This window comes from Bradyrhizobium sp. SBR1B, assembly GCF_014198205.1.
In the GTDB taxonomy this organism is placed as follows: domain Bacteria; phylum Pseudomonadota; class Alphaproteobacteria; order Rhizobiales; family Xanthobacteraceae; genus Bradyrhizobium.
Window position 1 is genome coordinate 167,624 of the sequence record NZ_JACIHC010000004.1, and the last position, 112,942, is coordinate 280,565.

Annotated in this window: 106 protein-coding genes, 2 tRNA genes and 1 pseudogene (2 of these 109 cut by a window edge); 58 read left to right on the plus strand and 51 right to left on the minus strand. The window is 64.4% G+C overall.

Annotation, left to right across the window (positions count from 1 at the left end):
- Both GGD61_RS12545 and GGD61_RS12550 read right to left on the minus strand, forming a co-directional pair.
- Positions 1 to 116 carry the 5' end (the start) of a hypothetical protein gene (locus GGD61_RS12545; protein ID WP_183230850.1) on the minus strand. The gene continues 130 nt to the left of window position 1, outside the view, so the window shows 116 of its 246 coding nt (coding positions 1–116); it begins with the start codon at positions 114 to 116; the stop codon falls past the left edge of the window.
- A gap of 156 nt (positions 117 to 272) precedes the next feature.
- Positions 273 to 467, minus strand: a complete 195-nt coding sequence (locus GGD61_RS12550) for a hypothetical protein (RefSeq protein ID WP_183230749.1) — start codon at positions 465 to 467, stop codon at positions 273 to 275.
- Positions 468 to 848: 381 nt separating this feature from the next.
- Here GGD61_RS12550 and GGD61_RS12555 point away from each other — a divergent pair, with 381 nt between their 5' ends.
- Positions 849 to 1,088, plus strand: coding sequence for a hypothetical protein (locus GGD61_RS12555; RefSeq protein WP_143109060.1), 240 nt, complete (start codon positions 849 to 851; stop codon positions 1,086 to 1,088).
- Positions 1,089 to 2,864: 1,776 nt separating this feature from the next.
- Here GGD61_RS12555 and GGD61_RS12560 read toward each other — a convergent pair.
- The 4 genes from GGD61_RS12560 to GGD61_RS12575 form a co-directional block, all read right to left on the minus strand.
- Positions 2,865 to 3,080: a hypothetical protein gene (locus GGD61_RS12560; protein WP_143109061.1), complete on the minus strand. Its 216-nt coding sequence runs from the start codon at positions 3,078 to 3,080 to the stop codon at positions 2,865 to 2,867.
- Positions 3,081 to 3,097: 17 nt separating this feature from the next.
- A tRNA-Lys gene (locus GGD61_RS12565) sits at positions 3,098 to 3,173 on the minus strand.
- A 316-nt stretch (positions 3,174 to 3,489) separates the two neighbouring features.
- On the minus strand, positions 3,490 to 6,156 hold the full coding sequence (locus tag GGD61_RS12570; protein WP_183230750.1) for a glycosyltransferase: 2,667 nt from the start codon (positions 6,154 to 6,156) through the stop codon (positions 3,490 to 3,492).
- 234 nt (positions 6,157 to 6,390) lie between these two features.
- Positions 6,391 to 6,981, minus strand: coding sequence for a hypothetical protein (locus tag GGD61_RS12575; protein WP_018317955.1), 591 nt, complete (start codon positions 6,979 to 6,981; stop codon positions 6,391 to 6,393).
- 368 nt (positions 6,982 to 7,349) lie between these two features.
- On the opposite strand from GGD61_RS12575, the gene GGD61_RS12580 reads away from it, so the two are divergent.
- Positions 7,350 to 8,909 (plus strand): beta-(1-6) glucans synthase, encoded by a 1,560-nt coding sequence (locus GGD61_RS12580; protein WP_183230751.1) that lies wholly within the window; start codon positions 7,350 to 7,352, stop codon positions 8,907 to 8,909.
- Here GGD61_RS12580 and GGD61_RS12585 read toward each other — a convergent pair.
- From GGD61_RS12585 to GGD61_RS12600, 4 genes are all read right to left on the minus strand, one after another.
- Positions 8,869 to 9,249, minus strand: a complete 381-nt coding sequence (locus GGD61_RS12585; protein ID WP_018317956.1) for a hypothetical protein — start codon at positions 9,247 to 9,249, stop codon at positions 8,869 to 8,871. The genes GGD61_RS12580 and GGD61_RS12585 overlap by 41 nt on opposite strands.
- A 319-nt stretch (positions 9,250 to 9,568) precedes the next feature.
- A complete protein-coding gene (locus tag GGD61_RS12590) occupies positions 9,569 to 10,009 on the minus strand; it encodes an MgtC/SapB family protein (RefSeq protein WP_018317958.1) in 441 nt (146 codons plus the stop codon).
- A gap of 230 nt (positions 10,010 to 10,239) precedes the next feature.
- Entirely contained in the window at positions 10,240 to 10,497 is a 258-nt protein-coding gene (locus GGD61_RS12595; RefSeq protein ID WP_018317959.1) for a hypothetical protein, read from the minus strand.
- Positions 10,498 to 10,672: 175 nt separating this feature from the next.
- Positions 10,673 to 12,058: a hypothetical protein gene (locus GGD61_RS12600; RefSeq protein WP_092257976.1), complete on the minus strand. Its 1,386-nt coding sequence runs from the start codon at positions 12,056 to 12,058 to the stop codon at positions 10,673 to 10,675.
- Between the two features lie 174 nt (positions 12,059 to 12,232).
- Between GGD61_RS12600 and glmU the strand changes: the two genes are divergently transcribed.
- A complete protein-coding gene (gene glmU / locus GGD61_RS12605; protein WP_092257980.1) occupies positions 12,233 to 13,588 on the plus strand; it encodes a bifunctional UDP-N-acetylglucosamine diphosphorylase/glucosamine-1-phosphate N-acetyltransferase GlmU in 1,356 nt (451 codons plus the stop codon).
- 145 nt (positions 13,589 to 13,733) lie between these two features.
- Here the strand turns inward: glmU and GGD61_RS12610 are convergent, their stop codons facing one another.
- Positions 13,734 to 13,952: a hypothetical protein gene (locus GGD61_RS12610; RefSeq protein ID WP_018317962.1), complete on the minus strand. Its 219-nt coding sequence runs from the start codon at positions 13,950 to 13,952 to the stop codon at positions 13,734 to 13,736.
- Between the two features lie 221 nt (positions 13,953 to 14,173).
- Between GGD61_RS12610 and glmS the strand changes: the two genes are divergently transcribed.
- From glmS to GGD61_RS12625, 3 genes are all read left to right on the plus strand, one after another.
- A complete protein-coding gene (glmS, locus tag GGD61_RS12615) occupies positions 14,174 to 16,000 on the plus strand; it encodes a glutamine--fructose-6-phosphate transaminase (isomerizing) (RefSeq protein WP_092257986.1) in 1,827 nt (608 codons plus the stop codon).
- An 84-nt stretch (positions 16,001 to 16,084) separates the two neighbouring features.
- Positions 16,085 to 16,855: a DUF502 domain-containing protein gene (locus tag GGD61_RS12620; RefSeq protein WP_018317964.1), complete on the plus strand. Its 771-nt coding sequence runs from the start codon at positions 16,085 to 16,087 to the stop codon at positions 16,853 to 16,855.
- A gap of 105 nt (positions 16,856 to 16,960) precedes the next feature.
- On the plus strand, positions 16,961 to 17,818 hold the full coding sequence (locus GGD61_RS12625) for an NAD(P)-dependent oxidoreductase (RefSeq protein WP_092258606.1): 858 nt from the start codon (positions 16,961 to 16,963) through the stop codon (positions 17,816 to 17,818).
- Positions 17,819 to 17,928: 110 nt separating this feature from the next.
- Here GGD61_RS12625 and recG read toward each other — a convergent pair whose 3' ends face one another.
- Positions 17,929 to 20,037, minus strand: a complete 2,109-nt coding sequence (recG, locus tag GGD61_RS12630; RefSeq protein WP_092257989.1) for an ATP-dependent DNA helicase RecG — start codon at positions 20,035 to 20,037, stop codon at positions 17,929 to 17,931.
- A 185-nt stretch (positions 20,038 to 20,222) separates the two neighbouring features.
- On the opposite strand from recG, the gene GGD61_RS12635 reads away from it, so the two are divergent.
- Together GGD61_RS12635 and mfd are read left to right on the plus strand one after the other, a co-directional pair.
- A complete protein-coding gene (locus GGD61_RS12635) occupies positions 20,223 to 20,513 on the plus strand; it encodes a succinate dehydrogenase assembly factor 2 (RefSeq protein WP_092257992.1) in 291 nt (96 codons plus the stop codon).
- Positions 20,510 to 24,028: a transcription-repair coupling factor gene (gene mfd / locus GGD61_RS12640; RefSeq protein WP_092257995.1), complete on the plus strand. Its 3,519-nt coding sequence runs from the start codon at positions 20,510 to 20,512 to the stop codon at positions 24,026 to 24,028. The genes GGD61_RS12635 and mfd overlap by 4 nt, the downstream gene beginning before the upstream one ends.
- Before the next feature lie 115 nt (positions 24,029 to 24,143).
- Here mfd and GGD61_RS12645 read toward each other — a convergent pair whose 3' ends face one another.
- From GGD61_RS12645 to GGD61_RS12655, 3 genes are all read right to left on the minus strand, one after another.
- On the minus strand, positions 24,144 to 25,367 hold the full coding sequence (locus tag GGD61_RS12645) for a hypothetical protein (RefSeq protein ID WP_092257998.1): 1,224 nt from the start codon (positions 25,365 to 25,367) through the stop codon (positions 24,144 to 24,146).
- 85 nt (positions 25,368 to 25,452) lie between these two features.
- Entirely contained in the window at positions 25,453 to 26,955 is a 1,503-nt protein-coding gene (locus GGD61_RS12650; RefSeq protein WP_092258001.1) for a class I adenylate-forming enzyme family protein, read from the minus strand.
- A gap of 4 nt (positions 26,956 to 26,959) precedes the next feature.
- Positions 26,960 to 28,804 (minus strand): extracellular solute-binding protein, encoded by a 1,845-nt coding sequence (locus GGD61_RS12655; protein ID WP_177237201.1) that lies wholly within the window; start codon positions 28,802 to 28,804, stop codon positions 26,960 to 26,962.
- Positions 28,805 to 29,065: 261 nt separating this feature from the next.
- Between GGD61_RS12655 and GGD61_RS12660 the strand changes: the two genes are divergently transcribed.
- On the plus strand, positions 29,066 to 29,884 hold the full coding sequence (locus GGD61_RS12660) for an invasion associated locus B family protein (RefSeq protein WP_018317972.1): 819 nt from the start codon (positions 29,066 to 29,068) through the stop codon (positions 29,882 to 29,884).
- A gap of 74 nt (positions 29,885 to 29,958) precedes the next feature.
- Here the strand turns inward: GGD61_RS12660 and hspQ are convergent, their stop codons facing one another.
- Entirely contained in the window at positions 29,959 to 30,291 is a 333-nt protein-coding gene (gene hspQ / locus GGD61_RS12665; protein ID WP_018317973.1) for a heat shock protein HspQ, read from the minus strand.
- A gap of 106 nt (positions 30,292 to 30,397) precedes the next feature.
- Here hspQ and GGD61_RS12670 point away from each other — a divergent pair, with 106 nt between their 5' ends.
- Positions 30,398 to 31,351: an AEC family transporter gene (locus tag GGD61_RS12670; protein WP_018317974.1), complete on the plus strand. Its 954-nt coding sequence runs from the start codon at positions 30,398 to 30,400 to the stop codon at positions 31,349 to 31,351.
- 236 nt (positions 31,352 to 31,587) lie between these two features.
- On the opposite strand, the gene GGD61_RS12675 is transcribed toward GGD61_RS12670, so the two are convergent.
- Positions 31,588 to 32,772, minus strand: a complete 1,185-nt coding sequence (locus GGD61_RS12675) for a UbiH/UbiF family hydroxylase (RefSeq protein ID WP_092258003.1) — start codon at positions 32,770 to 32,772, stop codon at positions 31,588 to 31,590.
- Positions 32,773 to 32,858: 86 nt separating this feature from the next.
- On the opposite strand from GGD61_RS12675, the gene pcsA reads away from it, so the two are divergent.
- From pcsA to GGD61_RS12690, 3 genes are all read left to right on the plus strand, one after another.
- Entirely contained in the window at positions 32,859 to 33,626 is a 768-nt protein-coding gene (gene pcsA / locus GGD61_RS12680; protein WP_092258006.1) for a phosphatidylcholine synthase, read from the plus strand.
- On the plus strand, positions 33,623 to 34,357 hold the full coding sequence (locus tag GGD61_RS12685) for a TerC family protein (protein ID WP_183230752.1): 735 nt from the start codon (positions 33,623 to 33,625) through the stop codon (positions 34,355 to 34,357). Before pcsA ends, GGD61_RS12685 begins: the two co-directional genes overlap by 4 nt.
- A 74-nt stretch (positions 34,358 to 34,431) precedes the next feature.
- Positions 34,432 to 35,406, plus strand: a complete 975-nt coding sequence (locus GGD61_RS12690; RefSeq protein ID WP_018317978.1) for a quinone oxidoreductase — start codon at positions 34,432 to 34,434, stop codon at positions 35,404 to 35,406.
- Positions 35,407 to 35,572: 166 nt separating this feature from the next.
- On the opposite strand, the gene GGD61_RS12695 is transcribed toward GGD61_RS12690, so the two are convergent.
- The 3 genes from GGD61_RS12695 to GGD61_RS12705 form a co-directional block, all read right to left on the minus strand.
- Positions 35,573 to 36,763, minus strand: a complete 1,191-nt coding sequence (locus GGD61_RS12695; protein WP_092258012.1) for an acetylornithine transaminase — start codon at positions 36,761 to 36,763, stop codon at positions 35,573 to 35,575.
- A 270-nt stretch (positions 36,764 to 37,033) separates the two neighbouring features.
- The gene (locus tag GGD61_RS12700) at positions 37,034 to 37,675 is read right to left on the minus strand and encodes a hypothetical protein (RefSeq protein WP_183230753.1); all 642 of its coding nucleotides are present in this window, start codon (positions 37,673 to 37,675) and stop codon (positions 37,034 to 37,036) included.
- Between the two features lie 96 nt (positions 37,676 to 37,771).
- Positions 37,772 to 38,929: a tetratricopeptide repeat protein gene (locus tag GGD61_RS12705; RefSeq protein WP_092258018.1), complete on the minus strand. Its 1,158-nt coding sequence runs from the start codon at positions 38,927 to 38,929 to the stop codon at positions 37,772 to 37,774.
- A gap of 125 nt (positions 38,930 to 39,054) precedes the next feature.
- Between GGD61_RS12705 and GGD61_RS12710 the strand changes: the two genes are divergently transcribed.
- The 3 genes from GGD61_RS12710 to GGD61_RS12720 all read left to right on the plus strand — a co-directional run bounded on the left by GGD61_RS12710 (position 39,055) and on the right by GGD61_RS12720 (position 40,964).
- Positions 39,055 to 40,002, plus strand: coding sequence for a hypothetical protein (locus tag GGD61_RS12710; RefSeq protein ID WP_092258021.1), 948 nt, complete (start codon positions 39,055 to 39,057; stop codon positions 40,000 to 40,002).
- A 178-nt stretch (positions 40,003 to 40,180) separates the two neighbouring features.
- Positions 40,181 to 40,612, plus strand: coding sequence for a MerR family transcriptional regulator (locus GGD61_RS12715; protein ID WP_091963536.1), 432 nt, complete (start codon positions 40,181 to 40,183; stop codon positions 40,610 to 40,612).
- On the plus strand, positions 40,545 to 40,964 hold the full coding sequence (locus GGD61_RS12720) for a carboxymuconolactone decarboxylase family protein (protein WP_092258024.1): 420 nt from the start codon (positions 40,545 to 40,547) through the stop codon (positions 40,962 to 40,964). The genes GGD61_RS12715 and GGD61_RS12720 overlap by 68 nt, the downstream gene beginning before the upstream one ends.
- A gap of 171 nt (positions 40,965 to 41,135) precedes the next feature.
- Here GGD61_RS12720 and rimO read toward each other — a convergent pair whose 3' ends face one another.
- Positions 41,136 to 42,461: a 30S ribosomal protein S12 methylthiotransferase RimO gene (gene rimO, locus GGD61_RS12725; RefSeq protein ID WP_092258027.1), complete on the minus strand. Its 1,326-nt coding sequence runs from the start codon at positions 42,459 to 42,461 to the stop codon at positions 41,136 to 41,138.
- Positions 42,462 to 42,572: 111 nt separating this feature from the next.
- Here rimO and GGD61_RS12730 point away from each other — a divergent pair, with 111 nt between their 5' ends.
- The 5 genes from GGD61_RS12730 to GGD61_RS12750 all read left to right on the plus strand — a co-directional run bounded on the left by GGD61_RS12730 (position 42,573) and on the right by GGD61_RS12750 (position 48,416).
- Positions 42,573 to 43,163, plus strand: coding sequence for an ANTAR domain-containing response regulator (locus GGD61_RS12730; RefSeq protein WP_008564898.1), 591 nt, complete (start codon positions 42,573 to 42,575; stop codon positions 43,161 to 43,163).
- Positions 43,160 to 44,323, plus strand: coding sequence for a CmpA/NrtA family ABC transporter substrate-binding protein (locus GGD61_RS12735; RefSeq protein ID WP_183230754.1), 1,164 nt, complete (start codon positions 43,160 to 43,162; stop codon positions 44,321 to 44,323). Before GGD61_RS12730 ends, GGD61_RS12735 begins: the two co-directional genes overlap by 4 nt.
- A 337-nt stretch (positions 44,324 to 44,660) precedes the next feature.
- On the plus strand, positions 44,661 to 46,448 hold the full coding sequence (locus GGD61_RS12740; protein ID WP_177237169.1) for a NirA family protein: 1,788 nt from the start codon (positions 44,661 to 44,663) through the stop codon (positions 46,446 to 46,448).
- Positions 46,445 to 48,058, plus strand: a complete 1,614-nt coding sequence (locus GGD61_RS12745) for a sulfite reductase subunit alpha (protein WP_092258037.1) — start codon at positions 46,445 to 46,447, stop codon at positions 48,056 to 48,058. Before GGD61_RS12740 ends, GGD61_RS12745 begins: the two co-directional genes overlap by 4 nt.
- A 205-nt stretch (positions 48,059 to 48,263) precedes the next feature.
- Positions 48,264 to 48,416 (plus strand): hypothetical protein, encoded by a 153-nt coding sequence (locus tag GGD61_RS12750; protein ID WP_165637618.1) that lies wholly within the window; start codon positions 48,264 to 48,266, stop codon positions 48,414 to 48,416.
- Positions 48,417 to 48,543: 127 nt separating this feature from the next.
- Here GGD61_RS12750 and GGD61_RS12755 read toward each other — a convergent pair whose 3' ends face one another.
- Genes GGD61_RS12755 through pxpB form a run of 3 tightly spaced genes read right to left on the minus strand, consistent with a single transcriptional unit; the run spans position 48,544 to position 51,113 of the window.
- On the minus strand, positions 48,544 to 49,314 hold the full coding sequence (locus GGD61_RS12755; RefSeq protein WP_018317990.1) for a LamB/YcsF family protein: 771 nt from the start codon (positions 49,312 to 49,314) through the stop codon (positions 48,544 to 48,546).
- 33 nt (positions 49,315 to 49,347) lie between these two features.
- On the minus strand, positions 49,348 to 50,385 hold the full coding sequence (locus tag GGD61_RS12760; protein WP_092258039.1) for a biotin-dependent carboxyltransferase family protein: 1,038 nt from the start codon (positions 50,383 to 50,385) through the stop codon (positions 49,348 to 49,350).
- Positions 50,382 to 51,113: a 5-oxoprolinase subunit PxpB gene (gene pxpB, locus GGD61_RS12765; protein WP_092258043.1), complete on the minus strand. Its 732-nt coding sequence runs from the start codon at positions 51,111 to 51,113 to the stop codon at positions 50,382 to 50,384. Before pxpB ends, GGD61_RS12760 begins: the two co-directional genes overlap by 4 nt.
- Before the next feature lie 258 nt (positions 51,114 to 51,371).
- Here pxpB and GGD61_RS12770 point away from each other — a divergent pair, with 258 nt between their 5' ends.
- Complete coding sequence (locus GGD61_RS12770; protein WP_018317993.1) at positions 51,372 to 52,070, plus strand: ribonuclease activity regulator RraA; 699 nt, start codon at positions 51,372 to 51,374, stop codon at positions 52,068 to 52,070.
- A gap of 15 nt (positions 52,071 to 52,085) precedes the next feature.
- Positions 52,086 to 52,490, plus strand: coding sequence for a cupin domain-containing protein (locus GGD61_RS12775; RefSeq protein ID WP_018317994.1), 405 nt, complete (start codon positions 52,086 to 52,088; stop codon positions 52,488 to 52,490).
- A gap of 143 nt (positions 52,491 to 52,633) precedes the next feature.
- Here GGD61_RS12775 and GGD61_RS12780 read toward each other — a convergent pair whose 3' ends face one another.
- From GGD61_RS12780 to GGD61_RS12810, 7 genes are all read right to left on the minus strand, one after another.
- On the minus strand, positions 52,634 to 52,990 hold the full coding sequence (locus GGD61_RS12780; protein WP_183230755.1) for a hypothetical protein: 357 nt from the start codon (positions 52,988 to 52,990) through the stop codon (positions 52,634 to 52,636).
- Between the two features lie 157 nt (positions 52,991 to 53,147).
- A complete protein-coding gene (locus GGD61_RS12785; protein ID WP_183230756.1) occupies positions 53,148 to 54,404 on the minus strand; it encodes a hypothetical protein in 1,257 nt (418 codons plus the stop codon).
- 16 nt (positions 54,405 to 54,420) lie between these two features.
- The gene (locus tag GGD61_RS12790; RefSeq protein ID WP_092258052.1) at positions 54,421 to 55,998 is read right to left on the minus strand and encodes a CHAT domain-containing protein; all 1,578 of its coding nucleotides are present in this window, start codon (positions 55,996 to 55,998) and stop codon (positions 54,421 to 54,423) included.
- Complete coding sequence (locus GGD61_RS12795) at positions 55,995 to 58,787, minus strand: PAS domain-containing protein (protein ID WP_183230757.1); 2,793 nt, start codon at positions 58,785 to 58,787, stop codon at positions 55,995 to 55,997. The genes GGD61_RS12790 and GGD61_RS12795 overlap by 4 nt, the downstream gene beginning before the upstream one ends.
- A 458-nt stretch (positions 58,788 to 59,245) precedes the next feature.
- On the minus strand, positions 59,246 to 60,109 hold the full coding sequence (locus tag GGD61_RS12800; RefSeq protein WP_183230758.1) for a DUF2147 domain-containing protein: 864 nt from the start codon (positions 60,107 to 60,109) through the stop codon (positions 59,246 to 59,248).
- A gap of 201 nt (positions 60,110 to 60,310) precedes the next feature.
- Positions 60,311 to 60,799 carry a hypothetical protein gene (locus tag GGD61_RS12805; protein WP_183230759.1) on the minus strand — a complete coding sequence of 163 codons (489 nt, stop codon included), beginning with the start codon at positions 60,797 to 60,799 and terminating at the stop codon, positions 60,311 to 60,313.
- Between the two features lie 14 nt (positions 60,800 to 60,813).
- Positions 60,814 to 61,593 carry a transporter substrate-binding domain-containing protein gene (locus tag GGD61_RS12810; RefSeq protein ID WP_183230760.1) on the minus strand — a complete coding sequence of 260 codons (780 nt, stop codon included), beginning with the start codon at positions 61,591 to 61,593 and terminating at the stop codon, positions 60,814 to 60,816.
- Positions 61,594 to 61,719: 126 nt separating this feature from the next.
- Between GGD61_RS12810 and GGD61_RS12815 the strand changes: the two genes are divergently transcribed.
- Entirely contained in the window at positions 61,720 to 62,217 is a 498-nt protein-coding gene (locus GGD61_RS12815) for a DUF1993 family protein (protein WP_183230842.1), read from the plus strand.
- Between the two features lie 64 nt (positions 62,218 to 62,281).
- Here GGD61_RS12815 and GGD61_RS12820 read toward each other — a convergent pair whose 3' ends face one another.
- From GGD61_RS12820 to GGD61_RS12845, 6 genes are all read right to left on the minus strand, one after another.
- On the minus strand, positions 62,282 to 62,809 hold the full coding sequence (locus GGD61_RS12820; protein WP_177237172.1) for a hypothetical protein: 528 nt from the start codon (positions 62,807 to 62,809) through the stop codon (positions 62,282 to 62,284).
- A 259-nt stretch (positions 62,810 to 63,068) separates the two neighbouring features.
- Positions 63,069 to 64,058, minus strand: a complete 990-nt coding sequence (locus GGD61_RS12825; protein WP_183230761.1) for a hydroxyacid dehydrogenase — start codon at positions 64,056 to 64,058, stop codon at positions 63,069 to 63,071.
- A gap of 34 nt (positions 64,059 to 64,092) precedes the next feature.
- Entirely contained in the window at positions 64,093 to 65,193 is a 1,101-nt protein-coding gene (locus GGD61_RS12830; protein WP_018318005.1) for an ABC transporter ATP-binding protein, read from the minus strand.
- Between the two features lie 6 nt (positions 65,194 to 65,199).
- Positions 65,200 to 66,111, minus strand: a complete 912-nt coding sequence (locus tag GGD61_RS12835) for a carbohydrate ABC transporter permease (protein ID WP_018318006.1) — start codon at positions 66,109 to 66,111, stop codon at positions 65,200 to 65,202.
- Complete coding sequence (locus GGD61_RS12840; protein WP_018318007.1) at positions 66,111 to 67,049, minus strand: carbohydrate ABC transporter permease; 939 nt, start codon at positions 67,047 to 67,049, stop codon at positions 66,111 to 66,113. The genes GGD61_RS12835 and GGD61_RS12840 overlap by 1 nt, the downstream gene beginning before the upstream one ends.
- A gap of 147 nt (positions 67,050 to 67,196) precedes the next feature.
- The gene (locus GGD61_RS12845) at positions 67,197 to 68,537 is read right to left on the minus strand and encodes an ABC transporter substrate-binding protein (protein ID WP_018318008.1); all 1,341 of its coding nucleotides are present in this window, start codon (positions 68,535 to 68,537) and stop codon (positions 67,197 to 67,199) included.
- 468 nt (positions 68,538 to 69,005) lie between these two features.
- On the opposite strand from GGD61_RS12845, the gene GGD61_RS12850 reads away from it, so the two are divergent.
- The gene (locus GGD61_RS12850; protein WP_092258070.1) at positions 69,006 to 69,803 is read left to right on the plus strand and encodes a Spy/CpxP family protein refolding chaperone; all 798 of its coding nucleotides are present in this window, start codon (positions 69,006 to 69,008) and stop codon (positions 69,801 to 69,803) included.
- A gap of 111 nt (positions 69,804 to 69,914) precedes the next feature.
- Positions 69,915 to 70,292: a response regulator gene (locus GGD61_RS12855; protein ID WP_018318010.1), complete on the plus strand. Its 378-nt coding sequence runs from the start codon at positions 69,915 to 69,917 to the stop codon at positions 70,290 to 70,292.
- 134 nt (positions 70,293 to 70,426) lie between these two features.
- On the opposite strand, the gene GGD61_RS12860 is transcribed toward GGD61_RS12855, so the two are convergent.
- The 3 genes from GGD61_RS12860 to glk all read right to left on the minus strand — a co-directional run bounded on the left by GGD61_RS12860 (position 70,427) and on the right by glk (position 72,083).
- A complete protein-coding gene (locus GGD61_RS12860; RefSeq protein WP_018318011.1) occupies positions 70,427 to 70,582 on the minus strand; it encodes a hypothetical protein in 156 nt (51 codons plus the stop codon).
- Between the two features lie 143 nt (positions 70,583 to 70,725).
- Positions 70,726 to 70,929, minus strand: a complete 204-nt coding sequence (locus tag GGD61_RS12865; protein WP_018318012.1) for a hypothetical protein — start codon at positions 70,927 to 70,929, stop codon at positions 70,726 to 70,728.
- 152 nt (positions 70,930 to 71,081) lie between these two features.
- A complete protein-coding gene (gene glk / locus GGD61_RS12870; RefSeq protein ID WP_092258615.1) occupies positions 71,082 to 72,083 on the minus strand; it encodes a glucokinase in 1,002 nt (333 codons plus the stop codon).
- A 247-nt stretch (positions 72,084 to 72,330) separates the two neighbouring features.
- Here glk and pncA point away from each other — a divergent pair, with 247 nt between their 5' ends.
- The 14 genes from pncA to GGD61_RS12940 all read left to right on the plus strand — a co-directional run bounded on the left by pncA (position 72,331) and on the right by GGD61_RS12940 (position 88,063).
- Entirely contained in the window at positions 72,331 to 72,969 is a 639-nt protein-coding gene (gene pncA, locus GGD61_RS12875; RefSeq protein ID WP_092258074.1) for a bifunctional nicotinamidase/pyrazinamidase, read from the plus strand.
- A gap of 16 nt (positions 72,970 to 72,985) precedes the next feature.
- The gene (locus tag GGD61_RS12880; protein WP_183230762.1) at positions 72,986 to 74,101 is read left to right on the plus strand and encodes an alpha/beta fold hydrolase; all 1,116 of its coding nucleotides are present in this window, start codon (positions 72,986 to 72,988) and stop codon (positions 74,099 to 74,101) included.
- A 172-nt stretch (positions 74,102 to 74,273) separates the two neighbouring features.
- Positions 74,274 to 76,307 carry an NAD(+) synthase gene (locus GGD61_RS12885; protein ID WP_092258077.1) on the plus strand — a complete coding sequence of 678 codons (2,034 nt, stop codon included), beginning with the start codon at positions 74,274 to 74,276 and terminating at the stop codon, positions 76,305 to 76,307.
- 32 nt (positions 76,308 to 76,339) lie between these two features.
- Complete coding sequence (locus GGD61_RS12890; protein WP_244550681.1) at positions 76,340 to 76,720, plus strand: GrlR family regulatory protein; 381 nt, start codon at positions 76,340 to 76,342, stop codon at positions 76,718 to 76,720.
- A 133-nt stretch (positions 76,721 to 76,853) separates the two neighbouring features.
- Complete coding sequence (locus GGD61_RS12895) at positions 76,854 to 78,059, plus strand: DUF1236 domain-containing protein (RefSeq protein WP_244550682.1); 1,206 nt, start codon at positions 76,854 to 76,856, stop codon at positions 78,057 to 78,059.
- Positions 78,060 to 78,509: 450 nt separating this feature from the next.
- A complete protein-coding gene (locus GGD61_RS12900; RefSeq protein ID WP_018318019.1) occupies positions 78,510 to 79,325 on the plus strand; it encodes a sugar phosphate isomerase/epimerase in 816 nt (271 codons plus the stop codon).
- 23 nt (positions 79,326 to 79,348) lie between these two features.
- Positions 79,349 to 80,986: an ABC transporter substrate-binding protein gene (locus GGD61_RS12905; RefSeq protein WP_018318020.1), complete on the plus strand. Its 1,638-nt coding sequence runs from the start codon at positions 79,349 to 79,351 to the stop codon at positions 80,984 to 80,986.
- Between the two features lies 1 nt (position 80,987).
- The gene (locus tag GGD61_RS12910; protein ID WP_092258085.1) at positions 80,988 to 81,971 is read left to right on the plus strand and encodes an ABC transporter ATP-binding protein; all 984 of its coding nucleotides are present in this window, start codon (positions 80,988 to 80,990) and stop codon (positions 81,969 to 81,971) included.
- Complete coding sequence (locus tag GGD61_RS12915) at positions 81,968 to 82,954, plus strand: ABC transporter ATP-binding protein (RefSeq protein WP_092258088.1); 987 nt, start codon at positions 81,968 to 81,970, stop codon at positions 82,952 to 82,954. The genes GGD61_RS12910 and GGD61_RS12915 overlap by 4 nt, the downstream gene beginning before the upstream one ends.
- Positions 82,954 to 83,883: an ABC transporter permease gene (locus tag GGD61_RS12920; RefSeq protein ID WP_177237173.1), complete on the plus strand. Its 930-nt coding sequence runs from the start codon at positions 82,954 to 82,956 to the stop codon at positions 83,881 to 83,883. The genes GGD61_RS12915 and GGD61_RS12920 overlap by 1 nt, the downstream gene beginning before the upstream one ends.
- Complete coding sequence (locus GGD61_RS12925; protein WP_092258094.1) at positions 83,880 to 84,740, plus strand: ABC transporter permease; 861 nt, start codon at positions 83,880 to 83,882, stop codon at positions 84,738 to 84,740. The genes GGD61_RS12920 and GGD61_RS12925 overlap by 4 nt, the downstream gene beginning before the upstream one ends.
- A 200-nt stretch (positions 84,741 to 84,940) precedes the next feature.
- Complete coding sequence (gene ilvD, locus GGD61_RS12930; RefSeq protein ID WP_092258097.1) at positions 84,941 to 86,791, plus strand: dihydroxy-acid dehydratase; 1,851 nt, start codon at positions 84,941 to 84,943, stop codon at positions 86,789 to 86,791.
- A 389-nt stretch (positions 86,792 to 87,180) separates the two neighbouring features.
- Positions 87,181 to 87,498, plus strand: coding sequence for a hypothetical protein (locus GGD61_RS12935; protein WP_018318026.1), 318 nt, complete (start codon positions 87,181 to 87,183; stop codon positions 87,496 to 87,498).
- A gap of 241 nt (positions 87,499 to 87,739) precedes the next feature.
- Complete coding sequence (locus GGD61_RS12940; RefSeq protein ID WP_091963737.1) at positions 87,740 to 88,063, plus strand: hypothetical protein; 324 nt, start codon at positions 87,740 to 87,742, stop codon at positions 88,061 to 88,063.
- 176 nt (positions 88,064 to 88,239) lie between these two features.
- Here GGD61_RS12940 and GGD61_RS12945 read toward each other — a convergent pair whose 3' ends face one another.
- The gene (locus GGD61_RS12945) at positions 88,240 to 88,761 is read right to left on the minus strand and encodes a GNAT family N-acetyltransferase (RefSeq protein WP_092258100.1); all 522 of its coding nucleotides are present in this window, start codon (positions 88,759 to 88,761) and stop codon (positions 88,240 to 88,242) included.
- Positions 88,762 to 88,921: 160 nt separating this feature from the next.
- Here GGD61_RS12945 and GGD61_RS12950 point away from each other — a divergent pair, with 160 nt between their 5' ends.
- Together GGD61_RS12950 and GGD61_RS12955 are read left to right on the plus strand one after the other, a co-directional pair.
- On the plus strand, positions 88,922 to 90,013 hold the full coding sequence (locus GGD61_RS12950; protein WP_092258103.1) for an AI-2E family transporter: 1,092 nt from the start codon (positions 88,922 to 88,924) through the stop codon (positions 90,011 to 90,013).
- Between the two features lie 90 nt (positions 90,014 to 90,103).
- A pseudogene (locus GGD61_RS12955) lies at positions 90,104 to 90,283 on the plus strand (SDR family oxidoreductase); the annotation flags it as partial.
- Here GGD61_RS12955 and GGD61_RS12960 read toward each other — a convergent pair.
- The 5 genes from GGD61_RS12960 to GGD61_RS12980 all read right to left on the minus strand — a co-directional run bounded on the left by GGD61_RS12960 (position 90,269) and on the right by GGD61_RS12980 (position 93,666).
- Positions 90,269 to 90,727 carry a MaoC family dehydratase gene (locus GGD61_RS12960; protein WP_092258106.1) on the minus strand — a complete coding sequence of 153 codons (459 nt, stop codon included), beginning with the start codon at positions 90,725 to 90,727 and terminating at the stop codon, positions 90,269 to 90,271. The pseudogene GGD61_RS12955 and the gene GGD61_RS12960 overlap by 15 nt on opposite strands.
- A gap of 11 nt (positions 90,728 to 90,738) precedes the next feature.
- Entirely contained in the window at positions 90,739 to 91,389 is a 651-nt protein-coding gene (locus tag GGD61_RS12965) for a 3-oxoacid CoA-transferase subunit B (protein WP_092258110.1), read from the minus strand.
- Between the two features lie 4 nt (positions 91,390 to 91,393).
- Positions 91,394 to 92,041 carry a CoA transferase subunit A gene (locus GGD61_RS12970; protein ID WP_092258621.1) on the minus strand — a complete coding sequence of 216 codons (648 nt, stop codon included), beginning with the start codon at positions 92,039 to 92,041 and terminating at the stop codon, positions 91,394 to 91,396.
- 99 nt (positions 92,042 to 92,140) lie between these two features.
- Positions 92,141 to 92,743, minus strand: a complete 603-nt coding sequence (locus GGD61_RS12975) for a hypothetical protein (protein WP_183230763.1) — start codon at positions 92,741 to 92,743, stop codon at positions 92,141 to 92,143.
- The gene (locus GGD61_RS12980) at positions 92,740 to 93,666 is read right to left on the minus strand and encodes an alpha/beta fold hydrolase (RefSeq protein WP_092258116.1); all 927 of its coding nucleotides are present in this window, start codon (positions 93,664 to 93,666) and stop codon (positions 92,740 to 92,742) included. The genes GGD61_RS12975 and GGD61_RS12980 overlap by 4 nt, the downstream gene beginning before the upstream one ends.
- A gap of 127 nt (positions 93,667 to 93,793) precedes the next feature.
- Between GGD61_RS12980 and GGD61_RS12985 the strand changes: the two genes are divergently transcribed.
- The 6 genes from GGD61_RS12985 to GGD61_RS13010 all read left to right on the plus strand — a co-directional run bounded on the left by GGD61_RS12985 (position 93,794) and on the right by GGD61_RS13010 (position 98,927).
- A complete protein-coding gene (locus tag GGD61_RS12985; RefSeq protein ID WP_179736743.1) occupies positions 93,794 to 96,301 on the plus strand; it encodes an alpha/beta hydrolase in 2,508 nt (835 codons plus the stop codon).
- Between the two features lie 8 nt (positions 96,302 to 96,309).
- Entirely contained in the window at positions 96,310 to 97,173 is an 864-nt protein-coding gene (locus tag GGD61_RS12990) for an alpha/beta fold hydrolase (protein ID WP_092258122.1), read from the plus strand.
- Between the two features lie 210 nt (positions 97,174 to 97,383).
- Positions 97,384 to 97,554: a hypothetical protein gene (locus tag GGD61_RS12995; RefSeq protein ID WP_018318037.1), complete on the plus strand. Its 171-nt coding sequence runs from the start codon at positions 97,384 to 97,386 to the stop codon at positions 97,552 to 97,554.
- Positions 97,555 to 97,624: 70 nt separating this feature from the next.
- Positions 97,625 to 97,888: a hypothetical protein gene (locus GGD61_RS13000; protein ID WP_018318038.1), complete on the plus strand. Its 264-nt coding sequence runs from the start codon at positions 97,625 to 97,627 to the stop codon at positions 97,886 to 97,888.
- 156 nt (positions 97,889 to 98,044) lie between these two features.
- A tRNA-Ser gene (locus tag GGD61_RS13005) sits at positions 98,045 to 98,134 on the plus strand.
- Positions 98,135 to 98,183: 49 nt separating this feature from the next.
- Positions 98,184 to 98,927 (plus strand): DUF2786 domain-containing protein, encoded by a 744-nt coding sequence (locus GGD61_RS13010; protein ID WP_018320488.1) that lies wholly within the window; start codon positions 98,184 to 98,186, stop codon positions 98,925 to 98,927.
- An 86-nt stretch (positions 98,928 to 99,013) separates the two neighbouring features.
- Here the strand turns inward: GGD61_RS13010 and GGD61_RS13015 are convergent, their stop codons facing one another.
- Positions 99,014 to 99,622: a hypothetical protein gene (locus GGD61_RS13015; protein WP_143109063.1), complete on the minus strand. Its 609-nt coding sequence runs from the start codon at positions 99,620 to 99,622 to the stop codon at positions 99,014 to 99,016.
- Between the two features lie 268 nt (positions 99,623 to 99,890).
- Here GGD61_RS13015 and GGD61_RS13020 point away from each other — a divergent pair, with 268 nt between their 5' ends.
- From GGD61_RS13020 to GGD61_RS13030, 3 genes are all read left to right on the plus strand, one after another.
- A complete protein-coding gene (locus tag GGD61_RS13020) occupies positions 99,891 to 101,924 on the plus strand; it encodes a VTT domain-containing protein (RefSeq protein ID WP_092258128.1) in 2,034 nt (677 codons plus the stop codon).
- Positions 101,924 to 102,616, plus strand: a complete 693-nt coding sequence (locus GGD61_RS13025; protein ID WP_092258131.1) for an endonuclease/exonuclease/phosphatase family protein — start codon at positions 101,924 to 101,926, stop codon at positions 102,614 to 102,616. Before GGD61_RS13020 ends, GGD61_RS13025 begins: the two co-directional genes overlap by 1 nt.
- A gap of 160 nt (positions 102,617 to 102,776) precedes the next feature.
- Positions 102,777 to 102,968, plus strand: coding sequence for a hypothetical protein (locus tag GGD61_RS13030; protein ID WP_018320485.1), 192 nt, complete (start codon positions 102,777 to 102,779; stop codon positions 102,966 to 102,968).
- 58 nt (positions 102,969 to 103,026) lie between these two features.
- On the opposite strand, the gene GGD61_RS13035 is transcribed toward GGD61_RS13030, so the two are convergent.
- Positions 103,027 to 103,251: a hypothetical protein gene (locus tag GGD61_RS13035; protein ID WP_092258134.1), complete on the minus strand. Its 225-nt coding sequence runs from the start codon at positions 103,249 to 103,251 to the stop codon at positions 103,027 to 103,029.
- 259 nt (positions 103,252 to 103,510) lie between these two features.
- Between GGD61_RS13035 and GGD61_RS13040 the strand changes: the two genes are divergently transcribed.
- Positions 103,511 to 103,831: a DUF1476 domain-containing protein gene (locus tag GGD61_RS13040; protein WP_038970337.1), complete on the plus strand. Its 321-nt coding sequence runs from the start codon at positions 103,511 to 103,513 to the stop codon at positions 103,829 to 103,831.
- 17 nt (positions 103,832 to 103,848) lie between these two features.
- Here the strand turns inward: GGD61_RS13040 and GGD61_RS13045 are convergent, their stop codons facing one another.
- Complete coding sequence (locus tag GGD61_RS13045; RefSeq protein WP_092258137.1) at positions 103,849 to 104,427, minus strand: TIGR00645 family protein; 579 nt, start codon at positions 104,425 to 104,427, stop codon at positions 103,849 to 103,851.
- A gap of 158 nt (positions 104,428 to 104,585) precedes the next feature.
- Between GGD61_RS13045 and GGD61_RS13050 the strand changes: the two genes are divergently transcribed.
- Positions 104,586 to 104,876: a hypothetical protein gene (locus GGD61_RS13050; protein ID WP_092258140.1), complete on the plus strand. Its 291-nt coding sequence runs from the start codon at positions 104,586 to 104,588 to the stop codon at positions 104,874 to 104,876.
- Between the two features lie 17 nt (positions 104,877 to 104,893).
- Here GGD61_RS13050 and GGD61_RS41240 read toward each other — a convergent pair whose 3' ends face one another.
- Positions 104,894 to 105,022, minus strand: a complete 129-nt coding sequence (locus tag GGD61_RS41240; RefSeq protein ID WP_018320480.1) for a hypothetical protein — start codon at positions 105,020 to 105,022, stop codon at positions 104,894 to 104,896.
- 786 nt (positions 105,023 to 105,808) lie between these two features.
- On the opposite strand from GGD61_RS41240, the gene GGD61_RS13055 reads away from it, so the two are divergent.
- The gene (locus GGD61_RS13055) at positions 105,809 to 106,735 is read left to right on the plus strand and encodes a septal ring lytic transglycosylase RlpA family protein (RefSeq protein ID WP_049814989.1); all 927 of its coding nucleotides are present in this window, start codon (positions 105,809 to 105,811) and stop codon (positions 106,733 to 106,735) included.
- Here GGD61_RS13055 and GGD61_RS13060 read toward each other — a convergent pair.
- Entirely contained in the window at positions 106,732 to 107,685 is a 954-nt protein-coding gene (locus tag GGD61_RS13060) for an alpha/beta fold hydrolase (protein ID WP_092258146.1), read from the minus strand. The genes GGD61_RS13055 and GGD61_RS13060 overlap by 4 nt on opposite strands.
- A gap of 153 nt (positions 107,686 to 107,838) precedes the next feature.
- Here GGD61_RS13060 and GGD61_RS13065 point away from each other — a divergent pair, with 153 nt between their 5' ends.
- The 4 genes from GGD61_RS13065 to metG all read left to right on the plus strand — a co-directional run.
- A complete protein-coding gene (locus GGD61_RS13065; RefSeq protein WP_177237174.1) occupies positions 107,839 to 109,101 on the plus strand; it encodes a D-alanyl-D-alanine carboxypeptidase family protein in 1,263 nt (420 codons plus the stop codon).
- Position 109,102: 1 nt separating this feature from the next.
- The gene (gene tmk / locus GGD61_RS13070) at positions 109,103 to 109,789 is read left to right on the plus strand and encodes a dTMP kinase (protein WP_018320476.1); all 687 of its coding nucleotides are present in this window, start codon (positions 109,103 to 109,105) and stop codon (positions 109,787 to 109,789) included.
- On the plus strand, positions 109,786 to 110,832 hold the full coding sequence (locus GGD61_RS13075; protein ID WP_092258152.1) for a DNA polymerase III subunit delta': 1,047 nt from the start codon (positions 109,786 to 109,788) through the stop codon (positions 110,830 to 110,832). The genes tmk and GGD61_RS13075 overlap by 4 nt, the downstream gene beginning before the upstream one ends.
- A 108-nt stretch (positions 110,833 to 110,940) precedes the next feature.
- Positions 110,941 to 112,942, plus strand: partial view of a methionine--tRNA ligase gene (gene metG, locus GGD61_RS13080; RefSeq protein WP_092258155.1) — the 5' portion only. Its footprint extends 2 nt past the window's final position; only the first 2,002 of its 2,004 coding nucleotides appear in the window; it begins with the start codon at positions 110,941 to 110,943; only part of the stop codon is in view: it crosses the right edge, with 1 base visible at position 112,942.

Consider the following 112,942-nt stretch of genomic DNA (forward strand, 5'->3'; position numbering starts at 1 on the left):
TGAACGTCCCAGCACCCGTCCTCTGTAAGCTCTTTGGCTTTCTTGAGGGCGGCGGCGAGTGACAGCCGCTTGAGACTGACGACGCCCGCCGTGTCGAAACCGTTGATTTCAAACATGCCGTTCCTCCGGTTTTGGTGAATCCTACACGTTTCGGGGGACTTGTCTCGCGGCTTTTTTGGGTGGGGCTGGGCGAGCGGCAAGCTCAGAAAATCTCGCAGCATCGGCAGGCGCGGCCTCCCGCAGGCGCGTCTTTCAATAAGCGGCGCGCCTTTCTAGGGCTGAGTGGGAGCAGTCGCGGTCTTCCGCTCAAGCATGGCCATTTCAACTTGATCAGCCAGGACCGTGAGGTGGCTTGCAAGACGGTCGAACACTTCGCGCTTGCCTGGATCGGTTGCCAAATCGCGGATCAGGGCGCATTCGGCAGCATCTTTCCGAAGTTTCTCGATCTGGGCCAGATAGTCCTTCATTGGGCAATTGCTCTCCGTTCCCCGCAAATGAAATGGTACAGGCAATGTACGAAAGCGAACAGAAGTGATTGCCGCTTTTTCCTAGTCTACGGTGGCTTGGCCTTCCCAAAGGTCCAAGCACCTCCAGCGGCCCCGGCCTCCCCACCCCAGAAGCCCCCCACCGCCGGGGCCGTCACTGGCGATAGCCCGACCGATCGATCGTATCCCGGGAAGTTGATCTTCTCCGCGTTCGCGATATGGAGGCCTTGAGCCATTTTGCGGCGCACGCGCTGCGACGATGCGCGGCACTTTCAATGGGAACAGTCCCCTCGCCACCGCATTTCCAATTGCGTAGTTTCCCGGTTGTCTCGGTCGGTCTTCGAGTGGCCCAGGGGGCGTACAATGGGCACTGGTGATCACACCGCTGTGCTGAAACAGCGTTTCGACGAGCTTGCTTCCGGGCTTTCCGAGTTAGAGAATTTGCGCTCCCGCGTGATCGCGGCCGAGCAAATGCAAAAGATGCGTAGCGCCGATCGCAAACCGGCCGCACCAATCCACCGGACTGCTAAACTCAAATCATCGTCGGCAAAATCCGATCGGCCAAAGAGGCGCCTGGCGCGGCCGCCCGGCGCCGGGCAATGATCTCGACGCCAGGCTTCCGGCAATGCCAATGCCGGCTAGACTTTGGCAACCGTCATCAGCATTCGAGCGCGGCTGAAATACTCAACTAGTGAACTACGCGAAGAAAATAGTAGCCGACGCCGCCGATGACGAGCACCGTAGGGACGGCCCAGAGTATGAATACCGGCATGTCTACCTCCTCCAGTTACCTCCGGTAGCGGAATAACTTGGCAGAGATGGTGCCGTTCCAGCCTTCTAGGGTCGGGGATCCGATCTTCGCGTTGCACGGCTTGAGCTTCGTGAGATTCAGATTAGCGCGTTGAGCACTTGCGAAACCCATCGCTGGCAAGTCGGTCGGTCACTTCGCGGGCTTTTGAGGATTGCTCCGATACGATCGCGGATCGCAGCGGCGCTGACCGCAAACGAGTGATGGGTTTTTGCAAGAGCTCAAACCGACTTACGCGCGAGTGCTATGCCAGCGGAATGGTGTCGACGCGCAGACAGGGGCGGCACTGGAAAGCATGGACTGCAGGCAGATTGAGGATGGCGGGAAGCGTGGCCAAAAACGTCATCGGCCGTCCGCACTTGGAGCAGATCAGAACGGGCGGGCTGTCTTTCGCTACGCAAACCATCGCCAAAATGCCTGGAGGGGTAGGGCACAATAGGCGCATGCTGCGGGGAGTTCATCTCGGGGCGACTACTGGGGTTTATCGGAATCTGGCACTCGTTTGCGGCGACGAGCTACCAGAGCTCTATTGCGCATGAACTCGAGTGCGAACCATGTCGACGTCGAAATCGCGACCGGCTGTCACCGAATTGTACATTCCTCATTCCGGAGACGTCGATTGCGTTTTTAGCCTTACGCCGCGCTACCTTCCGAAGTTCGCGCGCGACGAGGTCGCAGCGGGAGGAGCTTCTCGGGCTCTGCTCAAGCTCAATTGGCAGGTCAAAAGTCCTCGGTCGGGCGCGCTTCTACAGCGGCAAGTACGGACCAGCGACAGAAAAGTGCGATTTTTAGAACCCGCTGTCGCTAGACGTCAGCGCATGTCGAGATGGAACGACACTTCGCTCGGAGACCGCGTCCTCGGGCTTGCGGGACTGACGCGCCAAAGCGCCCCCCGAAAGGGATGGGGACTTTTCGCGTGGGCCTAGTGCAACACGCGCGCGGCCTCGGCGAGCCGAACCCTTTCTCTGAGCTCCTCGAGTTCCTGAAGCATTTTCAGGAGATCGGGCAGGACATTTGCCCGCTTCAAAATTCGGGTCGTTTGTCCCATCGCTATACGCCTCCATGGCCTCCTGACGGCGAGCCACATCAAGGCGCACACAGGCAAATTTTCCCCTGCAAGAGAATGAACAATCTTAACCAGATCAGTGGTGGGATGATCGCGGAGCCTGGACAACGCGAAGCGATCCTTTGCCGGGGATTGCGCGTCATCCGCGATAGGCGGGCCATCGGCCTTGCCGGGCCTCATCGGCTCAGCGGTTGCCACAGGCAGCGTAGACAAAGCGCGGCTCGATATCAGACAGGCGGACAACATCAGGCCAGCGATCGGCGCGCAACGCTACGTGATGGCCGCAATGGCGGTAGAACACAACGCCCTGCAAGCCATCTCGCGCATCTTGCCGAACGTGATCTTCACCGGTCGGCCGTCCGCGTGCGTGGGCGTGGGCGTGGGCGTGTGGTGTCGAGCAGAGCCGGGCATGCCGCTATCGAAGCGCGCCGCAAGCCGGAGTCGAGTTATCAATTACTTGGGCTTCGGAATGCGCCCGAGTTAGCGCCCCGTAGGTGTGCAAAGATCACTGTGACGATCTACCCCGGGGCTGGTCGCCCTTGGAAAATTTCACCCTGGCCTTCGTGATGATTGCGCCCACGCGATCGAGATAACGCGCAACCAGTTCCGTCGCGAGTATGTCCTCAAACTCCGCAGGAATGTTCTTCATGTTCACGCGCAATCGATTCGCCAACACGGGGCCCACGCAGAGTTTTTCGGTTCGGCTGGTCTTGTTGGCCAAGCTATTGATCCGGCTTTTGGTGAGCGCGCTGGGGCTCGAACCCAGGACCCCGTGATTAAAAGTCACGTGCTCTACCGGCTGAGCTACGCGCTCCCATGGCCGCTGATGGCACGTCAGAGATCGCCATCGTGGTCGGACATTCGAGAAGCATGTCTTGCCGCTGCGCTTAAGGGCGTCGCGGGGAAAACCGGCTGTTTCCGGATCATGCTTTCGGCCCGCGCTGTGTAGGGGGATGGGGCGCTGAGGTCAATAGCTTGGGTGGTTGCTGAAAGTCGCGGCAGGAGCGGGGATTTGCTCGCGGTTTCCGCCGCTTAAGGCGGAAAGCTCAACCCGATTGGCGGGCCGTCATCCACGCCGAAGACCACGCGTCTTTTAATCACGAGGTCCAAAGGCTAGCGCGGAGCCTCAATCACTGGGTCTCCCGCCGCACCTCGTTCGGCACGGGCTGCGGCGTGCCGGGGGCCGGCAGCGCGACCGGACGCAGCCCGATCAGCTCGGCGGTGCGGATCGCGCTGTCGCGCCAGAACTGGAACGAGTTGATGCGGCTCAGCTCGAGGATGGCGATGGCGACGGCCGCCAGGAACGGCAGGCTCTGCAGCACCAGCACGCCGGCGAAGATGTAGATCTCGGTGATCTGGCGGTAGCTGTTGGAGGCGATCAGTACGCCGGCGCCGATCACGAGCAGGGTGCCGATCACGGCCTCCCAGAACGCCTGGAACTCGATCGACATCCTGGACAGGCCACCCTTGGAGGTGCGGGCGAAGGCGATGTGCTCGGTGATGAGGCCCTGCGCCACTGCGCGCGACACCGTCCACTGCACGCTCATCGCGGCGATCATGGCGCCGAGCATCTGGCCGGGCTTGATCGCGACGCGGGCGCGGTACATCGACAGGAAGTGCGCCAGCGAGACGATGAAGGCGCCGATGATCGGCAGCGTCAGGATCTTGTCGGGAATGGCGATGTCGGCGAAGGCGACGATCGGCACCCAGACGAGGTTGAGCAGCGCCACGACCACGCCGAGACTTTCGGCGCCGAGCCAGTTCAGCCAGCCCAGGCCATATTCGCGCTTCTGGTCGGGCGTCAGCCGGCTCTTGCCGGGCAGGAAGTAGCGCCAGTGCTTCTTCACGATCTGGAGGCCGCCATAGGCCCAGCGGTGACGCTGCTTCTTGAAGGCCTCGTAGGTGTCGGGCAGGAGGCCCTGGCCGTAGCGGTGGTTGGTGTAGTGGGTTGTCCAGCCGAGCTCCTGGATCGCAAGGCCGAGATCCGAATCCTCGCAGATCGTATCGGACGACCAGCCGCCGGCCATGTCCATCGCCGCGCGGCGGATCAGGCACATCGTGCCGTGCACGATGATGGCGTTGGCCTCGTTGCGCTGGACCATGCCGATGTCGAAGAAGCCGGCATATTCGCCGTTCATGATGTAGTGCATGATCGACAGATCGCCGTCGCGATGCTCCTGCGGAGCCTGCACGAGGCCGACACGCGCATCGGCGAAGGCAGGCACGAGGTCCTTCAGCCAGTCGGGATCGACGGCATAGTCGGCGTCGAGGATGCCGATGATCTCGGCATCGGCGGCGGTGCGGTCCATCGCAATCCGAAGAGCGCCGGCCTTGAAACCCTGCACCTTCTCGGCGTTGATGAATTTGAAGCGTTCACCAAGCGCGCGGCAATGGTCCTGGATCGGCTGCCAGAACGCGGGATCCGGCGTGTTGTTGATGATGACCACGCATTCGTAGTTCGGATAGTTCAGCCGCGACAGCGCATCCAGCGTCTGCTTGAGCATCTCGACCGGCTCGAAATAAGCGGGAATGTGGATCGAGACCTTTGGGCAGTAATTCTCGGGAACATTCTCGACCGGCTTGCCCTTGCTGAGCAGTCGCTGCGGCGACCGGCCGAAGGCGACCGCTGCGACCTCGTCGATGCGCGCCATCGCGATGAGGACCAGCGGAACGAGCAGGATCATGCCGAGCGTCAGCGCGAAGGCGGAGCCGAAGATGAAGTAATGGCTGTTCCAGAACGCGAACACGGTCGCGGCCCAGGCGCCGACGCCGTTGGCCGTCGCCGACAGCAGGAAGGCCTGCTTCGCGGTCGGCTTTTCGATCCGCAGGATCGGCAGCGACAGCAGGATGCCGACCAGGAGCGCGATGCCCATCAGCTTCCAATAGTCGGGGTTCTCGACCGGACCGGTCCAAGCGAATTTCGGCTCGCGGCTGGCGTTGAGGATGCCCCAATACGGACCGACGCCGCCTTCGAAGAATTTCCAGGGCTGATCGATGGCCTCGACGATGTTGTATTCCATGCCGATGGCTTCGGCGCGGCTGACGAAGTTGCGCAGGATCAGAGCCTGCTGGAACGGGCCCGGATCGGCGTTGCGCAGATTGTAGCCCTGGCTCGGCCAGCCGAACTCGGCGATCACGATGCGCTTGCCGGGGAACAGGTTGCGCAAGAGATTGTAGCGGTCGACGGCCTGGTCGACCGCCTGGTCCGAGCGGAAGTTTTCCCAGTAGGGCAGCACGTGGGCGGCGATGAAATCGACGCTGGAGCCGAGGTCGGGATTGTCGCGCCAGATGTTCCAGATCTCGCCGGTGGTGACGGGCACGCGGACCGAGCCCTTCACCTTCTTGATCATGTCGATGAGGTCTTCGACCTTCTGCTCGCCGCGGTAGATCACCTCGTTGCCGACGACGACGCCGACGACGTTGCTGTTCTTGCGGGCGAGTTCGATGGCGGCCTTGATCTCGCGCTCGTTGCGATCCTTGTCCTTGTCGATCCAGGCGCCGACGGTGACCTTGAGGCCGAACTCGGCCGCGATCGGCGGCACCAGTTCCACGCCGCCGGTGGACGAGTAGAGGCGGATCGCGCGCGTCATGGTCGACAGCGTCTTCAGGTCTGCGCGGATTTTCTCGACCGTCGGGATGTTGTCGATATCGGGGTGAGCCGAGCCTTCGAACGGCGCGTAGGAGACGCTCGGCAACAGGCCCTTGAAATCGGGCGCGGGTTCCTTGTCGCGCAAGACTCCCCACAGCCCAGCGTGAAGCGCGGAGACGAGCAACAGAACGGCGGCGACAACGCGCATCGCGGCTAAACCTGAAGGGGCTGAGGGGGCAGGGAAGCGGATCCGACCCCGAGATCCGACCAAGTCCGCGGCAAAGGGAGCATATCTCCGCCGCACGGTTTCACAACTGTCATGGCCTCATGTCCTTATGAGGGCATGGCCTTTTTCGAACGACGCGCGGCAGTGCCAACCGCGCCTATGGCCGATCGTTCCTGAACGACAGCTGAAACGGCCAAGTCTATTTAAGACCTTGGGCTATTTCTGGGGCGCCGGCGTCGGGCTTGCCGCGGGCGATGGGCTGGCGGTCGGCTGCGGCTGCGCATTGTTGGCAGCGGGAGCGGCCGGCTGTGCCGCTGCGGCCGCCGCCTGCTGCGGCTGGGCCGCCGGGTTGATCCAGCAGGCGTGCACGCGGCTGTCCAGGGTCTCGGCGACCTTGGGATCGATCTGGCCGCCGAACCGGGTCAGGCAGCGGAAAGCGGCCTGGATGTGACCGCCGGGGCAGCCGAAACGGTCGTAGAGGTCGAGATGGCGGAACGCGGTATCGAGGTCATCCCGCCACATCAGGCGCACCACGCGGCGGCCGAGCCAGACGCATTCGGGATTGCCGGCCGGGCCGTTGATGACCTGGGCCGCTTCGGCGAATTCGTCGGTGCGGCGCTGGTTCTGGGCCGCATCCTTGGCGGCGTCGGCGGGCTGGGCGGCAGCCTTGCCCTGGTCCGGTGCGGGCGTGCCGCTCTGGGCGGAAGCGCCACCGAGACCGGCGAGAACGAGAAGGCAGGAGACGGCCAAGGTGGCGGCGAACTGCCGCAGGACCGCATTTCGTGACTCGAACACCCGTTGCCGCATGAATTCCCCAATGTATCCGCTGGCCGTCCGCGTCAGGATCCCGCGGACGCGCCGGTGATGGCGTCCAAATGGGTCTCCAATGCGGCGGAAAAGTCTTTCCGAGTCCATGACCTGTATTTGGAATTTTGTCCAGCAAAGTCACGATGCTAGGCCCCGGTCGAAGGGCCGCAGCCCAATTCCTTTGGGGCAGGCGCGGATCCTTGAGTGTGGATCGGCATTTGGACCCCCGCTTGGACACCCGCTTTGGGCACCCCCTTGGCAGATGGCGTGCAAGCAGGTAATCGACGGACCCTTCGCGGAGGACGGAACCGATTTCTCTTCGTACGCCACTGGCGCTTCTGCTCGTTTCACTGGGTGCGATTGCTGCCGTGTGGTGGTGGTTGGCGACGCCGATCACGCTTGCACGCGCCCCGATCGATCCCGCCGAGAAGGTCCAATGCGTCTCCTACGCGCCGTTCCGCGGCGAGCAGACGCCGCTGAACGCGTGGACCCATATCGACGCCGAGCAGATCGAGCAGGATCTGCGCCAGCTCAAGGAAATCACCGACTGCGTCCGCACCTATTCGATGGAGAACGGGCTCGACCAGGTGCCGGCGATCGCCGCCAAGGTCGGCGGGCTGAAAGTGCTGCAAGGCATCTGGCTCTCCAGCAACCGCAGCAAGAATTTTGAGCAGGCCGCCCTCGCCATTCGCCTCACCAAGGAATTCCCAGCCATCATCACCGCGGTCATCGTCGGCAACGAGGTGCTGCTGCGCGGTGAGATGACGACGGCGGACCTCGTCTCGATCATCCGCCTGGTGAAGACGCAGGTCAGCGTGCCCGTCACCTATGCCGACGTCTGGGAATTCTGGCTGAAGAACCGCGAGGTCTATGACGCCGTCGACTTCGTCACCATTCACATCCTGCCTTATTGGGAGGATATGCCGGTGAAGGCGAAATTCGCCGCCGCCCATGTCGAGGCGATCCGCGAGCGCATGGCGGTGGCGTTTCCGGGCAAGGAAATCCTGATCGGCGAGACCGGCTGGCCGAGCGAAGGGCGCATGCGCGACGGCGCGCTGCCCTCACGCACCAACCAGGCGCGGGTGGTCTCGGAAATCCTCAGCTTGGCGAAGGCGCAGAAGTTTCGCGTCAACCTGATCGAGTCCTACGACCAGCCGTGGAAGCGCAAGCTCGAGGGCACCGTCGGCGGCTATTGGGGCCTGTACGATTCGGTGCGCCGGAGCCTGAAATATCCGCCGGGCGAGCCGATCAGCAATTTCCCGTACTGGAAATGGTACATGGGCGCGGGCATGGGCCTGTCCGTGCTGGTATTCGCGGTCGCGCTCATCACGCTGCGCCGGCGGCCGTGGACGCCGCGCTTCTCGGCCTGGCTCGGCGTCGCCATCTCGGCGACGACGGCGGGCAGCCTGCTCGGGATCGGCGCCGACAAGCTTTATTATGAGAGCTACGGCATCGGCGGCTGGCTGCTCTGGGGCGCGCTGCTCGCGGCCGGCATCCTGTCGCCGATCTTCTGTGCGCAGGCGATGGTGATCGGCCGCAGCCTTCCGACCTTCCTCGACCTGCTCGGTCCGCGCGAGGGGCGGAAATGGTCGAAGCTCACCGCCGTGCTCGGCCTGACGCTGGCGGTGACCGCGGTGATCGCGGCGGCGACCGCGCTCGGCTTCGTGTTCGACCCGCGCTACAAGGATTTCCCCTACGCCGCGCTGACGATGGCGGTGGTGCCGTTCGCGCTTTTGATGCTGAACCGGCCGCAGATCGGCCAGCGTCCGATCGCGGAATCGGTGTTCGCGGGCGTGCTGGCGCTGTCGGCAGTCTTCGTGCTCTTCAACGAGGGCCGCGACAATTGGCAGTCGCTGTGGACCTGCACGATCTATCTGTTGTTCGCGCTTACGCTGTGGCGGGCGCGGGCCGAGCAAATCCAAGAATGAACAGGCCGATCGCCAGGCCCGACAGCACGACATTGTAGAGCACGATGCCGAGGCCGGCGGCGATGATGCCGACGGTGAGCAGCACGATCGACGGCCGCATCAGGTTCAGCGTCGCAACCACCAGCGCGACGATGCCGAACACCGAATTCTTGAACAGCACCGTCGAGACCGACCGCGCCTTGCAGATCATCGTCTGCAGCCCGGCGTCGCAGGCGAGAGCGACCTGCGACAGCTCGATCGCGAGGTAGCGCAGATAGAGCGCATAGCCGACGGACGCGAAGCCGACGACGATCAGGAACTGCACCTGGTAGGGCGAGAGGCGGAAGGGCTTTTTTGTCATGGCGGCAATATGGTCGTGATGGCGCGGGCAGGCAACAGGGCAGGCGATGTTTCTGTTGATCCGGCTCGCCCAAGGCGTGCGCGAGGGGCCGTCAAAGCCGGCCTTGCGTCGCCCGTTTCTGGTCCGCGAGCCGTCGCTCGTATTTCTCAGCCAATGCTCAGGCGTTTCCTGATGTAGGGATCCGCCTGCTCGGCCAGCTCGCGGATCAACGCGAGTTGCTCCTCCAGAAACTTCCCGTCCGTCATCTCCGCTCCGAATCAAATCCGTCGCGGATACTGCCGTCTTACGCGGGCCTCTTCCGTATCATTTGGTATGTGCGCTATTTCAATCCGAGCCGGCGCTCGACCCAGCCGAGAACGAACAGCACGAGCAGCGTGACGGCGATCGCTGCGGCGACCAGCAGCCAGGCTCCGAGCGCGCAGGCAATTCCAAGGCCCGCCGCAATCCAGACAGTCGCTGCGGTCGTGAGGCCGTGCACGGTCTTCGCCTTGGCGTCGTGCAGGATGACGCCGGCGCCGATGAAGCCGACGCCGGTCAGCACACCGGCAACGACGCCCTGAATGACCCGGGAGATCGCGTCCGGATGGTCGCGCAGATTCTGGAACTCGATCACGGAGATCGAGACCAGCGCGGAGCCGAGAGCGACCAGGGCCAGGGTGCGCATTCCGACCGGCTTGTCGTTCATGTCGCGGTCGATGCCGATCAGCAGCCCTGTTCCCGCCGCGACCAGAAGCCTCAGCACATCATCCAGCTCGTTCATCGATGCTCGCGCGTTTCGGGAGACGGACGCTTGGCATGCGCCCGGCAGATCGAGACTAAACGCCCGCTTGGTGAGAAAGAGCCGCTGAGATCCGAGCGTCCGATGGTCGCATGCTCGCGCAACTCCGAGCGATCATCGACGATCAGGCGGAGAGCCGCCGTTCGACAAGGCGATGGCGCCGACCAGTCCGGTCGGCGCCATCTGTCAGAGCTGAACGCGACCGCGCACCGTCACTTCTTGCTGGTGTTCGAGCCCGTGGTGTTCTGCATCTTCTGTCCCGGCGCGCTTTCCGAGTGGCCCGGTCCTGCGGTGGTATTGGTCTGGTGACCAGGGGCGTATTCGGACGCGCCGGGTCCCGTCGAAGGCTTCTTGGTGTTGTGCATTTGCTGACCCGGCGCGTTGCTCGACGCGCCCGGCGATTTCGTCGTTTGCGCGAGCGCCGGAGCTGCCGCCAGAAGCGCGGCCGTTGCGATGATCAATGTCTTCACGTGTTTCTCCCTTGGTCATGGAGACGAGCGCGAACGATTTCACATGTCGGCCGCTCCGGTTCACGACCGGGACAACTTGGCAATCGGCAGGTGGTTTCTCTTTTCGGACCGAAATTTAGGTTCATCGGCGCGTGGAAAAGCAAGCCGGCGTTCACCGCGCGTTCAGGTGCAATGTTTATCGCCTGAAGAACGACGACAGCGTCGATCCCGCGGACGCAGACGCAGTCTCCGGCTTCGCCGGAGCCGGCTGTGCCGCAGGCGGGGGCGCGGGCTCCTCGCGCTTCGACGAGCGCTTGGAGGAGTAGCTGCGGCGGCGTTGCGGCTTCTCGGGCTTTGCGCTCGGCGCGGGCGCGGTTTCGGCTTGCGGGACCGCGTCCTGGCTCTTCTCGGAGTTCTTCTCTTGAACTCTGTCCTGGGACTTCTCTTGTCCCTTCTCCGAACCGCCGCGCATCGACAGGCGCTGGCCGTCGAAGACGGTGGTCTCGCAGTGACGATCGTTCTCGGCGAGGCTCGCGCAGAATTTTGCGGCGGCAGCAGCGTTGACCAGCGGGCCGGCACCCAGGCGGAGTTGCATGCCGAGGCCGGTGTTGCCTTCCTTGATCATGATGATCGGTCGCAGCGCTGCGATCTCCGGATTGGATTTGCTCAGGCCGCGCCAGAGCGCGCGCAGGCCGTCGATCGAATTTGCGCCGCCGAGGTCGATCGCAAAACGCGTCTGCTGGACCGCGATGGCGGGGGATTCGTTCTCGGCGGCCTCAGGCGCCTTCGCGGCTGTCGCGACGACCTCGGTCGGGGCGGGCGCCGGCTCGACCTTCTTTTCAGCGGCCTTCTCGTTTGACTCGGGCTGAATCAATTTCGACGCCGCCGGATCGGGCGGCGCCATGATCGACTTGGACGGCACCAGCGGTATGGTCGGCAGCGCCGAAGTCGTTGCCAGCGGCTGCTGCACGAGCGAGGCGGCGGCGGCAGTCTGCGGTGGCAGGCTCGACGGCTCCTTTGAAACTTCCTTGAGCGTATCCTTGACCGTTTCCTTCGGGGTATCCTTGGGCGTGTCCTTGGCGGCCTCGGTCCGCGGCTTGTCGCCGGCGGAGGCGGGGGTCGAGGCGACGGGCGCGACGCTGGGGGCCGTGGGCGCGGCATCCTGCGGCTTGCCGGCCTGCGGCGGGGTGGTGGGCTGCTTGGCGATGGCGCCGGTGACGGAATCGAGCCCTTGCTCGACCACAGTGACGCGCGAATAGAGCCGGTCGCGATCTGTGTTCAGTGTCTCGATGGCGGCCGCGAGCCGGCGGGCCTCGTTCTGGCTCTCCTTGGCCAGCGCCTGGAGCCGCTCCGCCTGGCGCGCGAGATCGGCGGACGCGACCTGGTCGCGCCGCCATCCGAGCTGAGCCTGGTTGGCCATTACGGCGATGACGACGGCGCCTACCGCCGCAACACCCCAAGAGCCCAGCCGCCACATCATGCGGCGGTCGAACGCGCTTTCCTCGGCTACAAGTCCGGAGAACAGCCCGCCGGTCTCCTTGGTGCCGAAGGCATCCGCCAGTGGGTCGGAATCCTTTGCCATGAACGTTAAGTACCCAGCCCTGTCCGGCTTCCCCGAATCAATCAGGGAACATTAACAGGAAAAGCGTGTCGCACTTGAATTCCGGGCGTTTGCGGGGGTAGCAAGGCAATAGCTTTTGAGGACGGCTGCCCGCCCGTCGCGCCAATTGATTCGGCCTTATCTGACAGGATTTCGATGACCGCCCGTTCCAGCCTCACGATCGTGCTCGCCGCCGGCGAAGGCACCCGCATGCGATCGAGCCTGCCGAAAGTGCTGCATCCGGTAGCCCACCAGACCTTGCTCGCCCACGTGCTCGCCGCCGCACCCAAGGGAACCGGCACCTCGCTCGCGGTCGTGATTGGTCCCGACCACCAGGCCGTCGCGGACGAGGCAAAGCGCATCAGGCCCGACGCGCTCACCTTCGTGCAAGCCGAGCGGCTCGGCACCGCGCATGCTGTGCTGGCGGCGCGCGAGGCGATCGCGCGCGGCGTCGATGATCTCCTGATCGCCTTTGGCGATACGCCGCTGATTTCGGCCGAAACCTTTGCGCGGCTGCGTGCGCCGCTCGCCAGGGGCGCCGCGATTGCCGCGCTCGGCTTTCGTGCCGTCGATCCCACCGGCTATGGCCGCTTCATCGTCGAGGGCGAACGCCTGGTCGCGATCCGCGAGCAGGCCGATGCGAGCGCTGAGGAGCGCAAGATCGATCTGTGCAATGCCGGCGTGATGGCGATCGACGGTCGCCGGGCGCTCGCGATCCTGGACAAAATCGGCAATGCGAATTCCAAGGGCGAATATTATCTGACCGACGCCGTCGGCATCGTCCGCGAACAGGGATGGGAGTCTGTGGTGATCGAGACCAGCGAGGACCAGGTGCGCGGCATCAACACCAAGGCACAGCTTGCGGAAGCAGAAGGCGTGATGCAGGCGCGCTTGCGCAAAGCGGCGATGGAAGCCGGCGTCACGCTGATCGCGCCGGAGACGGTTTATCTCGCCGCCGACACAGTGTTCGGCAAGGACGTGACGATCGAGCCCTTCGTGGTGATCGGCCCCGGCGTGTCGATCGCCGACGGCACCGTGATCCATTCCTTCTCGCATATCGTGCAGACGACGCTGGGCAAGAACGTTTCGATCGGCCCCTATGCGCGCTTGAGGCCCGGCACCTCGCTCGGCGACGGCGCGCGCATCGGCAATTTCGTGGAGACCAAGGCAGCGACGCTGGAGGCCGGCGTCAAGGTCAATCATCTCTCCTATATCGGTGACGCCACCGTCGGCGCCAATTCCAACATCGGCGCCGGCACCATCACCTGCAACTACGACGGCTTCAAAAAGCATAAGACGACCATCGGGCAGGGCGCCTTCGTCGGCACCAATTCGTCGCTGGTTGCCCCGGTGAAAATCGGCAATGGCGCCTATATCGGCTCCGGCTCGGTCATCACCCGCGACGTGCCCGACGACGCCATGGCGCTGGAGCGCAACCAGCAGACCATCCGGGAAGGCGGCGCGGCGCGCTATCGCGAGCTGAAGACGGGCGGGAAGAAACCGGAGAAATAGGCACTATTCTGTTGTGTCGCAGCGCACTCCGCCCTGATCCTGAGGGCCCGCTGGAAGCGGGCGTCTCGAAGGACGGCCGCGGGCGAGATGCGGGCCTTCATGGTTCGAGACGCGCTTCTCACCATGAGGGGCTTCTTACGTGGTCTTACTCGTCGTCGGCGAATTCGGAGAAGATCGCGCGGGTCAGGCGCCAGCCGCGCGGCTTGGCGCGTTTGGCCGGCTCGCCTTGAGCGTGCTTCAGGAAGACCGGCTTGCTCTCCTTGCCGCGCTGGGGCGGCGGCCAATGCGCCAGGTGCGTGCCCGTGGTTTCGCTGGCGCGTAAGTACATCGATGACAGACCTTTGCGGTCGGACGAGCCTTTCATGGCTTTGCTCTCCTGCACCGGAATCGTTGGTCAAACATATTGACAACAAGTTAACGTGCGCGGTCTAAGGCCGGCCAATTCGACGCAGGCGAAGCTCAGGTTGCGGTCCATGCTGTCTCAATCCGCAATAAATATTGAGTATATCGTTCCCTGGGATTTTCGCTAAAAACCGAGTGCGTCGTTTAGGCGATTTTTCGACGATTTGGGGGATAGTGATCCGCATGTGCGGGATTGTCGGCATTCTCGGGCGCGAGCCGGTTGCAGAGCAGCTGGTGGATTCGCTCAAACGTCTTGAATATCGCGGCTATGACTCGGCGGGCGTCGCCACGCTCGAAGGCAAGCACCTCGAGCGCCGGCGCGCCGAGGGCAAGCTTAAGAACCTGGAGAAGCGGCTGGAAGCCGAGCCGCTCCTGGGCACCACCGGCATCGGCCACACCCGCTGGGCCACCCACGGCAAGCCCACCGTCAACAACGCCCATCCGCACGCGACCGATCGCGTCGCCGTGGTCCACAACGGCATCATCGAGAATTTCCGCGAGCTGCGCGAGGAGCTCGAGAAAAAGGGCACGGTGTTCCACACCGAGACCGACACCGAGATCGTGCTGCATCTGGTCGACGATTTGCTCACGCGCGGCAACACGCCGGTCGAAGCCGTCAAGCTGGCGCTGGGGCGGCTCCGCGGCGCCTTCGCGCTTGGCTTCATCTTCGCCGGCGATGGCGACCTGATGATCGGCGCCCGCAACGGGCCGCCGCTGGCGATCGGCTATGGCGACGGCGAGATGTATCTCGGCTCCGATGCCATCGCGCTCGGCCCGTTCACCGACACGATCAGCTATCTCGAGGACGGCGACTGGGTCGTGTTGACGCGCAAAAGCGCGTCGATCTTCGACAAGGACGGCAATGCCGTCCAGCGCGACAAGATCAAGCATGCCGCCTCGACCTCGCTGGTCGACAAGGCGAACTATCGCCACTTCATGGCGAAGGAGATCCACGAGCAGCCGGAAGTGGTCGGCCATACGCTGGCGCGATACGTCGACATGGCGACCGAACGTGTCGCGCTGCCGGTCAAGCTGCCGTTCAACTTCAAGAACATCCAGCGCATCAACATTACGGCGTGCGGCACCGCGAGCTATGCCGGCTACGTCGCAAAATACTGGTTCGAGCGCTTTGCGCGCGTGCCGGTCGAGGTCGACGTCGCCTCCGAATTCCGCTACCGCGAGGCGCCCTTGCGCAAGGGCGATCTCGCCATCTTCATTTCGCAGTCGGGCGAGACCGCCGACACGCTTGCGGCACTGCGCTATGCCAAGGCCGAGGGCGTGCATACGGTCGCCGTCGTCAACGTCCCGACCTCGACGATCGCGCGCGAGAGCGAGACCGTGCTGCAGACGCTCGCGGGCCCCGAGATCGGCGTCGCCTCGACCAAGGCCTTCACCTGCCAGCTCATGGTGCTGGCAAACCTTGCGATCGCGGCCGGCAAGGCCAGAGGCGAATTGTCCGATGAGGACGAAACCAAGCTGGTTCACGGCCTCGTCGAAGTCCCGCGCCTGATGGCGGATGCGCTCACCACCGAGCTGCAGATCGAAAAGCTCGCGCACCGGATCGCCAAGTCCCGCGATGTGCTCTATCTCGGCCGAGGCACCAGCTTCCCGCTTGCGCTCGAAGGCGCGCTAAAGCTGAAGGAGATCTCCTACATCCACGCCGAGGGCTATGCCGCCGGCGAGCTCAAGCACGGGCCGATCGCGCTGATCGACGAGACCATGCCTGTCGTCGTCATCGCGCCGCACGACCGGGTGTTCGAAAAGACGGTGTCAAACATGCAGGAGGTCGCCGCCCGCGGCGGCAACATCATCCTGATGACGGACGCGAAGGGTGCGGAAGAGGCGACTGTCGAGTCCCTCGTCACCATCGTCATGCCCGACATGGCGGCGGCCTTCACTCCGATGGTCTATGCCGTCCCCGTCCAGCTGCTCGCCTATCACACGGCTGTCGTCATGGGGACCGACGTCGACCAGCCTCGCAATCTCGCGAAATCGGTGACCGTGGAATAGGCGGAAGGGATATCAGGCGGTCGCGGTCTTCCAAAACCTGCTAGAAGACCCTAGCTTGTGTGCTGCGACCGACCTGGAACCCGAATGACCCCCCGCGACGACGCGCCTGCGCCTCTTGATCCGCTCCCGGAACCGCATACCGGCCTGATGGGCCGCTTCCGCAACTATTTTCTGACTGGCCTCGTGGTGACGGGGCCGATCGCCATCACCCTGTATCTGGTCTGGTGGTTCGTCACCTGGGTCGACGGCGTGGTGCGGCCGTTCGTGCCGCTGGCCTATCGGCCGGAAACCTATCTGCCGTATGTCGTTCCCGGCTGGGGACTGGTTGTCGCATTTTTCACGCTGACGCTGGTCGGTTTCCTCGCGGCCAATCTGATCGGCCGGACGCTCGTCGATGTCGGCGAAACGTTCCTCGGCCGGATCCCGGCGGTGCGCGCCATCTATCGCGGCCTGAAACAAGTGTTCGAGACGCTGTTCTCGGGCAAGGGCTCGAGCTTCCGCAAGGTCGGACTGGTCGAGTTTCCCTCGCCGGGCATGTGGTCGATCGTACTGATCTCGCAATCGCCGAACGAGGACATCGCGCGCAACCTGCCGGGGCAGGAGGAGCACGTCTCGGTGTTCCTGCCGTGCTCGCCGAACCCAACCACCGGCTTCTTCTTCTATGTCCCGAAGAGCAAGATCATCGAGGTCGACCTCACCGCCGAGGACGCGGCGACGCTGATCATGTCGGCCGGCGTGGTGCAGCCGGGCTCGGCACCCGATCCGAAAAAGGCTGCAGCACTCGCGGGCATGGCGAATGCCGCGCGCATCGCCAACGCGTCCGCGCTTCAGCCCGAGCCTGCGAAGGTGGAGTAGGGCCATTCCGCTGCGGGATGGCCGTCGGTCACGCGCGCGTTCGCATCCTCTGATAGTCTCCGGTTCGCCTGAGCGCCTCGCTCGGAATTCGATCTGGAGTACATGATGTCCAAGACCATTGCGATTCTCGCACCCGGCGCCATGGGCGGCGCCGTCGCCCGCCGCCTCGTTGAGCATGGCGCGCGCGTGCTGACGTCTTTGGACGGGCGGAGCGAGGCGACGCGGAAACGCGCGGCGGAAGCCGGCATGGTCGGTGCCGATGACAATCAAATTGCGGGCGCCGACATCATCCTCTCGATCGTGCCGCCGGGCGAAGCCGTCGCGCTGGCTGAACGGCTGGCCGCGCTGATCGTCAGGCGCGACAAGAAGCCAATCGTGGTCGATTGCAACGCCGTCAACGTCGATACCGTGCAGAGAATTGAGGAGATCATCGGCTCGGCGCAGGCGCCGTTCGTCGATGGCGGCATCATCGGTTTTCCGCCGCAGCCGGGCGGCAAGAGCCCGGCCTTTTATGTGTGCGGCGAGCACGCGAAGGACGTCGCGGTGCTGAAGGATTTTGGCCTCGATGTGCGAATCGTCGAGGGCCCGGTCGGCGCGGCGTCGGCTCTAAAGATGTCCTACGCCGGCATCGTCAAGGGCCTCGCCGGCATCGGCTCGGCCATGGTGGTCGCGGCGACGAAAGCGGGCGCTGCGGATGCGCTGCGCGACGAACTGGCGCTGAGCCAGCCCGCGGTCCTGACGCGGCTCGAAGTCGCGCTGCCCGACATGATCCCCAAGGCCTATCGCTGGGTTGCCGAGATGCGGGAGATTTCCGGCTTTCTCGGCCCGGATCATCCGGCGAGCCAGATCTACGAGGGGTTTGCGCGCTGGTTCGAGCATCTCGCCGAGGACGCGAAAGGCGAGGCGGCGGATGCGGCGCTGATGAAGGCGTTTGCCGCGGGGATCGCGCGGAAGAAGGCCTAGTGGCCCCGCACCATCGCTCCGGCAGTTTGGTCGAAGTGCGCGGGTCTGTGTCCATGCGTCATTGCTTCGCTGCGCTCGCAATGACGAGGAGGAGACGTCGCGCCTGAACCTCAACCCGCCCCAATCAGCGGGATCGCCTCATCGCGCTCATACAGATACAAGAGGCAGCGCAGAGCTTCGCCGCGCTCGCCCTTCAGCTTTGGATCGTCCTTGAGGATGCGCAGCGCCTCGTCTCTGGCCTGGGTGATGAGCTGGCCGTGGACCTCCGAGCGCGCGATGCGGTAGCCGGGCAGGCCGCTCTGGCGCACGCCCAGCACGTCGCCTTCGCCGCGCAGCTTGAGGTCTTCCTCGGCGATGCGAAAACCGTCGGTGGTCTCGCGGATCACCTTCAGCCGCGCCTTCGACATCTCGCCGAGCGGCTCCGAATAAAGCAGCAGGCAGGTCGAGGCCTCCGAGCCGCGCCCGATGCGGCCGCGCAGCTGGTGCAGCTGGGCAAGGCCAAAACGCTCGGCATTCTCGATCACCATGATGGTCGCCGCCGGCACGTCGACGCCGACCTCGACCACGGTGGTCGCGACCAGAAGGCCGATCTCGTGGGCGGCGAACTGGCCCATCACGCGGTCCTTCTCGGCACCCTTCATCTGGCCGTGGACGAGGCCGACGCGCTCGCCAAAACGCTTCTGCAGGCTCTCGAAACGTTTCGTCGCGTTGGTGAGGTGTTCGGTGCCTTCGGCCTCGGACTCCTCGACCAGCGGGCAAATCCAGTAAACCAGCTTGCCGGCCTGCAGCGCGCGGCCGATGCTGTCAGTGACTTCGGCGAGGCGGCTGATCGATATGGTGCGGGTTTCGATCGGCTGGCGGCCGGCCGGCTTTTCGCGCAGCTCGGAAATGTCCATGTCGCCGAAATAGGTCAGCACCAGCGTGCGCGGGATCGGCGTCGCGCTCAGCACCAGCACGTCGACCGCTTCGCCCTTGGACGTGAGCGCGAGGCGTTCGCGCACGCCGAAGCGGTGCTGCTCGTCGACGATGGCGAGGGCGAGATCGTGAAAGATCACGTCGTCCTGGATCAGGGCGTGGGTGCCGACGACGAGGTCGATCTCGCCGGCTTCGAGCTGCGCCAGCAGCTCGCGCCGCTCCTTGCCCTTTTCACGGCCGGTGAGGATCGCGACCCGCATGCCCGCGCGCTCGGCGAGCGGCGCGATGGTCTTGATGTGCTGCCGCGCCAGAATTTCGGTTGGGGCCATCAGCGCCGCCTGCTTTCCCACTTCGGCGACGGCTGCGGCCGCGAGAAGCGCGACCACGGTCTTGCCGGAGCCGACGTCGCCCTGCAACAGACGCAGCATGCGCACCGGCTGTTGCAGGTCCTCGGCGATCGCGGCCGCTGCGCTGCGCTGAGAGGGCGTCAGCGCATAGGGCAGGGCGTCGATGATCTTGTTGCGCAGGTGACCGTCACCGGCGTTGCGGACGCCGGCCGGGCGGCGGAGTTGCGCGCGGATCAGGGCGAGCGCGAGCTGGCCGGCCAGGAGCTCGTCAAAGGCAAGGCGCGACCAGAACGGCTGGTCGGGCAGGATGTCCGTCAGCTCGACCGGCTGATGCACGCGGTTGAGCGCTTCAGAGATCGGCGGGAAACTGCAGCGGCGCATCACCTCCGGGCTGATCCATTCCGGCAACGAAGGCAGCTTCTGCAGCGCCTGCGCGATCGCGCGGCGGAGCGAGCCGAGCGCCAGGCCTTCCGTCAGCGGATAGACCGGATCGATCCCTGAGAGTTTCGAGATCGCTTCCTCGTCCAGCACGCGGTCGGGATGCACGATCTGCGGGATGCCTTCATACATCTGCAGCGTGCCGGAGACGTAGCGCTTCTCGCCCGTTGGCAGCAGTTTTTCGACATAGCCGGGCTTGGCGCGGAAGAAGGTCAGCACGACGTCGCCGGTGTCGTCGCTGGCATAGACGAGATAGGGCGCGCGCGCGTTGCGCGGCGGAGGCGGGCGGTGGCGGTCGACGGTGACCTCCAGCGTCACCATGGTTCCGACCGCCGCGTCGCGGATTTTTGGCCGCGCCCGGCGGTCGATCACCTGGCTCGGAAGGTGCAGGAGCAGATCGACCAGCCGCGGCGTCTCGTTGCGGCTGAGCAGGTACTGCAGCAGCTTGTCCTGCTTCGGACCGACGCCGGGCAGGCTGGTCACGGGGGCAAACAGTGGATTGAGCAGGCTGGGGCGCATGGATGCGAATCTAGGATCGTTTCGGCCCGTCATGCCCGGCTTTATGCCGGGCATCCACGGCTTTTTTCGCGGCCGCAACCCGGGCGGCAGGCTTGCCAAATCGAGGGCTGACACGGCCACCCCGAATGGCTATATCAGCCCCGCCCGGCACGTCCGGGCTTTCTGCGTTTGACTGGATTTGAGACATGACGGGAACGACACGATCGAGCAGCGGGCTGGACGACCGCCGCAAGCGGCTTTTGTTCCGCTGCTGGCACCGCGGCACGCGCGAGATGGACCTGATCCTCGGCCGCTTCGCGGATGCCGAGATCGGCAATCTGTCCGACGCCGAGCTCGATGAGCTCGAGACGCTGCTCGAGGTCAACGATCCCGATCTCTATGCTGCCATCACCGGTGACAAGGTGCTGCCGGCCGATGTCACCGGCGCGCTGTTTGCCCGCATCAAGGCCTATCCGATCGCGGACCGCGACGCATGAAGCAGGCAATGAAATCTCCGGCCGAGCTGCTTGCGCCCGGCCGTGTGCTGACGCTCGCCAATGTCGCGGAAGGCGCCGAAGGCCTTGTCGTCTCCGATCTCGCCCGCGCCATCGCGGCGCGGCCGAAGAAGCCGGCCGTCAGCCTTGCCGTGGTCTGCCGGGACGGCCCGCGCATGCAGCAGCTCGAACGCGCGCTGCAATTCTTCGCGCCCGATCTGCCGGTGCTGACTTTCCCGGCCTGGGACTGCCAGCCCTATGATCGCGTCTCGCCGCATGGCGGCATCTTGGCACAACGCCTGACCACGCTGGCACGGCTGGCCTCGCTCACCGGCAGCGACAAGCCGCTGATCGTGCTGACCACGGTGAACGCGGTGGTGCAGCGCGTGCCCGCGCGCGAGCTCGTCGCGGCGCAGGCACTGTCGGTTGCTCCCGGCAACGTGGTGCCGATGGACACTATCGTCGCCTGGCTCGAGCACAACGGTTACAACCGCTCCTCGACCGTGCGCGAGCCCGGTGAATACGCCGTGCGCGGCGGCATCCTCGATCTGTTTCCGGCCGGCCTCGATCAGCCTGTCCGCTTCGACTTCTTCGGCGACAGCCTGGAATCGATCCGCTCCTTCGACGCCGAGACCCAGCGCACGCTGCTCGACATGCGCTCGCTCGACCTGGTGCCGATCTCGGAATTTCAGCTCGTCACCGACACCATCCGCCGATTCCGCATGGGCTATGTCGCCGAGTTCGGCGCGCCCGAACGCGACGATGCGCTGTATGAGGCAGTCAGCGAGGGCCGCCGCCATCCCGGCATGGAGCACTGGCTGCCGCTGTTCCAGGATCGGATGGACACGCTGTTCGACTATCTGCAAGGCGCGCCCATCGCGATCGAGCCGCAGGCCGAGGACGCCGTCCGCGAGCGCTTCAAGCAGATCCAGGACTATTACGAGGCCCGCCGCGACGCCATGGAGCATCCTGGCGGCGGCGCCATTTACAAGCCGCTGCCGCCAGACCGGCTTTATCTGACCGGCGAGGAATGGACCCAGCGCGAGAGCGACATGCCGCTGCTGCGGCTGACGCAGTTCTCGGTTCCGGCTGACGGGACCAGTGTCGTCGACGCCGGTGCCCGCAAGGGCCGCGATTTCGCGCCGGAGCGCAACGACACGACGGTCAACGTGTTCGAATCCGTGGTCAGCCATGTCATGGCGCTGCACGCCCAGCGCAAGAAGGTCGTGATCGCGCTCTGGAGCGAAGGCTCGCGCGACCGCATGAATTCGATGTTGCGCGACCACAAGTTGGCCCACACCACCAGCGTCAACTCCTGGCGAACGGTGCAGGCGACCCCGCGCAACGAGACCATGCTCGCCGTGCTCGGCCTCGAAAGCGGCTTCGAGACCGACGAGATCGCGCTCATCAGCGAGCAGGACATCCTTGGCGATCGCCTGGTGCGGCCGCGCAAGGCCAGCCGCAAGCTCGACAATTTCATCTCGGAGGTGACGAGCCTTGCCGCGGGCGACATCGTCGTCCACGTCGATCACGGCATCGGCCGTTTCATCGGCCTCCAGACCCTCGATGTCGCGGGTGCGCCGCATGACTGTCTCGAGCTGCATTATGCCGCCGAAACAAAACTGTTCCTGCCGGTCGAGAACATCGAGCTATTGTCACGCTACGGCTCGGACCAGACCACGGTCGAGCTCGATCGCCTCGGTGGCGGTGGCTGGCAGACCCGCAAGGCCAAGCTCAAGAACCGCATCCGCGAGATCGCGGGCGAGCTGATCAAGATCGCCGCCGCGCGCCATCTGCACGAAGCGCCCAAGCTGCCGGTGCAGCAGGGCCTCTATGACGAGTTTTGCGCGCGCTTCCCCTATGACGAGACCGAGGACCAGCTAGGCGCGATCGAATCCACGCTGAAGGATCTCGAACTTGGCCGTCCCATGGACCGGCTGATCTGCGGCGACGTCGGCTTCGGCAAGACCGAGGTGGCGTTGCGCGCGGCCTTTGCCGTGGCCCTCGAAGGCAAGCAGGTCGCCGTCGTGGTGCCGACCACACTGCTGGCGCGCCAGCACGCAAAGACCTTCACCGAGCGCTTCAAGGGCTTTCCGGTCAACGTGGCGCAGGCCTCGCGCCTGGTCGCGACCAAGGAGCTCAATCTGGTCAAGAAGGGCATCGCCGACGGTTCGGTCGACATTGTCGTCGGCACCCACGCGTTGCTCGGCAAGGCCATCAAGTTCCGCGACCTCGGCCTCGTCATCGTCGACGAGGAGCAGCATTTTGGCGTCACTCACAAGGAGCGGCTGAAGGCGCTGCGCTCCGAGGTGCACGTGCTGACGCTGTCGGCGACGCCGATCCCGCGCACGCTGCAACTGGCGCTGACCGGCGTTCGCGAGCTCTCGATCATTGCCTCGCCCCCGGTCGATCGCCTCGCGGTGCGCACCTTCGTCGCCCCGCATGATCCGCTGATGATCCGCGAGGCGCTGCTGCGTGAGCGCTATCGCGGCGGCCAGGCGTTCTACGTGGTGCCGCGCATCGACGACCTCGCCGAGGTCAAGGATTTCCTCGACAAGAACGTGCCGGAGATGAAGGTCGCGGTCGCGCACGGCCAGATGCCGCCCGCGGTGATTGAAGACATCATGACCGCGTTCTACGACGGCAAGTTCGACATCCTGCTGTCCACCACGATCGTCGAGTCCGGCCTCGACATTCCCAACGCCAACACGCTGATCGTGCACCGTGCCGACATGTTCGGTCTGGCCCAGCTCTATCAGCTGCGCGGCCGCGTCGGCCGTTCCAAGCTGCGCGCCTATGCGCTGTTCACACTGCCGGCGCAGCAGAAGATCACGGCGCAGGCCGAACGCCGGCTCACGGTGCTGCAATCGCTGGAGACGCTGGGGGCAGGCTTCCAGCTCGCCTCGCACGATCTCGACATTCGCGGCGCCGGCAATCTGCTCGGCGAGGAGCAGTCCGGCCACATCAAGGAGGTCGGCTTCGAGCTCTATCAGTCGATGCTGGAGGAGGCGATCGTCAACCTCAAGGCCGGCGTCTCCGAGCCTGCGGCGGACCGCTGGTCGCCGTCGATCACCATCGGCATGCCCGTGCTCATCCCGGAGGATTACGTCGGCGATCTCTCGGTGCGGCTGTCGCTGTACCGGCGTCTGGCCGATCTCGACACCGAGGAGGAGATCGAGAATTTTGGCGCGGAGATGCGCGATCGCTTCGGCGTGCTGCCGGACGAGGTGCGCTACCTCTTCAAGGTCGCCGCGATCAAGGCGTTCTGCCGCCGCGCCAATGTCGGCAAGATCGACGCCGGCCCGAAGGGTGCCGTCATCGCCTTCCGCGACAATTCCTTCGCCTATCCCGACCGCCTGGTGTCGTTCATCCGCAGCTACGGCCAGGCCGCCAAGGTGCGGCCCGACATGAAGGTGGTGTTCCTGCAGGATTGGGAAACGCCGGAAGAGCGGCTCGTTGGGACGACGGAGATCCTGCGGCAGCTGGCGCAGCTCGCGGAGAGCAAGAAGGCGGCGTGAGGATCGGGCGAGATATCGTAGGGTGGGCGAAGCGAAGCGTGCCCACCATCTTTCAAAGACGAGGGATATCGTGGGCACGCTTCGCTTTGCCCACCCTACGACAGCGAGGTTGTAATTACGACGCCGCTCGCGACGCATCCGCGGACAGCCGCCCCAGCAACGACCTTGCCGTATCCGACGGCGACAGCGAATCCACGCTGACGACGGGCTCGCTGCGCATCTCGTGCTTGCCGTTGGAGGTATGCCGCATCACCGCCGAGAGGCGGCGGGCGATCATGTGAGCGGTACGGAAGTCGGTTTCCGCGAACACGACGATGACCGAGCCGTCCTTCTGCGCCGCGCCGAAATCCATCTGCCGCATCAGGCGGCTGAGGATGCGGGCAGCATCGAGCTGGGCGCGGGAATTGCCGGGGTCGAAGGCGAAGCGTGCGACGGAGAGACCGCCGCCGCGGGCCAGCGTCTGCTCGACCGCCTTGGCGAAATCGCGGGCGAAGGCTTCGACCGTCAGCAGGCCGCTGCGCGGATCGAGCCAGCCGCCGGCATCGATCGAGCGCAGCGTGCGGCTCAATTGTGCTTCCATCGCATGCTGGCGGATCAGGGGCAGTGCATTGGCCGCGACCTTCGCCGGCTCGCCCGGGATCAGCTCGAGATTGGGCAGGTCGTAAGTCTGCGTCAGCTGGTGCGCGGTGACGACGACGGGCAGGCTGCGGAAGCGGGTGTCCTCGGCAAGCACCGTGAGAAAGGCGTCGGTGACGCGCGCGGTAAAACCTTCGGCGAGCACGACGCCGTCGAGGTCGCGGGTGTTGAGGTGTTTCGCGGCGGCCTCGATCGAGAGCGCGCCGACCACGCCGGCGCGTTCGCCGAGCGCGACGGAGAGCGCGGGATAGGCCGAGCCGCGGCCGATCAGGAGCACGGTGGCATCGCGGGCCGGATCGCCTTCCGGCAACGCGACCTTCACTTCCGGCAGCCGGCGCAGCACCGTGGCATGCAGAGTGCGCACGCGCAAAGCGGCGCGAAGCCGCGCGATCAGGCGGTCGGAATTGCCGCCGCGCGAAGAGAACGGCAGGGCGTTGTGAGGCAGCATGCCCATCGCATCGAGGGCCACGAAGGGAAGGTAAAGCGGCTGGTCGGCGATCTTCTTGGCGAGCGGCGCAATATGCGGCTCGTGACCGCCGGACATCTGGGCGAGAACCGCGGCCGGCTGGACCTGCTCGACCGCGTGCGCTGCGCTGGCCCAGTCGGTGTCGACGACGGGAAAGAGCCGGGCCTCGTCCAGCGCCGCAATGAAGGGCGGCCGCTCGGCATTGGACACAAACAGGATCGGGCCCGCCTGGGACATTCGCAAACTCTGATCACGCGACAGATGCCCCGCAATCTAGTTTGGCCGCCTTAATGCAGCGTCAACGCACCAGGCGAAACTGCGGCTAGACCGGGCCGGAACGGTCGCGAAAAGCTTCGACCATCAGGGGGTTAAGCCCGAGCTCGCTGAGCGCCTCGCGGGCTCGGGTATTGTCCTGGGCGCGTCCGGCCAGCCGGTGGCCGGACAGCCGATCGGGCAGCGCGGTGAGCAGGGCGCCCTGGCCGAGCCGGCGTGCCCATTCCTGGAGGTCGTTGGAGAGGAAGCGGTAGCCGCCGACGGCCATGATACCGGAGGGGGGCGCGGTGATGCAGATTGCGCCGCTCGGACGGTCGAGCCGGGCGGCATAGCCGGTGTCGACATAGTCTCGCGGCGGCTGCGCGATCAGCGTGTCGCCGACCGGCTGCGGCGGGGCATAGGCCGCGATCGGCACCATCGCGCCGCGCAGGCCGAGCGTCCCCTTCGGCGTCAGCAGGATCTCGCCGGCAATGGACGAGCCGGATTGCTCGCGCGGAGCGCCATGCGGCCCGGGCATCACCGCAACGGGCATGCCGTCCTCGCCGCGGCGGGCGCCGAACAGCCCGGCCTCGCCGAACAGGTAGACGTCGGTCAGCGGGGCATGTGGCGCGATCCAGGCATCGCTCGCCGCCACCTGCTCGGGCGCGCGCCACAGGCCGACGACGTTGCGCAAGGTCGGCATCCGCGCCGCCAGATCGGCATCGCCGAGCCGCAAGGCAAGCTGCGCCGGCGCGATCAGCACCTCGCATCCATGCTCGTTGATCTGCTGCTCCAGCACATCGTTCTCGAACGGATGATGTAGCGCCAGCGCGCCGCCGGAGAGCAGCCACACCGCGAGCGAGGAGGCGAGCCCTGCGAACGACATCGGTGTGAATGCCGCCATCACGGTCGCGCCCTGCCGGATGTCGGCTTCCAGCGACATCGCAAGGCCACCGGCGATCACGCTGAAATGCGGTCGCGGTACCGGGCGAAAGCCTTCCGCGGTGACGTCGAAGGAGATCATCGCCGCCTTGCGGCCGTCCTGGATCACGGCGCGCGTGGTGCCCGGCGGGCGGGCCAACACGTCGTCGAGCGAAGCCATGCCTTCGGGCAGGTCGCCTCCGAACCCGCAGACGTGACGGATCGAGAAGGCTTCGGCGGCGGCATGCATCGCCAGATCGGCATAGCTGACGCCGTCGACCGTGCTCATGGTAACGATGGCGCGCGCCGCGGTGCGGTTGAGCGCGGCGGTGAGTTCCGCGTGCCGCCAGAGCAGCGGCAGCACGGCGACGACGAGGCCGGCGCGATGGGCGGCGAGCACCGTCAGCACGAACTCGACCGTATTGGGCAGCTGGATGGCGATGACGGAATTGGCCGGCAGGCCCGATTCGACGAAATAGGCCGACAGCGCCTCGATGGCCGTGTCGGCCTCGGCATAGGTCATCCGCCGCGGCTGGTGCCCGGTCACGCGGGCCTTGTTCAGCGGGTCGAGCAGGGCGGGCGCGTGCGGCTGCCGCATCAGCGTGCGCTGAAACAACGTGTCGAGCGTCGGCGATATTGCTGGCTGGTTCACGGCGTCACTTTGCTTGATGAGCTTGCGGCTGCCCCTTCGACCACCAGGTCTCCGGCAGATAGCCTGAGAGTGAGGTGGCCTTGGGCCGTTCTATCCGATTCCAGCGCGCGATCCATTGCTCGGATACGTTAAACAGGGGGATTGTGTAGAAGCCCGCGATCAGGGCGCGGTCGAGCGCCCGCACCGACGAGACGAAATCCGTATGTTCACGGGCCTCGAGCAGGGCGGCGATCATGGCATCGACCGCGCCATCCCTGGCGCCCATGTAGTTGCGCGTCCCCGGATTGTCCGCGGCAGCGCTGCCCCAATAGAAATATTGCTCGTTGCCGGGCGACAGCGACTGGTCCCAGCGGTTCTGGATCATGTCGAATTCGTAAGCGAGCCGGCGCTGGTCGAACTGCACGGGATCGACGGTTCGCACGCTCGGCTCGATGCCGGCGCGCTTGAGGTCGCGCTGGAACGCGAGCGCGATACGCTCCTGATCGCGGGTCGTGACCAGGATCTCGAAGGTGAAGGGCGCCTTGGTCGCGCGGTTGCGCAGCACCGTGCCGTCGAGCTCGTAGCCGGCGTCCGACAGCAGCTTCAGCGCCGCGCGCAGCGTGGTGCGATCGCGTCCCGATCCGTCGGTCACGGGAAGGCGGTAGCTGCCGTCCATGATGTCGGGCCGAATTTGCGCGGCGAAGGGTTTGAGCAGCTCGCGCTCGCGCGCGTCCGCAGGCCGGCCATAGGCCGACAGGTCCGAGCCGGCGAAATAGCCGGCCACGCGCGAATAAAGTCCGAAAAAGTAGTTGCGGTTGACCAGCTCGAAATCGAACAGAAGCGTCAGCGCCTGGCGCACGCGGATGTCGGCGAAGATCGGACGGCGGGTGTTGAACACCAGGAATTCGGAGGGTTGCGGCAGGCCCGGCTTGACGGTGTCACGGATCACCTCGCCGCTTTTTGCGGCCGGAAAATCGTAGCCGTCGTGCCAGCGCAGCGGCTCGTGCTCGACGCGGAAATCATAAAGGCCGCGCTTGAAGGCTTCGAACTGGCCGTTGGCCTCGCGAAAATAGTCGAGCCGGATTTCGTCGAAATTGTAGAGCCCGCGGTTGATGGCAAGGTCGCGGCCCCAATAGTCGGGATTGCGGGTCAGCGTCACGCTGGCGCCGGGCTTCACGGCCGTGACGCGATAGGGTCCGGAGCCAATCGGGCTCGCCAGCGTCGTCTCCTCGAAGGTCGCGACGTCGACCGCTTGCTTCGACAGGATCGGCATCAGGCCGAGGATCAGCGGCAGCTCGCGGTCGTTGGCGCCTGCGAGGTCGAAGCGGACGGTGAGGGAATCGGTCGCCTCGGCCTTGGCGACTTTGGCGTAGTACTGCCGATGGTTGGGACGGCCATGATCGCGCAGCAGCTGCCAGGAGAACAGCACGTCTTCGGCCGTGACCTGCTTGCCGTCGGAGAAACGGGCGCGCGGATCGAGGTGGAACGTGATGAAGCTTCGCTCGTCGTCGGTTTCGACGCTCCTGGCGAGCAGGCCATAGAGCGTGAACGGTTCGTCATTGCCGCGCGCGAGCAGGCTCTCGACCACGTAGCTCCGCATCTGCTGCACGGCCAATCCCCTCACGATGAAGGGATTGAGGCTGTCGAAGGTTCCGAGAACACCCCAGGTCAAGCGGCCGCCTTTGGGGGCATCGGGATTGGCATAGGGCATGTGGGTGAAATCGGCCGGCATCGCCGGCTTGCCGTGCATGGCGATGGCGTGGGCTTCCTCGGCCCGCGCGCCGCCAGCGGACAGCCCGACCGCGAGCATAGAGCCAAGGACGCAAAGGCGGAGACCGGGGCCCTCGAAAAGGCGCTGGAACTTGAACATCGGCACACGTTGATTCGAGGACCGGCTAGCCTCGAATCCTATCACAGGGAATTTCACCGGGCGCAGCCGCGGATGTGGCCAAAGACGGTTGTCGGCATTGATCTTTTCGTCGGCCACGTTAAGAAGGCGGGCAATCGCGCAAGAGCGCCGAGCCCGTCACTTATCTGCCTCAATTGACGGGAAGAGAGCCGCGCCCAAGGCGGCTTGGTTCGGCGCTTCGGAGCGGTTCGGGCGCTTCCCGTTCAGAAAGGGTTTTCCGCAATGAATTTCCGTTACTTGGCCGCGTCCGTCCGGCCGCGTGGGCGACTTCTCGCCCTGTTGACGGCGACGGCGTTGGCCGTTCCGTTTGCCGCCGAGGCCCAGACCCCGGCGCCGGCCCCGGGTGCGCCCAAGGCGACTCCGGCCCCGAAAGCGCCTCCCAAGGCCGCCCCGAAGGCTCCGGCACCGGCCGCTCAGGCCCCCGCCCAGCAGGCCCCCGCTGCAGGCGCTCCGGCGCAGCAGGGCGCGGCTCAGCCCGCCGATCAGCAGATCCAGCTGATCTACGCCCCCTGGACCAAGTTCTGCCTGAAGGGCCAGGACGCCAACGCCAAGCAGGTCTGCTTCACCGGCAAGGACGGCCGCATCGAATCGGGCCAGCCGGTCATCGCCGCCGTCATCATCGAGCCGGAAGGCGAGCCCAAGAAGATCCTGCGCGTGACGCTGCCGCTCGGCATGCAGCTCGTGCACGGCACCCGCATCATCGTCGACAGCAACGCGCCGCTGCAGCAGCCCTATGTGATCTGTTTCCAGAACGGCTGCATGTCCGATTACGAGGCGACGCCCGAGCTCATCAACAGCATGAAGAAGGGCCAGAATCTCGTTGTCCAGGCGATCAATGCCAACGGCGCGCCGCTGACCCTGCCGTTGCCGCTCGCCGGCGAATTCCAGAAGGCCTATGACGGTCCGCCGACCGATCCGAAGGTGTTCGAGGAAAATCAGAAGAAGCTCCAGGAAGAGCTTCAGAAGAAGGCTGATGAGCAGCGCAAGAAGCTCGAGCAGAGCGGTGCTGCCCCAGGGGCCGCTCCGGCCGGCCAGAAGTAATCGGGACCAGGGTCCTGGACATGAAAAAGGCGCTCTCACGAGCGCCTTTTTTGCTAGCCCTCTGCCAGTGAAATTCAGTTCAGCGAGGGATTGCGCGGGCGGTAGCCGCCATCCTTGTTCTTGATGAAGATCTCGGCCACCTGCGAGTGCCGGATCGGCTCGCCGGATTCGTCCGGCAACAGGTTCTGCTCGGACACGTAGGCGACGTATTCGGATTCCGCGTTCTCCGCGAGCAGGTGGTAGAACGGCTGGTCCTTGTGGGGCCGCACCTCCTCGGGGATCGACAGCCACCACTCCTCGGTGTTGTTGAATTCCGGATCGATGTCGAAGATCACGCCCCGGAACGAGAAGATCCGGTGGCGTACGACCTGTCCGATCTGGAATTTGGCGGTCCGCGCTTTAATCATTCCCCGTCGATAGACCAGGATTGTGGCCGATGCTAGTGGCCTCATCTGGAATTAACGTTCACTTCAGGGGCAGATAGCCCCCAAGTCTTCAGAAAATACTTCACCGATGGTCGATATCCTCAATCTGGCGCTACCTTATTTCGGTTTGATCTTCGTCGGTTTTGCCTGCGGCAAGGCCAAGTCCCTGCCGGAATCGGGCCTCGCCTGGATGAACTTCTTCCTGCTCTACGTGTCGCTGCCGGCGCTGCTGTTTGCGATCATGTCGAAGACGCCGTTTGCGGAATTGAACAACCCGCCGTTCCTGGTCGCGACCACGCTGTCGACGGTTGCGGCATTCACCCTGGCGCTGGTGGTCGGCAAGGTTCTGGGACGGCTGACATTGCGCGAGGCGACGCTCGCAGGTCTCTCCGGCGGCTACGGCAATATCGGCTATATGGGTCCTGGCCTGGCGCTCGCTGTGCTCGGGACCAAGGCTGCGGCGCCGACCGCGCTGATCTTCTGCTGCGACAGCATCTTCCTGTTCACGATCGTGCCGCTCCTGATCGAGCTCTCCGACCGCGACCATCCCTCGATCGTGCATGCCTTCGGCGTCGTGCTGAAGCAGATCGTGCTCAACCCGCTGATCATGTCGGCCTGCTTCGGTGCCGCGGTCGCGGCGCTGCATATCGAGATGCCGGTCGCGCTCGATCGCACCATCACCTTCCTCCAGAACGCCGCCGCTCCGACCGCTCTGTTCGTGCTCGGCGTGACCGTGGCGCTGCGTCCGTTCGACCGGGTGCCGTGGGAAGTGCCGGGCGTGATCGCGGTCAAGCTCCTGATCCATCCGCTGGCGGCGTTCGGCCTGATGCTGGCGTTCGGCCCCTTCGCGCAGCCCTGGGCTGCGACCGCCGTGCTGATGGCCTCGCTGCCGCCGGCGCTGAACGTGTTCGTCATCGCCCGGCAGAACGATGCCTGGATCGAATCCGCCTCCGTCGCGGTGCTGCTCGGGACCTTTGCATCCGTGGTCACGCTGACCAGCGTGATGTGGCTGCTTCAGAGCGGACGGCTGGTGTTTCCGTGAGAGCCAGAACTGCTGGCGATACGAACGGTGCGCCCCCTCTCCCGCTTGCGGGGGAGGGTTGGGGAGGGGATATCTCCACATTGGGATTGTCTGAAGTCTGCAGAGAAAATCCCTAAAAGGAGAGAGCCCCCACCCGGCGCTTCGCGCCGACCTCCCCCGCAAGCGGGAGAGGTTGCACCGAGCCCGCGGCTCGATCGAACTTAATCCAATTCATCGCGCGCTATCGCGCCTGAGAACTACCGCCGCCAGGTCGGCGTCAGGCCCTCGCGCATCGCAAATCGCCGGAGCGGGCCGATGGCGCCGAGCAAGTGCATGCCGACGGCGCGGACCGGCTGGAGCGGCAGGAAATCGTTGAGCAGCGAGCGGTTGGCGATGTCGATCGCAAAGGTGCGGCTCAAAACGTCCGGACGCCGCGCGCGGTCGTAGCGCTTGAGCAGGTCGGGCGCGCCGGGATCCTGGCCGGCTGCAATGACCTCGCCCGCGAGCCTGGCAATGTCGGCGGCATCGCGCAGGCCGAGATTGAGGCCCTGGGCACCGATCGGCGGAACCACATGGGCTGCTTCGCCGACCAGCGCAATGCGGTCGCGGCCGAAGGATTTTGGACGTTCGATCGCGAGGGGGAACAGGTTGCGCCCGGGCTCGACGGTCATGCGCCCGAGGATCGAATGCGACTGCTTCTCGATCGCGGCCGACAGCTCGGCATCGCTGAGGCCGCGGAGCCGTTCGGCCTCCGCAGGCGCCGAGACCCAGACGATGCTGGAGCGGTCGCCGGGCAGGGGCACGAACACGCAAGGGCCATGCGGCGTGTGGAACTCGGTCGAGACATTGCGATGCGGCCGCGTGTGACCGACGTTGAAGGTCAGCGCCGTCTGCGTCAGCTCGCGCCGCGTCACCGCGATGCCGGCAGCTTCCCGGCACAGCGAATGCCGGCCGTCGGCGCCGACCACCAGGCGGGCCGAGAGAAATTGCGCGGAGGCCGTGCGGACCGCGACGTCGTCGGCTTCGATGACGACGCTTTCAGCCTCGTCGTCGAAACGGACGAGATTGGGCAGCTCAGCCGCACGCGCTTCCAGCGCCAGCATCAGCGAGCGGTTGTCGATGTTGTAGCCGAAGGCGTCGAGCGCGATTTCGTGACAGGAGAACCGGACCTCCGGCGCGCGGAACAGCCGGCCGGTGTCGTCGACGAGGCGCATGACCTCCAGCGCGGCGGCCTTATCCTTGCAGCGGGACCAGACGTCGAGCGTCTCCAGCAGTTCGACGGAGGCGCCGAGCAGCGCGGTGGTGCGGTTGTCGGCATAGGGAATGCGCCGCGCCACCAGTGCGGTCCGGGCACCCGCCTGCGCCAGCGCGATCGCTGCGGCAAGTCCGGCCGGTCCACCGCCGATCACGGCGGCGTCATGGAGTGTCGATGCGTCTGTCATGGAACGACAAATGACACGCCCGGCGGCAAATTCAAGCCCGCTGATTCCGCCTGATTTTCTGACGGATCGTGCGACCGGGCGCCGCAATGGCGGATGTGCAAACCGGCCTCATTCTGATAGCAGAAGCCATGGATACCCAGCAGGATTCCCTGAAGCCGAAACCGGCGATCCGCGCCGCGGCCTTTTCGGTGCACATCTTCACCGCGTTCGGCGCGGCGATCGCGCTATTGGCGATGCTGGAGGCCGTGCGCGAGCACTGGGCGGCGATGTTTCAATGGCTGGGCGTCGCCCTGATCATCGACGCGGTCGACGGGCCGATCGCGCGCCGGCTCGACGTCAAGAACGTGCAGCCGAACTGGTCGGGCGACGTGCTCGATCTCGTGGTCGACTTCGTCACCTATGTCTTCGTGCCGGCCTACGCGATCGTCGCCAGCGGCCTGCTGCTGCCGGTCGCGGCGCCCTTGCTCGGCGTCGTCATCATCGTCACCAGCGCACTATATTTCGCCGATCTGCGCATGAAGGCGGACGACAATCATTTCCGCGGCTTCCCGGCGCTGTGGAATGCGGCGGCGTTCTATCTGTTCCTGCTGCACTGGCCGCCGCTGTGGTCGACGCTGCTGGTGGCCGCGCTCGTCGTGCTGACCTTCGTGCCGTTTCACGTGCTGCATCCGGTCCGCGTCGTGCGGCTGCGCTGGCTGACGATGTCGCTGATCGCGATCTGGGCGCTGCTCGCCCTCTACGTGCTGGAGATGGATTTCCGCGTCGGCGCCGGCGTCACCGTCGCACTCTGCGCGATCGCGCTCTGGATCAGCTTCAGCGATGCGTTGATACGACTGGTAAGATCCTTCGCATGATGCATCTGTTGACCAGCCCCGAAGCCTGGGCCGCGCTGCTCACCCTGACTGCGCTCGAGATCGTGCTCGGCATCGACAACGTCATCTTCCTGTCGGTGATCGTCTCGCGTATCCCCCAGCAGCAGGCCGATCGCGCCCGCAAGATCGGGCTCGCTCTCGCGCTGGTCTTCCGCATCATGCTGCTCAGCGTCCTGGTCTGGCTGATCGGCCTGACCGCGCCGGTCTTTTCATTCAAGGGTTCGGACTTCTCCTGGCGCGACCTCATCCTGATCGGCGGCGGCCTGTTCCTGATCGCGAAGGCGACGCACGAGATCCACGCCGAGGTCGAGGCCGATGACGGCGAGGGCGATCAGAAACCCGGCGGCAGCGCCTTCTTCTGGGTGATCATCCAGATCATCGTCATCGACATCGTGTTCTCGCTGGATTCGATCATCACCGCGATCGGCATGGCCCAGGACGTCGAGATCATGATCGCGGCGGTCGTGATCGCCTGCCTGATCATGTACATTTCGTCGGGCCCGGTGTCGCGCTTCGTCGCGGAGCATCCGACCACGAAAATGCTGGCGCTGGCGTTCCTCGTGCTGATCGGCGTCGCGCTGGTCGCGGACGGATTCCAATTCCATATTCCGCGGGGCTACATCTATTTTGCAATTGCGTTCTCGGCGGCCGTTGAATTCTTCAACGTGCTGGCCAAGCGCAATCGCAGGAAGACCAGCACGCCGTCGGTTTAGGCGTTCCAGCTACATCGAGTTGACAAGGCGGGCGCGATGTCTTTCGCTGGCCTTTGAGAAGAGGAGGTCAGGTGATGACCAAAGCGGTCCGTGTGCACAAGGTCGGGGGCCCAGAAGCCCTGGTCTATGAGAGCGTCGATGTCCCGGCGCCCGGCCCCGGCGAGGTGCGCATCCGCCAGCATGCGGTCGGCCTGAACTTCATCGACGTCTATTACCGTACCGGTCTCTACAAGGCGCCGGGGCTGCCTTTCATTGCCGGCAACGAGGCCTCGGGCGAGGTCATCGCCGTCGGGCCCGGCGTGACGCATTTCCATCCGGGCGATCGCGTTGCCTACTACCACAATCTCGGAGCTTATACTGGCGAGCGCAACATTCCCTGGGAGAAGCTGGTCAAGTTGCCCGATCACATCACCCACGAGCAGGGCGCCGTGCTGATGCTCAAGGGGCTGACGGTGTGGTATCTCCTGCACAAGACCTTCAAGGTCGAGCCGCATCACCGCGTTCTGGTCCATGCCGCCGCCGGCGGCATCGGCCTTTTGGCCTGCCAATGGGCGAGGGCGCTCGGGGCCCACGTCATCGGCACGGTCGGCTCGCGCGAGAAGGCCGAGCTCGCCGAGGCCAATGGCTGCGATCACGTCATCCTCTACAACGAGGAGGACTTCGTCGCGCGCGTCAAGCAGATCAGCCGCAATGAGGGCTGCGACGTCGTCTATGACGGCGTCGGCAAGGCGACCTTCCCGGGCTCGCTGTCGTGCCTGAAGCCGCGCGGCATGTTCGTCTCCTTCGGCAACGCCTCCGGGCCGGTGCCGCCGTTCGCGATCGCCGAGCTCAACAATCACGGCTCGCTGTTTGCGACGCGGCCGAAGCTCAACGATTACGTCGGCACGCGCAAGGAGCTGCTCGAAGGCGCCGACACGCTGTTCGCCGCCGTTATCAACGGCAAGCTGCACGTGCCGATCAACCACGCCTACGCGCTGAAGGATGCCGCGAAGGCGCATATCGATCTCGAAAGCCGCAAGACCACGGGAGCTTCGATTTTGAAGCCGTAGGCTCCCGTCATTGCGAGCGAAGCGAAGAAATCGAGAACTGTCTCCGCGGATGCTGCTCTCGTAGGGTGGGCAAAGGTGCGAAGCGCCGTGCCCACCCTTTCTGAGTGGTGGGCACGCTTCGCTTTGCCCACCCTACGGCACTGCCTCCAGGAGAACGAAACAGTTGCTACGCCACGCGCCGTGCCGCGCCGGCCTTGGTCAAGATCCCATCGAGACAATCGATCATCTCGGCGATCTCTGCCTTCGCGACGTTCAGCGCCGGCATGAAGCGCAGCGTGTCGAGCTGCGGCGCGTTGAGAAGCACGCCTTCCTCGAACGCCTGCGCGACGATGCCGGGCGCGATCGGCAGCTTGAGGTCGAGCGCGAGCAGCAGCCCGCGTCCCCGCACACCGCCGAGGCCGTGCCGGGCCGAGACCTTCTGCAGCTCGCTCTCGAGCAAGAGGCCAGTCTCGGCGACCTGCTTCAGGAAGTCGGACTTGCTGACCTCCTCGAGCACGGCGAGCCCCGCCGCGCACATGATCGGGTTGCCGTTGAACGTGCCGCCCTGGTCGCCGTGCTCGAAGCACGAGGCGCGTTCGGTCGCGAGCAGGGCAGCGAGCGGTACGCCGCCGCCGATACCCTTGCCGAGCGTCATGATGTCGGGCGCGATCCCGGTGTGCTCGTAGTGGAAGAGTTTTCCGGTCCGGCCGATGCCGGTCTGGATCTCGTCGAAAATGAGCAGCAGGCCGTGCGCATCGGTCAGCGCGCGTAGCTGCTGAAGGAATGCATCGGTCGCCGGCCAGACGCCTGATTCACCCTGGATGGGCTCGAGCATCACCGCGACGGTGTTGTCGTTGATCAGCTTCTCGACCGAGGCGATGTCGTTCAGCTTCGCCTTCTTGAAGCCTGATACTTTCGGCTCGAACAGCGGCTCGAACGCCTTCTTGCCCGAGGCCGACATCGTCGCCAGCGTTCGGCCGTGAAAGCCGCCTTCGAAGCTGATGATCTCGAACGCGCCGCCTTTGTGCAGGCTGCCATATTTGCGCGCGAGCTTGATCGCACCCTCGTTGGCTTCCGCGCCGGAATTGGCAAAGAATACCTGGTCGAAGGCGCTGTTCGCGACCAGCGCTTGAGCCAGCTTGAGGCTCGGCTCGTTGTAGAAGGCAGGGCTCGGCGTCAGCAGCCGCCTGGCCTGTGCGGAAAGCGCGTCGGCAACCGCGGGCGGGGAGTGGCCGAGGCAGTTGACGGCCCAGCCCTGCACGAAATCGAGATAGCGCTTGCGGCCGTCGTCCCAGAGGTAGGAGCCCGCGCCGCGGACGAACACGGCCTTGGGCCGTGCGGTGATGTCCATCAGCGCGTCGTACGGATGCGTGGTCATGTCGAACTCCTCTGGAGACGGGTGGAAAACGGGCGCAAAAAGCAGAAAGGCCGCACCTTGCGGGTGCGGCCTTCTCGAAAACTTCAGCTGAATTCAGTGGTTCAGCGGCGTCGTCGGACATGGCGCACCCTCTCATCGTCGCGGGAGCGACGACGGAGCATTTCGGTGCGCAGGTGGGTCCGGAAATTGATCATGGGGCGCGTCCGTACAGCCGAATAGCAGGGCTTGTCAAGCAGGCATTTTGCAGGGATGCTCGCCGAGCGTGCATCGTCACGTCGGGTGCGCGGCCTCCTCGGCCTCTTCATCGCCCCAATCCGCGTCCGCGATCGCGGTGTCGATCAGCTCACCGCGCAGTAGCTTGGGCGGCGAATTCCAGTACAGAGCGATGTTGTGGAAGGGGTCGGTCAGCACCTTGAACACCCAGACGAGGCCGGTCGTGACGTCACGCATGGCGAAGAGCTGGAGCATGCGGGCAAGACCGCCACTGACGCCGATCGCGAGCCAGAGCGTGCCGACGTGACGGACGAAATCGAGACGCGTGGCGGGCGGCTCGAACAGCCCGAACAGGGAAGGGAACGCGTACAGCGCAACCGGCGCGCTGCCCCACACCAGCAGCAGGACGATCTTGCGGGTCTGGTTGTAGCCGACCTTGACCGCTTCCTTGTAGTCGTTGCTGACGTCGTTGACGGTATCATAGCCGTTCGGCTCGAAGAAGAAATGCCCGGTCTGCCGCGTCAGCATCGCAAGCCAGCCGACGATACCCGCGAGCGCTGCGTCCTTGAACAGCAAGGCGTAGCAGCCGAGAAAGATCACGGCGCTGACGAGATGCAGGGTCTGGTTGACGGTGCTCTGGTGGTAGAAGCGGTAATCGTCGAAGCGCTGCCTGCGCAGCATGTTCGAGAGACGGCTCATTCTCATTCCTCGCTCGCGTTGAAAGGCGCGGCAGAACTAGGACGAGTCCGTGACCTCTGCGTGAATGCACTATAGTGTCACATTCCTGCGTGACGGTTACTCGACGCCGTAATGCGAGAATACATCGGCGATGCCGGCATTGATTGCCTTTGCGGCCGCGATGTCGCGCTCGGCGCCTTCACCGTCACCCTTCTTGCGCTTCGCCAATCCGCGGCCGTAGAGCGAGCCGTCGAGCCCCGGCTTGATGCTCAGCGCGGCATCGTAATCGGCAATCGCCGCGTCGAGGTTGCCGAGCTTGAGATGGACGAGGGCGCGGCTGTCCAGCGTGTCGGCATCGTTGGGAGCCATCTTCAGCGACTGCTCGCAATCGGCCAGCGCCTCCTGCAGGCGGCCGACGATCGCGCGGGTGAAGCATCGCGAATTGAACACGTCCGCACGGCTCGCATTCGCTCTGATGGAGCGGTCGTAATCGTCGAGCGCCAGCGTGTAGTCGTGCGTATCGAAATACATGTTCGCGCGCGCATAGAAGTCGCGGTCGTTGTTCGGACTGAGATCGATCGATTTGGCGAAATCGGCCAGCGCTCGGGGACGGTCGCCGCGGTCGCGATAGACGCGGGCGCGGTTGCCGTAGGCCGGCCCGTAGTTCGGGTTGAGCTTGATCGACAGATCGAAGTCCGCAAGTGCACTCGCGTCGTCGCCGTGGTTGCTGAAGGCGGTGCCGCGATTGAAATAGGCGAGCGCGAAATTCGGATCGAGTTTGATGGCCTGATCGTAGTCGGCCATCGCGCGCTCGTACGCCTTGTTGTGAATGTGGGAGTTGCCCCGGTTGTTGTAGTAGAGCGGGTCGCGGGCGTTCAGCCGGATGGCACGCGTGTAGTCGGCAATGGCGTGATCTTTCTCGCCGAGATCGTCATGGGCAATTCCCCTGTTGTACCAGAGGTCGGAATGCCCAGGATTGAGCTCGATCGCACGGTTGAAGTCCACCAGCGCACGCGCGGCGTCGCCCTTGCGCCGAAGCATCTCGCCGCGATTGGCGAGCGCATGCACATCGTTGGGATTGGCCTTGAGCACGGCCGAGCAGCCCTCGGTGCGCCGTTCCTCGTGGCCCATGTCGTCGTCCTCGTAACACCATTGGCGCAGCTGTGCGGCTGAGGGGGATCGCGCCGCAGCGGGGGTGGACAGCGCGAGCAGGGCCATCGTGAGGCCGATGGCCGACAGCTTGAACCAAATTCCTGATGTTTCGTCGTATTCCATTTGCGTACCGCATCGAAACCATTGCGCCTCTAGCGCGTTTGTGATCGAAGGACGCGACTTGGTTCGAACCGGAAGCAATTCGGGCGAGACCAAGAGGGACGGGACCAACCAGACAGTTTTCAGCCTTGTCCGATACGCCTTATCCCATCGACCTCGACAGCATTCGCGGCGCATTTCCGCCGGGTATCGAAGCGCCGCCGTTGCTGGTCGACTTTGCCACCTGGCTCAAGGGGCGACCCTGGGGCAGCGTCGGCTGTTTCTCGCTGCAGGGCCAGTTCTCGGATCACGCGCCGATCACCGACGGCAGCCCCTTGCGGGACAGGTTTTCGCTGTTCATGCGGCTGCCGGACGGCTCGGCCGTCGGCGGCTGGTACGGCGCCGGTCTCGACCGCGACAATCCGCCGATCGTGGGACTGGGCTCGGAGGGCGACTACGAGCTGCTGGCGCCGAGCCTCGACGGCCTGCTCGCCAAACTGACATCGCAACAATTCGACAATGCCTGGAGCGATCTCAAGCCGCATGACGAGGTCGAGCCGCAGACGGTCGAGCTCGCGCAATGGCTGGCCGGACGGCCGCTCGGCGAGCCGGCGACGCCCGACGAGAATTCGTCGGAACTGCCTGACTTCCGCGGCTTCATGGAAAAATGGAGCCGGGATCGCGAAGACTACTGGGCCAATCACCGCCTGATGGCCGAGCTCGGCTGGCGGCTGGCCGCCCATCTGCCCAAGGGCAAGAAGCCCTGGGACCGGACGAGATTCGAGATCGCGATCGTCGGCAGGCAATACGAGGCGCGCGTGCTCTCGCACGGACCACAGCCGTTCGAGGAAGCCGCCTCGATCGAATCCCTGCTGCGCGACCTGCGCGAGGAGATGCGCCGCGCCCAGCCCGAGCTTGGCCTGTGGTACGCGATGAATTTTGGGCTCTATGCCGACGGCCGCGTCATGCCGAATTTCGAATACGACCTACGCCCGACCATCGACGGCGAGCCGGCGCTGCTCTCCGAGGCGAAGGCCGATCTCGCCCGCGCACCCCGGCCTGAGCGCTGGGTGCCGAAATGGCTGGCGACCTCCTGAACCTTCGGAATTCCGCGGGGCTGCCGTGCAGCCGGGCGCGCCGAGACCTTCCGCTGTCGCGCCATCAGTGCGTTCTAGCCCTTGCTTGACCTCGCGGGGACGCCACCTTCGATCCCTCTTGACTTAGAGCGCGCTCGAAGGGGTATCTGTACGTGCGTCAGTACGAGAACGGGCACACATGAAGATCGGCGACCTTGCAAGACGAACCGGCTTGTCGACTCACACGCTGCGCTACTATGAGCGCATCGGGCTGCTTCCATACGCTGACCGGGATCGCTCCGGTCAACGTGATTTTGACGCATCAATCCTCACATGGATCGAATTCCTCGGTCGGCTCAAGACCACCGGAATGCCAATCCGGGACATGTTGCGTTACGCGGCGCTTCGTGATGACGGCGACGCCACCGGGCCAGCCCGGCGGCAGATGCTGGAAATCCATCGAGAACAGGTTCGCACGCAGATTGCCGAACTCCAGGAATGCCTGCTCGTCCTTGATACCAAGATTGCCGGCTACGCCGGCGACGAACAGAGGACGAAGGAAAATGACGCACGCCCAAACACACGCCGAAAGCCGCTTCGATCGCGGCCAGCGGGCCCTGTCACGCATTGACGGCAAGGCCGGCGAAAAGGTCGTCGCCTCACTCGCCGACATCGCTCCGGATTTCGCACGCTACGTGATCGAGTTTCCCTTCGGCGACATTTACTGCCGCCCGGATCTCGGCCTGCGCGATCGAGAGATCGCGACGATCGCCGCGCTGACGGCGCTCGGAAATGCCGCGCCTCAGCTCAAAGTGCATATCGAGGCGGGGCTGAACGTCGGCCTTTCTCGCGACGAGATCGTGGAGATCATCATGCAGATGGCCGTCTATGCTGGCTTCCCTGCGGCAGTGAACGGGCTGTTCGCAGCCAAGGAGGTGTTCGCCGCGCAGCACGGACAGGAGCCGTCGGGCAACACGACATGACGAACCTGCTCTAAGCTCTATTTCTGCTCGGCAGCCTGGGCATAGCAGCTTCCCGCACGTGCCTTGCCCCGGCGCCGTCCGCGCCGAGCACTCATCGCCGGGGAAACCATGAGACGGTTTCACGCCGGTCTCGCCCCTGGGGACCGCAAGGACTGCCGGCGTCTTGGAGCCTCAGAACCCCGCGACGCTGCCGTGTAGATCGTACTGGTCGGCGCGCTCGATCTTCGCGGTGACGATCTCGCCGACGCGCAAGGGGCGGCGGCTCGTCAGATACACCGCGCCGTCGATCTCCGGAGCATCGGCCTTGGAGCGGCCCTTGGCCACCGTCGGGCCGACCTCGTCGATGATGATCTGCTGGCGGGTGCCGACCTTGCGCTTCAGCCTGCGCGCGGAGATCTTCTGCTGGCGGGCCATCAGCGCATTGTAGCGCTCCTGCTTGACCTCTTCCGGCACCGGGTTCTCGATCGCGTTCGATGTCGCGCCCGCAACCGGCTCGTATTTGAAGCAGCCGAGCCGATCGATCTCGGCTTCATCGAGCCAGTCGAGCAGATAGGCAAAATCTGCGTCGGTCTCACCGGGGAAGCCGACGATGAAGGTCGAGCGCAAGGCAAGATCAGGACATTCCTCGCGCCAGCGCTTGATCCGCGCCAGCGTCTTGTCCTGTGCCGCCGGGCGCTTCATCGCCTTCAGCACCTCGGGGCTTGCATGCTGGAACGGGATGTCGAGATAGGGCAGCACTTTGCCCTCGTTCATCAGCGCGATGACCTCGTCGACATGCGGGTAGGGGTAGACATATTGCAGCCGGACCCATGCGCCGAGCTCGCCGAGCTCGCGCGCGAGGTCGAGGAATTTGGCGCGGACCTGGCGGTCCTTCCACGGGCTCTCGGCATATTTGAGATCGATGCCATAGGCCGAGGTGTCCTGCGAGATCACCAAGAGCTCCTTGACGCCGGCGCCGACCAGGCGTTCGGCCTCGCGCAGCACGTCATTGGCCGGACGCGAGACGAGGTCGCCGCGCAGCTTCGGAATGATGCAGAAGGTGCAGCGGTTGTTGCAGCCTTCGGAGATCTTCAAGTAAGCGTAGTGGCGCGGCGTCAGCTTGATGCCCTGCGGCGGCACCAAGTCCACATGCGGGTTGTGGGCCGGCGGCAGCGCGCGGTGCACGGCGTCGAGCACGCTTTCATATTGCTGCGGACCGGTTATCGAGAGCACGCCGGGATAGGCCTGCTCGATCTGCTCGGGTTCCGCGCCCATGCAGCCCGTGACGATCACCTTGCCGTTCTCGGCCATGGCCTCGCCGATCGCCGACAGCGATTCCTGCTTGGCGCTGTCGAGGAAGCCGCAGGTGTTGACGATGACGATATCGGCGCCATCGTGCTTGCGGGCGAGCTCATAGCCCTCGGCGCGCAGGCGCGTGATGATGCGCTCGGAATCCACCAATGCCTTGGGACACCCGAGCGACACGAAGCTGACCTTGGGCGCAGCCGTCTGATCCATATCCAAATCTGCCTGATTGACCGGCCTGAGCTAGTCCCAATTGCCCACAATTACAACCCTTTGCAGGGCGTTCCGGCGTGCTATGGATGAATCACCTGCCGTGAGTGAGCTATGAGCGCCGAACAGTCGCCCAAAATCGTGATCGTCGACGAAAGCCCGATCCGCGCTGCGATCCTGGAGGAAGGATTGCGGGAGGCCGGATTCACGCAAGTGGTCCATATCCGCGAAATGCAGAGCCTGCTTGCCCGTATTTATGCGGTCGACCCCGATATCATCCTGATCGATCTCGAGAACCCCAGCCGCGACGTGCTGGAGGCGATGTTCCAGGTCAGCCGCGCCGTGAAGCGGCCGATCGCCATGTTCGTCGACCAGAGCGATTCAGCCTCGATCCAGGCCTCGGTCGAGGCGGGGGTATCCGCCTACATCGTCGACGGGCTGAAGAAGGAGCGCATCAAGCCGATCCTCGACCTCTGCGTGTCCCGCTTCAACGCCTTTGCCAAGCTCCAGGAGGAGCTCGAGCGCACCAAGTCGCAGCTCGAGGACCGCAAGATCATCGAACGCGCCAAGGGCATCCTGATGAAGGTGAAGGGCCTCACCGAGGACGAGGCCTACGTGCTGCTGCGCTCCACCGCCATGCGCGAGAAGAAGAAAATCGGCGAGATCGCGCAGTCGATCATCACCGCGTCGGAGATGCTGAAATGACCGTTCCCCTCCGCATCGGGTTCATCCCGCTGGTCGATGCCGCAGCGCTGATCGTCGCCGTCGACAAGGGATTTGCCGCCGCCGAAGGGCTCGAGGTCGAGCTGGTGCGCGAGGTGTCCTGGTCCAACGTCCGCGACAAGCTCAATATCGGCCTGTTCGACGCCGCTCATCTGCTCGCGCCCGTGGCGATCGCATCCTCGCTCGGGCTCGGTCACGTCAAGGTACCGATCGCCGCGCCCTTCAGTCTCGGCATCAACGGCAACGCGATTACGGTGTCGCCGGCGCTCCATGCGGCGCTGATGGAGGAGATCGACGGCGACCGCTTCGATCCGATGGCCACGGCGAAAGCGCTGGCGAAGGTGGTTGCCAAGCGGCGCAAGGCGGGTGCCGAGCCGCTGACTTTCGGCATGACCTTCCCGTTCTCGACCCACAATTACCAGCTGCGGTTCTGGATGGCCGCGGCCGGGGTCGATCCCGACGAAGACGTCCGCCTCGTGGTGCTGCCGCCGCCCTACATGGTCGACAGCCTCAAGAGCGGCCATGTCGATGCGTTCTGCGTCGGTGCGCCCTGGAATTCGATCGCCGTCGATCTCGGCATCGGTCACATCCTGCATTTCGTCTCCGACATTCTCGTGCGCGCGGCGGAGAAGGTGCTGGCGGTTCGCCAGGTCTGGGCCGACACGCATCCGGACGTCGTCGCCAGCCTGGTGCGCGCGGCGGTGAAGGGGGCCGAGTTCATCGAGCAGCCCGCGAACCTGGCTGAGGCGGCGCATATTCTGGCGCAGCCCGAGCGGATCGGCGTCGATGCCGAAGTGATCCAGCGCACCCTGACTGGGCGGCTGAAGATCTCCCCTGACGGCACGTTCCGCGAAAGCGGCCGCTATCTCCTGGTGGGGCGGGAAGAGGCGGGGCGGCCCGATCCGGTCCAGGCCGCCTGGCTCTATGCGCAGATGGTGCGTTGGGGGCAGACGGCGCTCAGTCCGGAGGGTGTCAAGACGGCGATGGCCGTTTTCAGGCCCGACCTCTACGATGCGGCCCTCGGCCGCCGGCCGCCCGAGCAGGCTCCCGCCGCGTTCGGGGCATTCGCCGGCCCGGTGTTCAATCCCAACGACATCCAGGGGCATCTTAGGGCCTTCGAGGTCGGGCGATGGAAGGCTTGATTCGGGCCTGCGTATTTTTTAGGCAGTAAGTTTCATTGCCCAAAGTTTGATCCGGCTGCCCGAATTTCGTGAAAGCTTGCCGCCCGGGAATTCTCGGGGTGGCACCTAATTATTTGAAATAGCGATATTTTCCATTTTGGCCAAGCTGGCACGCAACTTGAATGTTGCAGTGCGGCCAGCTTGTCACAGGTGCCTGCTGAGCCGAGTCCCGCAGCAACGAAGCTGATCGGACCGTCGGGAAACGAAGCCGGCTCTTAAGGGCCAGCCCAGTTCCTCGCGGGTCGCGCCAATGTCCGTCGATGCCACCCAGGTGGCCGCAGGAGCTTCGTTACCGACCATGAAAATCGATACGCTCGCAGTCGACTTTACCGACGAGCAGAAACGCTATCTCGAAGGTTTTACGACCGGTCTGCAGATCAGCCGGGTCGGTCGCGGTCTCGGCGGCGGAGGCGGCGCCGGCAAGCCGAACGCCGAGCCTGTTGGTCCCGATGCCGTGCACATCAAGGCGCAGGACAAGGTCATCGCGTCGGGCAAGAAGCTCGCCGACCAGGAGAAGTTCAAGCGCGACGAGCATCCCTTCGATGCTTATCCGCGGCTGCGCCAGCAAGCGCTCGACAACACGCCGCCGAGCCCGGCGGACAATTTCCGCTGGCGCTATTACGGCATCTTCTATGTCGCGCCGACGCAGGACTCCTACATGAGCCGCCTGCGGATTCCGAACGGCATCATGAAGCACTGGCAGATGTCGGGCCTTGCCGATCTCGCCGACGAGCTCTGCGGTCCCTACAGCCACGTCACGACGCGCGCCAATCTCCAGCTTCGCGAGATTCCGCCGAAGAATGCCGTGAAGCTGATCGAGGGTATCCAGGACCTCGGCCTGTGTTCGCGCGGCTCCGGCGCCGACAACATCCGCAACGTCACGGGTACGCCGACGGCCGGCATCGATCCGCAGGAGATCATCGACACGCGGCCCTATGCGCGCGAATGGCACTACCACATCCTCAACGATCGCTCGCTCTACGGCTTGCCGCGCAAGTTCAACGTCGCCTTCGACGGCGCCGGCAAGATCGCGGTGCTCGAGGAGACCAACGACATCGCCTTCACGGCGTATGAGGTGAAGGACGGTTTTGGCGTCGAGCCCGGAATCTGGTTCCGCCTCGGCCTCGGCGGCATCACCGGCCACAAGGACTTTGCGAAATATTCCGGCATCATCGTCAAGCCGGAGCAGGCGACGGCCGTCGCCGATGCCATCGTGCGCGTGTTCATCGACCATGGCGACCGCACCAACCGCAACAAGGCGCGGCTGAAATATGTGCTCGACGCCATGGGCCATGACGGCTTTCTCAAGCTTGTCGAGGAACGGCTGAAGACGCCGTTCACGCGTGTGCCGGAAGAGGCGTTCGCGCCTCGGCCCGCGGCGGACCGCATGGCGCATGTCGGCGTGCACAAGCAGAAGCAGGACGGTCTCAACTGGATCGGCGTGTCGCTGCCGCTCGGCAAGCTCAGCTGCGATCAGATGCGCGGTCTCGCTAAGGTCTCGCGCGACCTCGGCGACGGTGAGATCCGCCTGACGGTCTGGCAGAACCTGCTGATATCAGGGGTGCGCGACGAGAACATCGAACTCGCCATCGCTGCCATCAAGCAGATCGGGCTCGCGGTCGAGGTTTCGCACATCCGCGCCGGACTGATCGCCTGCACCGGCAACGCCGGCTGCCGTTTCGCGGCGTCCAACACCAAGCGCAGCGCGGCCGAGATCGGTGATTGGTGCGAGCCGCGCGTCGCCATGGACAAGCCGGTCAACATCCATGTCACTGGCTGCCACCATTCATGCGCACAGCATTACATCAGTGATATCGGCCTGATCGGTGCGCGCGTGCCGGTGAACGAGGACGACACGGTCGAGGGCTATCACCTCTTCACGGGTGGCGGGTTCGGCCCCGACGCCGATGTCGGGCAGGAGGTCTATCACGACCTCAAGGCCGAGGACGCACCGAAGACGGTCGAAGGACTGCTCAAGGCCTATATCGCCCATCGCTCGTCACCCGACGAAACCTTCCTGTCCTTTGCGCGCCGCCATGACGGCGAAACGCTGCGCAAGCTTGCCGATGCACAGGTGTCCGCATGAACCAGATCACGCCTCCGCCGAAACTCGATATCATCCCCGCCAGCGCCCCGTTCTCCGACGCGCAGCGCTCCTGGCTGAACGGCTTCTTTGCCGGGCTGTTGTCGCCTGATGTCGCCGCGCCGCTGTCAGCGGAGCAGGGCGCCGCCGTCATGCAGGGCGCAGCCGGCGACGGTGACGACGGCGAGGCGCCCTGGCACGACCAGACCATGCCGATCGCCGACCGGATGAAGCTTGCGGAGGGCCGTCCCGTCCGCCGCAAGATGATGGCGGCGATGGCGCAGCAGGATTGCGGCCAGTGCGGCTACAATTGCTACGACTATTCGGAGGCGATCGCGGGCCGCAGCGAAGCACGGCTCAACCTCTGTGTTCCCGGCGGCAAGGAAACCGCGCGGATGCTGAAGTCGCTGTACGAGGAGCTGGACAAGGCGCCGGCGGCCAAGGCGGCGGACAAGACGGACGCGGTGACCGCGCCGGCCGTGACCGTGACGATCGCGGAGCCGGGCCGCTCGCGCGACAACCCCGTGACCGCGACCTTCCTCTCGCGCCGTCTGCTCAACAAGGGCAAGTCCGAGAAGGAAACCTATCACGTCGAGTTCGATCTCTCCGAGAGCAAGCTCGACTACGTCGTGGGCGACAGTTTTGGCGTGTTCGCGCGCAACGAGGTCGGCCTCGTCGACCAGATCATCGCGCTGCTCGGCGCCTCCCACACCACCAAGGTCAACGGCAAGACGTTGCGCGAGGTGCTGATCGACGACGTCTCGCTGTCGCCGGCACCCGACACGCTGTTCGAATTGATCTCCTTCATCACCGGCGGCGCGCAGCGCGAGAAGGCGCGGGCGCTGGCGCAGGGCGAGGATCCCGACGGCGATGCCGCCACGCTCGACGTCATGGCGGCGCTGCAGAAGTTTTCGGGTACGCGGCCGCATCCGGAGGCTTTCGTCGAGGCGCTGGAGCCGCTGCAGCCGCGGCTCTACTCGATCTCGTCCTCGCACAATGCGACGCCCGGAAAGCTGTCGCTGACCGTCGATTCCGTGCGCTACGTCGTCGGCAAGCGCAAGCGTCTCGGTGTCGCCTCGACCTTCCTCGGCGAGCGCATCACAGAAGGCGAGAATCTCAAGGTCTATGTGCAGAAGGCGCACGGTTTCGGCCTGCCGCAGGACCCGAAGACGCCCGTGATCATGATCGGTCCCGGCACCGGCATCGCGCCGTTCCGTGCTTTCCTGCTCGATCGCAAGGCGACCGGCGCGCCCGGCAAGAACTGGCTGTTCTTCGGCCATCAGCGCAGCGATTGCGACTTCTTCTACCAGGAGGAGCTCAATGCGATGAAGACCTCGGGTCTGCTGACGCGCATGTCGCTGGCCTGGTCGCGCGACGGCGAGAAGAAGTTCTACGTGCAGGACCGTATGCGCGAGGTCGGCCGCGAGGTGTGGACCTGGCTCGCCGAAGGCGCGCATCTCTACATCTGCGGCGATGCCAAGCGCATGGCCAAGGACGTCGAGCGTGCGCTGGTCGACATCGTCGCCCAGTTCGGGGCGCGTTCGACCGACGAAGCCGTTAGTTTCGTCGCCGAGCTCAAGAAGACCGGCCGCTTCCAGGCTGACGTGTACTAAGGCGATCGTCGGGCTACTGTCATCCGAGCCGGTTCCAACCGGCTCGAATTTGAACGAATAAGATTCTCGGAACCTGCACCTGGAGAGAATTTACGTCTGCGATGCGGCCGCTTCGGAGGAGGCGCATCGCTATTTCCTCCGGCATCTTGCCTCCCGCCCTGGTTGATCCCTCATAATCCTACAAATGGGGCGTTGGAGATCGACCATGCGCGAACTATCGGCGGAAGCCAGGCTGCACTTCTACGCGCGCTCGCTCTCGCGTCGGACCGGGGCGAGCATGCATCATTTCGCGCTCTACAGTGCGTTTGCCGTGATCGCGGCGATCGTGTTCGGCACGTTGTCGATACACCCGTTCTAAAGATCCTGCTCGGTCTCGTAGGGTGGGCAAGCGAAGGTGCCCACCGCCTGTGTCAATCAGACAGAGATCGTGGGCACGGCGCTATGCGCCTTTGCCCACCCTACGGCACCGCGGCACCTGATGTGCCTCACGCCCCGCGCTTGAACGGCGCCACTTCGATCCCTGCATCCTTCAACGCCTGACGCAAGGTCCGCGCGATCTCGACGGCGCCGTGCGTGTCGCCATGAATGCACACCGTGTCGGTGCGCATCTTGATGACCTTGCCCGTCACCGAGACCACCGCGCCGTCCTGCACCATGCGCACCACGCGGTCGGCAATCGCCTTGGCGTCGTGCAGCACCGCGCCGGGCTTCTTGCGCGAGACGAGATTGCCGTCGTCCTCATAGGCGCGGTCGGCGAACACCTCGTGCACCATCGGTAGATTGGCGGCTTCGCCGGCCTTCACCAGCTTGGAATTGGCGAGCACGACGAAGATCAGGCTGGGATCGACCGCCCGGATGCCGGCGGCGATCGCCTTCGCCGTCATGTCGTCCTCGCAGGCGACGTTGGAGAGCGCGCCATGCGCCTTCACATGCGTGACCTTGTGGCCGGCCGCGGTCGCAATCGCCTGCAATGCGCCGATCTGGTAGGCGACGAGGTTCTCGATCTCGGACGCCTTCAGGCCAGCGATCGGATGGCGGCCGAAACCGTGCAGGTCGCGATATCCCGGATGGGCGCCGACCGAGACGCCGCGCGCCTTCGCCAGTTCCACCGTCCGGCGCATGATGTCGGGGTCGCCGGCATGGAAGCCGCAGGCGACGTTGACCGAGCTTGCGAGCTCGATCATCGCGGGATCGTTGCCCATCTCCCACGCGCCAAAACCTTCGCCGAGGTCGCAATTGAGATCGATTGTCTTCATGGGTTGCCTCTCTGCCTCTGGTCGTCGTGTCGTTTATGGCTCCGCCGTCACCTGCCAGGTCCCGGCATCCACGGCGCTCACAGCATAGCCCGCGACGTTGGCATCGCTGAGCGCCTCGATGTTGAGCGCGACGGTGTCGGCAGAGCGCAGGCGATCGGGCAGGTTGCGGATCAGTTGCGCAAATTTCCTCGCCTCGTCCTGCGCCTCGGCCATGCGCACAGCCCTGAAGCGGAACGCGGTTCCGGCCGAGGTCTGGGCGAGGCGGCCGACGTCGGCGGTGATGACCGTTGCGATCTTCGGATAGCCGCCGGAGGTGCCGCGGTCCATCATCAGCGCGATCGGCGAGCCGTTGCCGGGCACCTGGATGCTGCCGTTGACCGTGCCGTCGGAGACGATGTTATGGCCGTGCAGATGCTTGATCGCGGGTCCTTCGAGCCGGTAGCCCATGCGGTCGGAGGTCGCCGAGATCTTCCACTCGCTGTCCAGGAACAGCGCCTTGTTGGCGTCGTCGAACTCGTCGTCCTGCGGCCCCAGCACTACGCGGATCGGACCGCTCACGGGGTTTGGCAGCTCGATCCGCAATTCCGGGGCGCCGCTCGCGGCATCGACCGAAAATTCATCACCGGCCTGGAGCGGGCGCGGGTAGGGGCTGCCGAGGCCCGCGCGGGCATTCACGGCGAGACTGCCGAACACCATCTCGCCTTTGATGGCGCCTTCGATGGCGAGATAGGTGAACGCACCGCCGCGGGCAAAGCCCAGCGTCAGCGTCTCGCCGTCCTTCAGCGTCACCGATGTGTCCATCGCGACCGGGTTCCCGGCGACGTCCGCATTGCGCGGCGCGCCTGAAATTGCAACACGGACGGCGCCATCGCGCGCGGTGAAGGCGGCGCCGAACGGGCCGATCTCTACAGTGGCCGCGAACGGCTCGTTGCCGACCAGCGTGTTCGCCGCAGCCAGCGACAGGCGGTCCATGGCGCCGCTGACCGTCAGACCATAGCGCTGTGCGCCGTGGCGTCCGCCGTCCTGCACGGAGCTAGCCGGGCCGATGCTGGCGACGACGAGCCGGCTCATGCGTCCACCTGCTCGGCGACGATCTCGCCGGCTTCCGCAGCGCGGTCCAGCTCCTCGAAGGTCTTGTGATCGATGGAGAAGAACGTCACGCGGTCACCGGGTTCGGTGAGGAAGGTTGGATCGCGGTGGAGCTGATAGGTTCTGACCGGCGTGCGGCCGAGCAGATGCCAGCCGCTAGGGGCGGCGAGGCACTGGATCCCGGCCTGGACGCCACCGATCGAGATCGTGCCGGCGGGCGTCAGCAGCCGAGGATTTTGCCGGCGCGACATGTGCAGCGATTTGTCGAGGCCGCTCAGATAGGACCAGCCCGGCGTGAATCCGATCATGGCGACCTTGTAGTCGCCGCCCGCATGCCGGGCGACGATGTCGTCGGGCGTGGTGCTCAGCGCCTTGGCGACATCCTCGAGGTCGATGCCATGCTCGCCGCCATAGGCGACGGGAACGCGCCAGCGCCGCGCCTTGGTCACCGGCGGCGGCGGCTGGATGGCAATCGGCAGCAGCTTGTCGCCGAGCGCATCGAAACCGATCTTGCCGGGATCGTAGTGCACCAGCAGCGAGCGATAGGTCGGCACAGTCTCGGTGATGCCATCGATCGGGCTTGCTGCGAGCGCCTTGTCCAGCGCCAGCACGCGTTGGTTGGCATCGTCGTCGATGGTGCGGCTGAACTCGACCGTGACGGCGCTGTCGCCACTGGGCAGAAGGCGGGGCGGGGGGAGCGTCGCGGCCATTGAGCTGTCGAAGAGCTGTCGAAATCGGGCTTTTGCGGGAGCGGGCTCGACCTTGAGTTCCGCCTCACCCCTGCTTCGCGTAAATGCGCCCGCAAGTCCAATAAATTAATGCGGGAGGCCACGATAAGGCTTTGTTATCGCGTCGCATAACAGCCCACCGGCCCTGCATTATTGATAGCCTCTTGGCCCTTGACGCAAAGCGCCCGGCTCGCAAGATGCGCTCGTTCTTTCCCGCCCATCCGGAGCTCGTCTGTTTCCATGTCGCTGTCCCCCGAAGCCCGCAAGATCCTCGCCGGCATCACCACTGCCACCATCACCACGGTCCTGCTGAAAAAGGGCCTGCGCAATGTGTGGATGCGGGGCGCGCGGCCGCTGCGCCCCGGCCTGCCGCGTCTGGTGGGGCCGGCCTTCACGCTGCGCTTCGTGCCGGCGCGCGAGGATCTGGCGACGCCGGAATCCTGGTCGTCGCCGATCTCGACCCGCACCGCGATCGAGGCGATGCCGGAGGGCTGCATCGCCGTGGTCGATGCCATGGGGATCACCGATGCCGGCATCTTCGGCGACATCCTCTGCGCCCGCATGATGAAGCGCGGTGTCACCGCGCTCGTCACCGACGGCGTCGTGCGTGACGTCGAGGGCGTGCTCGGCACCAACCTGCCGGTGTGGTGCGACGGCTATGCTGCGCCGCCTTCGGTCGCCGGCCTGACCTTCGTCGGCTGGGGCGAGCCGATCGGCTGCGGCGGCGTTGCCGTTTTTCCGAACGACATCGTGGTCGCCGACCAGGACGGCTGCGTGCTGATCCCGCAGGCGATGCTCGAGCACGTGCTCAACGAGGGCGTCGAGCAGGAGCGGATGGAGGCCTGGATCGTCAACGAGGTTAACAACGGCGCGGTGCTGCCGGGCCTCTACCCCATGAACGCGGAAACCAAGGCGCGCTACGCCGCCAGCAAGAAGTAACGAAGCGAGGACCCCATGGAGATCACTGTTGCCGGCACGCGGCTGACCCGCCGCGCGCCCAAGGAAAACTTCACCGGTACCGTGTGGCAAGACCCCATCATCATGGCGCCCGCGCCGGCACGGCTGAACTGCTCGCGCGTCGCGTTCGAGCCCGGCGCGCGCACCAATTGGCATCACCATCCGCTCGGGCAGACGCTCTACGTCATCTCCGGCGTCGGCCGCGTCCAGACCAAGGGCGGTCCTGTCAGGGAGATCCGCCCCGGCGACACCGTCTGGATCCCGCCGGGTGAATTGCACTGGCACGGCGCTTCGCCGACCAACGGCATGTGCCACATCGCCATGCAGGAGGCGCTCGACGGGACCTACTCGACCTGGCTGGAGCCGGTCACAGACGCGGAGTACGGCGCGGCGCTGGGCTGAGGCATTTGTGTCCCGGACAAGACGCATCGCCCCAAGGCGATGCGCCGCCGATCCGGGACTCAGAACTGCCGAACGAGCAAGGAAGCTGGGTCTCGGCTCGGCGCAGCAACGCTTCGCGCTGCTGCTTGTCCGGGACACGGCGCCTACATCCGTTCCGCCGTCCAGGTGCCCGTGCACAGCGCGCCGCGCCAGGTGCCGGAGCCCGAGGTGCCGCTGAGCCGGCCGAAGCCGACGGCGCGCTTGATGCCGGTGCTCAAGGTGACGTTGATGCTGCCGGCATCCGCCACACGGCCCGATGCCGTCACCGCGGCGCTGGTCGATGCGATCTGCCCATTGTTGATACCGATCGCGACGGTGGCGCCGTTGCCGCAGGTCTCGCTCGAGGACGAGATCCGCACGTTCCAGGCGCCGTCGAAGCTGGTCGATGCTGCATTTGCCTGTCCGCCGAGCAGGGCGGCGGCCCAGATCGCGGCGAAGATACCCTTGCAAAGATGTCGCATGACACGCCCCATTGGCTGAACCTGCGGGGCATCGTGTCACGACATGGGGCGGACCGATGTGAGGGGTGTCACGGATGCGGTCGGACGGTCCAACGCGAACGTGTCCGAGCGCCGCCGCATCAGCCGGGCAGAGCCGTGAAAGCTGGCGTTCGTGCCATCACCTTGCTTTCGCGGTGCGATCGATCACGCGCGCCAGCGAGACGGCGGAGTTTGTATCGACCAGCGGGGCCTTGCCGACTGTCTTTCGCAATGCGAACGCCTCGGACGCAAAAAGCTTGTCCGGATCATCAGGGGCGTCCTTGATGCCGGTAAGCAGGCGGATCTGCATGCCCTTCAGGAGCTCCGTCACGGCCGGTTTGGCGATTGACTTGTCTTTGGGGTCGGCCAGGAGTGCCTCTTCCCAGCCGCGGTGAGCATTCTTGGGTGTCACGCGCTCCACAAGCTTATCGTAGCTGGTCTGGTAGGCGCCGATAGCCACGAGGCGATCGTTTTCGGCGAGCTCAGGCGAAGTGATCACCTCGGAGCGCAGAGTCAGCATCTGCTCGTCTGCATGCTCCAGCTCCCGCTTCATGATGCTGCTTGCAACACCCTGCCAGTGTCGGTGAAATCCGAGCTGCGTGAGAGGGTTGATCGTATCAGGTCCCTCGGGCAGCAGGCTGGCCGTGAACTCTATGGCCAGGAGGCAATAGTCCAGGCCAGACACGCGCTGACCGTCCAGCAGCAATCTGTCGTCGCTCACCACCAGTCGCTTGGCAACCGCTTCGTCGAGATCGGAGCCGGCAACCAGGAGATAGCCGCTGCGGCCGAGCGCATTGCCGTCGGCATAGGAGAACAAGGGCGTGACGATGTTGAGTCCGAACAGGCCCGCGACCCGGTCGTAGATCTTTTCAGCCACGCGCAACCCGTCGGAAACGCCCGGCGCGAGCCCGGTCTGTGTGGTCAGGTCGGCCGCCAGTTGCAGGACCTGTTGCGCGACGTCGTGAAACGGAAGGCGGAACAGCCCGACGAACAGGGACAAATTGTCCTGCTTCATGGGCGCGCGCCTGACCGCGTAGATATTCTTGAAGTCGACATACCCCGGAGCGGCACCGGCGGCCTTCAGCTGAGCTGCGATCTCATCATTGCTCAGGATCGTGGGTCGGCGCTGACGTCCGTCGCCGAAGCTGAACTCGGTGAGCACGACGCCGAGCGGAAGGAACGAGCTGAAAAACTTGCCGCCCTCTCGCAAGCCCATTTCAACCATGCGCACGCCGAAATAGCTCGCTTCGGGCTGGAAGGTCTGTCCCGCGGTCATCGCGTTGCCACCGCTCGACGCGACGTAACCGACATAGGGGCGCCGCAACTCGCGGCTCGCCCAGTGTTCCACGACGTTCTTGAGTGTGGCCCAGACTGTCATGACATCCTTCCACTCCAAGCAGCTCAGTGGTTGCTCACTGGCAGCGAGCTGCCCAATCGGTCGACTGCGCCAGCAAGATCGGTGAGAGCCAGATCGGACTTTCTTCGTCGTAGTTCAGGCTTTCCCACGATGCGCGACAGGCTTTGCGGAACGCGACGCAAACGGACCGCGTCTTGTGGAGTTCGTCATAGAACTCCCTGGCGAACTGCGGCGCGCGTTCGTCCTCGACATTCCATCGGAAGCCCAAGGCGTAGGGGATTCCGTTCATCACCAGTTGCTGAACGCAGCCCTTCGAGATGCCACGGCAGGCCGAGAGGTAGACCAGTGTCGTCGTTGAAAGCCCGTCGGATGCCGCCACCCTGTCGAGCTTCAGGCCGACCGCTTGCTGCGGTTGCAGTCCGGGAAGGACGAGGGTTGCGGTTTTCTGGCCATCGCTCCAGGCGTGACCGGCGTAGTGGAGAATGGTCGGCCGGAATGCGTCGAGCTGCTTCAGCAGATAGGGGGCGGCCTCGCCCGGAGGGGCGTCCGACAAGTTGACGACCTTCAAATCGAAACAGCCCGCGGCACCCAGCTCTGTCACGTGCTTCAGTTCGGTATCGATATTGCCAAGCTTGTCGAATTTCTTGCCATCGCAGATCGCGCTGTCGAGCTTCAGATCGGGATGTTCGCCGATCTGAGAACGAACGAACATCAGTTTTGCACCCGGTTTGATCCGCGCCCGCTCGCTGGCCCTTCCGCGGACGAAGGATGGGATGCGCCGGACGATCGGTGCATAGAGCAGCACGAATGGCCCATTTTCCTCCGAGAGATAACGTACACTCGCCTCGAAGGGCACCGGATAAAAGCCTGCGTCGCTGATGACGAACCGAAACGACAGTCCCACCAGCCCACCCGCGGACTTCTCGATCTGCGAGAACAGATGTTCGCCGATCGCTTTGACAACGAAGCTCTTGAACAAGCGTGTTCCGATGTCCCGCGTTTGGCCGAGCCAGTTGTTCAGCGGCATCTCATCGCGCGCATAAGTCTGAGCGGCAGATTTGAGGTCATCGAGATCGCTGATGGTGTTCCAGCGAAGCATAGGAGAGCCGTCTTCACCCGTTCCGAGCCGGCATTCCACCTTGGCGCTATGGATTTCGATCTCGATCACGCGGAACGCGCCCGGAATCGCATCCGTCTCATCGGGATGCCCGGTGAGCATCGCAATGAACGGGCGCAAGATCCGATGCCGGTGCAGCTGCAGCGCGTCCATCGGCAGGATCAACGCATTGCCTGCTGCTCGGCACTCTTCCTCCAGGTCTGCGCAGGTCCCGAACGAAGGTGCGATGACCAGCACGGAGGTGTGGGGGTCCTGGGCCAGGACGACGGTGTTGAGCACGTGCTTCGCGCCAAGGGTCGTGCGTGTGTCGAATACGGCGCTGGGGTCAGTCGGCAACCGGGCGTCGAGCACGAGCAATTCAGTCTCATTCGCGATGAGCCACTCGCTAGTCTGGTCCGGGGTCATCAGAGGCTTGTCGTACAAGTCCTCCAGGGCCACTCCGGCCGCCAGCAGATGTCCCCGCAGGGTTTCGAACATGCTTGGTTCGGCGGTGGCTATGGCAATCTTCGCTGTCATACCGGTACCTCCTGCACGCACAATGGCAGGTTGAACTCGAATCCCGCGCCGTCCAGCTCGATCAGATCGCCGTCGTGCTGCTCGGCAGCCTTGCGTATCGCCTCGATCGCGATGCTAGCCATCTGCCGTGCCCGGTGCTGGCTCTGCTCGATCGGATCCGCCGCCGACGGTGCCAGAGCGTCGACAATCGTCGCGGGCAGGCGCATGGACACCGAGAGGCGATGCGGCGGCCGTTCCGCGATCGTCACGGTCAACCTGTCGTTCGGCGTGATGCGCAACAACAGCAGAGAGCTGAGGGCGGAGCGAAATGCAAAGCTCAACCTCTTCGTCCATCCCTTGACCAACACCGGATGACGCATCGCAATCTGGTCGACGAGGTCGATCGCGGCACGATCCTCGACGGGAAGGCCTTCGACCTCGTGATAAAGCACTTCCAATACGTCGAATTGCTCGGGGGCCTCCTGCGGCGTCTGCTGAACGGTCAGACGATCGGACAGACGTTCGAAAGTCAGGTCGGCCCTCAGCAGGTGGTTGGCGGCCTGCTCGAGCAGCTCGGCGCAATTTCTCATGAGCTCTGGTTTGCTCAGGAGCGATGCGGCGCCGCGCAGCAGGCCGTCGGCCATCAACAGCGGGGCGCGGGTCTCGCGTGCAACGGCCGTGACGGTCTCTTCCAGATATCCCCAGTCGCTCTCCCGGCTTTGGTCGGCAAGGCTGGTGAACAGCCAGAGTTGATGACCATAATCGTCATTCAACGGCTCGCGATTTGCGAGAGTCGTCAGCTCGGTGCGCGGTGCGTCGCCGATCGTCAGGTGGATGTGAAGACGGTGCTGGATCCCGCATTCCGACAGTTGCACGGAATCTTCGCTCCGGGCGCCAAATGACGAGAGCTTCTTGTCACGCGCCTGGCCGAAGATGTTCTCGGCTGCTCCATTCATGTGGCAGATTGTCCCAACGGCGTCCACGATCACGGCCGCCTGCTCGATTCTATCCATGAGCGCGTGCTCGATCGCTTCGTGCCAGCGAGCCGCAAAGATCTGTTCGCAGTCGGCGGCGAGGCCACTTGCCGCGTCCTGATCAGGCCCACGGAACGCGTTGAACTCCGATGATTCCATGTCCAGGATCAGTTCGATCTTGCCATTCACGAATAGGGGGACGGTCATGGCGGATCGCTGATCGGGTGCGGTTTTGATGAAGCCGTAGTTCCGCTCGGTATCGCCGATGTCTGGAACAACCAGAATGTTCCCCTTGGCCAGGCAGCTGCCAAGCATGCCGCTGGACAGCTCCTGGGTGTACTCGGCCCTGCGGTCAGGAGCTTTCACGAGCAGGTTTCGGTCGTTCTTGACGTGCTCGGCGACCAGCACGAACTTGCTGCGGCGGCGATCGACCCGGAACACGCCGACATACTCCCAGCCCAGGCATTTCGTGGTGCCTGTGGCCAGCAGCTCAGCGATGGCGCGTGCGCTCGCGGCCTTGTTCAAATCGTCCTTGAGTTTGCGCAAGGCGCGTGCCTGGGCGTGTTCCATGGCGGCGTCTGCGGCCTGCAAAATCTCCTCGACGCCGAGATTTTGCAGCGTGCGCAGGTCCGAGGCCGTGTATTTGTGCTTGCGGGACAGCAGAGCCAGCGAGCTTCCAAACCGGCCTCCGGCTTTGCGGATCGGCAATACGATCATCGACTCGAATTCGTCGGCGATGATGGCCTTGCTCACCGGATTATCCATTTCCTCCGGATTGAGGCGCTCGACGAACGCGGCCAAATTGTTGTCCCACGTCTTGCCCTGCTCGAGCCAATCGATCACGCCGGGCGGCACCTTGAACCAACGCGTGCTCCACTCCCAGCTGGGTCTGGGAAAGACGGTGACCGCTCGCCAATAATCGCTGAGATCGTTGTAGACCCCGAACGTGCTCATTTCGAATGGGATGACCTTGCCGATGACCTGGAGCGTTGCCTCGATGATCTCTTGCGGATCATCGTGCTCGGCTAGAATCGTCTTGAGCTCACGACGGGCGCGATCTTCGGCAAGAGGAGCGAACAACACCAACAGCCCTGCCGAGCTGTTCGGTGCTTCCATGTAAGGTGTTCCGCTCACCCTTGCCAGAACGGAACGACCGTCTTTCGGGCGGAGCCTGACGAAGCTCGAGAAGCCCGTCTGCTTGGTGATCCATTCGGCGAACAGGTTCGTCGCTCCCTCGTCCTCGGGTCCGAATACGAGGGAGAGGGACATCTCCTTGAGTTCCGGTTCCGAGAAGCCCAGAACCTGCACCGCGCGCTCGTTTGCGAACCGGATCTTGCCTGTCAAGTCGGTGCGGAGCACGCCATCCTGCAAGGCATCGAGGCGGCTCTGCTCAGCGCTTTGGTCGAGCAGAAGTGCGTAATTGCCCGGCTTCCCATCCTCGTCGCGCAACGGGCCAATCTCGACTCTGACCTGACGAACCGTTTCGTCGGTCTGGATGTCCGCGCGCAAACTCGTGTTGTGATTTGCCCGGAGGGCCATGCACACGTCGGCTGCACGGGGTCCGAACAATCCGGAGAAAGCAGCGCCGCGCCTGCCGGGAATGAGCTTGTCGAATGCCGCATTCGAATAGACGATGCGGCCGTCGTTCGCCAGTTCGACGAAGGGAATCTCGCTGTAATGTGCGGCTTCATCGAGCGCGTCATACCGATCCGACAATACGCTCAGCATGGTATTTTGCGATTGCAGGATTTTGCCGACGGTCTGAGCGTCGAAACCGAACTCCGAAACCAGCATCCGCGCTTGCTCGTTGACCAGTGGCTGCAGCGCGGTCGTCAAGCTCGTCTGCCGACTTCGGAGCGCGCCGATCACATGGCGTCGTATGCTTTCCTCCGACATCAACAAGCCGGGGCCCCAGTCACCTGAGACTAGCGATGGCGTCGCACGGAGTTCCTCCATAACAACCTCGCTCGCTTACGCAACTATCGGCGCCGAAAGAAGATCGGCAAATGACTTTTTCGGTTTACTCAATCTCGGCGAAACGGTGCCGACTGCGCGGTAGACAGGTCGCAAAGGGTCTGGCGATCAATCCAGACTAGAAGCAACTTCGGCGGGCAGAGTATGAAATGGTTCACAATGGGGGCATTTGAATCGAGCGGTCCTACGACACGAGGCCCCGGCTCGCATGGGCGGGGATAGCGACGACTATCCCGGCCAGTCGGATCATAGATTGCAGGTTGTGTGACGAAAACGTCAGCCTACCTGCGCCACGTTGGCTCACGTGCAATCAGCGCCGCTCAATTCACCCGCGTCCAGGTCTGGCCGCCGCAGAACATGCCGCCGAAGGCGCAGCCCTGCACGCGCAGGCGATCGGTGCCCTTCATCGCGATCGTCGAATCGTAGGTCGAGCCGGAGTTCGGATCGAGGATGCGGCCGGACCATTTCTGGTCCTTGCTGGGCTTCATGTTGATCAGAACCTGCTCGCCATTCTGGTTCGATTTGGAATCAACCGAGTAGCCGCAGAGATTGCTGCCGCATTGCTCGATGCGGACCTTGCCTTCCTTTTCCTCGGTGAGCCAGACGCCGAGCGGCGAGCTGAGGTCGCGCGTGGCCGCGGCTGCCGGAGCCGGCGTGGCTGCGGCCGCCTGGACGGGAGCGGCGGCAGGCGCCGGAGCAGGCGGCGGAGGCGGCGCCGATGGCGCAGTAGCGACGGTCGGAGCGGGCGGTGGCGCCACGGTGGGCGCTGCCTGCTGCTCAGCGGGCGCAGGGGCCGGGGGCGGCGCAGGCGGCGGCAGCACGGCCGTGTCAGCCGGCGCGTTGGTGGCGGTCGTGGTCGGCGGAGGCGCCGGCGGTGGTGGCGCAGGAGGCGGCGCCACGGCCGCACCAGCCGCGGGCGCCTGCACGGCTGCGGGCGGGGCGGCGGGAGCGGGAGCTGGAGCGGCTGGTGCCTGCGGATCGACCGTGGCCTGCTGCGGCGCCTGGTCGTTCTTCTTGGCCTTCTTGGCCTTGGCCTGGCCGGTGTTGTCGTACACGCCGGGAATCTGCACCGTGCCGCGGTCCGGATCGATCCGGATGGTGCGTCCGCCATATTCGAAAGTGTACTGTGCTTGAGCAGCTGTACTCGCCAACAGGAATGCGGCCGCGGCCAACAGCTTCCTCATTTCCATCTCCTGAGCAGATAGTCCCCGGACCGACGCTTACGCCCCGGTTCGATCTTCAAAAGTGATCCAGATCACTGTCCTCGGTATAAGTCGTGCGCGTGCCGACCTTGGTTCAATAACGCCGAACTCTGCCCGGAGTTGGGCAGGGCGGCCCCGCTCGAATTTGGCGCGCCTGAGCGGCGAAGATTCAGCGCGCCGCGTCTACCTCCGCGGACAACCCGCATTGGCGGCCTGGTGGGCGCGGGCAAGCGCTGCGTCGTTCGCCTTGTCGGCATGAACATCGACCGAACCAACGAGGCAGGCCTTTGTGCCATCGATCGCGAACACGGAGAGCTCCTGGAGCTCCTTCTCATCCTCGCCGACCCGTCGCCAGGTGCGGATCACCGCGGCCCTTGGCACGCCGGCTCGCATGATCCATTGCACCTTTTCGCCGAACGACTTGCCGGCGCCGCGCCATTGCGCGGTCGGCCCGGACACCTTCTCGATTGCGCTCCGAGGCGCAATCGTGACCGATACGATATTGCCTTCGTCGGCAAAGCTCACCACGTAACCGGCCGGACCCGGGCAGGTCCACAGGCCGAGTTCATTTGTCGACTCGTCCTTGCAGGCCGGCCCTGTCGCGGGCGTGAACTTCGTCTTCGCGACCGCACCGTGGACCCCGCCGATCCCGAGCGCGATTGCGATTGCCAATTCCCGCCGCATTGCTAGTCGAACCACGCTGCATAGATCTTCTTGTAGCTGCCGTCTTCCATCGAGATATGCAGCCATTGGTCGACGAAGGCCTTCAGCGCCATGTCGCGCTGGAGCCAATAGGCCTTCTCGGAGAAGTCGAACGGTTTTTCGGGATGCACCGCGCAGAGCACGCCGGCGTGCTGCTTCTGCTGGTAGCGCGTCTCGGAGGCGTCCGTCATCATCAGATCGGCGTTGCCCTTGGCGATCTCGTCGAAGATCACGGTATTGTCGGAGAAGACGGTGATCTCGGCGTCCTTGATGTTGGCACGCGCAAAGCGCTCGTTGGTGCCGCCGGGATTGACGATCACGCGGGTGCCCTTCTTGTCGATATCAGGGAGCGTCTGGTACTTGCCGACGTCGGCGCAGCGCGCGATCGGCGTCTTGCCTTCGCGCATGATCGGCGTCGAGAAGAAGCCCTTCTTCTGCCGGTCGAACGTGACCGATACGCCGCCCATGGCGATGTCGAACTGGTCGGCCTCGAAATCCTTCATCAGCTTCGGCCAGGCCGTCGGCACGAACTCGACCTTGACCCCGAGCGCCTTGCCGAGCGCCTCCGCCATGTCGACGTCGAAGCCGCTGAATTTTTGCGTCGCCTTGTCCAGATAGGTGAAGGGCTTGTAGTCGCCGGTCATGCCGACGCGCAAGGTGCCGCGCTTGACGATCTCGTCGAGGCGCGAGGGCGCCTGCTGCGCGTAAGCCGAAAGGTTTGCCAGCAACGCCACGGCCGCAGCCGCCAAGATTCGAACAGCCATCCGTGCGATCATGTCTTTTCCACCCCTGCGCGAGCTGTCATTGTGCAGCTCTTGAGGGGTGGATTTAGACCAGATGCCAGTCGCTGGCGAGATGGAATTGAAGGGAATCCGGACGTGACGATCTCGATGTACGAGGCCTCTGTCGGCCTCTTCGTCCCGCATTTGCGCAACCTGTCGGGACTGCTCGACAAGGGCGTGGCGTATGCGGAGGCCCGCAAGTTCAATCCGGCCGTTCTGCTCGGTGTGCGGCTGGCCCCGAACATGTACGATCTGGCGCAGCAGGTCGGCGAGGCCTGCCGGCATGCCGTGGTCGCCCCGGCCTTGCTGGCGGAGCTCGAGCCGGTGGCGCTGCCGGCGCTAGAGCACGACATGGCCGGACTTCAGGCGCGGATCGCAACCTCGATCGAGTTCATCGAAAGCCTGCCGCGTGCGGAGATCGATGCGGCGGCGGAACGGAATGTCTTCTTCAGGCTGAAGAACGGGACCGAGCTGCCCTTCACCGGGCGAGCGCTGCTGCTGACGTTCAGTGTCCCGCAGTTCTTCTTTCACGTCACGACCGCCTACGACCTGCTGCGCCATGCAGGTGTCGAGCTGGTGAAGAAGGATTATTTGGGAAGGAAGTAGTTGCCGAGGCTCGGTGTGCACCTCTCCCTTCGGGAGAGGTGCACGGAGACCTGGGGTCGGAGCGCTAGGATTCGCCCTTGCGCTCGTAGTCGGCGAGCGAGCTGCGGCCGGCGATCTCGCTGCGCAGCTGCTCGAAGCGCCTGTTCGCCTCGTCCTGCTGGACGTCGACGAAATGCACCGCGGCCTCACTCGTCATGGGGCCGCTGACCACGGGCGTGGACTGTTCGCCGATGGTCTCGTGGACGTAATACTGGCCGTCATCGCCGCGATGGACCGTCCATTTCAGCCGGATCGTGACCATCGGGCCGGGGCCGACCTTGCTATAGCCATCGGCGTCGGTGTGCTCCGGCACCAGCGGCTGCTCTTCGACCATTGGATGCTCGTCGACTGACTGATGCTCGTCGACCGACGGATGCTCGTCGACAGCCGAATACTCATCGACGACCTGATGCTCGTCGGGGTCCACGTGCTCGCGCTCTCCGGCAACCACGATCTCCGTCTCGGTCTTGCGAATGACGAGGACGGGCTCGGGGTGCTCCAGGATGCTGGCGATGGTTGCCAGCGCGTGGTCGGTCGGGTCGATCTCTGACAAGGGTTGATCCTCCAGCTCGGCACGGCCGGCTAGTCCTGTCCCGCTGCCGCCGCGCTTCCGTCACCATTACGCGCGCTTGATTAAGGCTGAGTTGGGGCTCGATCTGCACCAAAATGGGACGCATTCTGGCCTTCCGAAGGCGGGTGGACCAAGCATGATCCGGAAAAGTGCGCAGCGGTTTTCCGAAAAGATCATGCTCAAACAATAACTAAAGCGCGATGACGATTCATCGCGCTTTGTCCATCCGCTTTCGGCTTGTTCAGCCCAGCACGTCCTGATTGATGATGTTCTGCCGGATGGGATCGCCGTCCAGCACACTCAGGATGTTGCGCGCGGTCTGCTCGCTCATGCGGCTGACCGCCTCCACCGTCACGCCGGCGACGTGCGGGGCGATGATGACGTTGGGCAGCGCGAACAGCGCGTTGCTGACCGGCGGCGGCTCCACCTCGAACACGTCGATGCCGGCGCCGGCGAGCTTGCCGGAGACCAGGGCGTCGTACAGCGCGGCTTCCTTCACGATGCCGCCGCGCGCGGTGTTGATGAGATAGGATTTCGGCTTCATCCGGCCGATCCGCGCTGCATCGAACAGACCGAGGGTTTCCGGCGTCTTCGGGCAGTGGATGGTGACGAAATCGGCGTGAGGCAGCGCGGCGTCGAGGTCGGCGACGGGCTCGCAGCCGGCGGCCTTGATCTCGGCGGCTGGCTTGTAGGGATCGTAGACCTGCACGGTCATTTCCATCGCCAGGCACCGCTTGGCGGTACGGCTGCCGATGCGGCCGAAGCCGATGATCAGCACGGTCTTGCCGTACAGATCGAACGGCAGCATGCCGAGCCGGTCGGCCCATTTGCCGTCCTTGACGCAGGCGTGCAACTCGTTCGCGCGCTTGGCCAGCGTCAGCATCATGAACAGCGCCTGCTCGGCGACCGAGGGCGAGTTGGCGCTGCCCGCGACCATCAGCGGCACCTTGCGGCGGGAAAGGGCGGGCACGTCGACGGCGTCGTAGCCGACGCCGATGCGGGTCACGACCTTCATGTCTTTGGATGCCTCGAGCTCGGTCTCGCCGAAGGCGGTGGCGCCGAGCGCCACGCCATGGACCGGCGCATGGCTCTTCAGCAAGGCCTCGAAATCCCTGGCCGAGATCAGGTTCGCAAACTCGACGAGCTCGATATCGTCCCGCTGGGTGAGGAGGGCGCGTGCCCCTTGCGACAAAGTTTGTGTAACGAAAATCTTCTTCTTGTTGGTCGCCATCGTCCCCTGCCTGCGCGAGTTTCTTGGGCCGGCGTCACAACACGACGCCGGTCGCCTCGTTTAGCAGGTGCATGTTATTGAGGTCCATCGCCAAACGCATGGGTGCCCCGTCCTTGGCGCCGGCGTTGGGATCGACGCGGCCGCAGATCGGCGTGCCCTCGAGCCCGAAATAGACCAGGGTCTCCATTCCCATCGGCTCGGTGACGTCGAGCACGGTCTCGAAGGTCTCGACGCCCGGCCCCAGATGCGCATGCGACTCGGTGAGATGTTCGGGCCGCAGGCCGAGCAGCAGCTTGTCGGTGCGCGGCAGCGCGTTGTAGCGCGCCGCGCGGGCCGGCGGCAGCGCGAACGCGATGCGGTCGGTGAGCCGGATCTGGAGCGTGCCGCCGGCGTCCTCGAGCCGGCACGGGATGAAGTTCATGGCGGGCGACCCGATGAAGCCGGCGACGAAGCGCGTGGCCGGCTTGTGGTAGAGCTCGTTCGGGGTGCCGATCTGCTCGATCTTGCCCTTGTTCATCACCACCACACGGTCGGCCAAGGTCATCGCCTCGACCTGGTCGTGGGTGACGTACACGGTCGTGGTGCGGACCTTCTGGTGCACCTTCTTGATCTCGATCCGCATCTGCACGCGCAGCTTGGCGTCGAGATTGGACAGCGGCTCGTCGAACAGGAAGACTTTCGGGTTGCGCACGATGGCCCGGCCCATCGCGACGCGCTGGCGCTGGCCGCCCGAGAGCTGTTTCGGCTTGCGGTCGATCAGGTCGGTGATGTCGAGGAGGCGGGCGGCTTCCGTGACCCGCGCCTTGATCTCGGCCTTGGGATAATGCTTCAGGCGCAGCCCGAACGACATGTTCTCCGCGACCGTCATGTGCGGATAGAGTGCGTAGTTCTGGAACACCATCGCGATGTCGCGGTCTTTCGGCGGCACGTCGTTGACGACGTCGCCGCCGATCATGATGTCGCCGTCGCTGATGTCCTCGAGGCCTGCGATCATCCGCAGCGTCGTCGACTTGCCGCAGCCGGAGGGGCCGACCAGCACGATGAACTCGTGGTCGGCGATATCCAGATCGATGCCGCGCACGGCTTCGACGTCGTCGTAACGCTTAACCACTTTCCGCAAAGCAACGTCAGCCATGAGACATCAACCCTTTGTCGCACCGGCGGTCAGGCCGGCAATGTAGTAGTCCATCAGGAAGGCGTAGATGATCAGCGGCGGCGCCGCGCCGAGCAGCGCGCCGGTCATGATCTGTCCCCAATTGAAGACGTCGCCCTTGATCAGCGTCGTGGTGATGCCGACCGGCAGCACCAGTTGGTCCACCGAGGTCGTGAACACCAGGGGATAGAGGAACTGCGCCCAGGATACGGTGAACGCGAAGATGGTCGCGGCGATCAGGCCGGGCAGCGCGACGGGGATGAATATCCGCGTCAGGGTCTGCAGCCAGGAGGCGCCGTCGATCAGCGCGGCCTCGTCCAGCTCCTTCGGGATCGAGGCGAAATAGCCGATCATGATCCAGGTGCAGAACGGCACCGTCAGCGTCGGATAGATGAACAGCAGCACGTACCATCTGTTGAGCAGCGTGATGCCGGTGATGTCCTGGACCATTCCGAGCACCTTGAACAGGGGAATGAACAGAAGACTGTCCGGGATCAAATAGGTGAGGAAGACGCCGGTGGCCAGCGTCGCAGAGCCCCAGAACTTCATCCGGGCCAGCGCAAAGGCGGCAGGGATGCTGATCAGCATCGTGATGATGACGACCACGATCGACACGATCGACGAATTCCAGAAGAAGCGCAGGAACTGGTTCGAGCTCAGGAGCTCGACATAGTTCGACAGCGTCGGATGGAACACCCACCAGGGATTGGTCGCCGCCGATATTTCCGCGCTGCTCTTGAGCGAGGTGATCAGCATGTAGATCGGCGGCGTCAGGAAGAAGATCGCAAACAGCACCAGGAAGAAATAAGACCAGCGCAGCGCCCAGGTGCGGTCGCGGCTCATGCTGCCGTATTTGATCTTGCGGGAGGGGCCGGCCTTGTCGATTGCAAGCGTGCTCATCAGGCTTCATTCCCGCGTTTGTTGACATCGCGCAGGATGAAGATCGCTGCGACGGCGAGGATCGGCACCATGAACAGGGAGACGCAGGCGCCGAGCGGAATATCGCTGCTCTGGATGCCGACCTGGAATGCCCAGGTGGCGAACAGATGCGTTGTATCCAGCGGGCCCCCTGACGTCAGGATGCGCACGATGTCGAAATTGGCGAAGGTCACGATCAGCGAGAACAGCGTCGTGATGGCGATGATGTTGCGCATCATCGGCAGCGTCACGTACCAGATCCGCTGCCACCAATTGGCGCCGTCGATCGCCGCGGCCTCATAGAGCTGTTCGGGCACGGATTTCAGCGCGGCGAGGTACATGATCAGGAAGAACGGCGCGCCGTACCAGACGTTGACCAGGATGACGGAGAAGCGCGCCCAGAAAGTGTCGCCGAGCCAGGGGATCGGACCGACGCCGAAGAAGGACAGCGTGTAGTTGAAGGCGCTGTAGGAGGGATCGAACAGCCACAGCCAGGCCAGCGTGCTCATCGCCGGCGGAATCACCCAGGGCACCAGCAGCATGCCGCGCCATTTGCGCTGCTTCTTGCCCGGAATGTTGTGGACGAAATGCGCGACGATGAAACCGATCAGCGCCTTGAAGACCACCGCGGTGATGGCGAAGATGCAGGACTGCCGCACCACCATCCAGAACGTCTCGCGCTTGAACAGGAAGGTGAAGTTGCTGAGGCCGACGAACTTCGTCATCGCCTTGTTCAGCGTCGCGAGGTACACCGAGTAGAAGGCGGGGTAGAGCACGAGCAGGACGATCAGAAGGATCAGCGGAAGCGTCAGGAAGAACGCCACCGTCGATTTCCGTCCGAGCGCGTTGCGCAGGCTTGATCCCTTCCGCGCGCCCCTTGCACGGACGGCGCGACCTTGCTCGACGACGACATCGGCCATCTCAGCTTCCTTGAATCAGCTCTATTGGATCTACTTCTTTGTCCAACCGCGAAGCCGGCCATTGGGGTCGGCTTCCCGGCCATGCGAATTCGATGACGGGATGCAGGCGGCTCACGCAGATGGCGTGAACCGCCCCGCACACCCCACCTAGCTCCGCATGAAGCCTTCGCACTCGCCCTCGGCCCAGGCGAGGGCCTGATCCATGGTCTCGCCGCGTGCAAAACGCAGCGCCATCTTGGTCAGCGTCGCCTGGAAATAGATCTGCTGCGCGATCTTGGGCGGTGCCGGGGACGCCGCGATCGACAGCGTCTGATGCTTGTAGGGGTCGGGATAGTGGAAGAGCGTTCCTTTCGGCGGCCCTTCCTCTTCCCATGTCTTGAGCTTGGTCATGTTGGCGTAGGCCGGCAGGTCGTAGCCGCCGCTCACCGCGACGAACTTCTCGATCGACGATGGCGAGGACATGTGAACGAGCAGGCTCTTGGCCGCCTCCTTGTTCTTGCCAAAACTCCAGACACCCCAGAAATAGGGCAGGTACGGTGCAAACCGGCCCTTCGGACCGGACGGGAATCCGTGCGTCCAGCACTGCTCGGCAACCTGCGGCGCATCGCGCTTGGCGACGGCCCAGGCGCTCGGCGGATTGAGGATCATCGCGCCGCGGCCGGAGATCAGCCATTTGTTGTTGGAGGCGTCGTCCCAGGACGGCGCATCCGGCGGCAGGAAGGCGATCAGCTTCTTGTAGAACTCCATGGCCTGGCGAACCTGATCGGTCTTCACCGTGATGTCGCCCTTGGCGTTGACGAGCTCGGCGCCGAACGACTGGAAGATCGCGCCGGCGGTGTCCACGCTGTCGGTGGTCTCGCCGAGACCGATGCCGAACGGAACGCCGGCCTTGTGGCAAGCCTCGGCTGCCTTCAGGAAGGTCTCCATGGTCCAGTTCTCGACCTTGGGCGGGCCGCCGACCGGGTACATCTCCTGCACGTCGATGCCGGCATGCTTCTTCATCAGGTCAATGCGGGAGCAGGGACCCTTGATCTGGCTGCCGGGTGTCGCGGGCACTGCGAGCCATTTGCCGCCCGACTGCCCGAGATATTTGACCGTGCCGTTCACCTCACCGTTCTGCTTGAGAAGCGGCTCCATGACGTCGTTGAGCGGCTCGAGATTCTCGGCATAGGCCTGCGGCCACCAGCTCGGCATCTGCAGGATGTCATGACCAGACTTCGCCTGGGCTTCCGCCGCAGCGGTCAGCTCGATCTTCTTGTTGTTGCTGGTGATGTAGTCGATGGAGACTTCGACCTTCTCCTTCGCGGCCCATTCGTTGACGAGGTCGGTCGAGGCCTTGTTGGCGCCCGGCACCCAATGGTCCCAGAAACCGATCGAGAGTTTGCCGGCGGCGTAAGCGCCCCGGACATAGGGCGCTGTGATCAGCGCCGCGGAGGACATTGCAGTGGCAGCCACAAATTGACGTCGCGTCAGTGTCTTGCGTGACATCTCGTTTCCTCGCCTGGGTGTTTGTTGTTGGAGTTTCCTCTAAGACTTCTTTTCCGAGTTCTTGTTGTTGGATTTTCTTATTGATGCCGTCGGCCCAGGTGAACAATTCACGCAGGCCGCAGCAAATTGGTAGCGCGATCAGATCATGATTGACCGCGTCTGTCGAGAAAGCCGAACGGCTCGCGCCTAGAACTAACGTTGCGTCCTCGAACGCGGCAGCGCTGTGCCGGTGGTGAGCTGCGATCGCTTGTTTTGCGACGCACACGTCGCGAGAGCCGGCCTGGAACGATCCGTGCGCAATTACGCCGCAGTTTCGAATAAGCCTGCATAACCGCTTCGCGCGAAAGACTTTTCGGGCGTGGACAGCATTCGGCCGCGTCTGGACCGCGAAGCGGCGGAAACGATAGAGTTGCAGCTGGCGGGTGACTCCGCCCCAACACGCCAGTCAGATCGACGATGGAGACGAGAATGATCAACCCGGCGCCGTCTGCGCGGCTTCACATGCGGCGATGGTTCGCACTGGGGGCCGTGCTTACGCTGCTGCTCGGTGCGGCCGCAGTGGCCCATGCTCAAGGCCTGGTCAAGGGCGTTCAGGACGGCGCGGCGGCCGGAAACAAGGCGGCAGGTCCCGTCGGTGGCGTGCTCGGCGGTGCAATCGGCGGCGTGGTCGGCGTTTTCACCGGCGTGCTCGGCGTCGGCAATAACAACGGCAATCAGGCCCCGGCCGCCAGGGATGCAGGCAAGGATGCCAAGCAGCAGGGCGCCGCCAAGGACAAGGATGCCAAGGACAAGGACGCAAAGGGCGCCAAAGCAGGCAAGGGCGCCAAGGCGAGCAAGGAGGCCAAGAACGCACCGCAGGGCAAGGACAATAAGGATGTCACCGTCCTCACCCAGACTGGCGCGCCGCAGCAGACCGCCGAGCAGATCGTCGCCAACAGCGATTCCTATATCGAGCGGATCAAGACTCAGCTGAATCTTACGGCTGATCAGGAGAAGCACTGGTACGGCTTCTCGAGCGCAATGCACTACCTTGGGCATAATGGTGCAGAGCGGCTCAACTTGCGGGTTGCGCGCGCCAAGCGGGATCCGCCCGACGACATTATCGAGCAGATGCGAAACGAGGCGCAGTTCCTGATCGACCGCGCCGCCGACCAGCGCAATGTCGCCGACGCCGCCGAGCCGCTCTTTTCGAGCCTCGATGACAAGCAGAAGCAGGTCTTCATTCAGGAGATGGTGCGGCTGAGCCACGAGCGCGGATTGGATTGATCAAGTTGAATCGGATCGGGCGCGTCTGAATTAACGGAGCCGGCCACGAATTCGTGAATCCTCTCCAAAGTTGAGGTATGATTATCTTCGCAAGCTGACTGCGGGGTTGATATGGCGGACGGACTCTCCGTTTTCCTGGTCGAAGACGAGGCGTTGATCCGGATGATGATCGCCGACATGGTGACGGAACTCGGCCACCACGTCGTTGCGGAAGCGGACAATGTCCGGGACGCCAGCGCGTTCGCCATGACCGCGCAATACGATATGGCCATCCTCGACATCAACCTGATGGGCCTTTACGTCGATCCCGTCGCCGACCTGATCGAACGTCGCGGAAAGCCGTTCATGTTCGCCACGGGGTACGGTCCGGAATTGCTGCCGTCCTTGCTCAGACGCAGGCCGATCCTGCGCAAGCCGATCGCTATGGATCAGCTCAAGGCGATGATCGATTCCATGTTTCCGGGAGCCCCGGCCAAAGCGCCGCACTGAGTGAAGGCGAAGGCGCCGCACTGGTGACGGCGAAGACGCCGCACTCGTGACGGCGAAGACGCCGCACTGAGATAGCCCAACGAAAATGGCCGCCCGTCAGGGGCGGCCATTTGGCGGCAGGATTTGTCGTGGTCTCAGATCAGGCCGGCGCCGAGGTCGATGCCGTACGCCATCAGGCCGAACGAGGCGACCAGGCCCGTGCAGCAGAACAGCAAGATGGTCTTGAAGGACGAATCGGCGAAACGCGTTTCGACGACGGCCGGCATCGCGGCGATCGAAATCATGCTCATGTCATTGCCCCCTTGTTGACCCTGAATTGCATCAGGTGAGGGAACCCTAGGGCAAAAAGTTTGACGTCAGATTGGGGGACATCCTTAACGGAGTCCCAATCGGATTCCGCAATTCTCCGGCGCGGCGGGCCGGATTGCAAGTCTCAGTTGCGGCCGTTCTTCAGCACCCTGGCAATGGTGTGGGCCGTCATGGCCGCGCGGTCGGAAGCGCGCTGGGCGGCCAGCCGGTCTCGGGCCTTTTCCTCGATCAGAAGGTCGATCAGCGCCAGCCGCTTGTCTTCGTCATCCGCCTCGCTCAGCAGGCGATGATAGCGGTGGTAGTCGAAACCAAAATCCTGCTTACGCATGTCACGCCCCCGCAACTACGCCACACACAAACACACGGCAGGATTGTTTCTCATCCGGAACACGCAGGCAAGCACGTTCATGTATGGAACCGCGCGTGCGCGGCAATCAGCTGTGCATTAATGGAACCGTGACCAGGAAGGACGACCGAACTTCAGTTTGGATTTGAGTCGGCGAACATCTTCAGGCCGACGAAGCTCGCGTCTGGCTTCGTCACGAGCTTGGTCGGAATGTTGCGCAGATAGTCCTGGAAGCGCCCCTTGGCTTCGAAGCGCGCCCGGAACGCAGAGGCGAGAAGGAACTCGGGGAAACGCGGCACGATTCCGCCGGCCACATAGACACCGCCGCGGGCACCGAACGTCACCGCAAGATTGCCGGCGACCGAGCCAAGGATGGCACAAAACATCTCCAGCGTTGCGCGGCTGACGGGACAGGTGCCTTCCATCGCGGCCTTGGTGATGGCGGCAGCGTCGCGATGCGGCACCTGGGCGCCGTCAACCTCAGCCAAGGCCTCGTAGAGGTTTTGCAGCCCGGAACCCGAGAGCGCGCCGCGCTCGATGGAGACGTGGCCAAGGCGTCCGCGCAAGCACGCAATCACACGTTCCTCGCGCTCGTTCTCCGCCGGCAGGGTCGCATGTCCTGCTTCGGTGACGACGGCGAGGCGCGCGCCGTGGCGTTCGACCAGACAGGAGACGCCAAAGCCGGTTCCGGGGCCAACCACCAGCAACGGCTCTCCGGCGAGGCCATTTTGTCCGCCGAGCGGGATCAGATCCGCAGGCTGCAAGGCGGGCAGGGACCAGGCCACCACCTCGAAATCGTTGAGCACATGGACGCTGTCGAAGCCGAGAGCCGGCTGCAGCTCGTTGCCGTCGATGACCCAGGGACTGTTGGTCATGACGCAGCGGTTGTTGGTGACGGGGCCCGCCACGGCCAGCACGGCTCTTTGCGGCTGCTCGCCCCCTGATCGGCGCGTCAGCACGTCCGCGATGGCTTCCCGGACGGTCGGGAAGTCGGCGACCTTCACATAATCGATCGGTCCGGTCTGGTCGCCGCTGCCGAGGTCGCCGCGGCCCAATTCGCTCCGGCTCAGCGCGAAGCGCGCATTGGTGCCGCCGATATCGGCGAGAAGTATCTGTCCTGTCTTGCCGATATTCATGACTTCGTGGCCGCCGCCGCCTTGCGGCACGACAACCCTGTCCTCCAGTCCTTCGACCCGGTCCGCGCAGTCACGGACAGTGCGAGAATCCGCCCTTGGGTGCGCCTAGTCAACACGGACGAGGCCAAACCGTTGCATCATGGCGGCCGTCTGGCGACCAATTCGCACGGCGCGGGCGGTTGCGAAGCTGCGCGGGAAGGCCGACACTCAGAGGACTTGTCCGGTGCCGGCGCGCCGGGCACATCGAATGAGACCGGCGATGAAGATTTCCGACCGCGACGTGCTGCTGGCGATCGACGTGCAGAACGATTTCTGCACCGGCGGGGCGCTTGCCGTTCCCGGCGGCGAGAAGGTCGTCCCTGCCATCAACCGAATCGCCCAAAAATTCGCCAATGTGGTGCTGACCCAGGACTGGCATCCGCGCGACCACGTCTCGTTCGCGCCGAACCATGCGGGCAAGCAGCCGTTCCAGACCATCGAGCTCGAATACGGCACTCAGGTGCTCTGGCCGGCGCACTGCGTGCAGGGTACCTCCGGGGCGGAGTTCCATCGCGATCTCGACGTCGTCAGGGCGAGCCTCGTGGTGCGCAAGGGCTTTCGCCGTGGCATCGATTCCTATTCGGCGCTGTTCGAGAACGACAAGCGGACGCCGACGGGCCTGCTTGGATATTTGCGCGAACGCGAGCTGAAGACCGTGTTCGTCGTCGGCCTCGCGCTCGATTTCTGCGTCCGCTTCTCGGCGGAGGATGCCCGCAAGGCAGGATTCGAGGTCGCCGTCATCGAGGACGCCTGCCGTGGCATCGATCTCGACGGCTCGGTCGCTGCGGCCCATCGGAGTTTTCGCGACCTCGGCATCTCCATCGTGAGCCTCGAGGCGTTCCTGTGACGATCGTGAGATGGCCATGGTGAAGCGGACCGGCAAACAGAGCGGCGCACAGGGGGCTGCCCCAGACGACCCGCTGCTGTGGCCGTTTGCAGCGGCGCGCCTTGCGATGGACAGCTGCTTCTGGTGGCTGGAGCGCGGTCCGGCGGAGCAGGGCGACAGCACTCTGCCCTGGACGACGCCGAGCACCGTCGCGCTCGAGCTCGCGACCATGCGCCTGCGCGATTGCTCGCAGACGCGGTCCGGCCAGCCGGCGCTGGTCTGCGCGCCCTATGCGCTGCATCGGGCCCTGATCGCCGATTTCGCCCCCGGCCACAGTGTAGTGCAGTCGCTGCAAGCCGGCGGCATCGACCGGGTCTATCTCACCGATTGGCGGTCGGCGACGCCGGACATGCGCTATCTCTCGATCGACAGTTATCTCGGCGATCTCAACGTCGCCATCGACGAGATCGGCGCGCCGGTCGATCTGGTCGGCTTGTGCCAGGGCGGCTGGCTGTCGCTGCTTTATGCGTCGCGCTTTCCGGCCAAGGTGCGGCGGCTGGTGCTGGTCGGCGCTCCCGTGGATCTGTCGATCGAGTCCTCGTTGTGCCGGCTCACCCGCAACGCGCCCGAGATGGTCTACGACCAGCTCGTCGTACGCGGCGGCGGCAATGTCCGCGGCGAGGAGATGCTGCGCTTCTGGTCCAAGGCGCCGAACCGCGATGATATCGTAACGGCGTTGCAGAGAGACCTGTCGGACGCGGAGGGCGCGGCGCTGCTCGCGCGGTTCGACCGCTGGAACGCCGAGACGCTCGATCTGCCGGGCAAATATTACCTGGAGATCGTCAACCGGATTTTCCGGGAGAACCAGATCGCTAGCGGCAGTTTCGTCGCTCTTGGTCGCACGGTCGATCCGAGGGACGTCAAGGCGCCGGTCTTCCTGCTGGCCGGGCTCGACGACGAGGTCGTGCCGGCTGCGCAGGCGCTCGCCACTGCGGGTCTCCTCGGCACGGCGCCGGCCTTCATTGCGGCGGCTTCCGAGCCGAGCAATCACCTCGGCCTGTTCATGGGCGCGCGCACCCACGCGCATGCCTGGCCGCGGATCGCCGCCTGGCTGCGCGACGATCTGTCCGGTGTGCTGGCCCGCAGCGCCTGAGCTCGCCAAGGTATCGGGCAGACCATGGCGCTTGGCAGACGGCGCCGGGCAGACCGCGGCGCAAATCCGTTATGCATGACGGCGGATGGCCTGCACGGGACCGGGTCGATGGGCTACATAGGGACTGGAGCCGACGGCTGCGGCAGCGAAGAGATTAAGGGTACTGCGCTCGATGACTTTCCACTCGATCTACGCCCACGGATTTGCGCGCGTGGCGGCCTGTGTCACCACGTCCCATGTCGCCGATCCCTCGGCCAACGCCAAGGCCGTGCTGGCGGCGGCCAATGCCTGCCATGAGCAGTCGGTGGCGGTCGCGGTGTTTCCCGAGCTGTGCCTGTCCGGCTATGCGATCGAAGACCTCGTCAAGCAGGATCCGCTGCTCGATGCGGTCGCGCGCGGCCTCGTAGGCCTCGTCGAGGCCTCCGCGGGACTGATGACGGTGCTGATCGTCGGGGCGCCGCTACGCTTTGGTCATCGCATCTACAATTGTGCCGTCGTCATTCACCGCGGCAACATCCTCGGCGTGGTGCCGAAGACCTACCTGCCGACCTACCGCGAATTCTACGAAGGCCGGCATTTCGCCTCCGGCGCCGGCATCGCCGGGGAGACGATCGCGTTCGGCGGGCTGCATGCGCCGTTCGGCGTCGACCTCTTGTTTGCGGCCGAGGACGTTCCGGGCCTCACAATCGGCGTCGAGATCTGCGAGGACATGTGGATCCCGGTGACGCCGGCCTCGGAGCTCGCACTTGCCGGCGCGAGCGTGCTGATCAATCTCTCGGGGAGCCCGATCACGATCGGCCGGGCGCGCTCGCGCGCGTTGTTGTGCCAATCGACGTCGGCGCGCTGCCTCGCGGCGTACGTCTATTCGGCTGCCGGGGCAGGGGAATCCACCACTGATCTTTCCTGGGACGGCCAGACCTCGATCTATGAGAACGGCGTGCTGCTGGCCGAGGGCGAGCGGTTCCGCCAGGGCGGCCAGATCACGCTGGCTGACGTCGATCTCGATCTGCTCAGGCAGGAACGTGCCTCGATGGGGACGTTCGACGACAACCGCCGCCAGCGCGAGGCGTTTTTCCGCAAGGTGACATTCGCGCTGAAGCCGCCGGCCGCCGATATCGGCTTCCTGCGCAAGGTCGAGCGCTTTCCGTTCGTGCCGAGCGACGAAAGCCTGCTCGAGCAGGATTGCTACGAGGCCTACAACATCCAGGTCGCCGGCCTCGTGCAGCGCATGCGCGCCACCGGCACCAAGCGCGTCGTGATCGGCGTGTCGGGCGGGCTTGATTCCACGCATGCGTTGATCGTCGCCGCCAAGGCGGTCGACCTGCTCGGTCTGCCACGTGAGAACATCCTGGCCTACACCATGCCCGGTTTTGCCACCGGCAGCGAAAGCAAGACCCACGCGCTGGCCCTGATGCAGGCGTTGCAGACGAGTTGGCAGGAACTCGACATCCGCACCACGGCGACGCAGATGCTGAAGGACATCGGCCATCCCTTCGGCAACGGCGAGAAGGTCTACGATGTCACCTTCGAGAACGTGCAAGCGGGACTGCGCACGGACTACCTGTTCCGACTCGCCAACCATCACGGCGGCATCGTCATCGGAACCGGCGATCTCTCCGAGCTCGCGCTCGGCTGGTGCACCTATGGCGTCGGCGACCAGATGGCACATTACAACGTCAATGCCGGCGTGCCGAAGACGCTGATCCAGCATCTGATCCGCTGGGTGATCTCATCGAAGCAGTTCAGCGACGACGTCAACCGGACGCTTGGCTCGATCCTGATCGCCGAGATCTCGCCCGAGCTGGTGCCGGTCGAGCCCGGCGAGAAGCCGCAGAGCACCGAAGCATCCGTCGGCCCTTACGAGCTGCAGGATTTCAACCTGTTCTACACGCTGCGGTTCGGCATGCGTCCGTCCAAGATCGCCTTCATGGCGCAGCACGCGTGGAACGATGCCGCCAAGGGCGAATGGCCGCCGGCGTTCCCGCGCGACCGGCGCAAGGCCTATGATCTCAAGGACATCCGCCGCTGGCTCGAGGTGTTCCTGCGCCGCTTCTTCGCCTTCAGCCAATTCAAGCGCTCGGCGATGCCGAACGGTCCGAAGGTCTCGGCGGGCGGCTCGTTGTCGCCCCGCGGCGACTGGCGCGCGCCGTCGGATTCGAGCGCGGCGGCATGGCTCGAGGATCTCGAGCGGAACGTGCCGAACTGATCGGGACGGCGGATCGTTGGGGAGATGATCTGATGTCGGCAGGGGATGGAGCGGAAGCGGAGGAGGCCAGGGTCGTCAACGGCCTCTATATCTTCGACATCGAGATGCGCGACGGCAAGCGCGGGCAGGCGAGGGGCGTCGTCGTGCTGTGCGACGGACGCATCATGGGCGGCGACAGCTATTTCTACTACACCGGCACCTACACCTTCCGGAACGGCAAGTGGCGGGGCGATATGATCGTCAATCAGCACACCGAAGCGGTCGGCAGGACGCTTGCGTTCGGAGGCAGGGAGGTCACCTGCGGCTTCTCGGGCGACTACTCGGCCGGCGGCGCCGAGGTCGAAGGCATGGCGCTGGTCGGCAAGACCACCGTGACATTCACGGCCCGCCTCACATTGAAGGACGCGATGTAAGTCCGCGTGATGGGCCCTCGTTCCTGCTCAGGAACCTTCGCACCCACAGAACGTTCGCGTCTGTTGTTGCGAATTGTCGAGGAGAGGGACCATGCGTCAACACTTGATGTTATCGACTGCGGCCGTCGGGCTCATGCTCGCGTCCGGCATTGCCTACGCCCAGGCGCCCGGTGAGCGCAGAGACGAGCCAAAACGGACCGAGGAACCGGCGAAAGGCGCCGCGCCCCAGCGCGGTGGTGCAGCTCAAGAACGGGTTCAAGATCGCGCCCAGGGCGCACAAGAGAAAATGCAGGGAGCCGGCCGCGAGGAGAAGGGCGGCGGCCGCCGTGCAGACGAAGAGAAGGGACGACCGGGCACCGCCGCCGAACGCGGCCAGCCAAATGCGAAGGAGCAGTCACAGGAGTCCCGTGAGCCATCGCGAGATCGCAACCGCGAAGCCGACACGGCGAAACAAGGTCGCGAGACCGGCAAGAGCAGCGCCGAGACGAAGCAGGACAAGTCCGCGCCGCAGAAATCAACGGCCGAGACCGAGAAGTCCAAGACCGGCCCGGCCGGCCAGCAGAACGAGCGGACGGGAGCCGCGGCCAACCAGAAGGAGCAGAACCAGCCTCCGCGCAATGCGGCCGAGCAACAGCCGGCGCAACAGAACAACCGGCCGGCCACCGCGACGGACACGAACCGCGCGGCTCCGACCAACAATGCGCAAACCGCGCCTTCCGGCACGCAGACCAATCAAGCCAATCAGACCACCCAGACCAACACACAGGTTGGTCAGCAGACCAGCGTGACCACCGAGAAGCAGGTGCGGATGTCTGAAACGGTGAGCCGTGCGCGGTTGGCGCAGCCGGAGCGCAACCTGAACATCTCGATCCGGATCGGCGAGACGATCCCGCCGCGCGTGCGTCTCTACCGGCTGCCGCCCGAGATCGTCACGATCGAGCCCCAATATCGGGATTACGAGTATTTCGCGACCGATGACGACGTCGTCATCGTGGAGCCACGGACGCATCGCATCGTCAGCCAGGTGCCGCGCGATCCGTCGCGAGCCCGCGCGCAGATGGGCGGCGCGGCCTCGTCGAACATGGCAGCCGCCGGAGGCGCGACGAGCAACAGCGTGAACTGTCAGGTCATGCGGCGTGATGCGTCGGGCAATGTCGCCCAGGCAGAGCCGGCAACTGTCGGCTCGACCGCGCGCACGGATTCGCTGAGCGTGACGGTTCAGATGCCGGATGGCAGCTCGTCCGCACCGGTCGCCCTTGGGGCGGCCGCCGGCAATATCGTGGTGGCGACGCAAGGGCAGGGCGACTGCACGGTGACGATCGAGCCGCAGACACGCTGATCGAAAGACGATTCTGAAACGACAACGCGCCGCCCGGTTGCCCCAACCGGACGGCGCGTTGCTGCGTTCAATCTGAAAGTTTCGAGGTCCGGAGTGCCTAGGAGTCCGGACCTCGTCACCTTGCCCCAGCCTTCAATCCCCCGCCTCATGTGGTCCCCCAACCCCATGTAGCGCGATCAGAGGGTGATGCCCGTGGAAGTGGCCGCCGATCGATGCACGCGATGTACGTGACATCGCGATAGGATTCCATTCCGGATCACTACGGGCATAGATACCGCTTGCCATGTGCCCGTTCTGCACCGGTGGTCTGATCGCAGTTGCATGATCCGCAGCAACGCGATCGGCAGAATGTCCACACCTCCTCGGCGCCGCTGAGCCTCGATTTCACGGGCCTGTCATTGAACTGGTCTAGCGCTGCTCCCGTCATCGCTGACGGCGAAGGAGCAAGCCATGTCGAAGCCGGTGCTGGGCGCCGCATTGTCCATCAAATCGATCCCCGCGCATCGCGACTGGCTTCTCGACCGGCAGCGCGATCTCGAAATCCAGGATTTCTTCCGCGCCGATCTCCTCGACAGCGATTGGCGCAGCACCGCCGGCGAGATCAAGCAGATGCTGGCGGGCCATACCGGCCGGCTCGGCATCCACGGCCCGTTCTGGGGCTTCAAGATCGACAGCCACGATCCCATGATCCGCCAGGCCGTGACCAAGCGCCTGCTTCAGGGCCTCGATGCCGCCGAGTTCCTCGGCGCGACGCAGATGGTGATCCATTCGCCGTTCACGACCTGGGATCACAACAATCTCGATCTCTATCCTGACAATCGCGGCAATCTGGTCGAACGCGTCAAGGCGACGCTCGCCGAGGTGATCGCGCGCGCCGAAACCATCGGCTGCGAGATCGTCATCGAGAACATCGAGGACAAGGATCCGCGCGACCGCGTCCGTCTCGCCAGGGCGCTCGAAAGTGCCAAGGTCCGCGTCTCGCTCGACACCGGGCATGCCAACTACGCCCACATCTCCACCGGTGCGCCGCCGGTCGACTATTACGTCGAGACCGCCGGCGACATGCTGACCCATGTGCATCTGCAGGACACCGACGGCTTTGCCGACCGGCACTGGGCGCCGGGCGAAGGCAACATCCCCTGGGTCGCCGTGTTCCGCGCGCTGGGACGGCTGACTTCCAATCCGCGGCTGATCCTCGAACTCCGCAACCACGACGACGTCCGCGCCGGCGCAGCCCATCTCGCCGCGCTCGGTCTTGCCGAATAACCGCATCATCTGGGGCTACCGCCATGAGCAAATTCACCCGTCGCACCATCCTGAAGACCGGCGGCGCCGCCGCAAGCACGTTGCTGCTGCCGCGTTTTGCCATCGCGCAGGGCGACAACCGTCCGTCGGTGACGATCGCCGTGCAGAAGGTGACGAATGCGAACGTGCTCGACGTGCTGCGCGAGCAGTCCAATGTCGGCGAGCGCGTGTTCTTCTCCTCGATCTGGGAAGGCCTGATCTCCAAGAACTGGCGCGGCAACCTCGAGGCCGTGCCCGGCCTTGCCACCGAGTGGCGCCGCATCGACGACCAGACCGTCGAGGTAAAGCTGCGTCAGGGCGTCAAATTCCACAACGGCGACGAGATGACCGCAGAGGACGTCGTCTTCACCTTCAGCCGCGAGCGCATGTTCGGCGAGACCGAGGCCAAGAGCCGCTCGACCATCCAGGCCTTCGAGAAGATCCCGACGCCGCGTCCGGGCAAGGAATTGCCGCCGGACGTGCCGGCCGTTGCCCGCCGCATCTGGCCGGATCTCGTGCGCGTCGACGCCGTCGATAAATACACCGTGCGCTTCTACAACGCGACGCCCGACGTCACGATCGAAGGCCGGCTGTCGCGCTACGGCTCCGACATCATGAACCGCCGCGCCTGGGACGAATCCGCGAGCTATCTCGACTGGGCGCGCAAGCCGGTCACGACCGGTCCCTACAGGGTCGTCGAGCTCAAGCCCGACGTGTCGCTGACCCTCGAAGCGCATGACGAATATTGGGGCGGCCGTCCGCCGCTCAAGCGCATCCGCTTCCTCGAAGTGCCCGAAGTCGCGAGCCGCATCAACGGACTGCTCTCGGGCGAATACCAGTTCGCCTGCGATATCCCGCCGGACCAGATCGCCGGCATCGAGAAGAACGCCGCGTTCGAAGTGCAGGGCGGCACCATCCTCAACCACCGCCTGACCGTGTTCGACAAGAACCACGCCCAGCTCGCCAATCCCTTGGTGCGGCGCGCCTTCACCCACGCGATCGACCGCCAGGCCATCGTCGACAGCCTGTGGGCCGGCCGCACCCGTGTGCCGAAGGGGCTGCAGTGGGAATTCTACGGCGACATGTTCAACGCCGACTGGAGCGTGCCGGCCTACGATCCGAAGCTCGCGCAGGATCTGCTCAAGCAGGCCAATTACAAGGGCGATCCGATTCCGTATCGCCTGCTCAACAATTACTACACCAACCAGGTCGCGACCGCGCAGGTGCTGGTCGAGATGTGGAAGTCGGTCGGCCTCAACGTCCAGATCGAGACCAAGGAGAACTGGTCGCAGATCATGGAGCGCGGGTCGGCCCGTGCCGTGCGCGACTGGTCGAACTCGGCCGCCTTCAACGATCCCGTGTCCTCGCTGGTCGCCCAGCACGGTCCGAACGGCCAGCAACAGCAGATCGGTGAATGGACCAATGTCGAGCTGAACAAGCTCTCGGAGTTCCTGGAAACCTCGACCGACCGTGCCGCCCGCAAGAAGGCGTTCCGCCGCATGCTGGAGATCGCCGAGCGCGAAGACCCCGCCTACACGGTGCTGCACCAGAACGCGACGTTCACGGCCAAACCGAAGTCGATCAAGTGGAAGGCGTCACCGGCGTTCGCGATGGATTTCCGCGCCGGCAATTTCGAGGCCTGAGGTGACGCCGCTGGTCAGCATTGCAGGCCTGAGCGTCGCCTTCAGCGGCGTGCCGGTCCTGCGCGGTGTCGATCTCGCTATCGGCAAGGGCGAGGCTCTCGGCCTCGTCGGCGAGTCCGGATCGGGCAAGTCGGTGACGTGGCTTGCCGCGCTCGGGCTGCTGCCGCGGCATGCCAAGGTCTCGGGCTCGGTGCGGCTCGACGGACGGGAGATCCTGGGCGCGCCGGCCGCCGAGCTCGACCAGGTCAGGGGCGGGCGCGTCGCCATGATCTTCCAGGATCCGGCGAGCGCCCTCAACCCGGTCTTGACCATCCGCAGGCAGCTCTGCGAAGCGCTGTCGCTGCATCGGGATCTCCAAGGCAACGCCGTGAAGGCGGAAGCGCGGCGGCTGCTCGATCTCGTCGGCATTCCCGATGCGGGCCGGCGATTAGAGGCCTATCCGCACGAATTCTCCGGCGGCCAGGTCCAGCGCATCATGATCGCGATGGCGCTCGCCGGAAATCCGGACCTCCTCATCGCGGATGAGCCGACCACCGCGCTCGATGCCACCATTCAGGCCCAGATCCTGGAGCTGCTCTCGACGGTCCGCCGCGAGCTCGGCATGGCGATGGTGCTGATCAGCCACGATCTCGGCGTCGTCGCGGAGAATTGCGACCGTGTCGCCGTGATGTATGCCGGCCGCATCGTCGAGCAGGCCCCCAGCAACCAGCTGTTCGCCGATCCCGTGCACCCCTATGCCCAGGGCCTGATCGGCGCGCTGCCGCCGCTCGACGGACCACGCCGCCGTCTCACCGCCATTCCCGGCACCGTGCCCGATCCCGCGAAAATGCCTGATGGCTGCGCCTTCGCGCCGCGCTGTACGCTGGCGTCCGAGCCGTGTAGCCGTGCCGCGCCGACCTTGGCGCCGATCGCGGACGGCCGCGCTGTCGCCTGCATCCGCGCCGAAGCTTCGCGCCGCGCGCTGCTCGGGATCGCCGCCGAATGAGCCCGCCGCTCGTCGAGGTGTCCGAAATCTCCCGCAGTTATTCGATGCGCTCCGGCATGTTCGGCCGCAGCACGGCGGTCCGTGCCGTCGATGGCGTGTCGCTGACCATTCCCAAAGGCGAGACGCTCGGCCTCGTCGGCGAGTCCGGCTCGGGCAAGTCCACCACCGGACGCATCGTGCTCGGCCTGGAGCCGCCCGATAGCGGCGAGGTGAGGTTCGACGGCAAGCCGATGGCTGCGCCGGGCACGGCCGCATGGCGTGCGCAACGCGCCCGCATGCAAATGATCTTCCAGGACCCGCTCGGCGCACTGGACCGGCGCTTGCCGGTCGCCGCGCAAATCCGCGAGCCGCTCGACATTCACGGGCTCGGCACGCCCGACGCGCGCGAGGAGCGCGTCCGCGAATTGCTGCGCGCCGTCGAGCTCACCCCGGCGCATGGCGCGCGTTATCCGGGCGCACTGTCCGGCGGCCAGCGCCAGCGCATCGTGCTGGCGCGGGCGCTCGCCACGAAGCCCGATTTCCTGGTCTGCGACGAGCCGGTCAGCGCGCTCGACGTCTCGATCCAGGCGCAGGTGGTGAACCTGCTTTGCGATCTCCAGGCCCAGCTCTCGCTCACCTTGCTGTTCATCAGCCACGATCTGCGCGTCGTCAGGCAGATCAGCAATGTCGTCGCCGTGATGTATCTCGGCCGCATCGTCGAGATCGGCAGCGCCGACGATCTGTTCGCGCGGCCCGAGCATCCCTATACCCAGGCGCTGGTCTCGGCTTCGCCCGCGCCAGGCCGCCGCAGCGCCGGCCGCATCGTGCTCGCGGGCGATCCGCCAAACCCGGCCGCGCGACCGCAAGGCTGCGCCTTCCATCCGCGCTGCCCGCGCGCGATCGCACGCTGCGCGCGCGAGGTGCCGGCACTCGCGGCCGTCGGCGGCAACAGGCAGGTCGCCTGCCATCTCGTCACCGGCGCCGAGACTCGGGACGCCGCGTGATGGGACACTACTTCGCCATTCGCATTGGACGTGCGGCGCTGACGATCGTGCTCGTCGTCACCTTCGCCTTCGTGGTGCTGCGTCTCTCCGGCGATCCCGCGCTGATGATTTTGGGACCGGAAGCGCCGCCCGAGGTGCTCGCGGCGTTCCGCAAGGCCTGGGGCCTCGATGATCCCATCTGGTTTCAGTATCTCGATTACTTCGGTGCCATCGCCAAGGGCGAGCTCGGCCGCTCCATGCGTGACGGCCGACCCGCGATCGAGCTGGTGCTGGAGCGGATTCCGGCGACGCTGGCGCTGACCTTGCCGGCCTTCGCCTTCAAGGTCGCGCTCGGCATTCCCGCCGGCATCTATGCCGCGCTGCATCGGGGCTCCGCGATCGACCGCGCCGTGATGATGACGGCGGTGGCCGGCTTCACCGTGCCGAGCTTCGTGCTGGCGCTGCTGCTGGTACTGGTTTTCGCCGTGCAGCTCGGCTGGCTGCCCTCGGGCGGGCAGGACAGTTGGCGCCACGCGATCCTGCCTATCGCGACGCTCAGCCTCGGCGGTGCCGCGGTGCTGGCACGCTTCACCCGCAGCGCGATGCTGGAGGTGCTGGGTCAGCCCTATATCCGCACCGCGTCGGCCAAGGGCGTGCCGTGGCGCAGGGTGGTGACGTCGCATGCGCTGCCGAACGCGGCGATTCCGACCGTCACCATTCTGGGCTTCATGGTGGGCACGCTGATCGCGGGCGCGGTGGTGGTCGAGAGTGTATTTGCCTGGCCGGGAGTAGGGCGGCTTCTCGTTGTTGCGGTTGCCAATCGCGACCTCGCCGTCGTGCAATGCATCCTGCTTCTTGTGGCGATGACCATGGTCACATCCAACCTCATTGTCGACTTCCTCTACGGCTTCCTTGATCCGCGGTTGCGCGCCAAAGGAGCCCACGCATGACCGACGCGACGCTGAAGGACACCACCGTCCGCCGTCGCATCCGCCTGCCGGCGATCCCAATCTCGGTCGCGCTCGCGGTCGCCTGGATTGTCGCGATGCTGGTCATTGCAGCCTTCGCCGAGAAGATCGCGCCCTACGGCTACACTCAGCTCGATTTGCGTAACCGCTTGGCCGCGCCCGGCAATGCCGCGCACTGGCTCGGCACCGACGAGCTCGGCCGGGACGTGCTGTCGCGGCTGCTCGTCTCCATCCGGATCTCGCTGCTGATTGCCTTCGGCGCCACCGCCATCTCGGCGGTGGTCGGCACCACGCTCGGCTTCCTCGCCGCGCATTTCCGCGGAGCCGTAGAGCAGCTCGTGTTGATGCTGACCGACTTCCAGGCCAGCATGCCCTTCCTGATCATGGCGCTCGCGGTGCTCGCCTTCTTCGGCAATTCGCTGCCGCTGCTGATCGGCCTGATGGGACTATTCGGCTGGGAGCGCTATGCCCGCATCGCGCGGGGCCTTGCCATCTCGGCCAATGCGCAAGGCTACGCCGCCGCGGTCCGCCAGTTAGGCGCGACGCCGCCCCGGATTTACCTTCGGCACATCCTGCCCAACATCGCCTCGACCCTGATCGTCTCGACCACGCTGGTCTTCCCCGAGGTGATCCTGATGGAGTCGGGCCTATCCTTCCTTGGCCTTGGCGTGCAGCCGCCGATGACCAGCCTCGGCAACATGGTCGGTTACGGCCGCGAATATCTGACCCGGGCGCCCTGGATCATGCTGGCGCCGGCGACCACGATCGTGGTCACCACCCTGGCGGTTTCGGTGATCGGGGACTGGCTGCGCGACCGGCTCGATCCGACCCTGCAATAGGGGCCGTCCCGTAGCCCCCGGATTGCGCTGCGCGCTCCGTCCGGGCTACCCGCCAACAGAGCCCGCGCCGGAAGCAGGGGAGCCCTGTCCGCCCCAAGTTCCCGTTGCGCGCGTTCCCCGCGTGCGCTATCCGGCCACAAAGGCCTGAGGCGGCACCACATTTTCCCGCCCGGCCGGTCAAACCGAGGACGGAAACCGCCATGCCAGCCTATCGCTCCCGCACCACCACCCACGGCCGTAACATGGCGGGTGCCCGCGGCCTCTGGCGCGCGACCGGCATGAAGGACGCCGATTTCGGCAAGCCGATCATCGCGGTCGTCAATTCCTTCACCCAATTCGTGCCCGGCCACGTCCATCTCAAGGACCTCGGCCAGCTCGTCGCGCGCGAGATCGAGCAGGCCGGTGGCGTGGCCAAGGAGTTCAACACCATCGCGGTCGACGACGGCATCGCTATGGGCCATGACGGCATGCTTTACAGCCTGCCGTCGCGCGAGCTGATCGCCGATAGCGTCGAGTACATGGCCAACGCGCACTGCGCCGACGGCCTGGTCTGCATCTCCAATTGCGACAAGATCACCCCCGGCATGCTGATGGCCGCGCTGCGGCTCAACATCCCCGTCGTGTTCGTCTCGGGCGGGCCGATGGAGGCCGGCAAGGTCAAGCTGCAGGGCAAGACCAAGGCCGTCGACCTCATCGATGCCATGGTGGCCGCGGCCGATAGCAAGGTCAGCGACGACGACGTCAAGGTGATCGAGCGCTCGGCGTGCCCGACCTGCGGCTCCTGCTCGGGCATGTTCACCGCCAACTCCATGAACTGCCTGACCGAGGCGCTGGGCCTGGCGCTGCCCGGCAACGGCACGGTGGTGGCAACCCATGCCGACCGCAAGCGCCTGTTCGTCGAGGCCGGCCACACCATCGTCGATCTCGTGCGCCGCTATTACGAGCAGGACGACGCATCCGTGCTGCCGCGCAACGTCGCCAACTTCAAGGCGTTCGAGAACGCGATGACGCTCGACATCGCCATGGGTGGCTCGACCAACACCGTGCTGCATCTGCTCGCCGCCGCCCATGAAGGGCAGGTGGAGTTCACCATGAAGGACATCGACCGGCTTTCCCGCCGCGTGCCCGTGCTGTGCAAGGTCGCCCCGTCGGTCGCCGACGTGCATGTCGAGGACGTGCATCGTGCCGGCGGCATCATGGGCATTCTGGGCGAGCTCGACCGCGCCGGCCTGATCGACACCTCGGTCTCGACCGTGCATGCGCCGACCATGAACGACGCGCTGGAGCGCTGGGACATCAAGCGCTCCAAGAGCGAGGCGGTCCGCACCTTCTTCCGCGCTTCGCCCGGCGGCATTCCGACCCAAATCGCCTTCAGCCAGGAGCGCCGCTACGACGAGCTCGACGCCGATCGCGAGAAGGGCGTGGTGCGTGATCTCGAGCACGCCTTCAGCAAGGATGGCGGCCTCGCCGTGCTCTACGGCAACCTCGCGCAGGACGGCTGCATCGTGAAGACCGCCGGCGTCGATGCCTCGATCCTGAAATTCTCAGGCCCCGCGCGCGTGTTCGAAAGCCAGGATGCGGCCGTTGAAGGCATCCTTGGCGGCAAGGTCGTCGCCGGCGAGATCGTGGTCATCATCTACGAAGGCCCGCGCGGGGGCCCCGGCATGCAGGAGATGCTCTATCCCACGAGCTACCTGAAATCGATGGGCCTCGGCAAAGCCTGCGCGCTCGTCACCGACGGCCGCTTCTCCGGCGGCTCTTCGGGCCTGTCGATCGGCCATCTGTCGCCGGAAGCCGCCGAAGGCGGCAACATCGGCCTGGTGCGCACCGGCGATCGCATCGCCATCGACATCCCGAACCGCAGCATCAGCCTCGAGGTCTCCGACGAGGAGCTCGCCAAGCGCCGCGCCGCGGAAGAGGCGAAGGGCGATGCCGCCTGGCAGCCGGCTGCGCGCAAGCGCAATGTCTCGACCGCGCTGCAGGCTTACGCCGCGCTCACCACCAGCGCCGCGCGCGGTGCCGTGCGCGAGGTCAAGCGTCGTCCGAAATAACGCCTCGACCCGCCACAGACGGGAGTCGATTCCTCCGAAGCGCTCGCGGTCCCCCCGCGAGCGCGCAGATGGGTTTTGCAGGACACACAAATGAAGCCGGGACGGGGGGTCGCAAAGGAACGGCCCCCGCCTCCTGGGGTGTGGGCTATTGGGGGTGGAGGCGAGAGCCGCTTTGCGAAGTGGGCACCCGACGTGCGGGCTCGCCCGCCAGGCCCTGTGAATTTAGTGTATTTGTGCGCGTTTTGCTATTTAATTTTTATTAATTTTGTTTGTTTTTTTATTTAATCGTGCAATCCTAAGAAAAATAACCCGAAATCCATTTTTCCGAATCCGGCCGGGCGGTCGCCGTATCCTCCGCGACGGTGCGGATGCCAGTAGCGGAGTAAGCCATGAGTCAATCTCCATCGCTCGTGCCGCCCATGACGACAGACCGGGACGTCTACCTCGTGCTCGATGATTTTGGCCGGCGGCTCGGCCGCGCCTGGTGCGAAACTGCCGAGGAGGATGCCAATCGGGCGACCCTGCTCAGACATCTTGTCGAGGGGCAATATCTCCATCCGGCACGTGTCGTGGCCTTCAACACCGCGGAAGGATGGTCACGAGATGCCACCGCAGAAATAGCGGACGAGCTGCGCCGCCGCTTTGTCGAATTCGAAGAAACTGATCCCTCGCTGCTGGAGTTTCTGGAAAGAGCGGCGAGGCACTGATAGCTCGACCTTGACGGAGGCGGATGAGCGCTTTCGCGTTAATGCGCGTGGTCAATGAGTTCTTACCGGTCGGCTGCGATCGGCCGTTCGCATTAAGGATGCCCCGACGAAGTTCGGCAGAGCAGGGTTTTGCGGCGTATACTCCCGCGACCTTCGCAAATCCATTTTGGGCAATTGGGGCACCACCGCAATGTCGCGTACTCTCGCTGTTGTTTTCTCGACCGCCGTCGCCGCGATTTCCATGACGGGCGCAGCCTCCGCCGGCTGTTACAATTGCTACGCACCGCCGCCGTGCCAGACCTGCTATCAGCAGCAATACGTCGCGCCGCAATACCGCACCGTCGACGAGACCGTGATGGTCTCCCCGGGCTCCGTCGTCGCGCATCGCACGCCCGCGCAGTACCGCACCGTGATGGTCCCGCAGACCGTGATGGTTGCGCCGCCGAGCGTCCAGTACGAGCGCATCCCCCCGCAATACGCCACGCGCCAACGCGTCCAGATGGTCTCGCCAGGGTATTCCTATTACGCCCCGGTGCAGATGGGATGCGCGTCCTGCGGGTACTGAGCGAAAGGCAGTCACGAAGAACATTCGCGCGGCGCTCCTCACCGGGCGCCGCGTTTTCTTTTGCGCGGTGTAAAGGGAGCGGATCTTTGAACCGGTAAGCCCTTGTTGCCGAGCTACATGTACCAGAGGGCGGCAGTGCTTTGCGCGGAGCTTGAGGCGTCGTCCGAGAGATTCTATCAGGTCAGCGTCAATACCATATGGACTGTGTGAGGTTCGCGGCGTTCTGCGCGTTCGAACCCAAATCTGCCGAGCACCCTGAGCATCGCAGCGTTGTCCGGCAGCACCTCCGCGGTCAGTTCCTTAAGCCTGGCTTCGCGGGCAAGGCTGATTAGGTGGCGCAGCAGCAGTCCGCCGATGCCGCGTCCTTGCCAGGCGTCGATCACCATGAAGGCCGTCTCGGCGCAGCCGGGCCCGGCTGCGACATATCGCGCGCCGCCCACGATGGTGCTCCGACCTGCATTCGCCACGCACGCGACCAGCGCAACGTGGTCCTTGAAGTCAACATCGACGAAAAAGGCGCGCTCCTTCTCGGAGAAATGACGTTTTAGCATGAAGAAGCGGCGCTGGAGGGACTGTGTGCCCACCTCGCCAACCGCGGCCAGCATGGCGGCCTCGTCATCTGGCCGGAGAGCACGGATCTCCACGGCCGTTCTGTCGCGGAGCTGTTCGTTTCGCGCGTAATTTGCTGCATTCGACATGCGTTCGCGTCGCAATTGTTGAGCCGCTACGTGACCACGGCACCCGTCTCATCAGGCCGCCTTCAGCCCTTTGCCGGTTGATTTGGATCAAGCCTGCAGTCCCGGTCCGGCCGCTAGGCTTTCCGCATGGAGCCAATCAGCCGGGCGCGGGCCTCAGACCTTGAAGACACTTCGCCAACTTTTTTCCACCAGCGACGTCGTTCAGCTCGTGATCCGGCTCGGCTTGCTTGCACTGCTGATCCTGTGGACGCTCCTGATCATCCGTCCCTTCGTGCCGATCCTGACCTGGAGCGCGGTACTTGCCGTGGCGTTCTATCCGGTCTTCAACTGGCTCGCGAAATGTTTGGGCGGCCGCCCGCGGACAGCGGCGGTGCTCCTCACCTTCACCATGCTCGGCATCGTTATCGGTCCGGCGGCCTGGCTCGGCCTCAGTGCGGTTGAGGGCGTCAGGGAGCTCGCAGGGCAACTCGGCAGCGGCGATCTCGTGCTGCAGGCGGCGCCGGAGCGGATCAAGGACTGGCCGCTGGTTGGGCCGCAGCTCTACGATCTCTGGAATCAGGCCTACACCAACATCCGCGCGGCCGTGCGCGAGGTTGCGCCATATCTGAAGCCGATTGCCGGCATGATGCTGTCATTCGCAGGCAGCGCCGGCCTTGGCACCCTGCAGTTCCTGATGTCGGTGCTGGTCGCCGGATTTCTCTTTCCATATGGTCCGCAGCTCGTCAGCGCAATCCGCGGTTTCCTGTTCCGCATCGTGCCGGAACAGAGCGAACATTTCCTCGAGCTGGCGGCTGGGACCATCCGGGCGGTGTCGCAGGGCGTCATCGGCGTCGCCATTATCCAGGCGCTGCTCGCCGGCATCGGATTCAAGCTGGCGCTCATCCCGAGCGCGGGGCTGCTCGCCGTCATTGTTCTGCTGCTGTCGATCGTGCAGCTCGGTGCGGGGATCGTCCTCATTCCGGTCGTCATCTGGATCTGGATGGACAAGGACGTCACCACGGCGCTGCTCCTGACCGTATTTCTCGTCATCGTCGGTCTCCTCGACAACATCCTGAAGCCGCTGGTCATGGGACGGGGCCTCTCCACGCCGGCGCTCGTCATCCTGATCGGAGTGATCGGTGGCACGCTCGCGCATGGGATCATCGGTCTGTTCATCGGACCGATCATTCTCTCGGTCGCCTGGGAACTCGCAGCGGCCTGGATCCGCATCGACCGGGCCGTGCCGCCTGCGCAGCTTGTCGCTGACCGTTGACTTAAACGTCTCAGCGATGGCGGCGCTGCTTGAATGCCTTGCACGACGACGAGGTCGAACATGGCTATTGAAAATCTGAAGCTCCCCGATGAAGCCGTGTTCGAGCGCATCGAGTCGTAGTGGGGACGGCTCGATTTCTTGGTTCATTCCATCGCCTTTGCGCCCAAGGAGGCTCTGCACGGGCGCGTCGTTGATGTCGACCGCGACGGCCTTCTGAAGACGATGGACGTGTCTTGCTGGTCATACATGTCGTTCTCAGCGATAGTGCAGGGCGATCAGCTCGGCGACGCAGGCGGGCTTCTTGCCGCCCTTGATCTCGATCACGAGATGATAATTCACGCGCAGTCCGTCCGGCGGCACGTCCTCGGCTTCGGCGACCGTGACGCGGCCGCGCAGTCTTGAGCCCGCCGGCACGGGGGCGAGGTACCTGATCCGGTCAGCGCCGTAGTTCAGCGTGTTGCGAAGGCCCTTCAGGCCGATGACAGAGCGGATGAACAGCGGCGCCAGGGCAAGTGACAGCAGGCCATGAGCGATGGTTTTGCCGCCCGGCATCTCCTTGCTGGCACGTTCCTGATCCACATGGATCCATTGTTCGTCGCAGGTCGCCTCGGCGAACTGATTGATGCGTGGCTGGGTGATCTCGATCCAGTCGCTGGCGCCGATCTCGGTGCCGATAGCGGATTTGATCTCGTTGAAGTCGCTGAATATGCGCATGATCGCTCTGCTCAAAGTCTCATTTCCAGGACGCTGTCAGGAATGGCCAGTTCGGCCTCGGTGACGGCCATGACCTCTCCGACACTGATGCCGGGCGCCGTTTCCAAGAGGGTCGCCCTGCCACCAGGGAAGCCGATCACGGCCATGTCGGTCACGACAAGGTGGACGGGCCGCGCCGAGGTCAACGGCAGCGAGCATTTTGCCACGATCTTCGACTTACCCTTGGCCGCGTGCTGCATGGCGACGATGACGCGCTTGGCACCGCTGACGAGATCCATGGCGCCGCCCATGCCCGGCACCATCTTACCGGGGATCATCCAGTTGGCGAGATGGCCATGCGCGTCGACCTGAAGCCCGCCGAGCACCGTGACATCGACATGACCGCCGCGGATCAGTCCGAAGGACATCGCACTGTCGAAGGTTGAGGCACCCGGCAACGCGCTGATGGGACGCCCGCCGGCGTCGGTGAGCGTCGGATGAGCCATGCCTTGCTCGGGAATCGGCCCTGTGCCAATCAGCCCATTCTCCGACTGGAAGAATACCTTCAGATCTGATGGCACGTAGTTTGCGACCAGGGTCGGAATGCCGATGCCGAGATTGACAAGATTGCCCGTCTTCAGCTCCTTGGCGACTCGCCGGGCGATGATGATCTGGGGATCCATGATGTCACCCGTTGGTGATGAGATAGTCGACGAGCGGCGCGGGGGTGACGACGTGATCGGGCGCAATCACGCCAACGGGCACGATATGCTCGGCCGTCACGATGACGGTGTCGGCCGCCATCGCCATGACCGGGTTGAAATTGCGCGAGGTGAGCGCGTAGGCGAGGTTGCCGAGATAATCGGCGAGGAAGGCGTGGACGAGGGCGAACTGGGCGCGCAGCGCCGTTTCCAGCAGGAATGGCTTGCCGTCGATCTCGATCTGACGCTTGCCTTCGGCGACCAGCGTCCCGACGCCCGTGGGCGTCAGCACACCGCCGAGACCGCATCCGCCGGCGCGGATGCGCTCGACGAAGGTCCCTTGCGGGACGAGATCGACCGAAATCTGGCTCGCCAACATCTGCTGCTGCGCTTTTGGATTGAGGCCGATATGTGTTGCGGTCAGCTTCGACACCAATGCCTGATCGAACAACTTGCCGACGCCCTTGCCGGGCGTCGCCGCGTCGTTCGAGATCAAGGTCAGGCCGGTCTTGTTCTGGCGCACGACTTCGTCGAGCAGGCGCTCCGGCGTCCCGACTCCCATGAAGCCACCCACCATAACGCTGGCGCCCGCCGGAATCATTGCGACGGCTTCTTCGATGGAAATGGCCTTCATCATTGAACTCCGGGATCGGCCCACGATGGCAGAAGGCGGCAGTAGGCGGATGTTGGCGCCCGGTGCCTCTCGTCCTTTGATCTGCGTCAAGGCTTCCGCTCATTCCGATCCTGCTGCGTCGATACCGATGCTCCCTAGTACCTCGCGCCAGAGCTTGCGAACGGCGGCATGACGTTGTTCGAGGGCAGCACTCACCGCATCCCGATGCGGCGCAAGGTCCGTGCCCTTGAGGAACAGAATCTGGGATTGCAGCAGCCGGCTGCTCTCGAACTCGATCCGTCGCAGCGCCGAGACAAAGGGATCCTGCACATTGGCCTCGATCGGGAGCAGCGCGGCCGGTCGGATGCCCGCATGCACGGCATGGGCAAGCGTTGCAAGGTGAACCGCCTGGGCGAGACGAGGGTCCGGGATTCCGTCGATCGGGGCGGGCAGCCCGGCGGTCTCCCAGGGCGCAACCATGTATCCCAAGGCAAAATCCGGGGTCCAGGAAGTTGCGCGCATCAGCAGCGAAACGATCTCCGTCTCGCGATAGAACTGTGCGTTCAATTCGGTCTGCCACGCCGCGTCGAGCCTTACAGGCAGCGTGAAGGCGAATTGCCGGGCGAGGGCGCCATGCGCCGAGATCAGGAATGCTGCGATCCGCGTCTGCTGGCCCGGTGGAACGCGGCCGTCCAGCTCGAGCGGACCCAGGAATCCGCTCATGCCAGCGCTCGCTTGACCGGGATAGCGCGCAGGTGATCGTAACCGTCAGGGAACGGTGTCAGCTCGCCGCCGGGCTCCTCGGGCGCTATCCATACAGCTTGATTGCCTTGCCAGCGGCCGCCCAGCACATCGTCGGCAAAGCGCGCGAGAAGATCGGCCGTCAGCGCACCTTTTTCCAGTGTGAAAGCGTGATACGCCTTGGGAATGATCACTAGCGAGCTGTTCGGAATCTCAACCCGCAGGGTCTCGTGCAGATGACGCGGGGTCAGAAAATCGAACTCACCATTGAGGATCATGGTCGGAGCCGAGATCGCTGACAGGTGGGGCGTTAGCGGTTGGAAGTCGAGAAAGGACTCCATCAGATTTTGAAGCGCATAGACATCGTTCACCAGCCAGCCTTGGCGCTTGACGCTGTCGAGCTTGTCCAACAATGGCTTCAACCACTGGTCGGAGAGGTTCATAGGCAGCAGTAGATCCTGGAGATAGCCTGTTCCTCCCAGGATCAGGCCGGTCCGGAGGGCGTTGCCGAGAAGCAAAAGCTGCGGCGTCAGCTCGGCGAAGCAGCTCATTGGTACAAGTCCGGACAGCCGCTGCCCATGCTCGATCGCATAGCGGAGCGCGATCAGGCCGCCGAAGCTGATGCCGCTCAGGAAGACCGGCCCCTCGCCAAGCGCTTCAATCAGACGCCTCAGCGCGGCAACCTGGTCGTCCTGACTGATAAAGAGCGTCGGCTTGTCGGAGACCCCTTGACCGAGGAGATCGAAGGTTGCCACGCGAAAGCCTCGTGTCAGCAGCGCCTCGCGATAGGCGCCCCATAGCTCGGAATATTGTGTCAGTCCATTGACGAAAACATAGGCCGGCGCTCTCGCCGGCCCATCGAGCTCGTAGCGTATTCGATACGAGCCGTGATTGAGAAAGGGCATCGCACAAGACTACCGACATCGCTGGCTACGATGCTCAACTGTCGCGAGCGGATTCCGTTGAGCTAGATCAAAGATCCCCGTTGCGACCTTCCTAGCGGTTCAAGAACTGTCCAGGGAGGAATCCGTCATGTCCACGACCGGTTTCGTGAAACGTTGCTCCGTCAGCCTGATTGTACTGCTGGTCGGCACCGCTCTGGCAGTTGCACAACCCTTCACGCGCCGCTCGTCGCAGGTGCAGCATGACGGGCTGAAGAAGACCTACGAGATCGCCAACTTCCGCCTTGGCGGCAAGTACGACCTCTCCAATCCCTCCAAGTGGGAGAATGGCGGCGAGGGGGGTGTCACGCTCGAGTCCCTCGGCGCTGGCAAGTTGAGAACAGCCTACATCGCCATCGGTAACGCGCGGCGCAACGCCGCAGGCGAGATTACCAATGCCGTCGTGATCAACTCCTATTATTCCGGTGACTCCACCGACATGTACGAGCAGTGGGTCAAGGGCGCTGCCTTGTCGGGGGGCGTCCCGATCATCGGTTCGGGACGCCCGATCGATACAGACCGCTATTATGTCATCATGGTCGATCCGCTCGGCACCTGGGGTGCAAGCAAGCCGTCCGATGGGCTCGGCATCAAGTTTCCGCAATACAGCTACTACGACATGGTGCAGGCGAACTATCGTCTGCTGCGCGATGAACTGAAGGTCGCGCGCGTTGCATTGGTCACGGGCGTGTCCATGGGCGGTACGCAGACCTATGTCTGGGGCGTCATGCACCCCGAATATGTCAGCGCCTTGATGCCGATCGGCGGCACCACGCAGTCGGATGGAGAGGATCCCGTCGGCAATTGGACGTTCCAGATGATGACGGCCGCGATCCAGGGCGATCCGGTCTGGCAAGAGACCAAGGGCGACTATTACAAGCTACCGAAGGAAAAGCACCCGGTGCCGGGTGTCGCGTTCGGCTGGTCGATCCTTGGCATGACTGGTTATGACTTCGCATTCCGCACAACCCAGAACTGGGGCGCCGTGCAGCCCGAAATTTTCTACTGGGATCCGCCGAACGAGAAGGCCGGTTTGAACGTCATCAATCGCGCCAAGCTCTATGACGCGGTCGATCTCGTCTGGCGCAACCGGGTCGGCGAGACCCACAACGTTAATCCCTATCTCGGCCGCATCCAGGCGCGCACGCTGGTGATGCACATCACCAACGATCTCTGGCTCAACTTCAAGCTGGCGCAGCAGGCGGTCGATCGCGTGCCCGGCGCGGACCTGATCGCGCAGGAAAGCCCGGTCGCGCATTACGGCGTATTCCCGATCATCAACCAGCGCAAGAACGATCCGAAATTCGTGGCTTTCATGGACGACGTTGCAAGCCTCGATCGCGCGCAGAAATTCGCCGACAAGAACTATCGCGTGCCCGGTGTTGCCGAGAAGATCGATCCGGAAAAATCCTTCTGGAAGGATTTTGTGACATATCCCTATCCGGTCAAATTCTCCAACGCCAAGGACAAGAGCGGCAAGTCCTGGCAGATCGGCTACATGGATGAATACAACGGCACCGACAGAGACCCGAAGGTGCTGGTCATCATCCACGGCAAGGGCGCCTTCGGCGGCCACTACGGCAACATCATGCAATATGCGCTGCGGAGCGGAGTGCGCGTGATCGTGCCCGACCTGCCGCATTATGGGATGTCCGGGCCCGGCAATCTCGACAAGAGCCCGGCGCGCACCATGCAAGACATGCGCGAGGTGATCTACGACCTCGTCGTCAATCAGCTCGGCGTGAAGAAGGCGGTGTATCTTGGCCACTCGCTCGGCGGTCAGTTCGTGATGGGCTATGCCCTGACCTGGCCCGACGCCGTGCAGGCGCTGGCGCTCGAAGCGCCATCGGGCCTCGAGGAATATCCGCGCGACATCACGATCGCCAAGGACAAGAAGGCAAAACTGTTCGACCCGGATCTCGGCCGCGACTTCGACAAGTGGAAGTCAATCTGGGATCAGACTGGCATTCTCGCCGCTGAGAAGGCGCGCGACGAGCAGGGTGTCCGCGATTTCTTCTATTTCAAGAAGCGTGACCCAAACACCGGCGCAGTGTCGGCGGCGAAGAGCGGGTATTTCTACAGTGACAGTGAATATGCCCGCTTCCACACCGATCAGCGCGTCGGCCTCATCAGGGGCAACCCGAAGGAGCTCGATCAATGGTGCAACGTCTTCATTTTCGACATCTATACCATCGGGGCTGAGCTCCAGCAGGACGACCCGAAGAACCTCTACGAGCGGCTCACGCAGATCAAGGCGCCAATCTTCCTGGCCTTCGGCGACAAGGAGCCGTTCATCCCGACGCCCGCCTTCAACGGGCTGACCGATCTCGGTCGCGATGTGATCTCGCCCTTCATGACGCGGATGACCAATGCCGGCAACCGACCAATCCTCAAGATCTACCCGGAAACAGGGCACTTTATTCACACCGATAATCCGGTGGAGTTCTCGGTGGACGTCGTGGATTTCGTAACCAAGGGTAGTGTCGACACCTCTTCGCCGTCGAGCATTGATCGCATGATAAAGGGGGCCGTGGTATCTGCCCTGCCGGTGGCGCCGACTCCTCCGGGAGCCGCGCCTACGGCCGGCCTGAACAAATAGGGCCGCACATGGCAAGGGTGCAGGCAGGTGAGGTCCAACTCGGCTGGCGGGAGTGGGGGCAGGGCGACGTCACGGTCGTCTTCATCCACGGCAATCTCGCCAGCAAGGATTGGATCGAGCTTGCCGCGCCACTGTTTCCGACGGGCCTGCGCGTCGTCGCCATCGACTGGCGTGGTTGCGGCGACAGCGATCGGCCGAAGCCGACCGCGAATTACACCAACTATTCCATGCAGCAGCATGCCGAGGACATGCTGGCCGCCCTCGATACGCTCGAGATCAGCTATTGCCATCTTGCTACGCATTCGACCGGCGGCATCATCGCCGCGCGCATGCTCTTGATGCAACCGCAACGCTTCGGCCGTGTGTTCTCGCTCGATCCGGTGACGCCGCTCGGCATGGCTTTCAATGCCGATCAGATCGGCCTTTTCCGCGCGATGATGGCGAACAAGGAATTGACGCGAACGATCATGGCAACGGCGGCGTCCTCGCTGTTCGTGCCCGAGAGCATGGCGCCGAACGCGATTCCGCGTTTTCGCGAAGGACTGCCTGAGATCCAGGCCCTGTTCGATCGCATCATCGACCAGACCTTTGGCGTCTCCGAAGGCATCTGGATCGGCACTGCTGTCAATCTGACGCAGGAGAAGGAAAGCCGCGAGCTGGAGCGCCGGATGCCGCAGCTACGGCATCCGCATCTGGTGCTGTGGGGCGAATGGGACGGCTGGATTCTTCCGGCCGACCTGCGTGTGATGGCTGAGGCGATGCCGGATTGCCGCCTCGTCATCGTGCCCGGCATCGGGCACTCGATGAATCTCGAACGGCCGGCACTCTATGCCGGCTATTTCGGTGCCTGGTTCGGAGGACTTCCCGCATGAGCGAAACCGTCTGAAAGGAGCGACATCATGGTCGAAATTAATGTGTCCGCCGAGAGCATGCGTGCGCGGAGCGGCAGCCGGAGCTCTTGCGGCAGGAAGCGGCTCCTATAATCAGGGCTGCTATTACGACACTTATGGCAACTGGACCTGTCCGCAGGGTAATCCCTACTATCCCTATTGATGAACGCAGAAGCGCAAGTGAGGTCGGTTATGGCCGGAACGAACAAGCTCTCGGTCGAGAAAGCTCTCGAAAAATTGCGTCAAGATGATCAGATCAAATCGAGCGGAGAGCAGCGTGACGAAAAGAGTGAAGACCTGCGTCGAGAGATCAAGCGCATGAGGGCGCAGCGATCGCGGCTTGATCGGGCGCCCTCCAAGTAAAGCGTAGGTGTGTCCAGGCGTGACCATCTAAGTTCGCACGGATCGAGCCGGCCAAGGCTGGAGTAAAGCGATGTGGGTGCTGATGTACGTCTTTTCCTACTCGATCAGTCCTGCCGCGACGAACGACAAGGCGGAATGGCGACTCCTTCCGACGGTTGTCTTCCAGGAGTTTTCCAACGAAGAGCGGTGCCGGAAGGCCAAAGCCACGCTTGAAGGAAGCTTGAGCGAGGCGGGTGCCAAGCTCCGAAGCGGCTTGGAGGATCTCAAGAGCCTGGGTAAAGCGGATCCAGCTCAGATCATCATCGCCTACAACGTCGAATGCCTGCCGAAATAGGCCCCATGCCGCGGTTTTGCCCGGGTGCCCGCATCTGTGGACGCGAATCGGTAATCGGTATGAGACCGCAGGCATCGTACCGATCGGTCCAAATTGGGTCCAAGTTCGCGTTGCGCTCAGTCCGAAGCTAAGCTAACTCCCTGGCATTGGTACGAGGGAAGGGTGGCCGAGTGGTTTAAGGCACCGGTCTTGAAAACCGGCGTGCCCGCAAGGGTACCGTGGGTTCGAATCCCACCCCTTCCGCCAGTCTATCCGAACGGGGTCTCTCGGTCGGGCTTTCCCGAGCAGGTGATCGGTGGACCAGGCGTTAAATCCGGACGGGCTCGGCAAGCTCAAGCTCCGCATTCAGGCGTTGCGCGCCAAGACCATCGCCAATGGCTGTACCGAGGACGAGGCGCTGTCTGCCGCCGCCAAGGTTGCCGAACTGCTGGATCGCCACGATTTGTCGCTCTCCGACGTCGAGTTGCGCGCCTCGCCGTGCGAACGGAGGGTCTTTGAGACCCATCGCAAGAAGCGAATTCCGCTCGACGACTGCATCGGCGCGATCGCTCATTTCTGCGATTGCCGGGTCTGGCGCGAGAAGAACCCGGCCGGCGAGAACATCTATGTGTTCTTCGGTCTCGGCGCCGATGTCGAGGTCGCGCATTACCTGGCCGAGCTGATCGACGGCGCCGTGCGCGCCGAACTTGGGCGCTTCAAGACCTCGGTCGACTACGCCCGGTTCCGGCACCAAGAGCGGCATCTGGCCAATGCTTCCTTCGCGCTCGGGATGGTGGCGTCGATCGCGGACAGGCTGGTGGCAATCAAGGCCAGTCGCGATCAGGTCAACGAAGGCACCGGCCGCGGGCTGGTGGTCCTCAAGACCTCGGTGGTCGATGCAGAATTCGACAAGCTCGACCTCAAGCTCCGGACCCAGCGCAGCACCGGACGGATGGTGTCGATGACGGCCTATGAAGCCGGTGGCGACGCCGGAGCGTCGCTAGCCATTCATTCCGGCCTTGGTAGAGCGCGGTCAGGGGCCACTGCCAAAGGAAGCTGAGCGCATCAGGGCGCGTGAGCTACGCCGTGCCACACGTGCCCTACGCCCGTCTTTTTCGAGTGGGCAGCCTTGGCAAACCGAAAACCTCAGCTCTTCGGACCGCCACCCTTCAGCGCGTTCCAGGCGGCCTGGTTCGCTTGATCGAACGCCTTCCGGGACTCGGCGAGCGCCTCGCTCAGGACCGTCCAGGATTCGCTGCCGGCCTGCTTCAGCTTCTGCAGACGCGCTTCGGCTTCGGACGCATCGGATTTCATCTGCTTGAGCGCGGCATCGACATCGACGGTGCGGGCTGCGGTCACTTTACCCGCGGCCTCGCGGAATTTGTCCGCCGCTTCGCGCCAGGCCTTGGCTTGGGCCGCTGCGACGTCCTTGAAAGTGGCTTGCTGCTGCTCCAACTGTTTGCCGGCGCCTTCGAAGTAGGTTTTCACTTGGGCCTCGAATCCAGCCCACTGCTTTTCCAAATCGGCCTTGGCGTCCGTCCAGGCGGCTTCACCTGCTTCCGCCTGGGTCTTGAGCATCGCCTGAAACGCGTCACGGCGCGTCGTTAGATCGGACAGAAGTTGATCCGTCTTCACCTTGGACTCGGCCTTGGCCTGACCTGCCTTGACCTCGAACGAGGCCAATGCGGCGTCCATCTCGTCGATCCGCTCCTTGGCCCAATTGAGGTAGAAGTGCATGCTGCTCTGCTGTGACATGGCCGTCTCCATCTGCTTTCCGACGTGAGGTTCCCAGAGCTTCGGCCTGCTCGTATTGACCTGTCTCAATGATGTTGTGGTCTCACGAAATTGCGACGGCGCACAGCGCAGACTCAGTGCCTGGCAACCTCGACCTCCTGGATTCGTGGAACCCCTTGAGCATTCAGCGCGTTTAGACGCGAATGCAAATTGCGAGGTCCACCTGCTTCACAGCTCATCGACCCTGATCCCCGGCAATACCGTCTGGCGGCGGTGCAAAGCGCGGCGCGTGGCGGTTCTGAACGATGCTGCCGCTTATTTCGCGGCCCTGCGCGAGGCGCTGCTCGCGGCGCAGGATCTCGTCTACATCGTCGGGTGGGATATCCATAGCGAGACCAGGCTGGTCGGATCGTCGGGGCGGGCGGATGACGGCTTGCCGGAACAGCTCGGCCCATTTCTGCGCGCCCTCGTTCACCGCCGGCCGGACCTGCGGATCAACATTCTGGTCTGGGACTTCGTCTCGTTCTACGCCTCCGAACGGGAATGGAATTCCGCGGCCAAATTCACCGCCGACACGGACGGCCGCGTCCGATTTCATCTGGATTCCACGCTTCCGTTCGGCTCGGCCCAGCACCAGAAGATCGTCTCTATCGACGGTTCACTGGCGTTCGTCGGCGGGCTCGATCTGACGATCAGACGCTGGGACACGAGCGATCATCGCGTCGATCACGAACTGCGCTGCGACCCCCAGGGCAAGCCATACCCGCCGTTTCATGATGTTCAATGCGTGGTCGACGGGGATGCTGCCGCCTCGCTGTTCGAACTCGCCGAGGAGCGCTGGCGTGCGGCAGGCCAACAGATGCAGGATCGGCATGCGCAAAAGAGTATGCGCTGGCCGTCGCATGTGCCGGTCGAGGCTGAGCTCATGCCGGTTGGGATCGCCCGGACCGAGGTGGTCTGTCCTGCAGGTTCGACCATCAGGGAGGTCGAACGCTCCTTGATTGCAGCGATCCGGTCCGCGACGAGCTTCATCTACATCGAGAACCAGTTCACCAGCGCGATCAAGATCGCGCGGGAGTTGGCGGAGCAGATGCAGCGCGTGCCGTCGCTCCGGGTTCTGGTCGTCGCTCCAAAACTGCATTCCTCGTGGCTGGAATCCCAGGCCATGCAGAACGGCCGTGGCGCGTTCATCGACTGCTTCAGCGAGGCTGGCGTGGCAGATCGCATCCGTTTCGTCTACCCGGTCACACGAGAGGGAGACACGGAAGCGGCCGTGATGGTGCACAGCAAGCTCATGATCGTCGATGACAGGATCTTGAGGATAGGCTCGGCCAATTTGAACAACCGGTCGATGGGCGCCGACAGCGAATGTGATCTGATTTTTGAAGCCGCATCCGACGAACATCGGGAGTCCGTCGCTTCAGTTCGGCGTCGCCTGATAGCCCATTTTTGTGGCCTCGACGAACGGAGCGTCAGGCAAAACGACGATCGTCTTCTTGCTCTTATGGACGAGGTGTCGAAAGCCGACGGCCCGAAGACGCTGCGGGCAGTGGAAGCCTCAGTCCTGACCAGCACTCTGGCCACGATGGTTCAGCCGGTGGCGGACCCTGAGCGGCCCCTTCATCTCGAGCGGGCGGCATCGCGCATGTGGAGCACGAAGACCGTCATCGGGATCGTATCGATCGCCGTGGCGCTTTTTGGCTTGGCAATAGCCTGGTCGTACACTTCCTTGAGCGATTTGGCCGACACGGGCCGCGTCTCGAATTTGCTGTCGACTTACTCCCAATCCGTCTGGGGGCCGCCACTCGCAATCGCGGCTTTTGTCGTCGGCGGGCTGGTGGTGTTTCCGGTGCTCGTGCTCATTGCAGCAACGGCTGCCGCGCTTGGGCCATGGCTGGGTTTCGCCACGGCGATCGCCGGCGTCTTGCTCAGCGCCTTCATCCTTTTCGTGATCGGGCGGGCCCTCGGACGGCAGCGGCTCCAGCAGTTGCTCGGACGACGCGCCGCGCGGATCCAGGATCGCGTTGTCGGCAAGGGCGTCCTGGCTGTCGTCGTCATCCGGATGATTCCCATCGCACCGTTCTCGGTCGTGAATGTCGTGGCTGGCGCGAGCACGCTGCCTTTACGCGACTTCCTGCTCGGAACCTTGCTTGGCATGACGCCCGGTATTCTTGCCATGGCCGTGCTGGGGGCTCAGATCGCGGATTTGGCCCGCAATGCATCCTGGAGCAGCATGTTGCTGTTGGTGCTGGCGTTCCTGGGCTGGCTCGGCGTTTGCGCAGGCGCGCAATTCCTCGCGACCTGGCTCGCCGGGAGGCGCTGATGGCGCCGGTGCGTTTCATGACGTGGAATGTGCACGGCACGTTCAATCTCAATCCGAAGTTCGATCTGGAGGGGGTCTGCTCCATCCTTCGCAAATGGGCTCCTGATGTCGTCGCGCTTCAGGAGGTGGATTCGCGATCGAGGTCCGACGATCCGTTTGCGAAGCTGGCGAGTGTCGTCGGCGATCACCGCGTTCACGCCAAGTCGATTGTCACCGCGGATGGCGACTACGGTCAGATGCTCCTGAGCCGCTTTCCGTTCTCCGGGGTGCCCGAAATCGTCGACGTGTCGTATCGGGAGCGCGAGCCGCGCAGGGCCATTGCCGCTGGCCTCCTGACGCCGGTCGGTGACGTGCGCGTGGTTGCCACGCATCTCGGCCTGAGCATCCACGAGCGGCATGCCCAGGCACAAACCCTGGTGAGCCTGGTGAAACCCGGGAGGACCGTCGTCCTCGGCGATTTCAACGATTGGTTTTGGGTCAAGTCGGTGCGGCGCGTGCTCGCGCAGGCCTGCCCCAACCGTACGCGGCTGCGCACCTTCCCATCGCGCTTGCCCCTGATGCGGCTCGACCGGATTTATGCGACCTCTGATAGCCGGATCGCGAAAGTCTGGACCGACACGGAGGCGAGGGCGTTCTCGGACCACCTGCCCGTCATCGCCGAGGTTGATATCCAGGGGCCTTCGAGAGCCTAGAAAAAGCTTTATTCTACAACGGCATAGCTACTATGCATGGGGTTGTTTTTCGATATTTGTTGGGGCGGCGTTCGGGCGGGGCGGACCGCTCGAGTTCCAATTTGCAGGGCCGCCGGGTCCGCCCAGTGGAACCCTTTCGCCGGGTCCGCGTTGTCTCCGCATGACTGAAGACCTTTCCTTCCGACGCAAACCCCTGACCCCCGAGCAGCGCCAGGCGCGCGATGCGGCACGCCGGATCGAGGCCGAAAAGGCCATGCGCGACCATGAAGAGGCGCAGAAGGCGTTTTACGCCAACAAGGAGCGGCTGAAGGCCGAACGGCTGGCGCGCGAGGCGGCGGCGGCGAAGGCCTGATCCAGCGCGGGTCCCGCCCGCAATCTTCTGACGCGATCTGTCCGGGCGATGCCGCCGGCTAGTGCCGTTTCGGCGTCCGCGTCGCGCTCCAAGCCAGCCTCAGCGCCTGGACGGCCCCTGTGAACGCGCCGCGGGGCGATTGCGCCTCGATGGCTTCGGCTGCGATGCGGCAATCGTCGGCGACCTTGAGCAGCCCGCTTTTCGCGAGGTCCATGGTGGAGAGGGCGGCCTGCTCCAGGCAAACCCGTTCAAGCCGTCGAAACTCCCGCAGCTCTTTGTTCATGCGTCAGCTCTCGGTATGCCCCAAGCCATGCGGCGCTGAGTCTGCTTAACGACCAGTAAAGGATCTCTGCCTAGCCGAGCCGGCTGGCGCCGGGCTTGTGCGGGCCATGCACGCGCCCGGCGCGGGGGCGCATCGGCAGGCTTGACGGCGTTTGGCTTCCGCCGGAAGCTTCAACTGATCCGAACTGACGTGAAGCACGGGAGACGTTCGCCCCCAGCCAGTCCGACACCTATCAGCGCAAGCGCAAATGGAGCTGACCATGACCACGTTCGACAAGCGCGAGCAGGGCTTTGAGGCCAAGTTCGTCCATGACGAGGAATTCATGTTCAAGGCCACCGCCCGGTCCAACAAGCTGCTCGGGCTTTGGGCTGCAGGCCAGCTCGGGCTGAGCGGCGATGCCGCGGCAAGCTACGCAACCACGCTGGTGACGGACCATCTGGAGAGCCGGGCGATCGCCGATGTCGTAGACAAGGTGTCAGGCGATCTCGCCGCCAAGGGCATCGCGCGTGAGCAGGTCGCGCTGAAGCTTCAGGAGTGCCTGCACCAGGCGCTGGCGCAGCTCGAAGTGGACAAGCAATAAGGCCGACCTTGGTAACCTCACTCGGCCTGCTTGCGCGTGCCGGAGTCACCGAGCTTGTCGACATAGGCAATGCCGATCGCCGAAACGACGAAGGTGAGGTGGATCAGCACCTGCCACATCACGCCGGTCTCGGTGAAGCCGGCGCGGTTCGAGCCGAGATTGCCGGCCTCGATGAAGGTGCGCAGCAGCGCGATCGAGGAGATGCCGATGATGGCCATGGCGAGCTTGATCTTGAGCACGCTCGCATTGACGTGGCCGAGCCATTCCGGCTCGTCGGGATGGCCCTGCAGGTCGAGCCGCGAGACGAACGTCTCGTAGCCGCCGACGATCACCATCACGAGCAGGTTGGAGATCATCACGACGTCGATCAGCGCCAGCACACTCATCATGATCTGCTGCTCGGTGAGGTCGAGGGCGTGCCAGGAGAGGTGCCAGAGCTCTTTCAGGAACAGCGCGATGTAGACGCATTGCGCCACGATCAGTCCGAGATAGAGCGGCAGTTGCAGCCAGCGCGAGCCGAAGATGATCATCGGCAGCAGGCCGAGGCGCGGCGAGGGCGAACGAGGTTCGGATTGGGGTGAAGGCTCAACCGACATTCAGGCTGCATCCTCGCAATCGAAACGATCGCTTTCATCTAGCCCGACAACATGGCCGGCGGAAGACGCGCCGCACGTCCCGCCATCGGCTGATCGCGCCATTTCGTGCTAGCGTGCCGAACGGCCATCGCGCGACGGTGTGGATCGGGAGGCGGGGAGTGACGAGGAGCGGCTTTCGCAGATGGTCCGGCGGCATCGCGCTTGCCGGCGCAATCATGATTGGCGCGGGCACCGCGGAGGTCTCGGCGACACCGCTGACGCCGTTTCGCTACGAGGCGCAGGCGCAGCGTCATTGCCCGCACGACAAGGTGGTCTGGCTCGACTTCAGGAAGGGCATCTACTACCGCAAGGGTCAGAAGCGGTACGGCCAGGGGTTCGACGGCAGCTTCGTCTGCCTGAACGAGGCCCGTGACAGCCGCTATCGCCGCTCCCTGCTGGGTCTGCGCTGAGTGGCGCGTGACGCCGGCTATTTCTGCGCCGGCAGCCTGACCGGCACGTGCGGGGAGGTGCTGATGACCCGGGGGCTTCCGTCCGGATAGGTGCGGTCGCCGCGGATCAGGGATTCCAGGACCAGGAAGAATTTCTCGGCAAGCATTTGTGTCACCCTCGTTGGTGATGGCCTCTGGAAATGAGTCGAGGCACCGAACGCGGGAATTCAATCAACAGATTGGGAGCGGGACATCGGCGCATGATGCGCCGCGGTGGAGCTGTGCTGGAGGGTAACGAAGCGGGGCTCAGGCGAACGCCAGTGCCACCAGGCTCGAGCAGAGCAGAACCAAGCCGCCGGCGGTCAATGCCAGGAAGCCGTCAGATACCAGGTCATGGTTACGCATGTGACACCTGCCGCTCTCGTTTTCGATGCTCGCTCGGATCGATCAAAATTGTCCGAACGCGCCGCTTGAAAGAGGTGATGCTTGCCGTCTGCGCGAGTGCCGTTAGGCCCTCGTGCGGTAACCTTCAAACGCATGGGCCAGGAAGATCCCCGCGCTTACCAGACCCATCAGTGCCGAAACCGTCTCGATCATCGTTAAATTCCAAATCCCGCCCTTGCATCCGAGAGAACGCGTGCGGCCTTGCACAGTCAAAAGAATTCCAGTGAAGGCAGCGACAATGGGGGTGGAGTGAGGATTCGGCGCAACAGAATGTCCAGCCGTGGCACAGGGTTGGCGCCATCGCTCCGTAGAACAACGGAAAAATGCGAACGTCTCGTTTACCATCCCGGCGGGATCGCTGTGGGCTCCCCATTTCCGCCGTGTTCGGGTTGCGTTATCGTTACCGCATCCGACGCGGTGGTGGGCCGCCTCGGATTAAAGGACCGGACAGCGCTCCCCGTAGCCAAAGCGGGGTGGGTACGCCTCCGGCAAAGTGGTATTTGGGGCGCATGGGGATCCGACGGTCAGATTCGGTTTTGCGGGCCGCGCGTGGTGCTGCGGCGGTCGCGGCCTGCGTTGCGCTGGCCAATTGCGCCTCCTCCAACAAATTCGCCAGCCGCGTCGATCCGAAATATGGCGTGTCCTCGAGCCCCCGGGTCGTGGCGTTCGGGGACCCGGTCCCGAAGGGCGGCGGCACCTACCGCGTCGGCAAGCCCTATGTCGTGGCCGGCCGGACCTACGTGCCCGAGGAGGACGTCAACTACCGCGCCGAGGGCATGGCGTCCTGGTACGGCGATGACTTCCACGGCCGCCTGACCGCCAACGGCGAAGTGTTCGACATGACCTCGCTGACCGCGGCGCATCCGACCCTGCCGATGCCGTCCTATGCGCGAGTGACCAATGTCTCGAACGGCAAGTCGCTGATCGTGCGCGTCAATGACCGCGGCCCCTATCACGGCAACCGCCTCATCGATGTCTCGAACAAGGCCGCCGAACTGCTTGAATTCAAAGGCAATGGCGTCGCAAAGGTCCGCGTCGAATATGTCGGCCGGGCGCCGCTCGAAGGCTCCGACGACCGCCAGCTTCTGGCGACCCTGCGCACCGGCGTTCCGGCGCCGTCGCCCTCGATGGTGCGGGTCGCCTCGGCCAAGCCCTTCGTGCCGGAATTGCCGGGATCGAGCCGCGGTGCCATTCGCGGCGACGTGCCGATGCCGGAGGGGCGGCCCTATAATCTCGGCACCACCTCCGCCGACATGGCCTCGCTCAATGCGACCTCGGAAATGTCGGCCTCGAGCCGCGGCCGGGGCCGGGCGGTCCACAACGCGCGCGCCGTGTCCTATGACGCGGACGGCCGCTACGCGGCGGAGAACGCGCCGTCATCGGCCGACGGGGCCGCCGAGGCCCGCAGCATCCTGAGCGGCCGCGGGCTCTATTAGGCTGCGCTTTCCTTCAGGAATTGCACCAGCGCCGCGTTCACCTCGTCGGGCCGTTCCTGCTGCACCCAATGGCCGGCGCCCTCGATGATCAGCTTCTGCTTCAGATTGGGCAGCACGCGCTCGAGCTCGTTGACGCGCTTGGCACCGATCAGGCCGGTGATGACGGCGTCCCTGGAGCCGGCGATGAACAGCGAGGGCTGATGGATCTGCGCGTCCTGCCAGGGCGCCGTCAGCTCCCAATTGCGGTCGATGTTGCGGTACCAATTCAGCCCGCCGCGAAAGCCGGACTTGCGGAAGCTCTCGGTGAAATAGGCGAGGTCAGCCTCGCCGAGCCAGCCGGGCAGCGGCTCCTCGGTGGTGGCGTGGCTGAGAAAGCCCTTGCCCTCCTGCACGAACATGGCGGCAGTGGGATCGGCAAGGCCGCGTCCGCCGAGCACGATGCGCATGGTGCGGGCGACGTCTCGTTCCAGCTCGGCCTCGGCGACGCCGGGCGCCTGGAAGTACTGCCAGTAGAAATTGGTGACGCCGCCCTGGCGCAAGAGGTCGAGCGGCTTGCCGCGGCCGCGGAACGGCGGCGGCACGCTGAGGCCCGCGACCGCCGTGAAGATGTCGGGCCGGAACAGCGCCGCATGCCAGGCAACCGGTGCGCCCCAATCGTGGCCGACGACCATCGCCTTGGTCTCGCCGAGCGCCTGCACGAGACCGACCATGTCGCCGACCGTGTCGAAAATCGAGTAGGCCGCGACCTCAGGCGGCGCGGCGCTCTGGCCGTAGCCGCGCATGTCGGGGGCGACGACGTGAAACCCGGCCGCGGCCAGCGCGGGGATCTGGTGGCGCCAGGAATAGGACAGCTCCGGCCAACCATGGCACAGCACGACCAGCGGACCCTGGCCGGCTTCGCGGATGAAGAGATCGATGCCGTTGGCCTTGATCACGCGGGTGGAGGACATCGCTTTTCCGCCTTGTTTCAGGGGTTTGGTCGAGAAACATAAGGCGCCACGATAGGGGCGCGGCGAGAATCGTGCAATCTCAGGGACAGGCGTCGAACCGCGTGTTGTTCGCATCTGTTCCAACTGTTAGAACGCCTCTCTCAGGGCTTCGCCATGGCATTTCGTCTTCCTTTGCTTCGTCGCAACCGGCTCACCGCCGGAACACTGGCGCGCGGGCTGGTCGCCGCGATTCTGGTGGCAAGCATCGGCTGGAGCGGGGCGCTTCTGGCCGCCAACCAGAGCATCCAGGGCGCCAAGAAGCCGGACGATGCCGGATTCGACGGCGATGCCCCGACCGCGATCCTGATCGAGGCCTCCTCAGGCAGCGTGCTGTTCGAGAAGAACGCCGACGAGCTCCGAGCGCCCTCCAGCATGATGAAGCTGATGACGGCGGAGGTCGTCTTCAATGCCATCAAGAAGGGCGACATCAAGCTGACCGACGAATACCGGATCAGCGAGAACGCCTGGCGCCGGGGAGGCGCGCCCTCCGGTGGCTCGACCATGTTCGCCGCCATCAACAGCAAGGTCTCGGTCGACGATCTCCTGCACGGCGCGATCATCCAGAGCGGCAACGATGCCTGCATCGCGCTCGCCGAGGCCATGGCGGGCAACGAGAAGATTTTCGCGGCGGACTTCATGACCAAGCGCGCCCGCGAGCTCGGCCTGACCAAATCGACCTTCGGCAACTCCAACGGTTTGCCCGACCCCGCCAACAAGATGACGGTGCGCGAGCTTGGCATGCTCGCCCGGCACATCATCCTGGACTTTCCGGAGTTCTACAAACTGTTCGGCGAGAAGGAGTACACCTGGAACAAGATCCGCCAGCCCAACCGCAATCCGCTGCTCAATTCGATGGAAGGCGCCGACGGGCTGAAGACCGGCTATACCAAGGAGGGCGGCTACGGCATGGTCGGCTCGGCGGTGCAGAACGGCACGCGGCTGATCGTCGTCGTCAACGGACTGGAAGACCCGGAGGATCGCGCCACGGAAGCCAAGAAAATGCTGGAATGGGGTTTCCGCAATTTCGAGACCCGCACGCTGATCGCGGCCGAGCAGCCCGTCGGCTACGCCAAGGTGTTCGGCGGCGAGAGCCGCTCGGTCAAGCTCGTCGCCAAGACTCCGGTGAAGGTGATGGTGCACAAGAACGGCAGCGACAAGCTGATTGCGCGCGTCGTCTATAGCGGTCCGGTGCGGGCGCCGGTCGAGGCCGGCCAACGGGTCGGCGTGGTCAGGGTCTGGCGCAGCGGCAACATCGCGGTGGAGACGCCGGTCTATGCGGCCGAAGCGATAGGCACCGGCTCGACCGTGCGACGCGCGATCGACGGCGCCAGCGAGCTCGTGATCGGCATGTTCCGCGCAGGCGCCGAGAAGCTCTGACATGAGTGAGAGCGCGCTACAGCGGCCGTCCGGACGCGGACGCTTCGTCACCTTTGAAGGCGGCGAGGGCACGGGCAAGTCGACCCAGATCAAGAAGCTTGCCGACCGCCTCAAGGCGGCAAAGCTCCGCATCCGCGTCACGCGCGAGCCGGGCGGCTCGCCGGGCGCCGAGATCATGCGTCATCTGGTGCTGTCGGGCATGGGCAAGCTGCTCGGCCCCGAGGCGGAGACGCTGTTGTTCGCCGCCGCGCGTGATGACCATGTCCGCACCGTGATCCTGCCTGCGCTCAACCAGGGCACCTGGGTGCTGTGCGACCGCTTCGCCGACTCGACGCGGGCCTATCAGGGCAGCCTCGGCCAAGTGCCTGAGGGCCTGATCAACGCGATGCAGCGGGTCACGATCGGCGATCTCAAGCCGGACCTCACCATCATCCTCGACCTGCCGGTCGAGATCGGCCTGCAACGCGCCGCCGCGCGCCGCGGCAACAGCACGCCCGACCGGTTCGAGGGCGAGAAGCTCGGTTTTCACCAGGGCCTGCGCGAGGCCTATCGCAAGATTGCCGAGGACGATCCCGCACGCTGCGTGCTGATCGACGCCAATTCCGACCCTGACACGGTCGCAGGCCGTGTCTGGACGGCGCTGCGCGATCGTCTCCTTCCCACACCAGCCTCGGTGGTTTCCGTATGAGCCCGCGTCAGACCGAGCGCGAAACCGCCATTCCGCACCCGCGCGAGATATCGAAACTGTTCGGTCATCGCGAAGCCGAGACCGCGCTGTTGACGGCCTATCGCAGCGGCCGCATCCCTCACGCCTGGCTGATCGGCGGGCCGCAGGGCATCGGCAAGGCGACCCTGGCCTATCGGATGGCGCGCTTCGTGCTCGCCCATGGCCAGCCGCTGGCGGAAGCCGTGCAGCGCGCCGAAGACCTCGCGATCGATCCCAATGACGCCGTGGCGCGGCAGGTGGCGGCCGCCTCGCATGGCGGCCTGCTGACGCTGGAGCGTACCGCCAACGATCGCGGCGTGATGCGCACCGTGATCACCGTGGACGAGACGCGCGAGACCATCGGCTTCTTCGGCTCGACTGCCGCGGCCGAAGGCTGGCGCGTCTGCATCGTCGACACCGTCGACGAGCTCAATCCGAACGCGGCCAACGCGCTGCTGAAAATCCTCGAGGAACCGCCGCAGCAATCGCTGTTCCTTTTGGTCAGCCACGCGCCCGCGCGCGTGCTCGCCACCATCCAGTCGCGCTGCCGCAAGCTGCGCCTGCGGCCGCTCGCCACCGATGATGTGATTGGCGCTGCGGCTTCGGCCGCCGATCTCGATCCGAGCGATCCCGCGCTGCGCGAGGCCGCGGAGGCCTCCGAGGGCAGCGTTGCAAGGGCGCTGACGCTGCTCGGCGGTGACGCGCTGAAGCTTCAGCAACGCACGGCGGCGCTGCTCGCGCGCCTGCCGCAGGTCGATCCGCGCGAATTGCACACGCTCGGCGATTCGCTTCCCACTAGCGACCGCGTCGCGCTCGCCGCCTTCATCGATGGCATCGATCGCTGGATCGCGGAACGTCTGCATGCGGACGAGGCCAATGCCAACCAGAACCTGCCGCGCCTTGCGCGCCTAGCTGAGGTATGGGAAAAGATCGTCCGCGCCGCGCGCGACACCGAAACCTATAATCTGGAGCGCAAGCCCTTGGTGTTCTCGGTGTTCGGCTGGCTGGCGGACGCAACGCGCTAAAGCATGATCCGGAAAAGTGCGCAGCGGTTTTCCGAAAGATCATGCGCAAATCAATAATCGAACTCAGGTTCGTTTCCAGATTTCGAGAAGCCGGTAAAGGAATTCGTCGTGGCAACGCGAGCTAAGAAAACTGCTAAAGACAAGGGCCGCAACAAGGCTGCGAAGAAAGCCGCAAAGAAGGCCGTGAAGGCGCGTGCGAAGGCCAACGCCAAGGCGGCCAAGAAAGTCAAGAAGACCAAGAAGGCCCCGGCCAAGAAGGGCGCGAAGAAGAGCACCGTGAAGACGGCAAAGAAGGCGGTCAAGAAGGCTGCGAAGAAGCCGGCCGTCGCCAAGAAGCCAGCTAACAAATCAGCCAAGAAATCCGCCAAGAAATCCGCCAAGGCTCCCGCGAAGACGGTGGCCAAGAAGGCGAGGGTGGTCGCGCCTGTGATCGCAGCGCCGGCCCCCGCCGCCACGCTGCCGAAGGTTGTCAAGCCGAAGGCACCCCGCGCGCCGAAGCCCGCTGCGGCTCCGCAAGCCGCAACGCCCGCAGCCACACCAAAGGCTGCGGCGCCCGTGGCCGCGCCCGCGCGCGACAATGTCTTCTACATCACGACAGCGATCGCCTATCCCAATGGCAGTCCGCATATCGGCCACGCCTATGAAGCGATCGCGACCGACGTGCTGGCACGCTTTGCGCGGCTCGACGGCAAGGACGTGTTCTTCCTGACCGGCACCGACGAGCACGGCCAGAAGATGGTGCAGACGGCGGCCGGCGAGAACATGGCCGTCTCAGCGCTCGCGGCCCGCAATGCCGGTCGCTTCAAGGAGATGGACGAGCGTCTGAACGTGTCGTTCGACCGCTTCATCCGCACCACCGAGGAGCAGCATCATCGCTCCAGCCAGGAGATCTGGCGGCGCATGGAAGCGAACGGCGATATCTATGCCGACATCTATGCCGGCTGGTATTCCGTGCGGGACGAGGCGTATTACGCCGAGGATGAGACGCGCTTGAACGATGACGGCGTCCGGCTGGGCCCGCAGGGCACGCCGGTCGAATGGGTCGAGGAGAAGAGCTATTTCTTCCGGCTGTCGGCATACCAGGACAAGCTGTTGAAGCTCTATGCGGATCAGCCTGACTTCATCGGGCCGGACTCCCGCAAGAACGAGGTGGTGAGCTTCGTCAGAGGCGGCCTGCGTGATCTCTCGATCTCGCGCACCACCTTCGATTGGGGCGTCAAGGTGCCTGGTGACGAAGAGCACGTGATGTATGTCTGGGTCGACGCGCTGACCAACTACATCACCGGCGTCGGCTTCCCCGATGAGAACGACGGAAACTGGCGTTATTGGCCGGCCGACGTGCACATCATCGGCAAGGACATCATCCGATTCCACGCGGTGTATTGGCCGGCGTTCCTGCTGTCGGCCGGGATTCCGCTGCCGAAGCGCGTCTATGCCCACGGCTTCCTGTTCAGCAGGGGCGAGAAGATGTCGAAGTCGGTCGGCAACGTCGTCGATCCCTTCAATCTTGCCGACCAGTACGGCGTCGATCAGGTGCGCTATTTCTTCCTGCGCGAGGTGCCGTTCGGACAGGACGGCAACTACAATCACGAGGCCATCGTGGCGCGCATCAACGCCGATCTCGCCAACGATCTCGGCAACCTCGCGCAGCGTTCGCTGTCGATGATCGCCAAGCAACTCGGCGGCGTGCTGCCCGAGCCCGGCGAATTCAGCGACAACGACAAGGCAATCCTGGCGATGGCCGACGGCATGGTCGCCGCATCGCGCGAGGCCATGGCAATGCAGCAGATCCATCACTGGCTCAACGCCGTCTGGGCCGTGGTCGCGGAGGCCAACCGCTATTTCGCGGGCGAGGCGCCGTGGGCGCTCGCCAAGACCGACCCGGCCAGGCAGAAGACGGTGCTCTACGTCACCGCCGAAGTCGTGCGCCAGATCGCGATCCTGGCGCAGCCCGCGATGCCGACCGCCTCGGGATTGCTGCTCGACAGCCTCGGCATCCCGGACGGGGAGCGCAACTTCGCCATGCTCGGCGGTGCCAAGCGCATCGCGCCCGGCTCGACCCTGCCGGCGCCGACGCCGGCGTTCCCGCGCTACATCGAGCCGGCAGCCT

Coding starts and splice junctions, on each gene's coding strand:
- GGD61_RS12550 (WP_183230749.1), bottom strand. CDS start 467: ATGAAGGACTATCTGGCCCAGATCGAGAAACTTCGGAAAGATGCTGCC.
- GGD61_RS12555 (WP_143109060.1), top strand. CDS start 849: ATGGGCACTGGTGATCACACCGCTGTGCTGAAACAGCGTTTCGACGAG.
- GGD61_RS12570 (WP_183230750.1), bottom strand. CDS start 6,156: ATGCGCGTTGTCGCCGCCGTTCTGTTGCTCGTCTCCGCGCTTCACGCT.
- GGD61_RS12575 (WP_018317955.1), bottom strand. CDS start 6,981: ATGCGGCAACGGGTGTTCGAGTCACGAAATGCGGTCCTGCGGCAGTTC.
- GGD61_RS12585 (WP_018317956.1), bottom strand. CDS start 9,249: ATGACAAAAAAGCCCTTCCGCCTCTCGCCCTACCAGGTGCAGTTCCTG.
- GGD61_RS12590 (WP_018317958.1), bottom strand. CDS start 10,009: ATGAACGAGCTGGATGATGTGCTGAGGCTTCTGGTCGCGGCGGGAACA.
- GGD61_RS12600 (WP_092257976.1), bottom strand. CDS start 12,058: ATGGCAAAGGATTCCGACCCACTGGCGGATGCCTTCGGCACCAAGGAG.
- glmU (WP_092257980.1), top strand. CDS start 12,233: ATGACCGCCCGTTCCAGCCTCACGATCGTGCTCGCCGCCGGCGAAGGC.
- GGD61_RS12610 (WP_018317962.1), bottom strand. CDS start 13,952: ATGAAAGGCTCGTCCGACCGCAAAGGTCTGTCATCGATGTACTTACGC.
- glmS (WP_092257986.1), top strand. CDS start 14,174: ATGTGCGGGATTGTCGGCATTCTCGGGCGCGAGCCGGTTGCAGAGCAG.
- GGD61_RS12620 (WP_018317964.1), top strand. CDS start 16,085: ATGACCCCCCGCGACGACGCGCCTGCGCCTCTTGATCCGCTCCCGGAA.
- GGD61_RS12625 (WP_092258606.1), top strand. CDS start 16,961: ATGTCCAAGACCATTGCGATTCTCGCACCCGGCGCCATGGGCGGCGCC.
- recG (WP_092257989.1), bottom strand. CDS start 20,037: ATGCGCCCCAGCCTGCTCAATCCACTGTTTGCCCCCGTGACCAGCCTG.
- GGD61_RS12635 (WP_092257992.1), top strand. CDS start 20,223: ATGACGGGAACGACACGATCGAGCAGCGGGCTGGACGACCGCCGCAAG.
- mfd (WP_092257995.1), top strand. CDS start 20,510: ATGAAGCAGGCAATGAAATCTCCGGCCGAGCTGCTTGCGCCCGGCCGT.
- GGD61_RS12645 (WP_092257998.1), bottom strand. CDS start 25,367: ATGTCCCAGGCGGGCCCGATCCTGTTTGTGTCCAATGCCGAGCGGCCG.
- GGD61_RS12655 (WP_177237201.1), bottom strand. CDS start 28,804: ATGTTCAAGTTCCAGCGCCTTTTCGAGGGCCCCGGTCTCCGCCTTTGC.
- GGD61_RS12660 (WP_018317972.1), top strand. CDS start 29,066: ATGAATTTCCGTTACTTGGCCGCGTCCGTCCGGCCGCGTGGGCGACTT.
- hspQ (WP_018317973.1), bottom strand. CDS start 30,291: ATGATTAAAGCGCGGACCGCCAAATTCCAGATCGGACAGGTCGTACGC.
- GGD61_RS12670 (WP_018317974.1), top strand. CDS start 30,398: ATGGTCGATATCCTCAATCTGGCGCTACCTTATTTCGGTTTGATCTTC.
- GGD61_RS12675 (WP_092258003.1), bottom strand. CDS start 32,772: ATGACAGACGCATCGACACTCCATGACGCCGCCGTGATCGGCGGTGGA.
- pcsA (WP_092258006.1), top strand. CDS start 32,859: ATGGCGGATGTGCAAACCGGCCTCATTCTGATAGCAGAAGCCATGGAT.
- GGD61_RS12685 (WP_183230752.1), top strand. CDS start 33,623: ATGATGCATCTGTTGACCAGCCCCGAAGCCTGGGCCGCGCTGCTCACC.
- GGD61_RS12690 (WP_018317978.1), top strand. CDS start 34,432: ATGACCAAAGCGGTCCGTGTGCACAAGGTCGGGGGCCCAGAAGCCCTG.
- GGD61_RS12695 (WP_092258012.1), bottom strand. CDS start 36,763: ATGACCACGCATCCGTACGACGCGCTGATGGACATCACCGCACGGCCC.
- GGD61_RS12700 (WP_183230753.1), bottom strand. CDS start 37,675: ATGAGCCGTCTCTCGAACATGCTGCGCAGGCAGCGCTTCGACGATTAC.
- GGD61_RS12705 (WP_092258018.1), bottom strand. CDS start 38,929: ATGGAATACGACGAAACATCAGGAATTTGGTTCAAGCTGTCGGCCATC.
- GGD61_RS12715 (WP_091963536.1), top strand. CDS start 40,181: ATGAAGATCGGCGACCTTGCAAGACGAACCGGCTTGTCGACTCACACG.
- GGD61_RS12720 (WP_092258024.1), top strand. CDS start 40,545: ATGACGCACGCCCAAACACACGCCGAAAGCCGCTTCGATCGCGGCCAG.
- rimO (WP_092258027.1), bottom strand. CDS start 42,461: ATGGATCAGACGGCTGCGCCCAAGGTCAGCTTCGTGTCGCTCGGGTGT.
- GGD61_RS12730 (WP_008564898.1), top strand. CDS start 42,573: ATGAGCGCCGAACAGTCGCCCAAAATCGTGATCGTCGACGAAAGCCCG.
- GGD61_RS12735 (WP_183230754.1), top strand. CDS start 43,160: ATGACCGTTCCCCTCCGCATCGGGTTCATCCCGCTGGTCGATGCCGCA.
- GGD61_RS12740 (WP_177237169.1), top strand. CDS start 44,661: ATGAAAATCGATACGCTCGCAGTCGACTTTACCGACGAGCAGAAACGC.
- GGD61_RS12745 (WP_092258037.1), top strand. CDS start 46,445: ATGAACCAGATCACGCCTCCGCCGAAACTCGATATCATCCCCGCCAGC.
- GGD61_RS12750 (WP_165637618.1), top strand. CDS start 48,264: ATGCGCGAACTATCGGCGGAAGCCAGGCTGCACTTCTACGCGCGCTCG.
- GGD61_RS12755 (WP_018317990.1), bottom strand. CDS start 49,314: ATGAAGACAATCGATCTCAATTGCGACCTCGGCGAAGGTTTTGGCGCG.
- GGD61_RS12760 (WP_092258039.1), bottom strand. CDS start 50,385: ATGAGCCGGCTCGTCGTCGCCAGCATCGGCCCGGCTAGCTCCGTGCAG.
- pxpB (WP_092258043.1), bottom strand. CDS start 51,113: ATGGCCGCGACGCTCCCCCCGCCCCGCCTTCTGCCCAGTGGCGACAGC.
- GGD61_RS12770 (WP_018317993.1), top strand. CDS start 51,372: ATGTCGCTGTCCCCCGAAGCCCGCAAGATCCTCGCCGGCATCACCACT.
- GGD61_RS12775 (WP_018317994.1), top strand. CDS start 52,086: ATGGAGATCACTGTTGCCGGCACGCGGCTGACCCGCCGCGCGCCCAAG.
- GGD61_RS12780 (WP_183230755.1), bottom strand. CDS start 52,990: ATGCGACATCTTTGCAAGGGTATCTTCGCCGCGATCTGGGCCGCCGCC.
- GGD61_RS12790 (WP_092258052.1), bottom strand. CDS start 55,998: ATGACAGCGAAGATTGCCATAGCCACCGCCGAACCAAGCATGTTCGAA.
- GGD61_RS12800 (WP_183230758.1), bottom strand. CDS start 60,109: ATGAGGAAGCTGTTGGCCGCGGCCGCATTCCTGTTGGCGAGTACAGCT.
- GGD61_RS12810 (WP_183230760.1), bottom strand. CDS start 61,593: ATGGCTGTTCGAATCTTGGCGGCTGCGGCCGTGGCGTTGCTGGCAAAC.
- GGD61_RS12815 (WP_183230842.1), top strand. CDS start 61,720: ATGTACGAGGCCTCTGTCGGCCTCTTCGTCCCGCATTTGCGCAACCTG.
- GGD61_RS12825 (WP_183230761.1), bottom strand. CDS start 64,058: ATGGCGACCAACAAGAAGAAGATTTTCGTTACACAAACTTTGTCGCAA.
- GGD61_RS12830 (WP_018318005.1), bottom strand. CDS start 65,193: ATGGCTGACGTTGCTTTGCGGAAAGTGGTTAAGCGTTACGACGACGTC.
- GGD61_RS12835 (WP_018318006.1), bottom strand. CDS start 66,111: ATGAGCACGCTTGCAATCGACAAGGCCGGCCCCTCCCGCAAGATCAAA.
- GGD61_RS12840 (WP_018318007.1), bottom strand. CDS start 67,049: ATGGCCGATGTCGTCGTCGAGCAAGGTCGCGCCGTCCGTGCAAGGGGC.
- GGD61_RS12845 (WP_018318008.1), bottom strand. CDS start 68,537: ATGTCACGCAAGACACTGACGCGACGTCAATTTGTGGCTGCCACTGCA.
- GGD61_RS12850 (WP_092258070.1), top strand. CDS start 69,006: ATGATCAACCCGGCGCCGTCTGCGCGGCTTCACATGCGGCGATGGTTC.
- GGD61_RS12855 (WP_018318010.1), top strand. CDS start 69,915: ATGGCGGACGGACTCTCCGTTTTCCTGGTCGAAGACGAGGCGTTGATC.
- GGD61_RS12860 (WP_018318011.1), bottom strand. CDS start 70,582: ATGAGCATGATTTCGATCGCCGCGATGCCGGCCGTCGTCGAAACGCGT.
- GGD61_RS12865 (WP_018318012.1), bottom strand. CDS start 70,929: ATGCGTAAGCAGGATTTTGGTTTCGACTACCACCGCTATCATCGCCTG.
- glk (WP_092258615.1), bottom strand. CDS start 72,083: ATGAATATCGGCAAGACAGGACAGATACTTCTCGCCGATATCGGCGGC.
- pncA (WP_092258074.1), top strand. CDS start 72,331: ATGAGACCGGCGATGAAGATTTCCGACCGCGACGTGCTGCTGGCGATC.
- GGD61_RS12880 (WP_183230762.1), top strand. CDS start 72,986: ATGGTGAAGCGGACCGGCAAACAGAGCGGCGCACAGGGGGCTGCCCCA.
- GGD61_RS12885 (WP_092258077.1), top strand. CDS start 74,274: ATGACTTTCCACTCGATCTACGCCCACGGATTTGCGCGCGTGGCGGCC.
- GGD61_RS12890 (WP_244550681.1), top strand. CDS start 76,340: ATGTCGGCAGGGGATGGAGCGGAAGCGGAGGAGGCCAGGGTCGTCAAC.
- GGD61_RS12895 (WP_244550682.1), top strand. CDS start 76,854: ATGCTCGCGTCCGGCATTGCCTACGCCCAGGCGCCCGGTGAGCGCAGA.
- GGD61_RS12900 (WP_018318019.1), top strand. CDS start 78,510: ATGTCGAAGCCGGTGCTGGGCGCCGCATTGTCCATCAAATCGATCCCC.
- GGD61_RS12905 (WP_018318020.1), top strand. CDS start 79,349: ATGAGCAAATTCACCCGTCGCACCATCCTGAAGACCGGCGGCGCCGCC.
- GGD61_RS12915 (WP_092258088.1), top strand. CDS start 81,968: ATGAGCCCGCCGCTCGTCGAGGTGTCCGAAATCTCCCGCAGTTATTCG.
- GGD61_RS12920 (WP_177237173.1), top strand. CDS start 82,954: ATGGGACACTACTTCGCCATTCGCATTGGACGTGCGGCGCTGACGATC.
- GGD61_RS12925 (WP_092258094.1), top strand. CDS start 83,880: ATGACCGACGCGACGCTGAAGGACACCACCGTCCGCCGTCGCATCCGC.
- ilvD (WP_092258097.1), top strand. CDS start 84,941: ATGCCAGCCTATCGCTCCCGCACCACCACCCACGGCCGTAACATGGCG.
- GGD61_RS12935 (WP_018318026.1), top strand. CDS start 87,181: ATGAGTCAATCTCCATCGCTCGTGCCGCCCATGACGACAGACCGGGAC.
- GGD61_RS12940 (WP_091963737.1), top strand. CDS start 87,740: ATGACGGGCGCAGCCTCCGCCGGCTGTTACAATTGCTACGCACCGCCG.
- GGD61_RS12945 (WP_092258100.1), bottom strand. CDS start 88,761: ATGTCGAATGCAGCAAATTACGCGCGAAACGAACAGCTCCGCGACAGA.
- GGD61_RS12960 (WP_092258106.1), bottom strand. CDS start 90,727: ATGCGCATATTCAGCGACTTCAACGAGATCAAATCCGCTATCGGCACC.
- GGD61_RS12965 (WP_092258110.1), bottom strand. CDS start 91,389: ATGGATCCCCAGATCATCATCGCCCGGCGAGTCGCCAAGGAGCTGAAG.
- GGD61_RS12970 (WP_092258621.1), bottom strand. CDS start 92,041: ATGAAGGCCATTTCCATCGAAGAAGCCGTCGCAATGATTCCGGCGGGC.
- GGD61_RS12975 (WP_183230763.1), bottom strand. CDS start 92,743: ATGAGCGGATTCCTGGGTCCGCTCGAGCTGGACGGCCGCGTTCCACCG.
- GGD61_RS12980 (WP_092258116.1), bottom strand. CDS start 93,666: ATGCCCTTTCTCAATCACGGCTCGTATCGAATACGCTACGAGCTCGAT.
- GGD61_RS12985 (WP_179736743.1), top strand. CDS start 93,794: ATGTCCACGACCGGTTTCGTGAAACGTTGCTCCGTCAGCCTGATTGTA.
- GGD61_RS12990 (WP_092258122.1), top strand. CDS start 96,310: ATGGCAAGGGTGCAGGCAGGTGAGGTCCAACTCGGCTGGCGGGAGTGG.
- GGD61_RS12995 (WP_018318037.1), top strand. CDS start 97,384: ATGGCCGGAACGAACAAGCTCTCGGTCGAGAAAGCTCTCGAAAAATTG.
- GGD61_RS13000 (WP_018318038.1), top strand. CDS start 97,625: ATGTGGGTGCTGATGTACGTCTTTTCCTACTCGATCAGTCCTGCCGCG.
- GGD61_RS13015 (WP_143109063.1), bottom strand. CDS start 99,622: ATGTCACAGCAGAGCAGCATGCACTTCTACCTCAATTGGGCCAAGGAG.
- GGD61_RS13025 (WP_092258131.1), top strand. CDS start 101,924: ATGGCGCCGGTGCGTTTCATGACGTGGAATGTGCACGGCACGTTCAAT.
- GGD61_RS13030 (WP_018320485.1), top strand. CDS start 102,777: ATGACTGAAGACCTTTCCTTCCGACGCAAACCCCTGACCCCCGAGCAG.
- GGD61_RS13035 (WP_092258134.1), bottom strand. CDS start 103,251: ATGAACAAAGAGCTGCGGGAGTTTCGACGGCTTGAACGGGTTTGCCTG.
- GGD61_RS13040 (WP_038970337.1), top strand. CDS start 103,511: ATGACCACGTTCGACAAGCGCGAGCAGGGCTTTGAGGCCAAGTTCGTC.
- GGD61_RS13045 (WP_092258137.1), bottom strand. CDS start 104,427: ATGTCGGTTGAGCCTTCACCCCAATCCGAACCTCGTTCGCCCTCGCCG.
- GGD61_RS41240 (WP_018320480.1), bottom strand. CDS start 105,022: ATGCTTGCCGAGAAATTCTTCCTGGTCCTGGAATCCCTGATCCGCGGC.
- GGD61_RS13055 (WP_049814989.1), top strand. CDS start 105,809: ATGGGGATCCGACGGTCAGATTCGGTTTTGCGGGCCGCGCGTGGTGCT.
- GGD61_RS13060 (WP_092258146.1), bottom strand. CDS start 107,685: ATGTCCTCCACCCGCGTGATCAAGGCCAACGGCATCGATCTCTTCATC.
- GGD61_RS13065 (WP_177237174.1), top strand. CDS start 107,839: ATGGCATTTCGTCTTCCTTTGCTTCGTCGCAACCGGCTCACCGCCGGA.
- tmk (WP_018320476.1), top strand. CDS start 109,103: ATGAGTGAGAGCGCGCTACAGCGGCCGTCCGGACGCGGACGCTTCGTC.
- GGD61_RS13075 (WP_092258152.1), top strand. CDS start 109,786: ATGAGCCCGCGTCAGACCGAGCGCGAAACCGCCATTCCGCACCCGCGC.